A 115,343-nucleotide genomic window follows, 5' to 3' on the forward strand; every position below is an offset into this window, starting at 1 on the left:
GTTCATTAGCGGCACAACAGTTGGCGCATTAATCGAAGCCCACGAACGCATTGCCCCTAATATTGTCGAGCATTTTCTAACCATTATGCTAGGCCAACTAGCCCAATTGCATGCGCTCAATATTATTCATCGCGATATCAAGCCCGAGAATATCAAGCGTACCGCCGATGAGCGTTTGGTGTTGCTCGATTTTGGCATCGCCAAGCGCAGCCAAAGCACGGAAACTGCCGCCAAAGCCTTTTCGCTATTTTATGCCTCACCTGAGCAAACTCGTGGTCGAGCAACCGATGCCCGCTCCGATTTATATAGCCTTGGCGCAACTGCCTACCACATGCTGACTGGCCATGCACCAGTGCCAGCTGAATCGCGGATTTCAGGCCATGTACGGTTGCGCCGCCCCAATGAATTGGCCGATAATGTGCCAGCAGGCTTGGATGCGCTCATCTTACAATTGTTGGAGCCAGATCCAAATAAACGGCCCGATTCGGCTAAAGTTGCCTTGCAATTGCTCAAACAACCAAGCAAAGCCACGGCCAGCACCAACGAAAACAATACTGTGCGTGGGCCGCGGGTGGTTTCGAGTGCAGGCCAAGCCACCATTGCGCTCAATGGGGCCAAGCTGCCGGAAGTAGCTCAAGTCAAAATCAAGCCCCGTTGGTATGCGATGGGGATTGTTAGTTTGTTAATTATTGCTGGCCTGATTGGTTGGCAAGTGCTGATGACGATGCAATCGGCTGGCGCAGTCGAAGCAACGCCGACATCACCAATGATTGGCATTATTAATTTACCATCAAGCACGCCCACCGCTACGAGCGTTCCTGCCACCAGTGAGCCAACTGCTGAACCAACCCCCGAATTACCAACCGCCGTGATTCAGCCAAGCCCTGAGCCAACGCAAGTGCCACCAACCGCTGAACCAACGCCTGAGCCAACCCCGCTTGCTCCCGAAATTAGCCAACTGGCTGATTTGATCAACCAGTTTCGCAGCCAAAATGGAGTTGCCCCACTGACCTTGCAACCGCAAGTGCTGGCCGTGGCGCAAGCCCACAGCAGCGATATGTCCACCAACAACTATTTCAGCAATTCCAATCAAGCAGGCCAAACCATTGGCGATTTGCTACGCCAAGCCAACTATATCGCCAGCTTTTGGAATGTACATATTAGTGCGGGTCATAGCACACCGCTGGCTGCCTTCAACGCATTGATCAATGATCCGGCCTTACAAGCCGAGTTGCTCAACCCCAATATTAGTGAGTTTGGCATCGGCCATGCCCAAAATGCCCAAGCCACCTACGGCCACTATTGGACAATTGTCTATAGCCAACCCTAAGCTATCGCCCTTTTGCATGGCCTATGGTATGATTTTTCGCACACGCTTGACAAGCTGGCTATACTCAGGATAAGATGCTCTGGAAGCGTTTCCATGGCTCATTGGAGAGTACAAACCCATGGCATATACGATTAAAGATGTGGCGAAACGGGCGGGAGTTGGCATTGCAACCGTTTCGCGGGTACTCAACGAATCGCCCAACGTGCTACCAGAAACCCGTGCCAGAGTTTTGGCAGTAATCGACGAGCTTGGTTATCGGCCAAATCATGCTGCTCGCCAATTGGTAACCGCCAAAACCAATGCGATTGCGATTATTCTGCCCTTCCTTACGCGGCCATTTTTTATTGAAGTGCTGCGGGGCATCGAAGCGGTTGTGGCTAATTCTGAATATCAGCTGATTATTTTTAATGTTGATTCGCCGGAACAACGCACGCGCTATTTTAATACGCTGCCATTTTTGGGGCGTACCGATGGGCTATTAATCGTTTCGTTGCCTTTGGCTCAGCCTGAAATCAAACGCTTGCAAGCGGCTAATTTGCCAGCAGTTATGATCGACACTCAAGTTGCCAATTTACCCTCAGTGGTCGTCGATAATGTGGGTGGGGCATTCAAAGCCGTCGAACATCTAATCAGCCAAGGCCATCAGCGGATTGGCTTTGTTTCGGGTCAGTTGGAACCAGATTTGGGTTTTACCGTCAACCGTGATCGGCGGCGAGGTTACGAAGCTGCTCTCACTGCGCATCATCTTCCCTTGCAGCCTGAATATCTGCGACCAGGCTTTGATCGGCGCGATTGGGGCCATCAGGCGGCGCTTGAATTGCTGGCCTTGCCCGAGCCACCGAGCGCTATTTTTGCTGCCAACGACGATTTAGCCTTTGGCGTGATTGATGCTTTGCGCGAACGCGGCCTGAAGGCGGGCGAAGACATGGCCGTGGTTGGCTATGATGATCTCGAAATGGCGCAGTTGGTGGGTTTAACCACAATTCATCAGCCAATGGAGCAAATGGGCCGTAAAGGAGCCGAAGTTTTGTTGGCAGCGCTCAATGAAGGCACACGCCGCCCAACCCTCTATACCTTGCCCGTCAATCTGATCGAACGCGCCAGCAGCAGCAAACTCAGCCAAGCATAACGGGAGTTGCCATGACACAGGCTTTATGTCTCGGTGAATTATTGGTGGATTTTGTGCCAACCGAAGCTGGTTTAGGGGTTGCCAATACACCGCTCTGGCAACGCGCCGCTGGTGGTGCGCCTGCCAACGTTGCAGTTGGCTTAGCACGTTTGGGGATTGCCAGTGGCTTTTTGGGCATGGTCGGAGCCGATCCTTTTGGCGATTTTTTGGCTGACACACTGGCTCAGCACGATGTCAATATCCAAGGCCTGCGTCGCACTGAGCAGGCTCGCACAGCCTTAGCATTTGTGGCGCTGCAAGCTGATGGCGAACGCGATTTTATGTTTTATCGCCATCCCAGCGCTGATATGCTGTTTGCACCAAGCGATCTTGACCCACGTCAATTTGCTAATATTGAGCTTTTGCATTTCGGCTCAATCAGCGCCAGCAACGATTTGGGCTACCAAACCACCTTACGTGCAATTGAGCTAGCGCATGCCAATGGCGCGGTGCTCTCGTTTGATCCCAATTTGCGGGCAGCGCTTTGGCCCTCATTGGAAGCAGCACGGCGGGTGATGCTCAAGCTCTTGCCATTAGCCCAAATTGTTAAACTCAGCCGTGAAGAAGCCGAATTTCTGACTGCACTAGCCGATCCGTTGGCCGCTGCTCAAAGTTTATGGCATGAACGCAGCCAAGTGATTGTGGTAACCGATGGCGGCGCAGGCTGTTGGTATCAAACTGCCGCTGGATCGGGCCATGTGGCCGCGCCCAAAGTGCAGGCAATCGATGCAACCGGTGCTGGCGATAGCTTTGTCGCCTGCTTATTAGCCCAATTAATTCAGCAACCCAACTTACCCGCTGATCAAACTGGATTTGAGCGGGCCTTACAACGGGCCTGTATTGCCGGAGCCTTAGCGACTCTTGTGCGTGGAGCAATTCCAGGTTTGCCCACCGCCCAGCAAATTGAGCAATTTCGCCAACTATAGGCTGTGCTAAGCCAAATCGTAGCGCCAGCAACACCCAATTGGTTGCTGGTTTGGAATTAACCCCAATTTCCCCCAAAATACTCTAGTGATAGACAAGACCAAACAGCGATGGTATGGTACAATTCGGCGCGAGATAGTATGTTGTGAAATAAGTGTATGGCACCACGAATTATTGCAGTAGCAAATCAAAAAGGCGGCGTTGGCAAAACCACCTCGACCGTGAATATCGCTGCGGAGCTTGTTGCCCGCGGCCAACGGGTGTTGGTGATTGATCTTGATCCGCAGGGTAATGCCACCACCAGTTTGGGCATTAACAAAAAAGCGCTCAAAGCTACGGTGTATGATGTGCTTCTAGGCAATGCACCAACCGAAATTGTGTTAACCGCAACTGGCCGTGAGCAATTGCAACTGCTGCCAGCAACTGTTGAGCTGGCTGGAGCCGAAGTTGAGTTAGTTGATGAGCATCGGCGCGAGCATCGCCTGCGTGATGCCCTGGCTCCAATCGCCAGCACCTTCGATACAATTATGATCGATTGCCCACCATCGTTGGGCTTGCTAACCCTGAATGCCTTATGTGCCGCTCATGGGGTTATTATCCCATTGCAATGCGAATATTTGGCCTTGGAAGGCTTGGCGCAACTCAAAAATACGATCGATCTGGTGCGCACATCGCTTAACCCCGCTTTGAGTATTTTAGGGGTGGTGATGACGATGTACGATGGTCGCACCAATTTAGCGCAGCAGGTCGTCTCCGAGGTGCGCCAATATTTTCCACAACGAATTTTCAATACCTTAGTTCCCCGCTCGATTCGCCTGAGTGAAGCCCCCAGCCATGGCCAAACGATTCGCGAGTATGACCCAGCCAGCAAGGGCGCAATGGCCTATGCCATGCTGGTCGATGAACTAAGTCGCAGGCTGGAGGCGGCATGAACCCCAAAAAACGTGGTTTGGGCCAAGGCTTAGGAGCGCTGATTCGCCCTGATCCAACAACGTCAACGCCGATGGTTGGCGCGTTGCATAGCGTGCCAATCGAATCAATCGAGGCGAATCCGCATCAGCCGCGCCAAATTTTCACTGCCGAAGCGCTCGAAGAATTGAGCGCTTCGATTGCGACCCATGGAATTTTGCAGCCCTTGGTGGTGACTCGTACCGCGACTGGCTATGAGTTGATCGCTGGCGAACGCCGCTGGCGAGCAGCTCAACAAGCTGGTCTAAGCGAAGTTCCGGTAATTATCAAAGAGGTCACGCCCCAAGAGCGGCTTGAATTGGCCTTGGTTGAAAATATCCAGCGAGCCGATTTGAATCCATTGGAAGAAGCTCAAGCCTATCAATTATTGCACGATGAGTTTGGCTTGAGCCATCAAGGTATTGCCGAGCGGGTGGGCAAAAGTCGCCCTGCGATCACCAATGCGCTGCGTTTGCTCAAACTGCCATCGCCTTTGCAACAAGCAGTGATGGAGCAGCAACTCACGGCGGGGCATCTCAAGCAGTTAATTACGATCGAGGATGAGCGCACCCAAATTTTGGCGATGGAGCAGATTTTGGAGTTTCGGCTTTCGGTGCGCGAGGCCGAAAAAATGGCCCAGTTGATTAAGCACGAAAGCCAAACCCCCGCTCAAGCCAGAATCGCCATTCAGCAACGCGGCGCGGCTCCCCGTGCATCACGGCGCAACGGTGTACCAACGCCAGCCGCCCCAACCCGCAACAATATGCCAGCCGAGCCAGTCGTACCCAACGTTGACGATACGGCAGCGGTCGATCAACTGACCCGTCAACTTGGCACCAAAGTGGAAGTTAAACGCCAAGGCAATGGCGGCTATGTCCGCATCGATTTCTACTCCGATGAGCAACTGATTGCCTTGATTGAGTCATTGCTCAATGGAGAAACCTTGTGAGGAGCCTATGGCCAGCGATTCATTGCATATTGCCCTCGTATGGCCATACGATGCGGCCTACGCTGGCGGGGTAACTGAGCATGTCAATCAACTAACCCACTATTTTCGGGCCTGGGGCCATCGCGTGACCTTAATTGCGCCCTATTCCAAGGGCACGCCGCCTGATCCCGATTTTATTCCACTTGGTCATGTTACACCGGTTGCGGTCAATGGTTCGGTTGCGCGGGTAAGCCTTTCGTTAACCCTTGGGCCTAAAATTCGTCAAATTTTTCAAAAGCATCATTTTGATATTGCGCATATTCACGAGCCATTTTCGCCAACCCTGCCAACGACTTTTCTGAGCCGTTCTAGCGTGCCAAATGTTGGAACCTTCCACGCGGCAGGCACGCGCTCGATTGGCTATACCTCAATTCTAGCCTTGCTGCGGCGCTTGGAACCAAAATTGCATGGACGAATTGCGGTTTCGGCAGCAGCTCAAGAATTTGCCCATCGCTATTTTCCCGCAGACTATACAATTATCCCGAATGGGGTTGATGTAGCGACCTACAGCACCCAGCAACCAAGTTTTGGCCTGAACCAAGCCAGCCCAAGTGTCTTGTTTGTGGGCCGCTTCAACGAAGAACGTAAAGGCTTTCGCTATTTGCTTGAAGCGATGAGCTATGTGCAACGAACTCGCCCTGATACACGTTTAATTGTTGCAGGCAGTGGCGACCCAACTCCATTTCTGGCAGCCATTCGCCAATGGCAAATTCGCCATGTGGAATGGTTGGGCTATGTGAGCAAGGCCCAGTTAGCTGCACTTTACCAACAAACCACCCTCTTTTGCGCACCCTCAACTGGTGGCGAGAGCTTTGGCATCGTCTTGCTTGAGGCCATGGCCGCTGGGGCAGCAGTGGTAGCTGCTGATAACCCTGGCTATCGCGATGTGTTGGATCATCGGGTGCAAGGGTTGCTGGTGCCAGCCCGCAATGCCCAAGCTTTGGCGGTTGCGATCTTGCAACTGATCGAAGATCAAGTATTACGGGCTGCAATGGCAGAAGCGGGTACAATTAAGGCGCAACTCTATGCCTGGGATCGAGTTGCTCAACGTGTGTTTGCCTTCTACCGTGGCATTCTCTCTGGTTAGGATGTTCAAGGAGGCTCTATGTATAGCACCGGCATCAAACGCTGGGCACGTCGCTTAATGGAACACTTTGTCGCTCCAGTGCTTAGTCGGCTCGGAATTACGCCCAATATGGTCACGCTGATTGGCGTTTTGTTGACTGCTGGAGTTGCGGCTGTGCTGGCAAATGGCAGTTTACAGGTCGGCGGCATTTTGTTGATTCTGTCCAGTATTTTTGATCTGTTTGATGGGGCGCTGGCGCGTGCCACCAATCAGAGTAGCCGCTTTGGGGCGTTCTTCGATTCAATTATGGACCGCTATAGTGAGGCGGTCGTATTCTTTGGCCTGTTGATCTTTATTCATACTAAGATGGTTGGACCAACCACGCTAGCGTTGACCTTGGTCTATTGTTCGATTATTGGCTCGATTATGGTCAGCTATGCGCGGGCACGCGCTGAAGGTTTGAGTATTCCTTGTGAAACTGGCTGGCTTGGTCGGCCAGAACGGATCACAATTTTGTGCACCTGCTTGATTCTGAATTGGTTGATGGCTGGGCTATGGATTTTGGCGATTTTCACCAATATCACCGCCATTCAACGGATCTATCACGTTTGGCGGACTGAACAAATTGCCAACCCGCAACCTAAACCGGTTAAATCCAGCCGTTGGAATATCAGCCGTAAGCAGCCCTAAATTCCTAAAAAAACAAAAACCGTGATGAGCAATGCTCGTCACGGTTTTTTTGGCGACTCCGGCGCGACTCGAACGCGCGACCTTTTGCTCCGGAGGCAAACGCTCTATCCACTGAGCTACGGAGTCGAATCTACCGCTGTGTAGAATACGGCTTAGCTGGCAACTTGTCAAGTTGCTTTAGTGATCTGAATCGTATTCTGGTGCTAAAATAGCTCCTGATTAATCGATTTATGCGGAAGGGTGGCTTCCAATGACAACCACACCAACTCGCGAACAACATATCAAAAAAGCCCAACGTTTTGCCAATGCCCAGCGTTTAGTGAGCCTAATTCAGCGATTTTTCTACCGTTTCAAACGCTCAGTTGGCCGCCAAGAGCTATCGATTCCAACTGAATTTGGCAAGGTTCGGGTGCTCGGCTATGGCTTAGAAAATCCCAAACCAAGCCCAATTCTATTCGATTTGCATGGTGGTGGCTTTATTTTGGGCAGTGCCGATATGGACGAAGCCATGAATTTGCAATTTCAACAGCAAGTTGGCTGCAAAGTGATCAGCATCGACTATGCCAAAGCGCCTAAATTTCCCTATCCCACGGCGGTTAATCAGGTGTATGCGGTGGTCAAACATTTTTATGAAAACGCTGAGCGCTACGCAATTGCTCGCAATCTGATGGCGATTGGTGGGCATAGCGCTGGTGGTAATTTAAGCGCTGTAACATGCCTCAAAGCCAAGCACGAAGGCCAATTCCAATTTGTCTGCCAAGTGCTCGATTATCCACCGTTGGATCTTGCGACCAGCCCGTTTGCTAAGCCTAATCCCAAGGGCGCAATTCCGCCGCAGATGGCGGCAATGTTCGATGATTGCTATCGCGAAACCAGCCAAGCCAAGCATCCATATGTTTCGCCTGTGTATGCTGAGCCAGCCGATTTAGTGGGCTTGCCGCCAGCGTTGTTTATTCTGGCGGGCCGCGATTCGCTGCACGATGAGGCTTTGCGCTATGAGCAAATGCTCAAAAACGCTGGAGTTGCCACCGAATGCCACGATTACCCTGAGGCAGCCCATGGCTTTACTTACAAAGCCTCAGCCGATACAACTGCCGCAATCGCCAAGATGGTGGCATTTTTGCAAACATATCTCGCCGCAAAACACTAGGTAGACTGCTATTGATAACTTGCCGCTAACTGAAGGCTAGCTTGGGCTGCGCCCTCAAAATCGCCAAGTAGCTCAAAGGCTTGCCGCGCTGCATTAAAACTAGCACGAGCCGCGACCAAATCGCCTTGCAGCACCCATGCCCTTCCCAAACCAAGTTGGCGCAATGGCGTTGGCTCTAAGGTTAAGGCTCGTTGATACAGCACCACTGCTTCTGAGCCAGCTGCCATAATCAAGGCATGGTAGCCCGCCATTTCGGCATAACGAGCGGCTTCGTGGGCTTTGCCAGCCGCTTCGTAATGGCTAGCTAATTGCACAGCCACCATTGGCAACATGCCCGCATAGCTCTCGGCCAAGGCTTCAGCAGCCCGCCGATGAAATACTTGGCGACGAGCAGGACTCAGCTGCTGCTGCCAAACTTCGCCAATCAAGGGATGGGCAATTTGATATTGGCCCGCTTGCTCAGCCAAAATACCCTGCTGCAATAACAGATCAAGCATATCAAGCGCTTGATCTTCGGCGCAATGGCTGACCTGTTGCAGCAATTCGAGGGTGCTGTTGATGCCCAAAATCATGGCGGCAGAAAGCAAGGCTTGGGCGGCGTTCGGTAAGTTGATTAAACGCAAGCCAACGACATCGGCCAGCGAGCTAGGAATTTGTTCGCTTGGCGCATGCAATAGTTCTTGCAAAAAATAAGGGTTGCCGCGACTACGCCGATACAGTTGGGCACTGCGCTGCTGATCGCCGCCCTGTTGGAGCACCAATTGTTCGCTTTCGAGCGGGCTAAGTGGTTGTAATTCATGGCGCTGGGCGATATGGTTGCGCTGCCAATGCCAGATTAAGTTTGCCAATTCCCCTTGTACTTGGTTAGCTCGATAGGTCAAAATGATCAGCGCAGATTTGAATTGCAAGCGCTCGGCGGCATAGCCCAGCCATCCCAGCGAAAGTTGGTCGGCCCAGTGCGCATCATCAAGCACCAATACCAACGGCTGATCAGCAAAGAGCATTAATACTTGTAACATAGCCTCGAAGATCCGGCGGCGTTCTTCGGCAGGCGTAGCATTACTCAGCGGCGGAATAATCTCGCGCTGTTTGAAATCGGGAATCAAGCGAGCTAATTCGCTCTGCCAGTAGGGTGATAGCGGCGATTGTGCGCCAAATAGCCAATCGAACAACGCCGTTTGGTCAGTCCAAGCTAAAAAGGGCGCAAATGGCAGCAATTGAGTAATTTCTAGCCCACGTGCAACCACAACCTGATGTTCCTCGCGAATGTGGCCTAGCCAAGTTTGCCATAAACTGGTTTTGCCAATGCCCAACTCGCCTGTGAGCAACACAACTTGCACTTGGCCTTGCAAACTACGTTGCCAAGCAGCATGCAACAAGCCATAATCCGGCTCGCGGCCAATTAATTTGCTGGTATTGCGCGGGGTTGGCAAGCGCGGCGGTTGAATGATCGGAGTTGTGGGCGTACCGAGAATTTGCAGACGTAAGGCTTGGGTGGCGGCGGCTGGCTCTAAGCCAAGTTGTTGCTCAAGCTGATGTTGAAAATTGGTGTAGTGTTGCAAGGCATTAGCCCGTTGATCAAGCGCCAAATAAGCCTGAATCGCCGCTTGCACGAATGGCTCGTGCAAGGAATCAATGCTCAAACCATAATTGGCAAGTTGCAGTTTTTGCTGCTGATCGTTGGTCGTTTGCAAGGCTTGCTCAAGCAGTTGTAGATAGTGTTGATGCAGCCGATTGCGCTCCTGCAACAACCACAATTCAAACTCAGGCGCATCGCGTAAGTTTAGGCCATCGAGCAACGGGCCATGATAACAATTAAGCAAGGTTGGCAGATCAGGCTGATCCAATTGCCACAGCGCCTGTAAATCATTCCAGACCGCACTCCCCAAACTCAGCCGATCATCGTGGCTAAAGATGCAGCCCTCGCCGAGCTGTTGGCGCAACTGCCAAAGACAATTGCTCAGGTTCTTCCGCGCAGCACCACTGCTACTTTCAGCCCAGAGCAAGCCTAAAATTCGCTCACGCGGTTGCGGTTGATTGTGACATGCCAAATAGGCCAACAGCGCCATAGCCTTGGCATTGGTCACATGGATTGCCGTTTGGTTGTAAACAATTTGGGGCTGCCCCAAAAAATAGCAGCGTAGCTCCATCGCCAATTCCCAACCCAAAGTCAACTAGGCAACCATTTTAAACCAAAATCACCAAATGCCGGAATCGATTTGGGAAACCAAACGGGAAAGCCGCCAGCGATAATCAAACCAGCAAACAAGATTTAGTGCTGGAGCAAGACCCATGACAACCACAACCACTGGCAAACTTCAAGTTGGCGACCAAGCCCCAAGCTTTCGCTTGCCCAACCAAACTGGAGCACTTGTCGATTTACAAGATTTGCTGGGTAAAAAGCATATTGTGCTGTTTTTCTATCCCAAAGATGATTCGCTCATTTGTGTCGCCGAAGTGTGTGCTTTTCGCGACCAATACGAGGTGTTCAAGCAAGCGGGAGCCGAGGTGATTGGCGTAAGCAGCGATTCAGTTGAGTCGCATCAACAATTTGCCGCCAAACATCGCTTGCCCTTTACCTTGTTGAGCGATGGCGATAGTGCTGTGCGCAAGGCCTATGGCGCAACCACCTTGGGCATTTTTACAGGTCGCGTCACCTACATTATCGATCCACAAGGCACAATTCAGCATATTTTCTCATCACGCTTGAATGCCCAAAAACACATTGACGAATCGTTACGCATTTTGCAACAACATTAATCTTGAACTGGAGCATTAATCAATGACTACTGCAACTACTGGCAAATTAGCCGTTGGCGATCAAGCCCCAACCTTCAGCCTGCCCAACCAAGCGGGCCAACTCGTCGATTTACAGAACCTACTCGGCCACAAGAAAATCGTTTTATTTTTCTATCCCAAGGATCATTCGGCTGGCTGCGTGGCCGAAGTCTGTGCCTTTCGCGACCAATATGAGGTATTCAAGCAAGCCGGAGCCGAAGTGATCGGCATTAGCAGCGATTCGGTCGAGTCGCACGAGCAGTTTGCCGCCAATCATCGGCTGCCTTTTACCTTGTTGAGCGATCGCGAAGGGGCGGTACGTAAACTCTATGGTGCAACCACTTTGGGCATTTTGGCAGGCCGTGTCACCTACATCATCGATCAAAAAGGCTCAATTCAGCATATTTTTTCATCGTTGCTGAATGCCAACAAACATATCAGCGAAGCCCTACGCATCATCAAAGAAGCTTAAGTTTACATACAAGCAGTTTTTAACCACGAAGAACACCAAGCGCACAAAGGCCGATTCTGTGGTACTAATCGATTGGCTGGCACTTCAGCCAACCTAGCATTGGCGTTCTTCGCGGTTCCAAGGATACGATTTTCAACCACGAAGAACACGAAGCACACAAAGGTTGATTCTGTGGTGCTAATCGATTGGCTGGAACTTCAGCCATGCCAACTCTTTGAATCGCTGCGTTAAAACTTAATTTGTTCTATGTGATTAACTTCCTTCATCCTTCATCCCTCATCCTTCATCCTTGCTCATGTGAGGCTGATCAATTTTTGGCGCACGGCAATACTAACGGCCTCGGTGCGATTGGTCGCACCAAGCTTGCCCAAGATATTTTGCACATGCACTTTAACGGTGCGCAAAGCAATATCCAACTCAAGCGCAATTTCGCCGTTGGAGCGGCCACGCCCTAGCAGGTGCAGCACTTCTAATTCGCGTGGGGTTAACGATTCAGGTTGGGGATTGCTCACGCCAGCCACCAGTTTGGCGGCAATATCCGGCGCAAGGTGGGTGCTGCCCTTGGCAACCGCCTGAATCGCCGAAACCAATTCATCTGCCGAAGCATCCTTTAATAGATAGCCCTTGGCCCCGGCTCGCAAGGCGGCCCAAATAAACTCATCAGTTGCATAGGTGGTGAGCACCAGCACTTTAGCCTGGGGCCAGCGCTGACAGAGCTGACCAATCGCGGTGGGGCCATCCATCACGGGCATTTGTAAATCCATCAAAACGACATCGGGTAGTTCTTGGGCATACAGATCGAGGGCTGCCTGACCGTTAGCAGCCTCGCCCACAATCTCAATCGTTGTTTCATCCTCTAAAACAGCAATTAAGCCTTCGCGAACAATCCGTTGATCTTCAACAATTGCAACTCGAATCATGGCAACATCCTCGGTGATGGCGGTTTTAGCGCCTTGCTATCAGCTAGCTATCAGCTTAACACGGGTCTCGCTTGACGCGATTATGCTATAATGGCGCGTATACGAGGGCCAAAAGCCCTTCTTTTTTGGATAAAAAACCCGCTTGCGGGGCTGTGGCTCCGGCCTGCACCTTGACTTCTTACCAATCATCCACGCGAGCGCTGCAGCAGAAAGATCATCGCACCATATATGTTTAGATCATTTTTTCGCTCATTTAGCCGCGATATTGGCATGGACTTAGGCACTGCCAATACTTTAGTCTATTTACGCGGCAAAGGCATTGTTATTTCTGAGCCATCGGTGGTGGCTATTGATAAACGCACTGGAATTCCCCAAGCTTTTGGCGCTGCGGCCAAGGCCATGGTTGGGAAAACCCCTGCCAATATTGTAGCAGTCCGCCCGCTCCGCGATGGCGTGATTGCCGATTTTGATGTTGTCGAAAAGATGATGAAGTATTTTTTCGACCAAGCCCATAAACATGTTGGCGCTAGCATCGCTGGCCGCCCACGGGTGATCGTCGGTGTGCCATCGGGCGTGACCGACGTGGAAAAACGCGCCGCCCGTGATGCCGCAATGAATGCTGGCGCTCGCGAAGCCTATGTGATCGAAGAACCAATGGCGGCGGCTGTTGGTGCAGGCTTGCCTGTGACCGAACCAACTGGCTCAATGGTTGTCGATATTGGTGGTGGTACAACGGAAGTGGCCGTCATCTCGCTGGGCGGGATTGTGATTAACCACTCGTTGCGCACCGCTGGCGACGAAATCGACGAGGCTGTAATTGCTTTTTCGCGGCGTGAATATAACTTGCTGATTGGCGAGCGCATGGCCGAGAAAGCCAAAATTGCCGCTGGCTCAGCCTACCCGCTTGAAGAAGAAATCAAAGTTACCCTGCGTGGCCGCGATTTGCTAACAGGCTTGCCCAAAGCGATTGAAATTAGCAGCATTGAGTTGCGTGAAGGGATCGCTGGCCCAGTTGCCAATATTGTTTCTGAGGTGCGCACGGCCTTGGAAGAAACCCCGCCAGAATTGGTCGCTGATATTATGGAGCATGGCATTACCTTGGCTGGTGGTGGCTCAATGCTGCGTGGCCTTGATCGGCGGATCGCTGCTGAAACCAAAATGCCAGTGCATATCGCCGAAGATCCGTTGTCGTGTGTGGCACGCGGCACAGGCAAAATGATCGAGGAATTTGATAAATACCGTGACACGATTCGGCGTTCGCAGGAATCGCGTCGCATCAAACGTGGGTAGTCATGTTAAGTCGCTCAGGCAACGCCCAACGGGCAACCAAGCTAATTGTTTGGCTGGCATGTTTTGTGGTTGTGCTGTTATTGCTCGATCAACAAGGAATTCTCACGCCGGTTACCGACAATACGGCTCGCGTTTTGACTCCAGTTACCCGCACACTGACGAATATTCGTTTAGCAATTAGCGATACCTTCGGCGGTATTTTTGGCTCGTCGCAGGCCGCCCAAGATTTGGCGGCCTTGCAAGAACGCGTCACCGAACTTGAAAACGAAAATGTCCAATTGCGCAGCGCTGCCGCTGAAAACACAACCTTGCGCCGCACTGCTGGCATGCGCGAACGCTATGGCTGGCGCACAGTCATTGGCAATGTGGTCAGTCGCTCCGCCGATGCTGGCAATCGGGTAATTAGCATCGATCGTGGTACGGTTGATGGTTTGGCCGTGGGCATGCCTGTGGTTTCACACGTCAATGGCAGCCCCGATGCGCTAATTGGCTTGGTCGATACGGTCAGCCAACATAACGCCACAGTTTTGCTCATTACCGATGCGCGTTCGGTAGTGAGCGGCCAGGTGTTATCGCAGGTAACCAGCGAACAAGAAAGCGGCAGCATTAGCCAACCAATGGGCGATGTGCTTGGTCAATGGCAGCTTGGCTCACGCCTGATTATGCGCCATATCGATCGTGACGCTAAATTCAGCGTTGGCGACGATGTGTTGACCGCTGGCATTAGCAAAGCACTGGCCTTCGATGCACCTGCTGCGCGGATTCCGCCCGACGTGCCAATTGGTCGGGTCAGCGCAATTCGCCCCGACGGCCACGGCCAACAAGCCGATATTGAACCATATTTTGATCCTGATGTGGTGCGGACTGTATGGATTATCGTCGGCGAAGATTAAGCGAACGGCTGCGCGGGCAGCTTTGGTTGGCCCTGATCGTTGGATTAACCGTGATTATTCAGACCACCCTATTGCCAACGATCTTTAATGCGCACTTAAATTTGGTGTTGTTGGCGGTGGTTTGTTGGACCTTGCTAGCCGATGCTGCCAAGGGTGCTGCCATCGCCATGTATGGTGGCTTGCTGATTGATGTGGTGGGCTACTCGCCGTTTGGCAGCCATGCCTTGGCTTTATTGCTGGTTACTTGGGTTTGTAGCCTTGCTGCCGAGCGCTTCCCACCCGATACATGGCCAACATCGCTCTTACTAACCATCGGCTTGACCCCGCTGTATCACTTAGTTACCCAAGTGTTTCGCGGTGGCACCGACGATTGGCTGAGTTGGGCGATTGTGGTGCTTGTGCCAGCCATGATTATCAATGCAATTGCGGTTTTGCCAACCTTCCTCGTTTTGCAATGGTGGAACGAGCGCAAAATCCGCCACTAAACTTTATCATCAAGGAGAACCCTATGCGCGGTCGCTTGATCGGCTTACGGGTCGTGAGCTTAATTATTTTTGTGGTCTTGCTCGCACGATTGCAGCAATTGCAATTTGGCAGTAGCGCCGCAACTTCACGCGCTTCAATTGAGCAAAATATTACCCGCCGCGATTATGTTGCCCCTCAACGTGGCGAGATTTTTGCCAGCGATGGCACAACCCTGCTAGCAGCCTCGGTTCCAACCTCGATCTTGGGGATTCAAGCCGAATCGCTGCCGCGCAAACGCGCTGAGCGCAATGCGGTGTATATGCGGCTGAGCATGTTGTTGCCTTTCAGCGATACCTTCACGCTCTCGCCAACCACCAAATTACAAGAAGATCCAGCTTTAGCCGCAGCAATTTATGGCATCTCGCCAATTTTACCTGCCGATACCAACTTCGCCCCAGCGCAATCGATCACGGTGACAGTGCCGATGGGTAAGGCATTGACCGCGCTGCAATTGAGCCAAGCCTACACCGATGTGATTACCCTGCAACCTGGGGTTGAAAAGGTATTAGCCAAAGCCAATCTGCCTGGTTATTTGGTTGTGCCAGTCGCCAAAAATATTCCTGATGATGTGGCCTTGGCGATTCGCGAAAACGCGCTGGCCTTGCCCGGTGTGCGGGTGGTCGATGGCTTCCAGCGCGATTACCCACTGAGCGCCGAAGTCCAATCGCTCTCGCATTTATTAGGCTATATGATTCGGATTAACGATAAGCAACTGGCTCGTTATAATCCCACTAATGATGCTGACGGCCCGCGTCAATATCTCGAAAGCGATTTGATTGGGGTTGATGGGATCGAAAATTATTATGAATCGACCTTGCGCGGCAAACTAGGCACGAATCAAATTTCGGTTGATGTTTGGGATCGGATTGTCGGCGAACCAACAGTGTTACAGCCAATGGAAGATGGCAAAAATCTGATTTTGAATATTGATATGAATTTGCAGCGAGCCAGCGAAGCAATTTTACAAAAATGGCTCGATGTTGCAGATCAACGCCGCGTGCGTTTAGCCAACACGCCGGGCAAAGATCAAGCCAAATATGCCTCATATGATCGCATTAATAAAGGCGTGATTATGGTGATGGATGTCAACACGGGGGCGGTTTTGGCCTCGGTCAGCTTGCCAGCCTATGATAACAACGCCTTTAATCGCGGTGAGGTTGAAGAAATTACCGATTTATTTACCGATGAAGAAAATACGCCATTGCTGCATCGGGCAATTGCTGGTAAATATCCACCTGGCTCGACCTTCAAGCAATTTACTGCTGCCGCAGCCCTAGATAGCGATATCATCAATCCTGGCACGCAGATTCAAGACCCAGGCTTTTTGATTGTGCGCAACGAATATAACGAAGCCTTGACCAACCAATATCCTAACTCCAACCGTCGCGCCAATGGCCTGATCAACGTTTCCGATGCTTTGAAAGTTTCATCGAACGTCTTTTTCAACACGGTTGCTGGCGGTACCGATTATGTTACCAATCTCAAACCAACCGATCCGCAAATCAAAGGCGGTTTGGGGATTGATCGGTTGTATGAGACGGTTTCGGGCGAATTTGGTTTCGATAAATTGACTGGAATCGATTTGCCGGGCGAAGATTCGGGGATTATTCCGAATAAAGAGTGGAAGAAACAGCGCCGCGAACGTTGGGGCGTTGGCGATACCTATATCGCCGCAATTGGTCAGGGCGATGTGCAAGTTACCCCACTGCAATTGCTACGGGCTACCGTCGCCACCGCCAATCGTGGTTCAGTTTATCAACCACAAGTCGTCAAAGCGATCACCGATTTGAACCGCACCGACACGATCACGCTCACCCCAGTGATTGAACACACGATTGAACTTGCCCCAGAGCATTGGGCGATTATTCGCGAAGGCATGCGGCGCTCAGTCCGTGATTCCGATGCCTACAATCGGATCGCCAACGGCAACAACAAACCAGCAGGCGCAATTTTGGCCGATATCGATCGGCTGGATTTGGCAGGCAAAACCGGAACCGCCGAATATGCCGAAGGGCCATATTTGCGTTCGCACTCATGGTTTGTTGGCTTTGCGCCGTTCGATAATCCTAAAGTAGCAATTTTGGCAATGCTCGAAGGCACTGGCGATTTGGGCGACGGCTCGGGGACATTGGCCTTGCCAGCGGTGGTTGATGTGCTACGAGCCTATAATGGCGAGGCCTTTCCCGATATCAATGGTAATTTGCCTGCGCCTGCTGCTGGCAGCACTGGCCAATAGAGGAAAAACCAATGCAGTTAACCGTGGCACTTGCTCAAATCGATTTAGTCTTGGGTGATCGTGAAGCCAATTTAGCGACGATACGCCAAATTGCTGCGCGTGCCGAGATGGCGGGCGCAGATCTATTGGTGCTGCCAGAGTTATGGGGCACTGGCTATCTGCTTGAGCAAGCTCACAAGCTGAGCGATGCGCTGGGCAAGGGCTTGTTTGAAGAAGTCGCGGTTTTAGCAGCCCGCCATCATTTGGCGATTGTTGGCTCACTGCTTGAGCGTGATGGCGAACAAGTTTATAACACGGCCACGCTGTATGATGCACAGGGCAAACGGTTGCATAGCTATCGCAAAACCCATCTGATTGGCTTAATGCAAGAAGATCGCTATCTGGGTGCTGGCCAGCAAGCCGAAGTTTTTGAAACTGCTTGGGGCACAAGTGCATGCGCCATTTGTTACGATTTGCGCTTTCCTGAGTTGTTTCGGCGTTACGCCTTGGCTGGCGCAGGAGTCATAATTATTCCGGCTGAATGGCCAACCGCACGAATTGAGCATTGGCGAACCTTGCTGCGAGCGCGGGCTATCGAAAACCAAGCTGTGGTCATCGCCTGCAATCGGGTTGGCAGCGACCGTGCTAATCAATTTGGTGGCCATTCAGTGGTGATTGATCCTTGGGGCAATATCTTGGTTGAGGGCGATGATCAAGCTAGCCTATTGACTGCAAGCATTGATCTCGACAGCATTGCCAAAGCCCGCGACTTCCTGCCAGTCTTCCGTGATCGGCGGGTTGAATTGTACTAAAACGAGGGGGAGGGATCAGGGGCTAGAGTTCAGGGGTCAGATTTTGATCCACGAAGGACACGAAGAGCACAAAAACCGAAACCGCGAAGGGCGCAAAGCACGCGAAGGACGTTTTTGGCCACGAATTGCACGAATTGAACGAATGATTATTTTAGCCACAGATTCCACAGATTTGTTTGATTCTTGTTCCCATAGCCAAAAGCCTTCAGCCAATAGCCATGGGTTCTCTGCGCCTCTGCGTTAAGCTCTCTATGCTCTATGTTCTATGCTCTATGTTCTTTTTGGCTTTCCCTCATCCCTCATAATTCATCCTTCATCCTTCCAACGGGTGGTTGCGTAGTTCCCCTGAATGGTGGATAATCAACCAGCAGAATGGTGGCATCGACAAGTGTTGGAATCGTGTTAACATTGTGATGCAATGGAATGGCCCTCTGCCATGCGCGAGGTTTTTCGGGTAGACTAGAAGCATCGACCGAAGTGCGCCGATGCGCACCGTTGCAAGGAGGCTTGCTATGTCCTGGTTTCAATGGCTCTCACCTGCTCACGACATTGTGGCAGCGAAATCGCCCTCGATGGTTGTTCCCTACGTTGTAGAAACAAGCAGCCGTGGCGAACGAGTTTATGACATCTACTCACGTTTGCTCAAAGAGCGGATCATCATTCTCGGTACGCCGATTGATTCGCAAATTGCGAATGTGTTGGTGGCTCAATTATTGTTCTTGCAACACGATGACCCCGATCGCGATATTTCAATCTATATCAACAGCCCAGGCGGCGAAGTGAACGCTGGCCTTGCGATCTATGATACGATGCAGATGGTTTCGCCCGATATTGCGACCTGGTGTGTTGGTTTTGCTGGCAGTATGGCTACGCCAGTTCTGGCTGGTGGCACCAAAGGCAAGCGCTATTCCTTGCCTAATTCAACCATCCACATGCACCCAGCTGGTGGTGGTGCTCGCGGCTATGCGCCTGATGTCGAAATTCAAATTAAAGAATTGTTGCGCTTGCAAAATATTGTGCGTGGCTTGCTATCGAAAGATACTGGTCAGCCAATCGAACGCATCGCCCGCGACTTCGACCGCGATTTGTTTATGACACCAGAACAAGCTAAAGAATATGGTATCATTGACGAAATTACGACCCACATTGAAGCTGGGCAACAAGATTAATTGAGCAACAAGGATGATGACGCGAGCAACGAAGCTCGCGTCGTCACCAATGGGAGCAATTCCAATGGCGCAATCCGCCTTTATGCCACCGACCTATTACTGCTCGTTTTGCGGGCGGAACCAAGATGAAGTCGATCGCTTGGTTTCAGGTCCGGGGGCATTGTTTATTTGCAACGAATGCATTGAGCTGTTAAGCGCAATTATTGCTAACGAGGAGCGTAAAGATGCTCCAAATGCCCCAACCCTACCACCAACGCTGCCGATTCCGCACGCCATTCGCGATCATCTCGATGAATATGTGATTGGCCAAGATCGGGCGAAAAAGGTGATGGCGGTGGCGGTGTACAACCACTACAAGCGCTTGCGTGCCCAAGCTCAAGGCGATACCGATGTCGAAATTCAAAAGAGCAATATTTTGTTAGTTGGGCCAACTGGCTCAGGCAAAACGCTGCTAGCCCAAACCCTAGCACGCATGCTTGATGTGCCATTTGCCATCGCTGATGCCACTGCATTAACCGAGGCTGGTTATGTTGGCGAAGATGTCGAGACGATTCTGCTGCGCCTAATTCAGGCCGCCGATGGCGACGTTGAGCGTGCTCAAATGGGCATTTTGTATATCGACGAAATCGATAAAATCGCCCGCAAAGCCGATAATCCATCGATCACGCGCGATGTTTCGGGCGAAGGCGTGCAACAAGCTTTGCTGAAAATCCTTGAGGGTGGGGTGGTCAATGTGCCGCCAATGCCAGGCCGCAAGCATCCTCAGCAAGAATTTATTCCCTTTGATACCACCAATGTGCTGTTTATTTGTGGTGGGGCGTTCGAAGGCTTAGAACACCATATCGCTCAACGTTTGGGTAGTGGCGGCACCTTAGGCTTTGGCAAGGCGATTGTTAAAGAAGAGCGGATCGAACGTTCCAAGAAATTGTTATCGCTGGTTAACCCCGATGATTTGCTGCACTTTGGCTTTATTCCTGAGTTTATCGGGCGCATGCCCGTCGTTGCTGCGCTCACACCACTCGATAAAGATGCCATGATGCGGATTTTGACCGAGCCACGCAACGCAATCATCAAGCAATATCAAAAAATGTTGGCGCTTGATCATGTGCAACTCGAAGTCAGTGGCGATGCCATGGAAGCAATTGTTGAGCGAGCATTGGCTGGCAAAACAGGCGCTCGTGGTTTGCGCACTGCCGTCGAGGAAATTTTGCTCGATGTGATGTTTGATTTGCCGTCGGAAACCGATGTGGTGCGCTGCGTGATCACTGCTGAAACTGTGCGTGATGGTGCAATGCCAACCCTGATTCGGCGAACAAGCACCCGCAGCCGAGCTGGCAAACAACCAACCACCAAAGCTAGTTAAACGCTATTTTGATGTCATGATGCCTCGTTCTCGTTGAGAGCGGGGCATTTTGTTTTAGCGTTTGTTGCCATGGCTTGACACACTGCGTAAATCGCGGCATCCTGCTAGTAGCACATGTACTTTGTGGCTTTTATGGAGGCACTATGAAAGGTAAAGTTTGTTTGGTCACCGGGGCAACGGGTGGTATCGGCAAGGTAACAGCCTTAGAACTGGCGCGTCAAGGTGCGACGGTCGTGATTATTGGGCGGCATCCATTGCGCACCGAAGGCGTTACCGAGATGATCAAACGCGAGACTGGCAATCCCAATGTTAGCTATATTTTGGCCGATTTATCCAAGCAAGCTGAGGTACGACGGGCTGCCGCTGAATTTTTGAGCAAGCATAATCAATTACATATTTTGGTCAATAATGCTGGAGCATTTTATAGCTCGCGCCAAGAAAGCGCCGATGGCATCGAATTAACCATGGCGCTCAATCATTTGGCCTATTTTCTATTAACCGATTTACTGTTAGATACGATCAAAGCTAGCGCTCCAGCGCGAATTATCAATGTCTCATCCGAGGCCCATCGAATGGGCGCGATGGATTTCAACGATCTTGAAGGCAAGCGCAAATGGGGCGGCTGGCGCATGTATGGTCGTTCCAAATTGGCCAATATTCTGTTTACCAAAGAGCTAGCACGACGTTTGGCAGGCACCGATGTCACGGTCAACTGCTTGCATCCAGGTGTGGTTTCAACGGGCTTTGCTGCCAACAACGGCTTCTTTGGTATTGCCATGCGCAAGTTGATGGATCTTGGTTCGATCAGCGCCGAAAAAGGTGCCGAAACCACCTTGTACCTCGCGACATCGCACGAAGTTGAGCATCTCACGGGCTTGTATTTCGATAAAAAGAAACCGCGTGAATCCAGCCCAGCTTCGCATGATCAAGCTGCCGCTGAAAAGCTCTGGGAGTGGAGCGAAGCCAAAGTTAAGCAAATTAACGAGCAACAAGCAGCGTAAAAAGAGAACATAGAGCAAAGAACATCGAACATACCACTATTAACCGCGAAGAACCCGAAGGCCACAAAGGGGAATAATAGCATCCTTCGTGCCCTTCGCGTCCTTCGCGGTTTCGTCCTTCGTGCCCTTCGTGCTCTTCGTGGATCAAAATCTATCGTGGTTCATTACTGCCACGCATACAACGTGGTAATAATGCTTGAATAATCGTCAGTCCATAAACGATCGTTAGGAAGATTTTGTAAGGCTTGCCATTGATATTGATCGATAAATTGTTGATATAAGGCTTGATTCTTGGTAAAAACCACCCACTTGGTACTAATATTGCCCTCTTCGAGCACTGATTGGTCGGTGTTATATTCATGAACTAAAGCCAATAAACCAAGCTCTGCCGCTAAATCATGTAAAACTGGCTCTAAATTGAGATAGCGATTTGAAATATGAAAAGCGATAATTCCATCGGGTTTAACCTTGCTCAGATATAATTCAATTGCCTCAACCGTGATTAGGTGGGTTGGAATTGCATCGGAGCTATAGGCATCCATCATCAACAAATCAAATGGCTGAGTTTCATAGGCTAAAGAAATTCGGGCATCGCCCACAATCACTGGTGCTTGCGGCGTGCATTGGCTCAGAAAACTGAAAAATCGCTGGTTTTGGGCAATCTCAATCACCACAGGATCAATTTCAAAATAGCGCCAAGTATCTTGCGGTTTGGCATAACAAGCGGTTGCCCCACTACCCAAACCAACAACTCCAATCGTTTTTGTGGCTGGTTGTTGATTTACAATTTGAAAAATCTCGTTCAGCGGCCCATTCAAACTATAATAGGTCAATGGGCGTTTGCTTAACGCTGGATCAAGAAATTGCATGCCATGCAGGGTAGTTCCATGCATCAATAAATGCAAACGATTGGCTGAATTAACGACCCGATTGACTCCAAAAAAGCTGCGTTCTTGATAAATAACGGTCGACTGACTAAAACCAATGATTGAGACAACACTAAAAAATCCACCAAGGCTCAAACCAAACGCTAAAGGATTACGCGATTGGGTATAGGCAACCAGCATTGCCACCGAAAATAAGATTGCATAGCCAACCGATTGACCATGATAATCAAAGGCCTTAATCCCCAAAACTAACCCGATACTTAATAAAACCATCAATCCAGGTACACGCAATAATTTAAGCCATTCTTGACGATTCGTGGGCTTAGGTTTGCGCCATGGCGCAAGCATCAGCGCCAAACATAACATCAATGGATATTCCCAAACTGCATCGAAGATTAACGGTGCAATTAAACCATTGAAGATACCACCAATTACACCACCCAACGACATTAAGAGATAGAATTCGGTTAATTTTTGTGGTTCAGGTCGATCATCAGCTAGTTGTTGATGTAAGACCATCGTGACTACAAATAAGCTCAGCAAGTGCAAAATCAAAAGCAATAGAATTGGGCTATTGGCTTCGGAAATCATCGTTAGAATAATTAACATTACTAGAATTGGCATTAGCCAAATTAATGCTTGTTTTGGAATAATAGCCTTATTGGCAAAAACAAAAATAAATGTCAACAGATATAAAGCCAAGGGAATAACCCATAGCAAAGGCATTGCCACAATATCGGTGGTAATAAACGTTGTAACACTCACTAATAAGCTTGAGGGTACTGCTGACCATGCAATCCATTTGATCCGACGTTGCCAATCAATTGATTGCGTTGGCTGCGTATTTTGGCTTATAACTGCTTGGGGTGCGCGTTGCCAAACCCGTATGCCACAACCAATAAACAACAATACCAACAGCAAATAGCCCCAGCGCCAACTAGAGCTTTGAAGCGCAAGGCTGGTATTTGGCTCGATAATCAACGGATATGATAGAAGTGCCAACATACTGCCAACATTGCTCATCGCATATAACACATAGGGATTACGGTTTTGCTCACTTGTGCCAAACCATGCTTGCAACAATGGGCTACTAGCTGAAACGACAAAAAATGGTAAACCTAAGGCAACTGCAAACAAATTCAACAGCCAAGCAATTGGAAAATCAGTGGTCGGTGCTTGCCAACCAACAGGAATTGCAATCGGCAATACCAACAAAGGCATTAATAATAATCCACAATGAATTAATACTTGTTGGCGTGGCTTGAAATATTTGGTTAGCAAGTGCGAATAGCCATAGCCTAGCAATAGCATGGTTTGATAAAATACGAGTGCTGTATTCCAAACAGATGGCGCACCACCAAGCAATGGTAAAGCCATTCGGGCAAACATCGGCTGAATTACAAATAATAGGCTGGCACTGGTAAAAATGGTTAATGCAAATAATAATGGCATAGATTAATTCCTATTGCTGAGCATGGCGAATCAAACATTGCCGTAATCCAAACTCCAACCAGCCGATTGAGCCAGTTTCTCGACTCAATCGGCTGGTTCGCGATTTAGCTGACGATTCGTTCAACTTCGACCAAATTATCGTAGAACGTTGCACCGCCGCCCATATCCGAAAGCGCTTGGGGCGTAGTATGGTTGACGTTGCGGCCATCAACGGTTAGCTCCGACCACCAAATTGATGGCGCAACCACCACAGCTTGACGCACCCGATCAGTCACCACTGCTGTTGCCACAAAACCGCCACGATCATTGCGAATCAACACTTGATCGCCATCGTCGATATTGCGTTCAATCGCATCAAGTGGATTAATTTCTAGGGTCGGGCCACTTTCATAGCGCTGCAAAATATTGCCAAAGGTGCTATTCAAAAAGTGATGAGCCGGCGGTGAAATCAGGGTCAAGGGATAGCGCTCAGCCAAACGTGGGTTGGTAGTCGGGCTTTCGTAGGGCGCGGTGTAGGTCGGCAATGGATCAAAACCATCAGCCAGCATCCGTTCAGAATAGAGTTCACACTTGCCCGATGGCGTGAGAAAATTGCCCTCAGCAAACGGTGCCCAATCACTTGGCACGTTCAAACGCAGCCAACCCTCTTGTTGCAAACGTTCGAGCGTGATGCCCGCCAAAGCTGGGTGCTCTGAATCGAGTGCTTGACGAGCGATCGTCTGATCATCATCGCCAAAACATGGCTCAGTAAAGCCCATTTTGGCCGCCAAGCGCCGAAACAACTCGGTATTCGGAATCGCCTCGCCCAGCGGCTCGATTGCTTGGTTGCTCCAGGCCAAATACCAGTGACCATAGGCTTTATGTAAATCAACATGCTCTAGTTGGGTGGTCGCAGGCAGAATAATATCAGCGTAGCGTGTCGTGTCGGTATAAAATTGCTCGTGCACCACCGTGAACAAATCTTCACGCTCCAAACCACGCTTGACTGCTTCCAAATCGGGGGCCACACTCGCTGGATTGGAATTGTAGACAAACAAGGCTTGGACTGGCGGATCGTTTACTTCGGTCAGCGCATCACCAAGCTGATTCATATTGATCATGCGGGTTCCAGCAGGAATCAGATCGGGGCGTTCCAAGGCCGCATTATTAATTGGAAACGTGCCGCTGGTGGAAAGCAAAATACCGCCTGCTCGCTCGCGCCACGAGCCGATTACCGCAGGTAAACAAGCCAAGGTACGCACGGCCATACCGCCGCCAGCGTGGCGTTGCAACCCATAGTTAATCCGAATCGCAGCAGGGGTGGTCGTGGCATATTCGTGGGCCAATTGCTCAAGCGTCGCCACATCCAAACCTGTTAATTCGGCCACCCGCGCTGGCGGATATTCCTGCACCCGCTGGCGCAATTGCTCGCCGCCAATACAATATTGATCAAGATAGGCTTGATCGTGCAAGCCATCGCGAAAAATAATATGCATCATGCCGAGGGCCAGGGCTGCGTCGGTGCCTGGCAAGGGGGCAATATGCCAATCGCATTGGGCAGCGGTGCGCGAACGCCAAGGATCGATCGCAATCACCCGTGCGCCAGCCTTGCGTGCCGCCTTGATGAACGTCCACAGGTGCACATTCGACGTGAGCGTGTTGGTTCCCCACAAAATAATTAATTTGGCATCAACATAGGCTTCGGGGTCAGTACCAACACTCGCACCAACCGTATAGCGATAGCCAGTTGCCCCAGCGCTGGCACAAATCGTGCGGTCGAGCAATGAAGCGCCCAAGCGATGGAAAAAGCGTCGATCCATCGAGCCATAATGCAGCAATCCCATCGTACCAGCATAGGAGTAGGGCAAAATAGCTTGTGGGCCATGGCTAGCGCTGATTGCCTGCAAACGTTCGGTGATCGTGGTTAGGGCTTCTTCCCACGAGATCCGTTCGAATTGGCCTGCACCTTTGGGGCCAACTCGCTTGGCTGGATACAACAAACGGCCTTGATGGTAGGTGCGCTCAACATAGCGCGAGACTTTGGTGCACAAAAAACCATTGGTTATAGGGTGCTCAGGGTTGCCCTGAATTTTAATCGCCTTGCCGTCTTGCACAGTTACAAGCATCGAGCAGGTATCGGGGCAATCGTGAGGGCAAACCGCATGAATAATCTGCTGATCAAGCGCAATCGTTGTCATGGCATCAATCGGGCTGAAAAACCCGCCTCCTTCGCAGTTGTTGCCAAATACTATACATCGTTTCGTTTTTTTCAACGAATTATCAGTTGCATGTTATGGAAACTTCACCCCCAATGTGCTTGAATAGGGTATTGAATCGCAGATCTATCCGTGATATAGTGGTCTATCATTAGGCTTTTCTATAGCAGTAGAAAGTCGGTGCTTACTTGAAAAACGTACTTGAAGTTCTGATGGGGGCAGCCCGTCAGCATCGTTATCTAACGCACGACCAAGTGCTGCTCCACCTTCCTCCCTCCGACAAAAACACAGCGCTGTTCGACGAATTGTGTGTCCGCTGCCAAGCAGAAGATATTCCAATTTTGGAAGAACCGCCAACCGCTGCAGTACATCTCCGTTCACGCGATGTCGATGACGACGATCTCGAACGGTCTCTGATTCGGGAAGGGGTAAGCCTCGATGATCCGGTGCGCATGTATTTGCGCGAAATTGGCCAAGTGCATCTCCTAACCGCCCACGAAGAAACCATGTTGGCCAAACAATTGGAACGCGGCGAACGTGCGATGATTCGGCTCGCCCGCCACGAATATCTCCTCGAAGAAAAAGCCCGCCTACAACAGCAAGTTCTCGAAAGCGAAGCCGCCCGTCAACATCTCATCCAAGCCAATTTACGCCTGGTGGTGTCGATTGCCAAAAAATATGTTGGCCGCGGCATGTCGTTTTTAGATTTAATTCAAGAGGGCAATATTGGCCTGATGCGGGCAACCGAGAAGTTCGATTATCACAAGGGCTTTAAGTTCTCAACCTATGCCACTTGGTGGATTCGCCAAGCAATTACGCGCTCGATCTCTGATCATAGTCGCACTATTCGCCTGCCAGTTCACGTGGGCGAGACGATTAATCGCGTCAAACGCACGGCCCACAAGTTGCAACAAGCCTTGGAGCGTGAGCCAAGCGCCGAGGAGATTGGCGAAGCGCTTGGGTTGCCTGCCGATAAAGTGCGGCGGGTGCTCGAAGTGGCGCGTCAGCCAGTTTCGCTCGAAACGCCTGTTGGCAACGAGGGCGATAGCGTGCTCGGCGATTTTATCGAAGATGATCGTTCATCCGAGCCGCTTGATCACGCTACCGAGCATTTATTGCGCGAACAACTTGATGAAGTGCTGTGCAAGCTCGATGAGCGTGAACGGCGGATTATTGAGCTACGCTATGGCTTGGTCGATGGCAAATATCGCACGCTTGAAGAAGTTGGCCGCGAGTTTGGCATTACCCGCGAACGAATTCGCCAAATCGAGGCCAAAGTTCTGCGAAAATTGCGCCACCCAGCTTTTGGTGGGCGTAAATTGCGAGCCTATCTTGAATAACTAAGTTGCAGATTGAACGGCAAAGCAACACACGCGTAGCGCGGGCACCATGCCGTGATGCGCGTGTGTTAGTTTTTAATCAACACCACAATCGGAGGTTGTCAGATGGAAACGATTCAAGCTGATGCTGCATTGACCCAACTCGCCAATTTATGCCATGCCCTCGGCCATCCATTGCGCTTAGGCATTGTGCGCTACATCGCTCAGCATCCTCGCTGTATCTGCAACGATATTGTGCAGCGAACCAATCGTGCTCAATCGACAATCTCCGAACATTTGCGGGTGTTGGCTCAAGCTGGTGTGGTAGAAAGCGAGCAGGAAGGCCAAGCCACGGTCTATTGGCTGGCTCCGCAGACACTCAAACTGCTAGAGCAAGAAGTTGAGCAACTTTGTGATTCTGCCCAACAAAAAACGGTCGCTGAGCGCAGTGCTCAACGACCGTTGTGGTATCAGCTCAATCGTTAGATTAGTCGTTTAATGGCTGACCAGTGTATGGGTCAAACCGTGGTTTTTCTGGTTGGGCTGGAGCTGGATTGATTGGTTGGCCCGTTTGTGGGTCGAACTTCCAATTGCTTTGTGGTGCAGCCGAGTTAGCATTGCTGGTTTGAGCATTGTTAACCGCAGTTTTGACCTTGTTGAACACATTTTGGGCTTGATTACGCATTTCATCAATGCCGCTGTTGATGCCTGGGCTTGGCAAGCCAGGTGCGGTTACCACTGGCAACACGGCCCACAAAATGATGTAGAGCAATATGCCCGAACCACCAGCCAAGGTCACCAGCACAAAGGCCAAGCGCACCAAGGTTACGTCAAAAGCGAAATATTGAGCTAAGCCCGTACAAACACCAGCAATCATTTGATCTTGTTGAACACGCACTAAGCGATTTGAATTTTGCATTGTAAACTCCTTATTTGGCTGCAACTTGTGGTTGCTTATCTGCTAACTAGGACGCAGGCCAGCAAAAAATTGTTGCAGCAATCATGCTTAGATTGTCAAGCAAACCAGCGAAAAGCCCTGCTTCGCGTTCTTCGTGCCCTTCGTGGTTCCGTCTTTCATCGTTGGCGCACCAAAGATTCATGCTTGCATAAAATACGAACGTATGGTATTTTATCAATATGAGTCGCAAAGATAGTGCCAAAGAACTTATTTTGAATAAAGCAGTGCAGATGGCTTCGGTCGCTGGCTTGAATGGCTTGACGATTGGTAGTTTGGCTGAGGCTGTCGCCATGTCCAAGGGCGGCATCAGCGCTCACTTCAAGTCCAAGACCGAGCTGCAAGTTGCGGCGGTTGATCGAGCCTCTGAGCTGTTTCAAGCCGCCGTGATTGGCCAAGTGCTGGCCGAGCCAGCCGGAATTGCTCGCCTTAGCAAGCTTTGCGATTCGTGGTTTAGCTATTTGCAGCAGGGCATTTTTCTGGGCGGCTGTTTTTTTACCAATGCCGTGCTTGAGCTTGATGATTTGGATAACTCGGAAGTGCGGGCGGCTGTGCTGCGCTATTATCACAATTATCTAAATTTTATTGAGCAATGCATCGCCGAAACCGTGCAACTCGGCCAGTTTCGCCCAGATACACCCATTGCCGAGGTTGCGCTGCAATTCCATGGCATCGAAATCGCCGCACTGGTTTGGCGAGCAGTCCGTTCTCACGAAGCTCAATTTGCGACCGCCCGCGCCGCCATCGACAATTTAATCATAAACTATCGCAGCTAAAATTTTTTAGCATCAATAAAACACGAACGTCCGTATTTATAAGGAGTTGTTATGCAGATCAATGTAACCTACATCGGCACAGCCACGGTATTATTGGAAATTGACGGCTTGCGGATTTTGACTGATCCGGTGTTTGATCCGGCTGGTAGTTCACGGGTTTATCAGGTGCGGCCACAGGTTGAATTTGCGCTGTACAAGCAAGCGCCAGCGGCCTTGCCAGCAACTGAAATTGGCGCGATTGATCTAGTTTTACTTTCGCACGACGATCATTATGATAATTTGGATGATGCAGGCCGCGCCTTGTTACCGAACGCAGGCCATGTATTAACCACCGAATCGGGCCGCCAGCGCTTGCAACAGCAGGGCGCAACCAATGTGCAAGGTCTAGCCGAATGGCAATCGATTACCATTAACACCCCCCAAGGCTTGCCGCTAACGATCACTGCCGTGCCAGCGCAACATGGCCCGGTTGAGTTGCTACCGATTATTGGCGAGGTACTTGGCTTTGTGTTGGAATACCCAGCCTTTGAGCATGGGCCAATTTATATTTCTGGCGACACCGTTTTGTTTGATGGAATTACGACAATTGCTGAACGCTACGCGGTTGGCACGGTCTTTTTGCATGTTGGGGCAGCCCAATTTGCGCCAACCGGCCCAACTTTATTTACCTTTGATGCAACTCAAGCCTATCAAGCGACGCAACTACTCAAACCCCAAAGCTTGATTCCAATTCACTTTGATGGTTGGCAGCACTTTAGCCAAGGTCAAGCAGAAATTGATCAAGCGTTTGCTGGGAGCGACATTCAACCACGTTGGTTAGAGCCAGGCATGGCAACCAAACTCACGGTTTAATTTCCTTATATCCAGCTAATTCCCATCGCAAAGGGAGCCTACAATATCAAACGCCCTTCTCCCGTTTGGTGGGAGAAGGGTTGGGTATAAGGGAAGCCTTTGTTGATCAAATCACGCCTTTGGTGCTGGGAATCGCATCGCCCAAACGTGGATCATGTTTGGTGGCGCTATCGAGTGCCCGCGCCAAAGCTTTGAATAAGGCTTCGGCCTTGTGGTGGTCGTTGCGGCCATATTCGATTTTCGCATGCAAATTCATTCGGGCATGAATCGCAATGCTCTCAAACACATGCTCAACCAAATCGCAGGTCAAGCCACCAATGCTGGGGTTTGTCCAGCTAAAGTTGAGCACATGAAACGGTCGGCCACTCAGATCAAGCGCAACAAACGCTAGTGCCTCATCCATCGGCACATAGGCATGGGCGGTGCGGGTGATGCCAGCTTTATCGCCGAGCGCCCGATCAATCGCCATGCCCAAGCAAATTGCTACATCTTCAACCGAGTGATGGTCGTCGATATGCAAATCGCCATTGCAGGTCACTGCTAAATCAAATTGACCATGACGAGCGAAACTCTCCAACATATGGTTATACATCCCGATTCCCGTATTGATCGCTACTTGACCAGAGCCATCGAGATTGAGCGTGAGCTTAATTTGGGTTTCACGGGTGTTACGTTCGATCGTTGCAATCCGAACCATAATCATGCATCCTTTCGCTAAAGCTGCCTGATCGTACCTGCTCTGGCGATTTTTGCCAACCAGCCTTGATAACGATTTCACGCTGATAGCTCATCGCCATCTCATCAAATTTTCATCAGAATTTCAGATTAGCGCAGCATACTAGATTGGCCTGAATCATTGTTCAGGCATTAATTTGTGAAATGGATGCGCAATTATGAAGGTTAGCCTCAATCGTCGCTGGTTCCCGTTGTTGGGAGCTTTTGCTGCCTACATCGCTTGGGATCTCGTCGATCATCAAGTTCTCACGCCGCGCTCGCCAGTGTGGCTGTGTTATTTGATCGATTGGGGCGTGGCTGGGATGGCAGGTTGGTCGATTTTTATCCTGCTCGAACGTCAATATCAGCATAAAAAACCGCTGATCGATGCCAGCACGATCAACTTGCCGCCAGCGGTGTTTGCCCAATTAACCCAAGCCGCCCAAGGCTTGCAGGGTGAAATTCACGAACTGCAACAAGCAATCGGCAATTCGATCAACGAAGAGGGCATTCAACAACAGCGCAGTTTGCGGCAGGCTTTGGTTGCCAGCTATCGCGCTCAAGCAATTCTTGAGGAAGTTAGCGGGATTGTTGATAAGCCGCAAGTTGCCCCGCCGCCAGTTGAACAATTGATCACCCAGCGCTCTTAGGCTGTGGTAGCATAACGATCATATTTTGCTACGAGGCCGCTAATGATTGCGATTGATGCTCGTTTGAATGCCTACCGCCATGGTGGCATTGCCCAATACACCCAAAAATTGCTGACCTATTTGCCCAAGATCGCGCCTGAGCAACAATGGTTGGTACTAGAGCATCGCAAAAGCCCTAAACCTTTGGCGCTTGGCCCCAACATTCAGCGAGCACGCTTATTCACCCCGCCCCATCACCGCTTAGAACAAGTGCTTTTGCCCTTGGAAATTGGCCTGCGCCGCCCCAAACTGCTACACTCGCCTGATTTTATTCCACCGCTGTATCGCCCATTTCCTGCGGTGATCACCGTGCATGACTTAGCATTTAAATTGTTTCCTGAAATTTTGGATGCCAACGCCAGCCGTTATTATGGCCAAATTGAGCGAGCGCTGGCCTCAGCCAATGCAATTATTGCCGATTCGCAGAGCACCGCCAACGATCTCACCAACTTGTTAAATGTTGATCCGAGGCGAATTGATGTGATTCATCTAGCAACCGATATCCAGCCAATCGCACTCGTCAGCGATGCTCAACGCCACATTGGCGATAAAACCTGGCAGGCTGATCAATTTATGCTGTTTGTTTCAACCCTAGAGCCACGCAAAAATATCCCAATGTTGCTACGAGCCTTACGAATTGCAGTTGATCGCAAGCCGCACGCTGGCTATCGCTTGGCGTTGGCGGGGCGGCGCGGCTGGCTCGATGGCGAAATTTGGCAAACCCTCGCTGAATTACACTTAGAAGATGTTGTAACTTGGATCGATAGCCCAAGCGATGAGGAAATTCGCTGGCTGCTGAGTGCCTGTCGCTTATATCTCAACCCTTCGCGCTATGAAGGCTTCGGCTTACCAGCCTTAGAAGCTTTGGCTTGTGGCGCGGCGGTAGTGGTAGCCGATGCCTCAAGTTTGCCTGAAGTGGTCGGCGATGCTGGCCTCAAATTGCCAGTTGCCGACCCGCTGGCATGGGCTGATGCGATTGAACATTTATGGGATGATCAAACTGCTCGGCAAGTTTTGCGTGATCAAGCTCCGGCGCAGGCCGCCAAATTTTCGTGGCAACGCACCGCTGAGCAAACATTGGCAGTTTATCAGCGCGTGCTTGAGCGCGTTAGTTAGCGGGAGTTTGCAGGGTAAAGACAAAGCGTGCGCCATGCTGGGGCTGGCTTTCAACCCAAACGTTGCCACCATGAGCCTCAATAATCGCCCGCACAATCGCCAAGCCCAAACCTGCCCCGCCATAATCACGCGAACGCGATTTCTCGCCGCGATAGGTGCGCTCGAAAATATGTGGCAAATCGTCGGGCTGAATGCCTTCGCCAGTATCGCTGACTTCAACATGCACGGTTTGGTTGATTGTTTGGGCTTGAATCGCGATTGTGCCATCGCTCGGCGTGTGGCGCAGCGCGTTGCTAATCAAGTTATACAACACTCGTTGCAATTTGGGCGCATTCATCAACACCAAATCGGCTTCGGGCGCAACGCTGCCACGCAATTGCACGCCATGGGCTGCGGCATGCGGCTGCAAGTTGCTCAGTGTATCAGAGATTAAATCGCCCAGCGAGGCACGTTCTAATTCCAAGCGCAACACCCCAGCATCAAGCTGGGCCATCTCGAATAAATCATCAACTAAGGTGCTTAGGTTGGTCAATTGGGCATTGGCCGAATTGAGATAGCGCTGCTGCATGGCTGGCTCAGTTACCACGCCATCAGCCAAGGCCTCGATCATCGCCCGCACCGCCGTTAGTGGGGTACGTAAATCGTGCGAGATCGCCGCAATCAAATCGCGGCGCGATTGTTCAAGCTCGTGCTGACGCTCAGCACTTTGGGCTAAGGCATCAGCCATCTGATTAAAATCGGCGGCCAAGATACTGACTTCATCGTTGCCATGCTCAGGAATGCGCAAAGCCAAATCGCCCTTGGCCAGCGCGGCGGCTCCTGCGCGAACCTCGGCCAAACGGGCTACCAAAACATTGCCTACCGCAATACTAAACCCCAAAGCCAGCACCAACATAAAAATCAAAACCAATAAGAGCAAGGGCAAATCGTGGTCGGTGCTGATGAACATGGCTCGCGCTACACCTTGCAACAAGGCTGCGACCAAAATTCCGCCAAGGCCAATCGCGGCGATAATTTGCGCCCGCAAACTGCGCAATAGCGAGAGCATTCGGCTTTGTAAGGCGACGATTGCCACGATGCCAGCGCCAAAGCCCAACGAGCCAAACAGCTTGACGATGCCTTCTAATTCGCTCATTGGCAGCATCAAGCCAAAGTGACCGACCAAGCTTACCAAACCCAGCGCAATCGCCAAGGTCAGCAATAAGAGGCTTGATTGATGCAAAAAACGTCTCATTGTTCGCCTGCGCTGAGTTTGTAGCCCACGCCCCAAACCGTTTGCAAATAGCGCGGTGCGGTTGGATCATCTTCGATTTTTTCGCGCAAACGCCGAATGTGCACAGTTACGGTGCTGGTATCAGCAGAAAATGTATAGCCCCACACCAATTCCATCAACTGGTCGCGGGTAAACACGCGCTCACGATGGCGGGCCAAAAAATAGAGCAAATCAAACTCACGCGCAGTTAGGCTGATCGATTTACCCGCCACTTGCACATCGCGAGTGCGCGGATCGACCCGCAGTGAGCCAAGCTCAATCGGGCGTTCGTCAGGTGGCGGAGCATCGGGCTGCGGCTGAACACGGCGCAACACCGCTTCAACTCGCGCCACCAATTCGCGTGGGCTAAATGGCTTGACCACATAATCATCAGCGCCAACCCCCAAGCCAATAATGCGATCGTTCTCCTCACTCTTGGCGGTGAGCATAATCACTGGCGTGCGGCGATCGCTCTGTAAGCGCCGACAAACTTCCAAGCCAGTCACTTTGGGCAACATCAGATCAAGCACGACCAAATCGGGTGGTTGTTGCCGCGCCAAGCGCAAAGCGGCCTCGCCATCGCTGGCCTCAAGCACCGTATGGCCTTCGCGCCGCAAATACAAGCCTACCACTTCGCGAATATTCGGTTCGTCATCAACCACCAAAATATTGGCCATACCTAATCCTTTAATTGATCCACGAAGGACACGAAGGGCACGAAGGTTGCAAGCGCGAAGAACGCTAAGAGCATTTTTTAGCCACGAATTGCACGAATGGCATTTATAGGCCTTTTCTAATGATAGATCCCCGATCCCTCATCCTATGCTCTATGTTCTATATTCTTCATCCCTCATCCTTCTCATCGCTCTGCGCCTCTGGGTTAAATCCCGATCCCCAACCCCCAGCAACCAATCCCCAATTCTATGTTCTTTTTAACTTCATCCCTCATAATTCATCCTTCATCCTTACAAACATTCTACTGGATTGGCGCAACTGCCATCAAGACTTGATATTTTTCGCACCAAATCACCACATTGGCATAGAGTGCAGGATCGAAATCGGCGGGCAGGCTGTAGTTTTGGTTGCCCTCGGAGCCTTTGAGTTTGCCTAATTCAAGGTAGCCCGCTTGTAAATCGCTGGGTTGGTTAATTTCGGCTGCCTTAGCGACAAAAATATACATATCTGGCCCTGCTTCAACGAAGAAATCGCTGAGGCGCAACAAATTGCTGCCATCGGGCTGCTGATAGAGCGTCGCCATCCCGCCACTTTTGTGATCGATGCCGCGAAAACTGCCAGCACCCAAGACCACTGGCTCGGCTGGAACGGCAGTTGGCTCAACCCGCGATTCGGTGGTTGGCATTGCGGTTGGTTGGATCATCGTATCAACTGTTGGCATTGCGGTTGGTTGCATCGTATCGTCGGTCATGGGCATGTCAGTCGGCTGCATCATATCGTCGGTCATTGACATCGCATCGGTCGGTTGCATCATATCATCAGTCATCGTCATCGCATCGGTTGGTTGCATCATATCATCGGTCATTGTCATGGCATCAGTTGGTTGCATCATGCTATCCATGGTTGGTTGAGCTGTAGCCATGGCTGCCCTGCTGGTGGTTGGAAAAGGCTCATCGACCTTGGTTGGAGCCGTGCCACAGGCCGTTAACAACCCAAAAATAATAATCGTTGCTGAATATCGCAATTTCATCGCCGCTAGCCTCCATAAAATGTCATAGTCTAGTTATAACCGTCAGCACTTAACCAAGCCTTGCCAAAAACTTACAAAACCCTAAACAAACCCATCCTAGAACTAAAGACTGATATGCAATTATTGGCATAGCGATATACTAATTCAATCAACATTCCAACTTCAAGCATAACCAAAAGGAGCCGTAATGGCTGAAGCAACCCGCAAGCAACCGAGCGGCATGCTCGCATTTAGCATTATGTGGTTCGGCCAAGTCGTTTCATTGCTTGGTAGCTCCATGAGCAGCTTTGCCCTGACGATTTGGGCTTGGCAAATTACAGGTCAAGCCACGGCCTTGGCGCTCGTAGGCTTTTTCTCGTTTGCCCCAAGCATTATTGTTAGCCCCTTTGCCGGAGCCTTGGTCGATCGCTGGAATCGTAAGCTGGTGCTGATTTTGAGCGATTTAGCCACAGGCTTATCGACGATCGCTATTTTATTGCTCTACCACAACGATGCACTGCAAATTTGGCATCTGTATGTGGCCGGAGCCTTTGCCAGCATTTTTCAATCGTTTCAATGGCCAGCCTATTCGGCGGCAGTTTCGACGATGTTGCCCAAACAGCACTATGCCCGAGCCAGCGGCATGATGTCGATGGCCGAATCGGCAGCAGGGATTGTCGCGCCAGCCCTAGCCGGTTTTTTGCTGACCGTGATGGGCATCGGCGGCATCTTGATTATTGATATTGTGACCTTTGTATTTGCTGTTAGCGCCGTGCTCTTTGTTAATATTCCCCAACCAACGCAGAGCGAGGCGGGGGCGCAAGGCAAGGGCAGTTTATGGAGCGAGGCAGGCTTTGGCTTTCGCTATATTTTGGCACGCCCCAGCCTCTTGGGATTGCAACTGACCTTTTTTATGATTAACTTCGTTGGCTCGTTTGAAGCCACCATGACCGCCCCCATGATTCTGGCCCGCACCGATAGTAACTCGGCCATTATGGGCACGGTACAATCGGCAATGGGCATTGGCGGCGTGATCGGCGGCTTGATCCTGAGTGTGTGGGGTGGCCCGAAGCGCAAAGTTCATGGCGTGCTCGGTGGCATGGCACTCTCCAGTTTTTTTGGCGGCATTCTCATGGGGTTGGGGCAAAATACGCTTGTTTGGTCGATTGCAGGCTTTGGTTTGCTATTCGTGCTGCCAATGTTGAATGGCTCGAATCAAGCGATTTGGCAAGCCAAAGTACCACCCGATATTCAAGGGCGGGTGTTCGCGGTGCGACGTATGATCGCCCAAATTTCGGGGCCAATCGCAATTTTGATCGTTGGACCATTGGCCGATAAGCTATTTGAGCCACGCATGGCGGTTGGCGGCGCTTGGGTCGATATGTTCGGCAGTTGGGTTGGCAGTGGCAAAGGGGCGGGTATCGCCTTAATTATGGTCTTGAGTGGCATCGTTGGCATTGCCGTAGCCGTGATCGCTTATGGCGTGCGGGTCGTGCGCCATGCCGAGGATCTGATTCCTGACCATCAAGATAGCCCAAGCAGCAGCCCTGAACTGCAAGCCGAACCAGCCTAAAATTGACAATCAATGAGACAAAACTTGTTACAATCAAATCGATTGATATGCTTCTAGTGTGAGGATATGCAACCCTATGGCAGATGCAGGTAGCGCTGAAAAACGCAGCGATTCGGAAAGCCCCAAGCCGCCGCAAGAGATTGTGAGCGTGACTCATGGGCGCGTGAAAATCAAGGGCGACGATGTGCCCTACACCGCCACCGCCGGAACAATCGTGCTCTACGAAGAAGATTCGGAGTTTAAGCAAGCGCCCAAGGCCAAAGCGACGGTATTTTATGTAGCCTACACCCGCAGCGATGTTGATGATCAAACCACCCGCCCAATCACCTTTTCGTTCAACGGCGGGCCAGGTTCGGCCTCAGTTTGGATGCACCTTGGCTTGTTGGGGCCAAAACGGGTTTTGATGGCCGATGAAACTGGTAATTTGCCAGCACCACCATTTCGCTTGGTCGAAAACGAATATTCTTTGCTCGATCAAAGCGATTTAGTCTTTATCGATCCGATTAGCACGGGCTATAGTCGTGCGGCAACTGGCGAAAATCCCAACCAATTCCATCAATTTACCAAAGATATTGAATCGATCAGCGATTTTATTCGGCTCTATACCACCCGCGCCAAGCGTTGGCTCTCGCCCAAATATATTATTGGCGAAAGCTATGGCACAACTCGCGGCTCTGCCATCACCAACTATCTGCAAAATCGCTACGGTATGTATCTGAATGGGATTATGCTGATCTCCTCGATTCTCGATTTTCAAACCGTGGAGATGGACCCAGGCAACGATATTTCCTATGTGGTAATTTTGCCAACCTACGCCGCGACTGCCTGGTATCACAACCAGCTTGATGCCAAATTACAATTGAGTTTGAGCGATACCTTGGCCGAAGTTGAGGCCTTTGCTGCTGGCGAATATGCTACGGCATTGTTGCAAGGCGATAGTTTGGCCGAGGGCAAACGCCGCTCAGTTGTGCGTAAATTGGCTCGCTATACCGGTTTGAGCGAACGCTTTATCGATCAAAGTAATCTACGAATCGATCTTTTTCGCTTTCTCAAAGAATTGCTGCGCGATCAGCAACGTACGGTTGGTCGCTTGGATAGCCGCTTCGTTGGCATCGACCGCGATCCAACCCGTGAATCCTTTGAGTATGACCCAAGCTATGCGGTGATTCATGGGCCATACAGCGCCACCTTCAACGATTATGTGCGGCGCGAACTCAAATTTGAGAGCGACGAACCCTACGAAATTCTAACTTCAAAAGTTCGGCCTTGGAAATACGATAAACACGAAAATCAATATGTGAGCGTCACCGAAGCGTTGCGCTCGGCCATCTCGCAAAATCCCTATCTCAAGGTGTTTGTGGCCAGCGGATTTTTCGATTTTGCCACACCCTACTATGCTACCTTACATACGTTCAACCATCTTGGGCTTGACCAAACCCTGCGCAACAATATCGTAATCAAGCATTATGAGGCTGGGCATATGATGTATACCCATTTGCCGTCGCTAGCCGAGCTAAAAAGCGACCTTGAAGCCTTTATCAGCCAAACCAAAAACGTCTAAAATAGCAAGCCCACGGCAAATCTAAATGCCGTGGGCTTTTTAAATTAAGCGTTAGCTGTAGCGAACAATTGGCTGATCGCTTGAGCGGTTGCTTGGCCTTGACGGACACAATCTGGGATGCCAACCCCACGAAAGCCGCTGCCACACAACAACAAACCTTCTGGACACAAGGCCTCAAGCTGATCCATACGCTGGAAGTGACCAACATCATATTGAGGATTGGCCTCGTTCCAACGGGCAACCCCGCTCCAAACTGGCTCGGCGGTCAGGCCAAAAATCGATTTAAGCTGATCACGCACCAATTGAGTTAATGCCTGATCATCCAAGCGCAGCACTTCGGGATGCTTCGAACCGCCTACAAAGGCCCGCAACAACATATAATCGGCGGGAGCACGCCCAGCAAATTTGCGTGAGTTGATCGTTACAGCATTAATCAGGCGATATTCGCTGCGCGGAATCACTAAGCCATAACTATCAAAGGCCATGGTGGTTTCGCTGCGCCGAAATGCCAACGAAACTGTGCCAGTGCTAACATAGCGAATCGCCTTCAAACGCTCGGCCAAGGCTTCAGCCCAAGGTGCGACCAACTCGGCAGCCACAAAACTAGGAACTGCCAACACCACTGCATCAGCGTCAATCTTCGTGCCATCATCGAGGGTTAGTTGATAGGCTGAGGCATTGGTTGGGTCGTAGCGCAGCGCTTTTACCCCGCAATTTGTCCGAATTTCAACGTTGAGCTGCTCGACAAGTGTGGTGATTAATTGCTCGATCCCGCCGCGCAAGCTGATAAATGGGCTAAGTTGCTGGCCTTTAGGCTTGCCTGCCTTAAGTTTGGCCGCCAGAATTCCACGAATCACGCTGCCATGGGTGCGTTCAGCCTCGATAAAGCGCGGAAAGGTCGCTTCGAGGCTTTGGCGATCCGATTCGGCATTGTGAATGCCTGCCATCAACGGCTCGGCCAATTTATCTAGCGCTTCGGCCCCAAATCGGCGGCGCACAAAATCGGCCAGCGATTCGTCAGTGTTACTTTTTCGCGCAGGCAAGACCAAATCGAGCAACATACGCAATTTGCCTGGCAGCGAAAGAATCGGCGTGCGCAGCAATGGCCAAAGCTCGGTTGGTACCACCAAATTAATGCCATCGGGCAAGGGTTCGGGCTTGCCACGATGCAACACAAACACTTTATGACGAGCTGGCTCAGTTGAGATTAACTGATCTTCCAAGCCCAACTCACGCGCCAATTGCAAGCCCCAAGGCTTTTGGCTGATAAAGGCATCGGGGCCAGCTTCGACCAGCAATTCGCCAGCGCCATCGGGCAAGGCAACATGGCTGGTGCGCAATTTGCCACCCAACCGTTGATCACGCTCAAAAAGCTGAATATTCGTGAGACCTTGTTGTTGTAAATACCATGCTGTACTAAGGCCAGCGATACCACCGCCAATAATGGCAATGCGTGGCTGATCAGCAACATCCATTGCAAACCTCATCGTAGTGAAAACTAGGCTTAGTTTGCCGGGGTTGGCGAATTCTGTCAATCGGTTATTGAATGGATCTGGTGGAGATTAGGCAACGTTAAGCGGTAAGCTTCTTCGCCCGCGCAAGCCACTGAGCAGAATAGCTAGCCCGCCCGCCAGCAACCAAAGCATTTGGCCGCCCGACATCGGCGGTAACCCTGAACTTTGGCCAATTACTGGCAGGGTTGGTTCGAGCGTCGCTTTTGGCTCAGCTGTTGGTTGATCGGTTGGCATAGCGGTTGGCGCAACAGTGGCGGTTGGTTCAGCGGTAGCCGTAGCCGTTGCCGTGGCAGTCGAGGTAGCCGTGGCAGTTGCAGCAATCGCTGGTTGATTTAGTGCGGTATTGACCACAGTAAAACTACTATCAACACTGACGGTATTGGCGTTGCTGGCACTAAATTGGGTGCGGAATGAACATGAGCCAGCAGCATTGCCCGTCACAATGACTGATAACGAGCGATTTACGCCGCCATTCAAATCGCTTGAATCGCTTGAGCCAGGCTGAGCGCTAATACAAGCCCCACCACTGAAACTGAAATTCAAACCAGTTGCTCGCGAGCCGCTAGCATTATTGCCAAACACAACCGTCACATTTTCTTGCGCCCCAGCCGCCAACGTCATCGAGCCTGCTGGATTAACCACACCATTGATGATGTGGAATACAAACAGATCTGGCGTTGGTGTTGGCGTACTAGTTGGTGTTGGCGTTTCGCTTGGTGTTGGCGTTTCACTTGGCGTTGGTGTTTCGCTTGGTGTTGGCGTTTCACTTGGCGTTGCTGTATCAACGGGCGTATTCGTCGCTGTTGGCGTATTGGTTGGCGTTGGTGTGTTGGTCAACGTAGGCGTGTTGCTTGGCGTTGGCGTGTGAGTAATTGTTGGTGTATTGGTTGGCGTGCGCGTATTGGTCACCGTTGGCGTGTTGCTCGGCGTTGGCGTGTTGGTTGGCGTATTGCTTGGTGTTGGCGTGTTGGTGACCGTTGGCGTATTGCTTGGCGTTGGCGTATAGGTCAAGGTTGGAATCGTCGTTGGCGTATGGGTATTGGTCGCCGTTGGCGTGTTGCTTGGCGTTGGCGTGTTCGAAGGAGTCGCGGTATTGGTTGGCGTTGGTGTGCGGGTTGGCGTGTTGGTTGGTGTACGGGTTGGCGTATTGGTTGGTTGTGGAGTTACCGTAGCACAACCATCACACACAATCGTCCAATTCAAGGTTGCTTGAACTGGCGTTTGACCAATTGCCGTCAATATTGCGGTAATCGAACAATTGCCAACATTATTGGCTGAAATGGTGGGCGAAAGCGTAAAGCCTTGATGCGCCCCAAGCGTAATCGGTACGCCACTGCTACTGATACTCGAGCTAATACAGGTTCCAGTTACGCTAATATTAACTTGTGCGCCCGATGCAGGAGCATCGCCAGCATTGCCAAACACCACGAATACCTGTTTAGTATCGTTATTTTCCATCGATGGATTAACTGGATTGACAATCGCATCGACGCGCCAAGCAATATACAGCTCTGGCGCTGGCGTGGCAGTTGGCGTAGCCGTATCGGTTGGCGTTGGTGTGTTCGATGGTGTAGCCGTGTTGCTCGGTGTCACTGTATCGGTGGGCGTGTTGCTCGGCGTATTGGTCGGTGTCACCGTATTGGTTGGCGTATTGCTAGGCGTATTGGTCGCCGTATTGGTTGGCGTGTTGCTCGGCGTAGTAAAAATTGGAATTGGCGTATTGGTCGCCGTAACGATCACCGGCGTATTGGTTGGCACGTCAGTTGGCGTGTTGCTCGGCGTTGCTGGCACTGGCGTGATCGTTGCTACGTCGGTTGGCGTGTTGGTCAGCGTCGCTGGCACTGGCGTGATCGTTGGCACGCGCGTGTTGGTTGGCGTTGACGTTGGAATTGCAGTATTGGTTGAGGTTGCACTCGCTGGCACAACCGTAGTAGCCACCACAACACTGGTTCGGGTTGGCGTGCTCGTAAAGGTTGGTTCGAAGGTTGGCCGAGTTGGATTAATCGTTGGATTCAGGGTTGGCGTGCGCGTACCAGCCGTCGAGCTTGGATTAACCCGTGGCGTTGAGCTTGGTTCGGCAGTTAATTCGATAGTTGGCTCAGTTGTTGCCGCCGTTGCGCTGCCGATTGGAATACCTTCATCCTTGGTTGGCGTAGGTGTATTGGTTGTGGTTGAAGTTGCAATGGCCTGGTTGGCTGGCGTAGGTCGGCCAGTGGGCGTGGCGGTTGGCAACAAATCAACAATCCCAATTGGAATTGGCGTTTCAGCTGCAACTAAATTTGGGTTAGCAGGCTGATCGCTAATTTTGCTGCGAATCGCTTCTTGGCCAATCGGAAATGGTGCTGTGCCATTCCAAGCCTCATAATTGGCAAATGGTGGCAGCAAAACCTCAGGCCCAGAAGCATTAACCGGAGTTGTCCAGCGCACAACCATTAATGATGAGCAGCCCATCACCAACAACACCGCTAAAATCACAATCGAACCGATAGTTAACAACAATCGGTCGCGTGGCTCTTGGGTATTTGGTTGTGGTAATGCGCTATTGCTCATGCGTTGGTTGCCGTTGCATTCACTAAGTTATATTCGCTTGGCTCAAGCTGCATCAGCGGAAATTGCATAATAAAGCTTGAACCAACTCCTTGCTCGCTCTCAACCCAAATTTTACCATTATTCTGCTCGACCAATTGCTTGGTAATTGCCAAGCCAAGGCCAATCCCGCGCTCTTTGGAAGTCAGGCCGCTTTGCTCACCGCCACGTTGGAAGCGCTCAAACAAACGCTCAAAATCTTGGCTAGCAATCCCAGGCCCAGTATCGATCACGGCAATTTGAATTCGCTGCTCAACCGCTTTGGCCTGCACCGTCACCGTGCCAGTTTGGGTATAGCGACGGGCATTTTCCAGCAGTTGGGTCAACATAATTTTGAAGTGGTCGCGATCTACTACAATGTACGGCATGTTCTCAGGCAGGTCAATGATCAATTTGAGTTGCTTTTGATCAAAGCCTTTTTGCAAAGCTTGGGCAATTGGCGGCAACAACTCGTCCAACGAATGCTGCTCAATTTGTGGTTCCATATTTCCAGCTTCGATACTGGCAATCACAATCACATTTTGCAGCACTTCGACCATGCTCTGGCCTTGCTGGCGAATCGTGTTCATAAATTGGGTTTGTTCGTCGGTCAATGGCCCAACAAAACCGCGCAACAGCAAATCGGCATAACCACAAATTGAGGTCAATGGCGTGCGCAGTTCGTGCGAAATTGTGGCGATAAAATCAGTTTTGGCGCGATCCATCGCCCGTTCTTCGGTCACATCGTGCAGCACCAACACTTCGCCCGATTGCAAGCCTTCGCGCTCAACTGGCGCTGCATTCACGGTCAAAATGCGCTGCGAAGTTGTTTCATAGAAGGTTGTGGCCGTGGGCGTGGCAAATAATTCAGCGCCGCCCGACAATGGCGTAAGCTGGAATTCAGCAAAACTTTTGCCTAGCAAATCAGCTTCGCTGGCTCCAAGCATAGCCGTGGCCGTGTGGTTGACCAAAATTACTTTGCCATCAGGGTCAAGCACAATCACACCATCGGCGATACTTTGCAGAATTGCCTGTTTACGGCTAGCTTCATCTTGGACGGTGGTGTAGAGCACTGCATTTTGCATGGCCGTGGCGGTCATGCTAGAAATCGCGCTGAGTGGTTCGCGAATGCTACTTGCTGGCGGCAGCGCCCGATCATTCTTAACCAACAAGCTGCCAATCACTTGTTGTTGGGTGCGTAATGGCAACACCAACTGCAGATTTGGTGCAAGTGGCCGCAAGGCGCTATCCAAGGCTGGATTTTCGGTAATCGTCACCATTGGCGCAAGCGTTTCAAGGCTGGTTGCGGGGAAGGGCCGCTCGATTTCGCGCACGCTGTCAGTCGTGACATAATGCCAAATGCCTTGCTCAACCACCAAGGCATCAACTTGCGAATCGGGAATCAAGCGTTGAACCGCAGCGGTGGTTTGGGTCAAAACGCCATCAAGGGTGAGTTCTGTGCCCAGCTGGCGGCTGGTGCGATACAAATCGAGCAAGCGATCAGTCATATCATTTAAGACTGTCGCCAATGTACCAAGCTCGTTTTCCTCGGAAACAAAACTACGACCTTCTAAATCGCCACTTTTAATCCGCAAAGCAGTATTGACCAACTCGCCCAGCGGAACCGTAATCCCACGGGTTACCCGCACGCTAATCCAAATAATTGAAATTAACGAAAGCACGCCGAACAGGAAAATCAGCACTCGCGCTTGTTGCCAAGCCCGATCAATATTGCTACGGGGCAAACCAACCGCAAAATAGCCATTCAGCGCCCGCCGAATCCGCATTGGGCTATACATCACTTGATAGCTGGTGTCGCCGCGTTGAATCGTGGTAAACAAAGTTCCACGAGTTTCGGGATCGGGGTTAGTTTGGCTGGCCTTGATTTGCTCGATTTGGTTGGCATCAATCAGCAATTCATCAGCTTCTTGCGGTGGGTTGCTGGTGAGCACACTGCCATCGCTATTGAGGATGGCGGTGATGGTTGCGCCGTTACGTGGCGGTAATTCTTCGTTGACAATCCGCTCAAGTGGCTCGGCATAAATAATTGCCCCAACCACTTTTTCACTGCTGCCGACCGTTAATTTAACTGGAGCAACCACAAAAAACATCGTATAAGGCGGATTCGCGCCGATGCGCAAGAGACTAGCATATTTATCGCCATAATCATCAACTTGGCCGCGCAGCACCGCCTGAATCAAGGAATCTTTGGCGAGCTCGGTGCTACCAACCAAGGAAGGGCTACGGCTCAGCACGGTTGAACTAGCAGCATCGACCAGCACTTGACCATCAGCATTCAGCGCAATCAAGCGTGAGGGCTTGAAATAGTTAAAAGCATTGTTAACGATCTTCTCGACCTGATCAACATCGTTTTTGCTAAATGCCTCGGCGGTGCTTAGTAAGGCTTCTTTTTCGTTGGCAGGCGAAGTGACGATCAACCGCAAATTATCGAGAATTTGGGCTTCGATGGTTTCCAAGCCCACGCCAGTATTGGTGGCGCTGGTGCGCAGCGATTGATTAAGTTGGTTCTGCAAGCTCTGAGCATACAGCCAAAAAATAATCACAATCAATAAGCCCGACAAAAATGCTAGCAAGAGCAAATATGGCAGGGTGATTTTATACCGAATGCGACTTTTTAGCCGTCGCCGCAGGTTGACAAACATAGAAGGCTATTTCACTGCTGGCTCATACGGAATTGTAAACGAGAATGTACTACCTTCGCCCTCAACGCTTTCAACCCAAATCCGCCCGCCGTGGGCTTCTGATGCAAGCTTGGCAAAGGCCAGGCCCAAGCCTGTACCCTTTTTCTGGCCAGCAACCTGCACAAATTTATCGAAAATCTTAGCACGATAGCTTTCGGGAATGCCCGGTCCGGCATCAATCACACTCCAGCAGATCGTCTGCTTTTCATTATCAGTTAATTGGCGCACGCGGATTGTAACACTTCCGCCAACTGGCGTAAATTTAATCGCGTTATCCAGCAGGTTTTGCAAGATCCGCACAATTTTATCTTGATCAGCATCGATAATTGGCAAATTCAGGGCCATATCAAGATTGATGCTGATATCAACGCTGCGAGCCGAGTTAATCAAACGTTCCGAAGCACGATCAACAATTTCGTAGGCTGAGCATGGCGCACGATTCAGCACCAATTCGCCAGCTTCCATCTTGCTAATATCCAGCAAGGTATTGATCATACCAACCATTTCTTGGCTGCTATTGTTGGCGATATCCAGCAATTCGCGTTGTTGCTCGTTGATCGGACCAGCAAAACCGCGCCGCACCATGGTCATACCATTAATGATCGCCGTTAGTGGAGCACGCAAATCGTGCACCAACATGCCCATATAATCTTCGCGAATTTGGGCTAGCTGATATTCCTCGGTAATATCGTGGAACACAATCAGCGTGCCAATCACATTGCCAAAATTATTGCGCACTGGCAATGGCTCTTGGCGCACATAGCGAGTACGAGGCCGTAGCACTTCAATTTCGCAAGTTTCGCTATTGGGCAACTCGTTGACCACCCGCGATTGCTCTTTGATGCGAGCCAGAATATCGCTGCCAGCCTCGCCGATGATATTGCGCCATTCCCAGCCAAACAACTCACCGAGCATTGGATTCGCAGTCAACACCACATCATCAGGGTCGATCATCAAAATACCGTCGGTGGTGGAGTTGAGCAAGGCTTGGAGGCGATTGCGGTTTTGCGAAACTTCGTGAAACAGATTAGCGTTATCGATCGCCACGCCCACCGTGTTAGCCATGGCTTGTAGGCGTTGGGTATCCTCAGTGTTAAATACGCCTTCGAGCTTATTCAACAACTGAATCACGCCAATTTCACGATTTTTCACCAACATGGGCACGCACAAGACTGAACGTGTCACAAACCCAACATCCTCGCTAACCCGCCGATAAAAGCGTGGGTCGTTTTGGGCATCGAGCACAACAACTGGCTGGCGGGTAGTAATTGCCGCCCCAACCAAACCTTGGCCAGGGGGAACCCGCACGCCCGCCAATTTTTCTTCGCCCGCCTCAAGCGTCATCACAAAGACCAATTCGTTGGTTACGGGATCGAGCAGTAGCAACGAACCAGCCTCAACCTGAAAATATTCATTGATCTTTTTGACCACCAAGCGATAGACTTGGCGTGGATCAAGCGATGAAGTGATTGTAGCGGCGATATCGTTGAGCGTATTAATTTCTTGATTACGTTTGGCAGTGTATTCTTTAAGCTGAACCGCTGAAATCGCTAGAGCCAAATTATGCGCCAACAACTGAGCAGCCTCGATCGCTTCAGCCGACCAACGGCCTTTTTTGGGCAAGAGCAAGGCCAAAAAGCCAACTAATTGTTGGCTAGCCAATAACGGCAGCACCAACAATTGGGCTTGGCCACTCTCGTCATTGCTTGGCAACAGGGCAGTTTTTTGTTCGATGGTTTGGGCAATCGCTTGATCGAGCAATTTTTGGGTGGCTTTGCTGGGATTGCCATAAAGATAGGGCGTGGACGAACCGCTGTGATGTTCGTTAGCGAGCAGCCCCAACTTAACGACTTCAACCCCAAAACCAGTAGCACATAACTCGGCCACTGTAGCTAACAAAGAACCAAGATTTGCTGCGTTGTTGATTGCCTCGGCAATTGCCAACAACTGAAAACCGCTGATTGGACGTGCGTGATTTTGGGTAGTTGCAACGTCAGCCATATGTATTGTGCTCAAATCGTAGATTTCAGGCTTCTCTGAGGAAAATTATACTGTAGAGCATGCCCCAAACGCAAGGAGTTTTACCAACAAACTTAGCTCCACGCCAGTACGTCAACCAGCGTGGAGCCAAGCGATTTAGGCGCTAATTACCACAAAATCAAGGGTAAATTGTTTTCAATACTATGTTGGGCAGCAGCGCGCAATTCGTGCAACGCTTGGTGAGCAGCCTGGCCTTCGGCCCCACGCAAATCGCGTACATGGCCTTCGAGTTCAGTCAATTCGCGGGCCAAAGCAACCGATGAGCCAAATGAGACTACATCTTCGCTGCCTTCTTCCCATTCTTCTTCGTCAGCTTCTTCGCCTTCGTAGCTCAGCCAAATTGGCTCAGCGAAATCGACTGGCAAATAATAGCCACCTTCACCTTGATGGTTGATCAAGTGAGGATATTTGGTTTGGCTTTCGCCTTCCCAAATATTTGCCAACACTGGGTCAACTTCATCATCTTCGAGGTTCGCTGGCAAGTTATCCAAATCGCTGCCTTTTTCCGAGTGAGCAGCTAAGCGGCGCAAATTATAGAGATCGGCAAATGTCGCAATGCCGCCGTTGTAAACTTCTGCTCCAGGCATTGAAAGCAGATCAACCTCAACGCCTTCTTCGCGCAGCAGGTCTTGAACATCTTCAACCCAAGCTTTTTCTTCTTCAAACATTGCTCGATCATCTTCTGGGCTGACGGTGATCATCGAGCCTACTACTAAATCTAGCTCATGAGTTGGCATGCCATCGGACATGAGAGAATCTCCTTGTATGTGCAAACACGCCCCTAAGTGCAACTTAGGAGCGTGTCCATTATACCATGCTCGTTGTCAGGTTATGCCCGAACAACCAAGGTGTCAGCAATTTTATCATGCAAGGCTTGCTTCTGCCCATCCCACAATGGCCACAGATAATCCAAAAGGGTGGCAATCCCAATTACAAAACTAATAATCCCCAAAAAGCCAATCGATGCTGTTGCAGCACCAAGATTACCAGCAGCAATATCATCGATACTGTTAAAGCTGATCATCCCAATCACCAAATTTATAACTGTGGATGCAATAGTAATCGCCAAACGCTTCCCTGCCACCACAAAATCCATTGGTTGATTAGTGCGCCGAATAACCCGAATTTTCACGATTTTTTTACCGATAGTTTGGCCAGTTGTGCCATGGAAATAGGCAAAGTAGCCAATATTAATAACGAGATTCAAAAGCGAACCAATAATATACATGCCAAGGCTTGATGCTGAGCTGGTGCTTCCGGTGAGATTAAAGTTTGCAGTAACACCAATCCCTGTAACGAGATTTATTATAAAGCTCGGGATAAGCAAGATCAAAACATCCAAGAAATATGCACCAAAACGAATACCCCAACTGGCATACATTCCGGCAGCACTAGGCACTGCATAGCCACCTTGGACAAATGGTTGTTGACCGTAAGGCTGTTGACCATACGGTTGCTGACCATACGGTTGTTGTGGTTGTTGACCATACGGTTGCTGACCATATGGCTGTTGTGGTTGTTGACCATACGGTTGCTGAGGTTGTTGGCCATACGGCTGTTGTGGCTGTTGTGGTTGTTGGCCGTAAGGATTGTTAGGGTCTTGTGGTTGGTATGGATTACTCATAAGGGCGTTCCTTTCAACACAATCAACGACTACTTACTTCAACTAAATCTTCTCTAACGACGACGGCGTTCGCGTTGATCGTCACCATCGCTGACAACAGCGGTCAATACAATACTAATCAACGAAATAACAATTGATCCAAGCAATGCTGTGCCAAAATCTTCAACGTAAAATTGTAAACCTAAATCTTGCGAGATTGCCGATGTGAGCATCAGCATCGCCGCATTGATTACAAAGATAAACAAACCGAGCGTCAAAAATACGAGCGGACATGATAAAAGTTTCAGAATTGGTCGCACTAATGCATTGATCAGGCCAAAAATCAAACTTACTGCCAATAAAGTCTTAATATCAATCCCAAATAGCTGATTAGCAGAGTCACCCCCAACACTAATACCAGGCACAAAATAGACGGTCACGGCTATTGCAACTGCATTAATTAGCCAACGAACAATCAGACTCATTCAACGAACCTTCCTATGCCAAACCAAATTTACAGCTAGTTCGATTATCGCATGTCGCCTACGCCATATCAAGGGTTTGCCAACGGATTACTAATCACAATCGTATTGGCGTATGTTTGATATGGCGCTAGTTGCAACCCTACGCTGGCGGTTATTTCACGTTGTGGCTGGCGCGGATCGTTGCTATTAATCTGGACAACGCTGACTGCCGGCTGTTGCAACCAACTAATTGCCCCAAAACCATTAAGCTGTACCAGTAATGTTGCTTGTTGATTCGGTGCAATCGTCAGGCTACTTGGCGTAGCACTCAGCCATTGTTGGCTATTTGACTGATTAAGTAATTGCCAATTGTGGGCCGCCAAATATTCATGGCTTTGATGACAACCCAAGGCTTGCCCAACACTACTATTGGTATGCGTGCCAACTCCCCAGCGACCTGGCAAATAGCCCATCGGTCCATAACGATATTCAACCCGCCCACTGCGCTCAATAATTAATTGGAAGGTATAGGTCGGCGCAGCCGTTGGCAGATTTTCATCTTGCCAGAGTGGTACCTGCTCATAACTCGCCACAAAGGTATCAGCATTGACGCTACCAGCACGGATAATGCCACCCTCTGAAGGATCAAGATCGGTCCAGAAGGCTGCAAGCGTGGCATTAGGTAGGTTGTTGGCCGGAAAACAGTTAGAACTAGGGGCGGCACTCCGCGATGGATTCAATGAAACCCAGCCATTTGAGCTTAGATAAACCTTATTTGCCAAGGTGCCAAACAACGGCGCACTAAAGCCCAAATCCAAGGCATCGGTATAAATTTGGTCATCATCGAGCTTTAATTCGGCGAGGCCAGTGGCATCGTATAGGGCGGCACTTGGGGTTGGGGTAATTTGCCATTCACGCTTGGGCACATGGGGCGTAATCACCAACGGCTGGGTGCCTATATTGGTCAATGTTACCGGAAACGTGCGTTGTTCAGCGAAAGCCAAACTGGCACTGATCGGCGGAATTTCAGCTAGCATATGCGGAATATCGGGGGTTAATGTCAGTACATTGGTCTGCTGGAGTGTTAAATTAACCGTCGTTGTTTGGGGATGATAGCCCGTGGCCTGAGCTGCAAGCTGATGAGTATCGGTTGTCAGTGTCATAGTGTAATGGCCAGTTGGATCGGTATAACTAGAAGGCCCACCCCCAATGCTGACCCGTCCATAAACCCCGCGCCCATGCCATCGATCGATTAATTGGCCAGTAAATTGGCTGGTGTTAGCAGCAGCCTCGACGATCAGTTCTAATTCGATTGTGCTTGTGCCTGAGCTAGCCACTACCAGCACATTGGCTCGATAGCTCCCCGCTGCGCTGACTTGGCGCGTATCCAAGGTAATCGGAATCGTAACGAGCGTATTAGCAGGAACAACCAACTGCTCGGGCAAACTTAGCCAAGCCACATCAACCCGCGCATTACGCACCGCTGCATAGGCATCAGCACTGCCCCAACCATAGACATTATTGGGCCGAGCCGTCGGTGCATCGCCACATTGAGCCGAATAACGGGCTGCGCTGGTGTTGGTTAACAAAGCTTGAGTGGCCGCTAAATCGCCAATATACTGTGGGTTGGCCGACCAAATTAGCGCAGCAATTCCGCTCACATGGGGAGCCGCCATCGATGTACCATCAAGCAACGCCGTCAAGCCGTTTGGCCATGCCGAAGGAATTCGCACGCCAGGCGCACTCAGATCGGGATTGGTTCGGCCATCGCTGGTTGGCCCACGCGAAGAAAAATCGGCGATCAGATTGTTGCTATCAACCGCGCCAACACTAAATACATTGGCATTATTGCCTGGCGCAGTGCTGGTATAGCAACCAGAACGCCCGAAATTACCCGCCGCAAAGACACTCAAAATACCCGCAGCATCCCAGGCGGTAATGTAACCGCTATACCATGTGCTTTCGCCTGGGCCACCCCACGAATTATTAATGATATGTGGGCGCAAATCAGGTCGCGGATCACAGGGGATTTGCTGATTGCGTTCGCAGCCAACGCGGGTTGGGGCAAGCATCCATTGGGCGCTTCTGATCAAACTTAATTCATCGCAAGTCAACGCACCACAGGCGCGGGCGGCAATCCAACGGGCGGCTGGAGCAACTCCTAACGCCATCCCTTCTTGATCATTAGCTCCCACCAAACTGCCCATCGTGTGGGTGCCATGGCCAGCAGGATCGGTTGGCAAACGATATTGATAGATTGGATCAAACCAGTTGTAATCATTGTTAAAACCATTGGACGACCAACCACGATAATTGTTGAGCAAGGCCGTGTGGCTAACGGCAACTCCAGTATCAATATTAGCAACCACAATTCCCTGCCCACGCACGCCCCAATCGGCCCAAACTTGGGGCGCATCGACTGCCGCCACGCCCCAAGCTATATTCTCAGGCTCAGTCACTGGCATAGCCGTTAAACTTGGGTTACTAAAAACTTGGTTAGCACTAATGCTAGCAACCGCTGGATGTTGCGCCAAATTCAAGGCCAACCGCTGATCGCCCTCAACAATCAAACTATTCACAATCCATAACGATTGTGGGTTGTGGCCTTGCATTCGTAATTCGTTCAGCAAAGGGGTTTGGGTGCGTTGAGCATGGTCAGTCAGGGTTTTGTAGACGTAATCGCCCCGTTCAGCCCAATCATCAAAGGTGCTGGCCAAGCTCAAATCGGCTTGCTCAGCCAAAAATACCAGCATTGTTTGCGGCTGGCTCGGAGCATCATGCCAATAGTTTTGTAAATTTGGGTCAATTTTTTGGGGAAAGCTTGGCACAGCCACCCGTAACAGTGGATCAGGCTGGCGGTTGGCTTGGGTTGCAGGCCACGCTTCGTACAGCTGAAGCGTGCGTTGAGGCAAGCCACGATTATCGAAACTCAGCCCGCGATTGGTTACGCTAGCAATTGGAACGACAAATTGAATTGGTAGGGTTGTTCGAGCACTAACCGAGGGTAACAGGCAAAAAATGAGCAGGCCGATCGCGAAAACACGCCACATAGCACCACCTCACAGCTACAGCATAGCCATGATTAAACCATGAATAAGGATGCGGGGCTATATTCCAATTGGCCTATTTTGTGGGCGACAGCCACACCCAAGCCGAGTGTGGCTGTGAAATTTAGAGGTTACCAGCTAAAACGGTCGTACCAGGGGCAGTCTGCGAACCACCAGCCACCTCGATCGTCACCATCACCTGTTGAAAATCGTTAACTTGGCTATCGGCGGTGATGACTAATTGAGCATGCCCAGCAGCATTTACCGAAAACTGATCGCTTGGAATTGGCTCTTGGCCAGCGCGGGCTAGCCAAAATTGGTAAACTTGGCCTTCAGGCAATGGTGATAGGCCATCGACAACTAAAACTGCTGTCTGGTTGCCTGGCTGCATATACATTGTGCCAACTGCTTTGGGCGATTGCTCAGTGCCCGCCAATTGACGCGAAGTTGTAGTTTGAGCCACCACAAACGCCACTGCTCGCTCGGCTTGGGCAATCTGCTCGTCGGCCTGCACGCGCCGCAACCGTTCGCTGGCAACTTCGCGTTCAAGCCCAGCCACATTGGTGCGCAATTGAGTATTTTCGCTGCGCAAGCCAATATTCCAGCCGCCAAGCGCAATCAACAACGCTAAGGCTGCCGTCCATGCCAAGGAAAGCCGTCGGGTTGCCGGGCGATTTAATCCACTTACCTGCTTGCTAGCACTGGCCCGCGCCAATAACTGTTGCTTGACAATTGGCGTTGGTTGGACTCGTGGCGCAGCCAAAGCCAATTGATGCACAGTGCGTTGCAACTGCTGAATTTTCGTGCGCAGCAGTGGATTATTGGCGATTTGAATTTCGACCGATTGTTGCTCATCGAGACTCAAAATGCCAAGCGCGTAACCAATCAAGAGTTCTTCTAATTGTGTATCCATTATTCGTTCCACTGTTGTGTACCCAAAAGATCACGCAGTTTCAAGAGGCCAAGCCGCACGCGAGTTTTGATCGTGCCCAAGGGATTGCCTAATTTATCGGCAATTTCACGTTGAGTCAACCCACTAAAATAGGCTAACTCCAAAGCTTCGCGTTGTTCGGCAGAGAGCGCCTGCATCGCCGAGCGCACAACTGAACGTTGTTCACCCAGCCACACCACTTCTTCCACATTGGCTTCGTCGGCAATCGCCTCAAGCAATGGTCTTTCAGGGTCTTCGTAGGCAGCTTGAGGGCGGGCTGCACGACGGCGCAATTCGTCGATGCTCAAGTTGCGAGCAATGCCAAAAAGCCAAGGGGCAAAATTGCCACGGCTATTATCAAACGTGCTTGCCCGTTGCCAAACCCGCCAAAAAGCTTCTTGGGTAATTTCTTCGGCGATCTCACGCTGACGCACGATTTTGAGGGCAACCCCCATCACCGTAGCGGCATACCGATCGTAAAGCTGCGATAGTGCCTGCTCATCGCCCTGGGCAATTCGGCGAATTAACACATTATCGCCCAGTGGATCACCAGGCAGCGGGCGTTGATTATCGTTAAATGGTACTACGTCCGAAGCATCCGAACGGATGGTTGAAGCAGCCCACCATAATTGAACCCGTTGAACAATTTGGGCAAACCATGAAGGGCTTGAGGTCGCCTTAACCTCGCCTAAGTGCATGTTTGGTCGTGCAAACACCATTAGTACCTCAACTTTGGGTGATGAGTACGCGCAGCATTAAACACGAAAATCTGGAATTGGTACTCAGCAACATTTGGTTTCATGATGAATCATTGTATCATACTGATTAGGCATTGCATGGGGCGCTTTGGCCGCTCCCCTTGTGGCTTGAAACTCAGTGTTATAATTCTCAAACAATACGCATATCTGTGGAGTACCCAATGGCCGCGAATGAACCTGGTCAGGTGACAAGCCCCGAAGATTCATATCAGCGTTTGCGAACCGAGTATGAACGGTTGCAGTTACTCTATAGCCTCGCTCAACAGTTTGCGACGATGTTAAGTTTACCCAATGTTTTGCAGCATGTGCTTTCGGCTACAACGCGCTTTACCAACGCTGTGCGTGGTAGCATTTTCCTCTATGGCGAGTACGATGAAGTTCAAATGCATTTGCTTTCTGAGCGTTTTCAACAAGCTCGCTTGACTCCTTTTACTAATCGTATTTTACGCGAAGGGCTGGCGAGCTGGGTGCTCAAGCATCGCCAAAGTGCCTTAATCGCCGATACCAATCTCGACGAACGCTGGATCGATTATCCTAGCGATACCTTGGATGTGCGCTCAGTGCTGTGTGTGCCGCTTTTGCGCGGGCGACGAGTGCGCGGCGTGCTGACCTTGGTGCATCCTGAAATTGGTTTTTTTACCATGGATGATGAGGCACTGCTGAATGTGATTGCCCAACATGCCGCCATGGCGATTGAAAATGCCCAGCTGATTGCTGATATTAATGATGAGCGGCGCAAGTTCGAGGGAGCCTTCACCGCTATGGAAGAAGGCTTGATTTTGGTCGATGGCGATGGTCGGATTCACTTTGTCAATCCTCAAGCCTTGGCCTTTTTTGCAGTCACACCACCAGTGCCCGAACACCTGAACGAGCTTTCGCAGCAAGTTTTGGGCTTATTCAAAGAGGCCCAACAAACTGGTGATAGTGTGCGAGCCGAGATTGTGCTTGAGCAGAATCCCACCACCGATCTGGCCATCCACATTGCCTACATCCCCATTTTCAGCGAGCAAGAAGATTGGTGGACGATTGTACTCCACGATATTACGCGACTGAAGGAGTATGATCGGCTCAAAACCCAGTTTGTCGCCAATGCTTCGCATGAATTGCGCACGCCTTTGGCTAATATTAAGTTGTATGCCCGTTTGGCCCAGCAAGTCAAAGCTAAAACCAAGCTGCCCCAATATCTCGAAACTATTGCCAGCGAAGCAGGCCGCTTAGAAGCAATCGTTGAAGATTTATTGACCCTGACCCGCTTGGATAGTGGCTTGATGCATAGTAATCCTGAGTGGGTTGATATTATTGAATTGTTGCGCAACTTAGCCCAAACCTATCGCCCATTGGCCGAAGCGCGGGAACAACGCTTGATTTTTCAAGAATGTACCAGCAATTTGCCTAAGCTTTGGTTAGCCCCCGATCAATTTATGCGGGTGGTCGTGAACTTGCTAAGCAATGCCCTAAAATTCACACCTACTGGCGGCACAGTCACGCTATCGGTTGATCGGCAAATCCAAGCGGGGCAGGCGGGCACGCTTATCACCGTAGCCGACACTGGGCCAGGCATCGCACCTGAACATCAGCAACGCTTATTTGAACGTTTTTATCGCGGTAGTAACCCAACCGAGAGTGGTAGCGGTTTAGGTTTAGCCATTGTGCGTGAGTTGTTGGCCTTGATGGGAGGCACAATTTCGGTAGCCAGCACCGTTGGTCAAGGTTCACAATTCACCTGTTGGTTGCCCTTAGAACAACACACTCACACCGCATGATTACTCAATTAATCGTAATTTTGTTCGTAAACTCTCACCCCTAGAGTGGATATGCATTGTCCATTTTTTGACCGTTTTCGCATCTGTTCTGAAGAAGGAGTACCCCATGCGGATCCTGATTGTTGATGATCATCCGGTGTTTCGGGAGGGGGTACGTGCCCTACTCGAAACCCACGATGAGATGGAAGTTGTTGGCGTGCTTGGGCATGGGCGCGACGCTGCTGTAGTTGCAAAAGATCAATTTGTTGATGTGGCACTGCTCGATGTGAGCTTGCCCGATATGCCTGGCTATGAAGTTTGTCGCTCAATTGTGGAAGCGTCGCCACGCACTCGCGTGTTGATGTTGACCGCCAACGACACCAACGATGTGATTCGCCAATCGCTGGCCGCTGGGGCCGCTGGCTATGTGCTCAAAACCGAAGATCCCTCCCGCTTGATCAGCCACATTAGTGCAGTTGCTCAAGGTGAAACGGTTTTGGCTGGCCCAATTGCTCAAAAAGTTGTGCGCCAACTGTTGGAAGGCCCACAGCCAACCGTCTCGACCAAAACCAATGATGCCCTGAATGCCTTGACCGAGCGCGAACGCCAAGTCTTTTTCTTGGCAGCCGAAGGGCGGCGCAACAGCGATATTGCCCAACAATTAATTCTGAGTGAAGAAACGATCAAAACTCACTTGCGCAATATTTATAGCAAATTAGGTTTAGGCAATAAAGCTGAATTACGCTTGTTCGCGGTGCAAGCTCGACTCGCACCACCCCAAATCTAAGCTAAAATTCCCACAATCGAGGGATAAAACAGGGCTTGGACGTGGAGATCAGTTCATGCTAAGATGAAAATCATTGCAATTGACCCTTGTGGTTTGAGTACACACTTATGAATGAGCACGCTCCACAACGATTTGTCCGTGATCCGGCGATTGTTACCCGTAGCATTGGGAGTGAAACGGTGTTGGTTCCTGTGCGACCAAATACCGCTGCCCTCAATGCTATTTTTGCGCTTAACGAGACTGCCGCGCTAGTTTGGCAAGCTTTGGCAACACCCCAAAGTCTGGCCGAATTAATCGACCTCGTGTGTGCTGAATACGATGTTGAGCCTCGGGCCGCCCAAGCCGATCTGATTCCGTTGTTGGAATCGATGCTTGAGGTCGCTGTTATTCAGGAGGTTGCCTAAGCATGGAACTATGTGCTGAAACCAACGATGCGGCGTTCAATGTCCGATTAGCAGCTTTAGGTCGTGTGCCGGTTTCGATGTCGTTCGAGTTAACCGAGCGCTGCAACTTAAATTGCCAGCATTGCTATATCAACTTACCAGTTAATCACCAAGCTGCCCGCCAACGTGAGCTTTCGACCGACGAATGCAAACGGCTTTTCGACGAAATGGCGGCAGCAGGCACGCTTTGGTTGCTGCTGACTGGCGGCGAAATTATGGTGCGGCGCGATTTTGAAGAGCTGTATCTCTACGCGCGTAACCTTGGCTTTGTGATTTCGATCTACAGCAACGCCACAATGATCACCCGCCAACGCGCCGAATTTTTGAGCCAATATAAGCCGCATTTGGTCGAAGTAACTTTGTATGGAGCCACCGCCGAAACCTACGAAACTGTAACCCGCGTGCCTGGCTCGTTTGCCAAGTGTATGCAAGGTTTGGCGCTGTTGGCCGAATATGAGATTGATGTGGTGCTCAAAACCGTCTTGCTGAACATCAATTCACACGAATTTTTGGCAATGAAGGCCGTTGCCGAGCACTATGGCTGGGATTTCCGCTACGATGGCATGATTCACCCACGCTTAAATGGCGATCGTTTTCCAACCACCTTACGGCTTAGCCCCGAAGAGCTGATCGAAATTGAAAAACTCGATCCGCAGCGGGTCGAAGAATGGCAAGATTACTGCAACGGGTTTTTGGGCTACCAAATGAAGGGTGGCGAAAAAACCTTCACCTGTGGCGCAGCCAATAAATCGGGCCATGTTGATGCCTATGGGATGGTCAGCCCGTGTATGATTACCCGTACCCGCGCTGTCGATTGGCGAGCAACCAATTTTATGGAAGTCTGGGATGGCTACTTGGCCGATGTGCGCGAAACCCGCAACACCGAAGCCACTGCCTGCCACTCCTGCGAAATGTCTTTGGTCTGTACCAATTGTCCAGGTTGGTCGGCCTTAGAACGTAACACGTTGGAAAATCGCCCCATTGAGTGGGTGTGTGATAGTACGAAGGCGCGAGTTTCTGCTTTTGCCGAAAATGCCGACCGTTGGATCAATAATGCAATTTGTCTAGAGGTTCGCTAACCTCGTACCGGGAGGATGTCTCATGGCACAACAATCATCAAGCCAGCCCGAGCGCAAGCCACGCAAAGCCTACGTCAAACCAACGATCGAAACGGTTGGCTTGCGGATCAAAGAAGATGTGTTGGCAGTTTGTCGCACGACCAGCAGTGCTACATCAGGCGCAAATTGTAAAATTACACCCTGTTTTACCTAGGCGTTATTTTCACCATGGTTATGCTTACAATTGGCGGTTGTCGGCTGGCACTTGATCTGCCAACTTGGCCAGCAATGGTCGATCAACAATTTCAAACGACCAACACAACCGCCGATCTGACGATTCTTAGCTGTGCTGCCGCTGACCGCTACCCGCTTGGTCAGCGGCTTTTTCAGGCCGATCAAGTTTGGGCGCTCTGGCAATCTGCGCATGTTCGCAGCATTGTTGGCCACCCACCAACCCATGCTGAGCCATTGTGGGTGCTGCAACAAACCGCCAGCGATACATGGTTATTAAGCCATGATCCCAGCATTAGTGCCGCCGAAGTGCTGTTCGATTACCCCGCTTTGCAGCTGATTTTGATCGAATGGCTCAGCACCAATCAAGGTGGCTTATTGCATGCTTGCGGCCTGATCGATGGTGAACAAGGCTTACTCTTAGTTGGTCCACCAGGTGTGGGCAAATCGACTTCAGCCCGCTTATGGCATAGCGCTGGAGCCTGCATTTTGAGCGACGATCGCGTGATTGTGCGCTGGCAAAATGGGCAGCTTTGGGCTTATGGCACACCTTGGTATAGCAGCGCTGGCTTGATCGCGGCCCAAGCTGCCCCAGTTCGGGCGATTTGCTACCTCAGCCACGGACAAACTAATCGAGCCACCAGTTTGAGTAGCGCTCAGGCCTTGCGCCATTGGTTGCCAGAACAATTTCTACCCTTGTGGAATCCGATCGCACTTGATCAGTCCTTGCAGGTTGCCGATTATGCTACTAGCAAGCTGGACCAATGGCACTTGGCGTTTGTGCCCGATTCTGAGGTAATTAGTTATGTGCGCCAACAGCTTGGCTGAACGAGTGCTAAGCGCCGCCGAGGCTTATGATTTGGCGCAGATCGTGGTGCAGGCTGGTGGGCAATTAGAACTTCAAGTTGCGGGCCGCAGCATGCATCCCATCTTACCCGACCAAACGTTAGTAACAATTGCAGGCTTGCCCAATCGTATCCCACTAGGCAGCGTGGTTTTGGCCAAAGTTGGTCAACGGGTGGTTATTCATCGCTTGCTTTGGCGTAAACAAGCACACTATTTGATTGCTGGCGATGCTTGCCCCTATTTCGATGGCTGGATCGAACGCTCGGCAATTGTGGCTCAAGCAGTAACCTGGCAGGCTGCCGAAAAATCATTGAGCATGAGTAATGGTTGGCGTTGGTATCAATGGAGTTTGGCGTGGTTGCGCCATGCACGGCGTTGGTTAATTCATCATTTGAGGTAAGTATGCTACAACGTTGGTTAATTGGTTGTTTGGTTGTGTCGCTGATGCTGATTCGGCAGCCCGTGGTTGCCCAAATTACCACGGCAACGCTTACGCTGCAACGCCACGACCAACAACTGTATATCAACGTGCAATTACCTAAACCAACCCTGCAAACCAATAGCATCAACATTGCAGGCTGGCAAAATGATGCCACGCCTGATCAGCCCGCCTTACCGCGATCAACCCACTGGTTAGTTGTGCCAGCAGGCTACCAACTCAGACTAAAATCGATTAATCCCCAACAGCTACAACGCTATCATCAACAACTAAGCCTCAATCCCAGCAGTGGTTGGCAGGTTGATCCACTCGCACCAAGCAAGGCCATAGCGCTAAGCGCACCCAGCGCAGCCGTCAAACAAGCTCAATATCCAACAACATGGGCCAGCCTTGGTCAGAGCGTCCAAGTGCGCGAGCAACAACTTGTGCCGCTAACGATTTTTGGGGCGCAATGGCAACCAAGCAAACAGCAAGTAGTTGTACCAAGCTCAATCGATATAGCTCTAGAATTCGTGGCAAGTGCCGAGCAACGCAGCTTGCGAGCTGATCCATTTTGGAATCAACTGCTGCGCCAACAAGTGCTCAATCCTAGCGATCTACAAAATCCAGCATTACGCCCAACCTTTACCACCACCACGCCAGTAACCAATGGGGTGCGAGTGAGTTTTGCCAACCCTGGTATCAGCGAAATTCGTTGGAGCGATTTGCAAGCGGCGGGCGTACCAAGCCAATGGCTCAATCAATCGGCCAATTTACAACTATGGCAAGGGCGTAATCAACTGCCACGGTTGCTGACTGCGACTGGCATGATTTTTTATCTACCGCCCTACAATCGCGATCAAAGCCACCAAGGCAGAGTGATTGTGCGCTGGAATGCGCAGCAACCAGGCAATGTATTAGTTAGCGAATCAGTCAATTCGGCCAACCCAAACCTGAGCTACTACAGCGAAACCTTGCGCTTGGAAGAGCAAAAACTCTATCTGAGCGCCTTTCCGGCCAGCGGCACAAATCGTTGGTGGTGGCAATATTGGTATAGCCCAGGCTCCGGCCAAAGCGCTCAGCCTTTACAGATTAATTGGAATTTGGATAATGCAGCTCGCTTCGATCAGCCAGCCCGTTTGCGGTTGCGCTTGCATGGCGGCAAACTTGGCAATCGGCATCAAGCCGAAATTCGCCTGAACAATCGTTTGCTCACAACAGTCACAATGACCGGCTTTCAACTGCTTGAGCCAACGATTAACCTGCCAAGTGGCTGGCTTAGCACAACCAACCAACTCACAATTACCCCAATGAGCACCGAGCGCGAAACCAGCTTTCTCGATTGGGTTGAGCTAGAGTATCAGCGTCAAGCGCAGGCAGTCGCGGGCCAATTGCAATGGTCAAGCAGCCAAGCCAACCAAAGCATTAGCAATATCACCAGCGAAAATCCGTTGCTATTTGATGTGCAAACGCCCTTGGCTCCGCGCCGCTTGATTGGCTGGAACTTGCAGCAAGGCCAATTAAGCTGGCAAACCAGTGGCAATCGCCGCTATCTTGTGCAAAGCCAACGCCAAACACCGTTGAGCAGCGTTTGGTTTAGCCAGCCCGATTTGAGCAGCAGCCAGCAAGCCGATTATTTGCTGATTAGCTATAACCCAGCCAACTCCACGAGTTGGAGTGATGCATTGCAACCATTAATTGCTCAACGCGCCAGCCAAGGCCTCAAGCCGTTATTAATTGATGTGCAGCAGATTTACGATCAATTTGGCGACGGGCGCGTTGATCAACAGGCGATCGCCGATTTTATCAAGTATGCCTATCGCAACTGGCAAGCACCAGCGCCTAGTTTTGTGGTGTTGGTTGGCGATGGCACGGCTGATCCGCACGATTATGCTGATATTATTGGCCGACCCGTGACCAATTTTATTCCGCCCTATTTGGCTGATGTTGACCCGTGGTTGCGCGAAACTGCTGCCGACAATCGCTATGTGACAGTTGCTGGCAACGATAATTTGCCCGATTTGTTTTTGGGGCGAATTCCAGCGCGTTCGCTGAGCGATGTTGAACATGTAGTTGCGAAAATATTAAGCTACGAAGCCACGCCCGACAACGCCGATTGGCTGGACAAGCTGTTGTTTATCGCCGATGATCCAGATGTATCGGGCGATTTTCCCTGGCTTTCAAACGAGGTGGTGGAAATTTTGCCGCCAACGGTTGACGATCAACAACTCTATTACACACCCAACACCAATCTGACGAATTTTCGGGCAGAAATCGTTAATCAGATCAACGCTGGCCAATTTTTGGTGAATTATGTTGGCCATGCGGGCATCGATGTCTGGGCTGATCCGACGATTTTCAATCAGCAATCGATAGCAAGTTTAAGCAATAGCGCCTTGCCGTTGATGCTCTCACTGAGTTGCTACGCTGGTCATTATCAACAAAACGACCTTGAATCGTTGGCCGAAATGCTGGTGTTGAAGCCTGAGCATGGAGCAGTTGGCATGTGGGCGGCCAGTGGTTTAGGCATCGCCCATGGTCATGATTATCTGAATCGTGGGTTTGTAAACTCCATAATCAACGATGGTTGGCGTTTGGTTGGCCCAGCAACAATTCAAGGCAAGCTTGATTTAGCAGCGGCTAATATCTCGCCCGATTTGCTCGACACCTTTACTTTTTTTGGTGATCCGGCGCTGCGTTTGCCCTTACCGACCAGCAATACTTGGCAACCACAGGCCGATTATTACGAAGTTTTGCAATATTCGCAGGCCAATCGGCTAACCCCATTAGCGAATGATCAAGCCAATTTTAGCCAAATTATCAGCCTTGAACAACCACAGCATGGCCAGGTTTGGCTCGATGCAGATCAACGCAGCGTTCGCTACACGCCTGATCCCGTTTATAATGGGCTTGATTCATTTCGCTATCAGGTGCGCAATTTAAGCTTGAATCAAACCCTAAGTGCAACAGTGACGATTAGCGTAACCGCGATTGCGCCGCAGCTCTACCTACCATTAGCCATCGCAGATTATTAAGAATTTGCTTTACAATCAGCGGGCAAAATAACGCTTTAATGCGATATGTAGCCTTTTAGTCCTATTGCGCAATTGTAAAGAGAGCTATATAATTTGCGCCATTCTAGGGATGATTGAAGCATATAGAGTACGAGTTTGTAGTGGTACAACCGCCAACCATCGATTCGACACACGACGATTTGGGCTTGCTTCAAGAATTGCTGGCAGCACCACCACCAGTGCGTTCGTCATTGCATCGGCCAGCCCAACTCCGTTCGCTCAAAGAAGAGCGGAAGACTGCACTTCAGGGTTATCGTTTCCGTGGGGTGCTTGACGCTATTTTAGTGCGCTCGGAACGTTTGTTGATTGTTGGGGTAATCATCTTTTTTGGTTATTGGGTGGTCAACATCTACGGACGAGATTGGTGGTATGCCCGTAACAATCCGGCGGCTCCAGCTGTGGCTTGGGAAGCACTCGCCCCGGGAGCTAGTGCCGCTGAACTTGATCGAGTACTAGGCCAACAATTACCAGTAATTGCTCCCGCCATCAGTGCGGCTGCACCCGATTATCTTGTGCCTGCTCAGGCGTTTATTTTGCCACCTGCATCGCCAACCCCAACGCCTGATCCCATGAGCTTTATTCCCAAACGGATGATCGTGCCAACAATGGAGCTTGATAGTCCGGTGCGTGAAGTATTTTTGCGCGATGGTATTTGGGAAGTTGCCGATTATGCTGTGGGTTATCATCATGGCACGGCCTTACCAGGCAAAGGGAATAGCGTTTTTGCTGGGCATGCAGGTATTCGTGGTAGTGTTTTCGCCCGCCTGAATGAACTTCAGATTGGTCAAGATATCTACGTCGAAACTGCCGATACCCGTTATCATTATCAAGTCCAAACAATTCAACAAGTTTGGCCAAACCAAGTCGAAGTTATGTATCCAACCGAGCAAGCAATTATCACGATGATCACATGTACTGCGTGGGACACCCAACGGTTGGTGGTCAAAGCTCGGCTGATTGATCAGGCAGCGCTCTCCTCTTAATTGCGGAGGCAATAGATCGAGGGGTTTCGCATGAAATCTTTTTTTCGTCGGCAACGCCCGACATCCCTCCGCGAACGAGGTAAAGGCAAAGTTCGCTGGACAATCTGGGAGTTAACAGCGCTGGTTGTTAGCATCATTATGATGGCAACCCCATTGTTAGCCGCGATTAGCAGTGCTATTTTTCCGTTTAATGCTCAGGCGCAAACCACGCCTCGGCCAACATCAATTCCTACGCCAATAACACCGCTGCCAGCAACTGCAACCCAGACCTATCCGGTGCCAACCGAAACACCGATTGCCACACCGTGTCCAACGTTCGCACCAACCGACACACCAACCGAGACTGCCACAACCTATCCAACACCAGGCACACCAGGCACACCAACCGATACACCAAGTGTGACGGATACTCCCAGTGTCACGGATACACCAACGACGATTATTACGTCTACCAATACACCAAGTGTGACTGACACTCCTAGCGCACCAACTGACACGCCCAGCGTGACTGATACACCAAGCGCTCCAACAGCAACCACGGTTGTGACACCAACAGTAACCAGTGTGGTAAGCCCAACCATACCACGCGGAGGCATGGGGAGTAGCACGCGTTTGCAACGACCTTTGGCTCAAACGCCAGATCCATGTGCAACTCCACCAACAATTGTGCTTCCGCCAACCGATACCATCCCGCCCGAGGAAACTCCAACCGGCACGATTACTGGCTCAATCACCCTGACTCCAGATACTCCAACGGTTGATCCATGTGTGATTGCAAGTTGTACGCCAGTTGCAACCATCCCAACCGATATTGCAACAGCGACCGAAACCACCTTGCCTGCCGATGAACCGATTGCAGTGGCGAAGAGTAGTTCTCGTTCGTTGCTTCAGCCTGGAGAGACATTTAGTTATATCATCACGGTGAGTTTCCAAGATAACGGTGATGGGCAAACGTCACGTTCAGTGACGATTAGCGACCCATTGCCAAGCCAAGTGACATTCATTGCGGTGCAACAGCTTGGCTCAGCTACCTGTGTTGGTGGCACAACTGTCAACTGTAATGGTACAGTTAGCGCTGGCAACCCAATCGTGGTTACCATTCAGGTTCAGGTTAATGCTAGCGTGGCCTTGGGCACAAATATCGTAAATACGGTCAGCGCCTCGGCTGCTAATCGCACGTTGCAAGCAAGCGATACCGTGATTGTGCCAGATACCTTGCCAACGATTACAATTGGCACGGCAGGCCCAAGCTTTACGCCAATTATTGTGACCAATACCCCTGGCGGCAATTCAACCGTAACTCCTGGGGGTGGTTCGACTGTTACGCCTGGCGGCAACTCAACCGTAACCCCAATCATCGTAACCAATACGCCAGGCGGTGGTTCAACCGTAACCCCAATTATTATCACTAACACACCTGGTGGCTCAACCAGCGTGCCTGTTACAACTGGCCCAAGCAACACGCCACGGCCAAATCAGCCGAGCAACACGCCACGGCCAAACCAGCCAACTAACACGCCACGGCCAAATCAGCCGAGCAACACGCCACAACCAAATCAGCCGAGCAATACGCCACGACCTGATATCACGTCAGTGCCTGCGACCAATGTGCCAGTTGCTACGGTTGTGCCACCAAGCAACCCAACTGCCACGCCACGCCCAGGCGCACCAGTGCCTTCAGCAACTCAACGCCCAGGCGGTGGTTCAAATCCAAGTGCTACGCCACGTCCAGGTGCACCAGTGCCTTCAGCCACCAATGCACCTGCTGGAAACCCACCAACCAATGCACCAGTTCCAGCGACGGCAACACCAACCAATCCAGCTGGCTTCGTCACCGATCCAATCGTGACTGGCTTGCAGTTCCAAAAGAAGAGCGATTGGGGCAGCCGCTTTGCAGGCGAAAGTTTGATTTACACAATCACGATCATCAGTCCAACCAATTCATTGAATGCTGGTACGATGCGTGATGTGGTGGTCGTTGATCAATTGCCAAGCAACTTGGAAACCAATGGCCCAATCAAGGTCAGCGACCAAAATGCACGGGTTGAACAACAAGGCAACCAAATTACCGTGCGGGTCGGGGTCTTGCCAGCAGGCCAAACCTTAACGATCATGATTCCAGTCAAGATCAAAGATGGAGTGGCTGCTCAAACCCGGATCGTCAACCAAGCACAGTTGAACTTCGCTGGCCTGGCCCAGCCAATCTACTCGAATATTTCGAGCGTGTTGGTGGTCGGCGAAGCCCCAGCAGTCAGTGCCACAGCAATTCCTAAGGGTAATGTTGGTGGCGGTGCTGCAACTGCCAATCCAGCCACCGTCACGCCAAATACTGGCATTGGCGGCGGCCAAGGTAGTGGTGACGGTACTGGAGCAACCGATGTTGGAACGATCAACCCAGCTACTAACATGGGTATTCCAGCAACAGGCTTGGTACTCTTTGCCCTAACCATGGCAGTCCACGTTGTGCGGGTTCGCCGCGAAATGACGCGGATCTAAACGACAATTTCAAGCAAACAAAAAACCCCGCTCGTTTGAGCGGGGTTTTGGTTTTAGCTTATTTAATCAATACTTGGCGATCATGTTCAAATTGCCAATCGCTGAGCGCTTCTAGCTCCACTTCTAAGCGCGGATGCAACGGGTCAATTCGTTTGACCAGATGAATATCGACAACCCGATTATCGTTGATCCCAAGGCTAGTACAGATACTATCTTGAGTAATTTTCAGACCGCCATCAAGATCACGGCGTAATGGCGTTTCAAAATAAAAATCGAGGAACATTGCCAAATAGCCTTGGTGGGCGAGGGCCAGAAATTGCTCGGAGATGGTGTCGCGTTGTTGTAAGAGCGCTAGTTGGCGTTTAACTTGGCGTTTGAAAACTTGGGCTTCGCGACTCAGCACACGGCGATTGCCAACCGTCACATATTGGCTGTTGATTGATGGTGGTAATGGCAAACTAAATTGAACAACCACATGCCCCTCCAAACAACATCAAGCGCAAACACAAGCTTAGTATAGCACATGCTTGCCAAACATTTGTGTTATTCGATTAAAAATTTGATCAAATAGCCTAAAAAGCTTTGACTTATCGCCTAGAATATGCTATAGTTGGCGGGCCAACACCCTAACGCTGATGAGGTCGCGTTTAGGGCTTTGTTGTGTTTTGATGTCCTTTTTTGGAAGGAGCCTCCTATCAGAGACAAGCTACGAATCAATAATCGGATTCGCGTGCGTGAAGTGCGTCTGATCGACGAAAACGGGACCCAAGTTGGGATCATCACCACCCGTGATGCGCTCGACATGGCACATGACCGCGATCTCGACTTAGTTGAGGTTGCCCCGAATGCTAGCCCGCCGGTTTGCCGCCTTATGGATTACGGCAAATACCGCTACGAGCAAACCAAGAAAGAACGCGAAGCCCGCAAGAATCAAAAACAGGTCGAACTGAAAGAGATTCGCATGCAGCCGCGCACCGACACCCATGACTTGCAGGTTAAGGTGAACAATGCTCGCCGTTTCCTCGAAGAAGGGCACAAAGTGAAGTTCTCGGTACGTTTCCGTGGGCGCGAAATCACTCACCCTGAAATTGGCCGCGAAATGCTCGAGCAAATTGCCGAGGATTTACGCGATCATGGGGTGCTTGAGCAAAAACCTACGCTCGAAGGTCGGGCCTATTCGTTGATCATGGCCCCATCACCAAGCAAAACGCAGCCCGCGAAACGTAGCGATAAACCGGCTCCACCATTATCATCATTAGGAGATATTGATTTCGATGCCGAAGATGAAGACCAACAAGCAGGCTAAACGCCGCTTTAAAATCACTGGCACCGGTAAGATTATGCGCACCAAGGGTGGCAAAAGCCACTTCCGCCGCCGCAAATCAACCCGCGTCAAGCAGGCTCTCGATAAGATGTTCCCAGTGAGTGCATCAGACGTGAAGCGTCTGCAACGCTCATTGCCTTACGGCCTGAAGTAGTTCGCCCGTCGGAAAATTGGTGCTGGTTGGTAGCGGGATCAGGGTTATAAGCTTTGCAATGCTCCTGTACCGTCTCGCCAGCATTTTGTAGCTACTCTTTCTGGAGGTATCTCGATGGCACGTATCAAACGTGGCATTATGACGCACAAGCGTCACAAGAAGCTTTTGAAGCAAGCCAAGGGTTTCCGTGGCAGTCGTTCTCACAACTATAAGACCGCTCACGAAGCAGTGATGAAGGCGCTCTCATACGCCTTCCGCGACCGCCGCAACCGCAAACGCGATTTCCGCCGCTTGTGGATCGTGCGGATCAACGCTGCCGCTCGCTTGAACGGCGTAAGCTATAGCAATTTGATCAATGGCTTGAACAAGGCTGGGATCGTGATCGATCGCCGCCAATTGGCCGACTTGGCTGTCCGCGATGCTGCCGCTTTCACGGCAATTGTCGCTCAAGCTAAGCAAGCATTGGCCTAGTTCAAGGCACGGTGCTGTGTGATTGACCTCATTACCAGCACTGCTAATCATCACGTTAAATACCTGCGTTCGTTGTTGCGCTCCCGCAAGGATCGCCATAATGAACGCAGGTTTGTTGTTGAAGGGGTACGCTTGGTTGGTGAAGCGCTCAATTTTGCTACACCAAGTTTGCTGCTCTATGTGACTGAGCAGTTGGCTAGCACCGAACGCGGCCAGCACTTGCTCGATCAAATTCCTCAATTGCCCAATGCTTTCGCCACAACCCCAGCAATTTTGGCTGGCCTCAGCGATGTTGAGACCCCCCAAGGCATCATCGCGGTTGTACCAATGCCGCAATTCACCCGCCAATCAGCCTCATTAATCTTGATGCTCGATGGCGTGCAAGATCCTGGCAATGTTGGCACGTTATTGCGTTCAGCCGAAGCCGCTGGCGTTGGCCAAGTGTTGTGTTTGCAGGGCACTGCCGATGTGTGGAGTCCTAAAGTTGTGCGTTCGGGCATGGGCGTGCATTTTCGGCTGCCAATCGTCGATGGCTTAAATTGGGAAACAGCCTTGCCGCTGATTGAGCATTGCCAACAACGCTTCGCGGCGGTGCAGGATTCAGCATTGGCCTACGATCAAGCTGATTTGACCCAACCAACGCTGTTGATTATCGGCAACGAGGCTAATGGCGTTTCAGCCACCACCCTCAGCTATGCCAGCACGATCACCATCCCCATGCTTGGCTCGCTCGAATCGTTGAATGCCGCCGTTGCTGGCAGCGTGCTATTATTCGAGGCCGCCCGCCAACGCCGACTAAAGTAAAAAGTCAGAAATCAAAAGGCAAAATAATAAACATGCAATAGAAGGCTTTAACACAACGAACCATGATTCGTGTAATTCGTGCAATTCGTGGCTAAAAATAGCTCCGTGCTCTTCATGGTTAAATGTCACTCCTCATGCAAACTGCTGCTCAATTAATGCCCACAACTCGGCCACATGCCCAAGCATACCGTGATCCCAACGGGGCGTATGCAAGCGCACATACTCACGCGACTGAGCAAACCGCTGGCTTTGGGTGTGGCTCACGCTCGCATCTTCAGTGCCATGCACAATCAAAATCGGCATGCTACGCGAAAACGTATCGCTATTATAGCTTTCAGCATCTTCAATTAAGCCATAATGCACTCTTCGCATAGCCTGATTGTGATAGTTATAAAATTCCAGCCAGCCCGCGGTTTGCCATTGGTTGATAGTTGTCGCACCCATCATTAACCGCCGATTTTGGGCAAAATAGAGCGCCGGAGCCAATAAAATCAAGCGTTCGATTTGCGGAATAGTTGCGGCGGCATGCAATGCCACCAAGCCGCCCAAACTCGAACCAAGCACACACCAAGGCTCATCTGAAATACCAATTAATTGTTGCAAATAGGCAATTTGAGCACTGATGGTTAAGTATTCAAACGATGGCCGATTCAAATCGGGGATGATTAATTCGTGGCCCAAGGCCGCAAATTGCTGGGCAAACCAGCTGGCCTTTTGCGAGTTTGGCCCCGAAGCAAAACCATGGCAATAGAGATAGCGCATACTCCATCCTCAGAATTTCAAGCAGCAGGCCAATTGTAAACGATGCGGGGAATACTACCGAACAGTTGTATAATGATTACACGATCCGTCGCACGACGCGGCGACAACCGTAGCTTGGAATCAAGGAAGGGCTAACCATGTTCAGTGATTCGCCCCACGAGGAATGCGGCGTTTTTGGGATTTACGCTCCCAGCGAAGATGTAGCACGCATCACATTTTTCAGTTTATACGCTTTGCAGCACCGTGGTCAGGAAAGCGCAGGGATTGCGGTTTCCGATGGCAAGACCATCAATACTCACAAAGAAATGGGCTTGGTATCGCAGATTTTCGATGAGCGTTCGCTGCGCCATCTCAAAGGTCATATTGCGATTGGCCATACCCGCTATTCAACTACTGGTTCATCACAAGTAATCAATGCCCAACCATTTACAATGCACACGTTGCTTGGCCCACTGGCAGTTGGCCACAACGGCAACCTGACCAATGCTGCCTCGCTGCGCCGTCAATTGATGGAACGTGGTGTCGGGTTAATGACATCTTCTGATAGTGAAGTGGCAACGATGCTGCTTGCTGGCCTTGAAGGCAATACCTGGTCGCAACGCATCGATGCCTTTACCAATTGTGTCGAAGGTGCTTATTGTCTGACAGTCTTGACCCGCGATGCGCTTTATGCAGTACGCGACCCGTGGGGCTTGCGGCCATTATGCCTTGGGCGTTTTGGCGATGCCGGCTGGGTCGTGGCCTCGGAATCATGCGCCTTCGATACAATTGGCGCTGAATTTATCCGCGAGATCGATCCTGGCGAAGTTTTGCAGATTGATCGTGATGGCCCACGCACGATTGCCAAACATCCTGCTCAGCAGCAAGCCTTTTGTTTATTTGAATATATTTATTTCTCGCGTCCCGATAGCTATCTGCAAGGCCAATTAATCCATGAAGTGCGCATGCGCTTAGGCCATGAATTGGCGCGGGAAGCCCCAGCTGATGCCGATTTAGTAATTGGCGTGCCCGATTCGGCCTTGCCAGCAGCGCTAGGTTTTTCGCAGGCCAGCGGCATTCCCTATGGCGACGGCTTGATCAAAAATCGCTATATTGGCCGCACGTTTATTCAGCCCGATCAACGTTTGCGCCAGCAAGGCGTTGCGCTCAAGCTCAATCCATTGCCAAATGTACTCAATGGCAAGCGGGTAATTTTAATCGATGATACGATTGTACGCGGCACAACCAGCGGGCCAATTATCAAGCTTTTGCGCAAAGCTGGGGCTACCGAAGTGCATATGCGGGTGTCTGCGCCGCCAATTCGCCACCCATGTTTTATGGGCGTAGATATGGCGACTCAGCCCGAACTGATTGCCTTCAACAAAACTGAGGCCGAAATTTGCGAGACGATCGGGGCTGATTCGTTGGCGTATCTTTCGATGGAAGGGCTGCTGCGAGCTACCCGCCGCGATCCCAATGGCTTCTGTGGGGCATGTTTCAGTGGCAAGTATCCTTTCCCAATCCACGAAGCTGGCAAGGAAATTTTCGAACTGACCAGCGTCTAAGCAAAATCCTTTGAATCAAGCAATGGCCCATGGCACACACGTTGCACCATGGGCCATTGGAATTTTAGATTTCGAGTTTGGCGCGGGCAGTACCACCGCGACCGCCTTGGATGGTCAATTCAATCACCCCAGGATTGGGCACATGCACCACCCATTCGACTTTGCTACGATCAGTGGTTGAGCCATTGCTAAAGCCAAAGAACGAAACCCGTCCAGAGCGACCTTCCAAATCGCCAATCGTTGTTTTGGCTTGGCCTAGTTTGAGGCTTGCTCCTTCAGGCAAGTTCAGCAAGGCTTCGAGTGGCAAGGTGGCTTTACGTTCGCGGCCTTTTTGCGAACCATAACTTGGCAAATAACCCTCATTTTGCACCACTGCTTGCAGCCGATAGACATTATCGCCCAAGGCCTCAAGCTCAAAGCTGCTAATCGTGGTGAATGGAGCAATCGCGGCATGAGCTAAGGCAAATTGGGTTACAGGCGCAATCGTTTCAAGCAATTTGGCTGGTGGTGGATTACGGAAGGCATACATCGGATGCCAGCCGCCGATTTCAACTGGGCCAAGTTGAGGATGCTCGAAAGCTGTCCAATTGTAGAAGCACAAGCCCTCGCCATGCTGATCAACCCATTGCATAATTTTAAGATCATCTTCTTCAGGGTGCTCTTTGAACCACTCGATAAATTTGCGATCTTTGATCCCTGCCGAACCAACTAAATCCCAAAATTCGACTGTCCAGGCAAACATACCCAAGTGATCGTAGACCCAATCATCAAACACCCCGGTAATCACATCTTTGGGGTGGTAACGAAAATCGTGGTAGACCGAAACGCTAGGCCAGCCAGTTAACTCGGTTCCATGCTTGCCCAACGCCTTAAACACATCAAGATCGTGCAAATTCATCTGATCATCAGCGCGGTCGCCATACGGTCGTAGTAGCACGCCCGAATAGGTGTGGTAGGTCAAGCCACTATGAATTTCGGGGTGATCGACGATAAATTGCACCACAGCACGGATTTCTGGCTCAGAGGTTGGGTAGGGGCCAGCGCCATATTGCTCAGCTTCAGGCCGCCAATCAACTGGAAAGTTACGGTTGATATCCAAGCCTTCGACTGCACGACTCAGTTTGATATTGACCCCATCGTAATTTTGAATCAAGCCTTCGGGCAGAATTCGATAGTAGGTGCCGCCAATTTCATGGGGCTTGCGTTTGACCATCACCCGTGGATCATGCTCGGAAACCCGCCAATCGCCGTTGGGATCAACCAAGCGCATCTGCAAAATAATCCCATCGCCGTTGATGTCTTCTTGATACAAGCCATCGATGCGTTCAGCATAGGGATAAGGCCGCACGCTCGAACGCACCACATAGGGCGTGGTTAAGGCGCGTTCAGCTCCATCAGGATTGAAGCGTGGCAAAATGTAAAAGGTCGTGCGATCAAGCAACCGCGTACATTCGGCATCGTTGCCATAACCTTTGAGCAGCGTATCGATCAAATGCAAGCCAGCCATTGCGCCAGTTACTTCGCTGGCATGAATATTGGCATCAACCCAAAAGGCTGGCTTTTCGCGTGGCCCGCCAGTTGCAGCATTAGTAATGGTCGCTAACCACAAATCACGGCCTTCATAACTTTTACCAATCGATTGCAAACTAATCAAATCGGGATATTCGGCGGCAAAGCCTTCTAGCGCTTCCACCAACTCAGCAAACCGATAATAGCGTGTGTAATCAATCTCTGGCATAGCCACTCCATTGCTAACTCTATGCATGATATTGCATATTATGCATTATAGTACCAAGCTGATGCAAGCCCTAATTAAACCAAAAAACCCTTGGACGAGTAATTCATCCAAGGGTTTTACGGGAAATTTCAGCAATTTAGACAGTTGCCGGAGTTTCGCTTCGCTTACGCAAATTCGAACCAAGCCCACCACCGAGGAACAAGCCCCAGAGCAAGCCCAAGCTCATGGCATGGACAAACACAACCCCACGTACTTCGTCGTCCCAGCGTGGCAAGAACACAATCACGAAGAATTGGACAACCGGAATAACCATTAAGGCTACGCCCAAGCGCACAAAGCCTTGAGCTACTGGTTGACCGCGTAAATGATTGCTAAATCCGGTCACAATCCAAGCGATAAAGAAGAAGATTGTAGCAGTCACGATTGGCAACAGCACCAAAATATCGCCGATCGCAATACTGACTACTTTGGTTGAGGCCGGAATCGTATCGGCAAGTGCTTGGGTGCCAAAGGTCAAGCCAAAGAACACTGCAACCATGACACCGAGCGTAATCACAAAGGCAATCAAACCACCGCGAGCAGCTTTGCCCCACAAAACCGCAGTATTGGCCAATACGGCATAGCCGATTGAACAAGCCCACAGCAAGTAGTACATAATATCTTTTTTAATTTGCAAGCCGGTGGCGAGATCGCCAGCCATATACGGGCCACTGCTGGTCGTCCAGATTGCCCCAAAGATCGTATAGATCAAGGCAAATGGCACAAAAATGACCAGATCAAGCATGCTCACGCCTATGTTATTCAACCATTTTTTCACTGAATGGCCTCCTTAGAAGGCTTTTAGGCTGGCGACAGCATGCCATCGCCAGCTCATGCTTTAACGAGTCAATGTCTTCAAGTAGGCGATAACTTCGAGAATCTTATCTTCGCTGAGGATCTGGCCTTGAGCAGGCATGACCCCATACGAAGCGCCATCTTGAGGATCTGGGCCAACGCCTGGGCCACCACCACCATTCTTGATCCAATCTAGGACGTTTGCTTCATCAACTGGATTGCCGTTGGGTAGGGTTGTACCAAAGGCTTTAGTGCCACTTTCGCCGAACAAGCCAGCTAAGCCAGGGCCAGCACCGCTTGCATCGGTTTTGCTGTGGCAGCTAATACAATAGGTATTAAAGGTTTGCTTGCCAGCTTCTGCCAATGGATCATCCAACGGTGGTTCATTGGGAGTAGCGGTTGGTGGCAAACCAGCTTCAGTTGTGGCAGACCATGATTTGGCTGAGTCAAGCGCGGATGGAGCGACTGCACCACCTTGCATTGACATCACATATGAGGCAATTGCCTTGATTTGGTCATCGCGCATGCCTTGCAATTTCCAAGCAGGCATAGCCGTGCCAGTTTTGCCATAGGCAATAATGGCTTCAACATAGTTGCGCAACGAGCCATATTTTTTCTGAATACCGTTTTCGCGGGTGAAGGCTTCGGTGCCTGGGCCTAAGCGCCCTTGCAAATCCGAAAGCTTTGGCGCGGCCTTATTGCCTGGGCCTTGGCCTTCGCCAGCCAAGCCGTGGCAGGTGGCACAATATTGTTCGTAGTTGCGCTGCCCGAACTCCAATTGCAAAGCGTCTTGGCGTAAATTGGTAGCATCCAAACGAGCATTGGTTTGGCCAAACCAGATAAAGCCAAGCAAGGCAACTGTTGCGAGGGTAAACAGCAGCGAAACTGCAATGTTTTTCGTCATAGGACGTGTTTCCTTATTCGACACGGCCCAAGCAGCAACCTTAGGCCGTGGATAAAAAACTTAGTTTCTTGGTTTCGTATCGCCAACGTGAACAATTCCATTGCGATTCAGGAATTTATATTGGGTATAGCGGCTCTTTTCGGGAGTTTCAACCAAATTACCTTCGGCATCATAACCCGCCGTTGTCCATTCCATATCCAAGGTCACACGTTTTTGCAGAAGCCCATCGACTGCTGTTGAGAATCCGGCAGCATCAGTTTTTTGTTGATAGAGCCATGGCTCAATCGTCAAAGTTACCGTTGGGCGAACAAACAACACGTCATATTCAGCCCATTTTTGCACATCGTGCTTGAGTTCGAGCAACATTTCTTTGAAGACGGGCGATAGTGCTTCTGGCAACGGACCTTCGGCTACGCCAAACTCACCATCAACAAACGCATCTTTGGTTGCATCGTAATAGACTTTATAGACAAATTTTTCTTGCGGCACTTGGTCGAATGGCACTTCCATGACCCGACCTTCGCCTTCAACCGGTACATACGACACGGCCAATTCGTTCGAACCGACTTTTTGAATCCCGAAGGCGGGCAAGCCACCATACGAAACTACAATAAAGACGATCAACGAAACGATCCCGCCAGCAACCGCAAATTTGCGATCTTTGAAGCGGCGTGAAGGGTTGCGGTCGATGTACGGCAAGAGGAACAGTGCGCCGAAGATGATCCCAGCGATGCCCAAGCCCCAAACGATCTTATCACCAAGTTTCAACATCCCTTGCAACCAGAAGAAATACCATGGTGCTTGGGTGTGTTGCGGGGTTTCCAAAGCGTTGGCGTGATTTTCCAGCTTGGCATCCCAGAAGAAGTTGTTGATAAAGATAAAGGCAAAGGTCAAAACCACAATCACTGCCAATTCAAAGAACACTTGATCTGGCAAGAAAGGAATTTTGCGCTTGGTTGGTTTTTTGTTTTCAAACAATTCGTGAATTGGCGAGATTTCTTGCTTGCGCACTGCATAGTAGTGAATACTGATGAAAATAATCGTCAGCATTGGCAACATAAAGATGTGCAGCAAGTAGAAGCGCAAGAGTGCGCCCGCGCCAATTTCAGCGCCACCACGGAGCAAGCGGCCAATTGCCGGCCCAACCCCAGGTGCAGCATCGGCCATCGACGAACCAATCGTCACCGCCCAAAACGCCAATTGGTCCCATGGCAAGAGATAGCCAGAGAACGACAACAATAGCGTCATAAAGAGCAGGATCATCCCCGTAAACCAGATAAACTGGCGCGGAGCTTTATACGAGGCCGTAAAGTAGGTTCGCAGCATGTGAAGAATCACCACTGCAACCATAAAGTGCGCCCCTAAGCGGTGAACATTCCGCATCAGGCCGCCCAACGGCACATCGTTCATAATCTGGGTCATGGTGGCGTAGGCTTCGTTGGGCGATGGCGAATAATAGATCATCAAAACGAGACCAGTAATCGCCTCAAGCACAAAGAAGAAAAACGACATCCAGCCAAGCCCCATGGTGTAGTACCATGCGGTGGCTTCTTCAGATAACGAACGTGGGCGAATGTGATACCAAAAACTATTTGAGTGCACCCGCATCCGTGGGTTTGGGCGTGGTGCTGGCTCACCACGGAGCGTTTCACGCCACTCCCGTGCCCCCATCGAAGGGAAGAATGAGCGGCCAACCTCGGTTAGCCAGCCACCGAAGCCCTTGCGCTTGCTTTCAGGCGATACAGCCATACGGAAACTCCTTCGTGACTGGGTAAACTAGCCGTGAGTTAGACCCGTCTTCTTTTTCCCAGTGTCTACAACCAATGCGCCATTTTCTAATGTAACCGGAAACTGATCAAGGTTTCGGGGCGCAGGACCAAGCACATAATGGCTGTTACGTTCAAACGTCGAGCCATGACATGGGCAGATAAAGCGATTTTGTGAAGCTTGGAAGGGAATCAAACAGCCTAAGTGGGTACATACTTGATAGATCGCAATCAAATAGGCACCATCGCCGGTTTCGACCCCAACATTATTATCGTTGGTTGGGACGATCCCATTTTCGGCTTCACTTTTGGTCTTATCCACCTTAACAATGAAAAATTTACCAGTAGAGTTTAATTCTGGGGCTTCTTCGACTGAGTAGCTTTCGCCGCTACGAGCCAGGGTAAATTTGCCGCCAAACTGGCCTGCTTTAATCCGTGGGTAGGCAAACCCACCAGGAATCCACTCGCCACCGCCGGTCAATTCTCTGACTAAATCGTCATCTTTGTTGGGCGAAACCATTGTGCCCAGCCCAAGCGCAGTTAACACTGCCAATGAGCCAGCCGTCGCATAAGCCATAAATTCGCGCCGATTGAGCCCTAGCCGCTCGCCAACCGGCTTGCCAACTTTGGTACGGGTCACAGAGCTAACGCCTGCTTTAGCAGTCACTGCCTCTGCTTCGGCCTGCGAGACGATCCGCCGCCCTCCAGATTGTTTCGGGTTTTCAGCCATTATTAGGTTCTCCTAGCCGCCTTGGTTGTCGTTTGGATATCGTGGCAATGTCAAAAAAATACCGCGCACAGACGCTGAGGCGGGGTCACTCGGTATTGTAACACATTGCACAAAGGAGCGTCAAACGCCTAGCACAGCGATTTTTTGCCTTTATAAAGGGCTATTTCGCAATTAGACCATGCCAGTTTTTAGCTAATTTGGCAGTTTTTTCAGCTATGCACGTGGCTCGCTTTGCTCAAGTTCTGGGTCTAAATGCCACAATGAAAAGAATTCTTTGTCTTGATCGGCACGATGCACATAGACTTCCCCCAAATAGGAAATTGCATTTGGCCGTTGGCAATCTAAACAACGATAAATATCATACTTGAAACGTGTGCTGACTGGATTCGAAACAGTCGCATTCACTTCATAGGCATCGGTGTTATGGCTGCCACACCAAGCACATTCGACTGGATAAACTACCACCCACAGCGAGCGCCGAAACCGACGCGGCGATTCACGCACTTTGCGCCGCACAATCCGGTCGGGCCAGCGAATATCCACCATCGCCTCACGGCAGGTCGGGCAACGCCGTAGCTCATGTTGCAAGGTTACTTGCGGATTGACCACCGTAATAATGTCGCCAGCCAAGACTGGCCCACGATACTCACACCACAAACAGCCTTCAGGTTTTTCATGCATATATGCCTCATCATTTGATCAATCAGTTTGATAATGGGTAATTATACCTACGATAGGCCGAGCGACTAGTTTTTAGACATCAGACGATAGCGCAGAGAATATATGATATGGCTCAAGGCTGAAGGCTCTGGGCTATCGGAACGTTTTGTAGAATTGCAATCATTCCAAAAGCCAAAAGTCTATCGCCTATAGCCACACCTTTGTTCCCTTCGTGGTTACAAAACGAATTTCGTTTAAACAAAAAATGCCCCTGCCCTGAAATCAATCATGGGCAGGGGTGCAATAACTCAATTAATTAATCGTGGAGTGTGGTCATATGGTGATCGACTAAGCGAGCCAATTCGCCAACGGTTTCGCGATCGAAAGCAAATTTTGCCCCAGCCGCTGCAAATAATTGACTCAAGGGTTTGGTATTGCCCAAGGCCAAAGCTGAACGATATTGCGCCACCGCCTGCGCTTGATCAGCTAAAGCATTGCGCCAAACTTGTTGGGCACCCAATTGGGCCAAGCCATATTCAACATAATAGAGCGGTGCTTCAAAAATGTGCTGCTTGCGATGCCAACCGGTCATATGCACATCCTCGAAGCCATCCCAATTGATTCCGCTCATAAAGCGCTGATAGAGGTCTTTCCACACAGCATCAAGCTGCTCCGCTGTTACAGCTTCGGGCGCTTCAATATAAACCCAATGTTGGAAGGCATCGACTGTTGCCATGTAGGGCAAAAATTTGAGCATGCTCCAAAGATGTTCGGAGCGAGCACGGCGAGCATCAGTTTCGCTGTAGAAGCCGCCTTGATCCTTGGCCAAATACGGAGCTGCCAACAATTCCATCGCCATCGAAGCTACTTCACAAAACTCAGTTGGCCCATCGTAATTCCAAATCAGGCCATTGGTTGCTGATGATTCCATAAAGTGGAAGGCATGGCCACCTTCGTGCAACATCGTTTGGACATCATCATGGGTGCCAACCGCATTCATGAAAATATAGGGCACTTTGGAAACAAACATCCCACCGCAATAACCACCAGGTGCTTTGCCTGGGCGTGAATCCAAATCCAGCCAGCCATCACGCATGCGCGTGTATTGCGCTCCCAGTTCAGGATCAACGCGATCGAAGATTGTTTGACAGACGCTTTCCAGTTCATCGGCGCTTTGGAAGGGAGTTAAGCCTGGCCGCGATTGCGGATCAACCGCGATATCCCATGGACGTAGGCTATCAACACCTAATTCACGCTGGCGCACTGCCGACCATTTTTCTACCAACGGCACAACTTCATGTTCAATTGCATCGTGGAAGGTACGGCAATCGGCAGGCGTATAATCGAAGCGACCATAGAGATCCCAGACATAATCTAAATAACTGGCTTTGCCAGCATTCGTGGCAATCTGACGACGCAGCTTGAGTTGCTTGAGATAAATTTCGTTGAAAGCTGCTCGGTCTTGCAAGAAGCGGCTGTGATAAGCTCGCCATGCAGCTTCGCGTACACTGCGATCAGGCTCGTTTAACAGCTTAAACACTGCTTGCATGGTCAAGGTTTCGCCTTGCCATTCAACGCTCATTGCGCCCATCAATTTGCTAAATTCGGCACTCAGGCGCTCAACTTCGGTCAATAGTGGCACATTTTCTTCGCGGAACAAATTGGCTTCAGCATGAAACCGCCGCAGCATTTCTTGCATTTCGGCTGGCAACAGCGTTGGATCAAGCGCCAAGATTTTTTCTTTCAAGGTTTGGGCGGCAACCTTGGATTTAGGGGTTAATTCCTCAATTGTGTAGAGGTACAATTCTTCGGCGGCCTGATCTTGGGTATTTTCGGTCATCGCCCGATAGGCCTTAAAGCCAAACTCTTGCAAATGGGCTTCCAACTCACTCCAACGGCCTAACCAAGCAGTTGCATTGGCAGCCGTAAGCTCCTCGGCTGCAAGTGAATCGTAGTAGGGCTGAACTGTGGCCCAATCGCGTGGGTCAATCTTCAAACTCATGCCAGAACTCCTTGCTAGATTGTTGCTACTCTCAAAGGGCTAAACCACCGCAAAAACCTACACAAATAAAAAATCGCCCTCGTTGAGGGCGATTTACGAGTGGTGGGCGGTACTGGACTCGAACCAGTGACCTCCACGATGTCAACGTGGCGCTCTAACCAACTGAGCTAACTGCCCACGCGCCCGCGTATACTACCATAGCTCTCAGCTTTTTGCAAATTCGAGGCTTTGCTCAACTGGTTGGCGTTGGGCTAAACGTACCCGCAAGCCATGCTTCACCCCTAAGGTAATTTGTGGATCATACTCGACGCGCTGGGTTGGATCAAGGGTGAAATCATAATGCTGCATCATGGTTGCCAATAATAATTGGGCTTCCATCATAGCAAAAACGTTGCCAATACAAACTCGTGAACCAGCCCCAAAGGGAATATAGGCATATTTATGGCGTGCCCGTTCTTGCTCCGAGCTAAACCGCTCAGGGTCGAAGCGCTCTGGTTCAGGCCAATAGCGTGGATTATGGTGCATGGCATAGGGCGAAACCATGGCTGCCTGACGTGGGGTGATCGTTTGGCCAAGCACAGTGATATTTTCGGTTGGCACACGGGCACTCAAGGCATAAGCTGGCGGATACATGCGCAAGGTTTCTTTGATCACCATTTCGGTATAGGGCAATTTTTGCAAATCTTGCAACGTGACAGCGCGGCCTTGCAATACCTCATCAACCTCGGCTTGCAAGCGTTGGCGCACCTCAGGCGCTTGACTCAGCAAATAGCTGCACCAGGTTAAGGTATTAGCGGTCGTTTCGTGGCCAGCTAAAAACAGCGTTACCACTTCATCACGCACTTGTTGGTCGGTCATACCTTGGCCATTGCCATCGTCGATTGAGAGCAACAACATCGACAAGAGATCGCCAGTATCTTCGCCACTGGCACGGCGCTCGCGAATCACCCGCTGCACCACTTGATCGATTTGCTTGCTGGCATGTTCCAGCGCCCGATTAGCGCGAGTAGGAATCCAGCGCGGCAGCGGCAGGCTTTGCTCCGAGATAATTGTAAAGTTAACCTGAATATCTTCCATGGCTTGGCTAACTTGGCGCACTTCTTGTTCGCTGATGTCAGCATTGAAGAGGGTTTTGGTCACAATTGTCAGGGTCAATTCCATCATGGCCTGATCCATATCCAGAATCGCGCCATCGTGCCAACGGTCGAGCATAGCTTGGGTATGCTCAACCATGGTTTCAGCATAGGCCTGAATGCGCTTCATATGAAATGCAGGCTGAACCAATTTACGCTGCTTTTGATGATCAGCACCATCATTGCTGAGCAAACCATTGCCTAAAAAGCGCGAAAGCAACTCGCGATCACCGCCATTTTTGCGCACTTTATCGCGATTAGTCACCAAAAGCTCTTGAATCCCAGCCGGATCATTGACCAGATAGACCCGAAACGGCCCCATCCGACAGGTCGTGAAATCGCCAAAACTTGCGAGATATTCGAAAAAGCCTAACGGGCCATATTTATGTAAATCGCGCCGACTTCCACCGAGGCGGGTTCCTTTGGGGCCAGGTAACATTTTAACCGTCATGTGCCACCTCCAGGCTGTATTGCCGTTGTTGAATTATCGTTCGCTGAATAGAGTAAGTTTATTCGCCGCAAAACGTTATTTATGAATTCCGTTCATAAATCATAACGAGAGTGTAGCTCAAATGCAAGCGGCATTGGATGAACAAATGTTAAGAGAACTATGGGCCGAGGTCATGGAACAAACAGCATGCTAGAGCGTACCAATGGAGTCGATGTTAGACGATGGAGAAATTAAGATGAGCTACCGCGTTCCAGTCAACAATCAGCATTTGAAACTACTGCCCAATGAAGAAATTCTGTGGCAAGGCCAACCAGTCCAAGGCTTTAAGTTTTATCCTGTTGATCTTGCGCCCATAGTTTTTGGTGGATTGTGGCTTTATTTCGGAATCACGCAGGTTCTCTTTGTAGATGGGCAACAATCAACGTCGATGGACTGGATTATCCTCGGCTTATTTGTTTTATTTGCAAGTTATATGAGCATTGGTAGGCTGTTTTTGGGGCGCTACTTACGCCGCCATACCTACTATATGCTGACCAATCGTCGAGCATTGATTTCCATCCGCTGGCTAAAACGCGATTATCAACATAGCCACCATTTAGCGCGAATCGACTCCGTTGTGCTTGATCGTTTGCCGAATGGTCAGCAAAGTATTATCTTCAATAATAAACCAGCGCTCCACCAATATTTATTCCTTGGCGTAAACAGTGGGTTTTCAATTTTTTTTGAGGGCGTGCCTAATGCTGAAGCGCTATACCAACAGATTCTAGGCCTACAAACAACCTTACGAAGTAATCAAACTGGCGGCTAAATCCCCTATGGTAGGCCATAAAAACGGTACTTTTGCGGCACATTTGTTTCTTGACGATGAATCTTGCGATTGCTATAATTGAAAAGCCGAAGTAGCAACGGCACTTCCTCTTAAACCATCCTCTGGCAGCGCACATTCTCAAAGTTTATCAACCTGCCAGAACAATTGCCGTACTTTGGTGTTGGCTCATTTTCAGTCGGCTTTGTCCGCGTTCCTCGGTATCTATCGGCGGACCCCACCCCTCCGTCGTCGCTCTGTTCCCGCCGCGTGGCGGTGATGTAGGAGGCCAACTATGACGACTCCCTCCGGCTCGCAACTGATGTCCTTGCTGAGTACCTTACAAGATCAGCAAAACTATCAGAATCTCAATTGGGCTGGCTCTTTCCAGGATTATTTGGACATCGTGGCCAATAATCCCAAGGTCACCCGCAATGCCTTCCAACGGATCTACGACATGATTATGTCGTATGGCTTGGAAGAGTTCATCGATGCCAAGAAGAAGTTAATTCGTTATAACTTCTTTACCACCAACGAATTTGACGAGCAAGATGCCATCTTTGGCTTGGAAATCCCATTAATGCGCTTGGTTAATTTCTTCAAGGCTGCGGCTCACGGCTATGGCACAGAAAAACGGGTGCTGTTGCTGCATGGTCCGGTTGGCTCAGCCAAATCAACCATCGCCCGCCGACTGAAACGTGGTCTCGAACGCTATTCACGCAGTGAGGAAGGTGCGCTGTATACGTTCGATTGGTTTTTAGGCGATATCGAAGATCTCGACGCTGGTAGAGTCAAGGATGCCGATTGGGACCCCTGCCCAATGCACGAAGATCCCTTGCACTTGATTCCAATGGAAATGCGCGAGGCATTTTTAAACGAATTCAATGCCAACCTCGAACCAGACGAGCATATTACCATTACTGGTGATCTTGATCCTTCTTGTCGCTATAATTTCCGCGATTTGATGCGTCGTTACAATGGCGATTTTGCCAAAGTGCTGCGCCATGTCCGTGTTCGTCGCTTTGTCTTCTCTGAACAAGATCGCGTCGGTATCGGCACGTTTCAACCAAAAGACGAAAAGAATCAAGATAGCACTGAATTAACTGGCGATATTAATTATCGCAAGATTGCTATTTATGGTTCTGATAGCGATCCACGAGCATTTAGCTTCGATGGTGAATTTAATATTGCCAATCGTGGCATTATTGAATTTGTTGAAATGCTTAAGCTCGACACAGCATTTTTATACGATTTACTTGGTGCTTCTCAAGAACATCGGATTAAATCCAAGAAGTTCGCACAAACTCACATCGATGAAGTTATCGTCGGGCATAGTGTAGCTGGTAATACCCCGATTCCTTATCGCTACAACGGCGTACCTGGCTGGACAACTTTGAAACAACTTTGCGCTCGATTCAACGCCGATAGCAGTGGTCTTGAGGTGCTATCGTTTGATTTCAATCGGGCCGCCACAACTTGGACTCCGGTTAAAACTATTTTCCGCCATCGTTTCACTGGCGATCTGCTGACAACTTCGCAAAAGTGGGGGGTTGTTGAAACCACACCTAATCATTCGATCTATTCACGTTCTGGCCAAACCTTCTTTCCTGAAGAGGGGCTTGAATTAGCCGCAGTGCGCTGGCTTGATGATGTGTGGATTAAGCCCGAAGCCCAATGGCAGCCAATCGATGTGATTCAGGATATTGATGGCTTTATTCGCGATGATGTAGTACGTTTTGCTAATGGCGCTAAGTTGACCAAACCATGCCAACCTGGCTGGGCACGCCTCAATTTACCGCGCCATGCAACCCAAATTAAAGCAATTTATGACCCACAACACGACCAACAAGCACTTAAAGATCTCATCACGGTAATGGTTTGGTATGCCACTGAAGGTCATATCAACGGGCGTAATGGGGGCATTGTCATTAGCCAAAACGATCGTGATGAGTTAGAGCGAGTGCGGCAGGCTTATGCCAACATTACAACGGCCCATGGTTCAATCGATGCTGGAGCAAAAACCGATAATTGCTGGCGTTTGTACCTCAGCTCGCAAGCAATCGCGGCACTGGTTAAGCATCATTGTGGCGAACACTCTGAATTCAAGCGCTTACCCGATTTCTTATTCAATTTGCCCAAGCTATATCAACAACATGCCTTTGAAGAATTGATGCGCACCGATGGCTCACGCAAAATAGCCCGCGCTGTTGGTGAAGTATGTAGCGATGAGTATCGCGATACATTCTTTGAATATAAAACGCTTTCATCGTTGCTAGCAACTCAAGTTGGCACGTTATCAACCTTGCTTGGCCATGATTACAGCGTTTATCGACTTGAACGCGAAGATCGTACTCCTGCCTATCGTGTGCGCTTCGTTTCTGGCTCGGGCAAACGAGGTGGCCGCCACAACCGCTTTGAAAACCGCTTAACCGCCCGACCAGTTGTCGATGAATGGGTCTATGATATTGAGTGCGAAGGTATTCATAATTTTGTCTGTGGCCTAGGTAACGTAGTTTGCCATAACACTAACGAACCAGAATTCCGTAAGCTTGAAAATAATGAGTTTATGGAAGCATTAAAAGACCGTACTGTCCGAATTGATATCCCATACATTACGCGATTGCGTGATGAAATTCGAATTTACGAAAAGGATTTCAATTCAGAGAATGTACGGGTACACATTGCGCCACATACCATCGAAGTTGCTGCAATGTGGGCAATCTTAACCCGACTTGAAGAACCAAAACGCGCTAATTTGACCTTATTGCAGAAAATGAAGCTTTACAATGGCAAATCATTGCCTGGCTTCACTGAAGATAATATCAAAGAACTGCGCAAAGAATCACGGCGTGAAGGTATGGAAGGCATCTCTCCACGCTATATCCAAGACAAAATTAGCAATGCCTTGGTTAATTACCAAAGCGATGGCGGAATCAATCCATTTATGGTGATGAATGAGCTAGAAAGCGGCCTCAAAACCCACTCATTAATTACCAATGAAGAAGATCGCAAACGCTATCGCGAATTATTAGCAATTGTCAAAGAAGAGTACGCTGATATTGTTAAGAATGAAGTGCAACGCGCTATTTCGGCTGATGAAGAAGCCATCAAGCGTTTGTGCGCTAATTATATCGATAATATCAAAGCTTATACCCAACGCGAAAAAGTGCGGAATAAATTCACTGGAGCTTATGAAGAGCCAGATGAACGGCTGATGCGTTCGATCGAAGAAAAGATCGATATTCCCGATAATCGTAAAGATGATTTCCGCCGTGAAATTATGAATTACATCGGAGCATTAGCAATCGAAGGCAAGACCTTTGATTATCGCACGAATGAACGACTCCATCGGGCCTTGGAATTAAAACTCTTTGAGGATCAAAAAGACAGCATCAAACTAACCAGTTTAGTTTCAAGCGTTGTCGATAAAGATACTCAAGAAAAAATCGATGTGGTCAAAACCCGCTTAATTCGCGATTTTGGCTATAACGATCAAAGTGCTACCGATGTGCTGAATTATGTTGCGAGTATTTTCGCTCGTGGCGATGCGACTCAGCGCAAGTAGGCTCGGACACAGCGAACGGATTCAATGAGGCATCCGTTCGCTTGCGTGCGTTCCTTCCACTAACAATCAACGGTGAGCCTATGCAACGAGTTGAACGTGATCTCAATCGCTTCCGCCAAATTGTGCGGGGCAAAATTAAGAAAGATCTACGCAAATATATTTCCCACGGTGAGATGATTGGCCGCCAAGGCAAACGCTTGGTCTCGATCCCTGTACCATCAATCGATTTGCCGCGCTTTCGCTTTGGCAAAAATCAAGGTGGGGTTGGGCAGGGCGAGGGTGATAACGGCGACCCAATCGGGCGTGGCGATGGCTCGCAGCCAGGCGCAGGCGAGGCTGGCGAAGATTCAGGCCAACATTCGCTTGATGTCGAAATGACGATCGAAGAACTGGCGCAGTTGTTGGGCGAAGAACTGCAATTGCCCAATATTCAACCCAAAGGTAGCAAGAATATTATCTCGCAAAAAGATAAATATTCGGGCATTACCAAGGTTGGCCCAAACTCGCTCCGTCACTTCAAACGTTCTTTCCGCGAAGCGCTCAAACGCCAAGTCGCCTCTGGTCAGTACGATCCTGATGATCCGGTGGTGGTGCCAATTCGCGATGATATGCGCTTTCGCACCTGGAAAACCACCGAAATGCCTGAAAGCAACGCCGTGATCATCTATAGCATGGATGTTTCTGGCTCAATGGGTCAGGAGCAAAAGGAGCTAGTACGGGTAACCGCATTTTGGATCGAAACTTGGCTGCGTTCCCAATACAAACATCTAGAAATGCGCTACATCGTGCACGATGCAGCAGCCAAAGAGGTCACTCAGGATATTTTCTATCGCATTCGCGAGGGTGGCGGAACCAAAATTTCGTCGGCCTATCGCTTGGTATTGAAACTGATCGAGGAGCATTATTCGCCCGACGAGTGGAATATTTACCCCTTCCATTTTTCCGATGGCGATAATTGGGGCGGTGGCGATACCCGTGAGTGTGTTGAGCTACTGCGCAACCAAATTTTGCCCAAAGTCAACCTTTTCTGTTACGGCCAAGTGCGTTCGTTGTATGGATCAGGGCGTTTTGCCCATGATCTGAACGAAAATTTTCGAGCCAACGAAACCATGGTCGTTTCCGAAATTGCCGACCGCGACGATATTTACAATGCAATCAAAGCCTTTTTAGGCAAAGGCAAATAGAAGGATGAAGGATGAGGGATGAAGGATGAAGAATGCTAGCTGAAATTGAAAGGTATTTAGGTTTCAGCTAGCATTCAATTCAAATTGGGAGGATCGTAACTATGCAAAATGCTGTTGGCCGTGATGATTTACGTCAGCGCACAACCCGTTTTGCACTGCAAATTATCCAATGTTATGGTTCATTGCCAAGTCGAGTCGAAGCAACAATTCTAGGCAAACAACTCCTACGTTCAGGGACATCAGTCGGGGCAAATTACCGAGAGGCCCATCGCTCACGTTCAAATAGCGAGTTTGTGGCAAAGCTTGGCATTTGCCTGCAAGAACTTGAAGAAACCGACTACTGGCTTGAATTATTATTTTTAGCTAACCTTCAAACTTCTACAATCATTAATCCATTACGCGATGAAACATCGCAATTAATCGCTATTTTTACAACAATTGTTAAGAAGAAACGCTTGCAGCTTAAAGAACCAGTTACAACTTATGATTTCGATGATTACGAAGATTCATAAGGAAAGATAATATGAATGGTCATAGAATGAATCTATTTATCCTTCTATAAATATATTCATCCTTCATCCTTCATATTTCATCCTTTCAAAGAGAGGTTCTATGCCACTCAGCAACAACGATTTACCCCTCAATTTACAAAAAGCATGGGAGCAAATTGATGGCCATGCCAAACGTTATGGCCTCGATTACTACCCAATTGTTTATCAAATCCTTGATTATAATACACTGTACGAAGTTGCTGCAATGGGTGGCTTTCCAACACGCTACCCGCATTGGCGCTTCGGAATGGAGTATGATCAATTAATCAAGGGCCATGTGTATGGATTAAGCATCATTTATGAAATGGTGATTAATACAAATCCAGTGTATGCCTATTTGCTCGAAGGCAATATGATTGTTGATCAGAAAACGGTGATGGCGCACGTTGCCGGCCATGCCGATTTCTTCAAGAATAATATGTGGTTTGCGCCAACCAATCGTAAAATGCTCGATACCATGGCCAATCATGCTGGGCGAGTACAACGCTATATCGATCGCTATGGCTACGAAACGGTTGAAGCATTTATTGATACTTGTTTATCAATTGAAAACTTGATCGATTATCACTCGCCATATATTAATCGCCCTGAAGCCCAAACGAGCCAGCCAATCGTTGAAGATGACGATATTGAAGTTGCTGAAGGCTTGCCGTTTGAACGTTCGTATATGAAGGATTTTATTAATCCACCAGAATTTTTACGCCAGCAACGCGAAAAACTCTTAGAAGAACAGCAAAAAATGCGTAAATTCCCCGAAAATCCGCAAAAAGATGTGCTGTTGTTCTTGATGAATTATGCGCCGCTTGATCGTTGGCAGCATAATATTTTGGAAATTGTACGCGACGAGGCCTATTACTTCGCTCCGCAAGGCATGACCAAAATTATCAATGAAGGCTGGGCCAGCTTTTGGCATAGTCGAATTATGACTACTCATGCCGCCGAAACCTCAGAAATTATCGATTTTGCCGACCACCACGCCGGAATTGTCGCAGCTCATCCAGGCCGACTAAACCCCTATCGTTTAGGTTTACTGCTGCTGCGCGACATCGAAGATCGCTGGAATCGTGGGCGCTTTGGCAAGGATTGGGAACAATGCGACGATATGCGCGAAAAGCGCGAATGGGATCTTAAGCTTGGCAAGGGTATGGAAAAAGTCTTCGAGGTGCGGCGCTTCCACAACGATATTACCTTTCTCGACGAGTTTCTTACGCCTGAATTTTGTGTCGAGAACAAGCTATTTACCTTCAAACACAACAACGACACCGATTTGTATGAGATCGTCAATCGTGATTTTGGTGCAATTAAATCGCAGTTGCTGAGTGGATTAACCAATTTCGGCCAACCCTATATTTATGTTGAAGATGGCAATTACAATAATCGGGGCGAATTGTATTTGCGCCATCGCCATGAAGGTAGCGATTTGCGCATGGATTATGCTCGTGACACGCTCAAGCATATTCATACAATCTGGACACGTCCGGTCAATCTTGAAACTGTGCTCGATGATAAAAAACGCTTGTTGACCTTCGATGGGAAAGAATACAGCGAACGCCGCATCGATTAAGCAACCAAAACACCACACAGCATCTACAATATCGTCGATGATGTGTGGTGTTTTAATGCCCAAAGGAAATAGCAAAATGGCTATTGGCAGTGGGCTAGACCCGTCTTCAACGGCGCACCCCAACGATACTGCCAGCCCAAAACCACTGCTGCACATCGTCAATCCCAAGGCTATGCTGTTGCAGCGCACGGTTGAGGCTGGCTTGACGCTCAGCGGGCAGATTGTCCAGCCACATTTCTTCTTTATCGATGCGCAAACGGCTTAGCCCACATTCACGCAGCAAATCGGTCAAATTGCGTTCGCTGTAAAAGCGGATTGAATGCGCAATCCATTGTTGGACAACTTGCTCGACAAACGAGCGCCCAGGCTCTTCTTCAGGCAGCAAAGCACTGCGCAAGAGCAATTGGCCATCGAGCGCCAGCGCATCAGCCAAATATTCCACGAAGGCATGTTCATCGGGCATGAATTGAATTACTTGGGCTGCTATAATAATATCGACTCCGCTGCGTGGCAAATCAAACTCACGCCAATCGGCAACCCCAAACTGAATCGAGTGAATGCCAGCTTGGGTTGCGGCTTGACGCGCTTTGGCAATTTGCTCAGGCGAAATATCAATCGCAATAATTTCAGCATCAGGCCAAGCTTGAGCCAGGGCAATCGCCACTTGGCCTTGACCACAGCCAACATCGAATACCCGAGGCTTGGCTGCTATCGGCTGACTTTGAAGCAAATGTAATACATCAACGGGCCGCACAAAACTCGTGCCAACTGGAATAGTGGCATAATGGCGAATAAGATCCGATTCATGCATTGACTTTGCTCCTTCTAATGCATTCTAATGCTTAAGGGCGATGCGCAACGAACCCTCATCATGTATCGTAGTATCACCTAGAATTATCACAAGAAGATGATCAATGCAATGCTGATTTGCAATAATCGGCTAGCTAGGTGTGTGTGGAGCGATAATCTATGACCGCAATTCAGGTTGAGAACCTCGTAAAGATCTATGGCCCATTGCGAGCCGTCGATGGGATTAGCTTTGAAGTAGCTAAGGGCGAGGTCTTTGGGATGCTTGGGCCAAACGGGGCCGGCAAAAGTACAACCACCGAAATGATCGAGGGCTTACGCAAGCCCGACGCTGGCAACATTCATGTTTTGGGTCACGATGTGTTGAAGAATATCGAGCCAATCAAGCAACGGATTGGGATTCAGCTGCAAACGACATCGTTATTTCAAAAATTAACCACTCGCGAACTAGTTAAATTATTTGCCTCGTTTTTTAAACATACGCTGCCGATTGATGAAGTGATTGGCTTGGTTAACTTAGAAGAAAAAGTTAACACCGCCTCAAAAGATCTTTCGGGTGGTCAACGCCAACGCCTTGCAGTGGCAATTGCCCTAATCAACGACCCCGATATTATCTTCCTCGATGAGCCAACAACTGGGCTAGACCCACAGGCGCGGCGCTCGATGTGGGATGTTGTGTCCAATTTGCAAAAACGCGGCAAAACGGTCTTTTTGACCACCCACTATATGGAAGAAGCTGAGCGTTTATGTGATCGGGTGGCCGTGGTTGATCATGGCAAAATTATCGCTTTGGGCAAACCGCAAACCTTGATTCACGATAACTTTCATGAAACCGCGCTCGAATTCTCCGATGATGAGCGTTTGCCTGAAGCGTTGTTGGCGAGTTTGCCAGCGGTTGAGCGGGTGCAAAATGAAGATGGCATCACCACGCTCTATTCAACTGGCGTTGCTCGTACCACCAATGCACTGATGGCCTTGGTTGAGCAGCAACAAACTGAACTGCGTGGCTTTACGATTCGGGCGGCAACATTGGAAGATGTGTTTTTGAAATTGACTGGTCGGCGGATTCGCGACTAAGTGTGGGAGCAACCAAATAATGTTTGTGCAACTCTATTTATCGCAATGGCGCGAATTTTCCCGCGACCGGATGGCGTTGTTTTTTACGATTCTGTTTCCGCTGATTTTTATTAGCATCTTCGGCTTGCTCTACAGCGGCGGCAGCAAATTCGACGAAAAAGTCGGGATTGTGTTGGAAGATCAAGGTCCAATCGGCCCCCAAATCGCCAGCGCAATTGAAGGCTTAACTCAAACTCGCGAAGGCCAAGATCCTGAAGAAAATGTCTTTTCGGATATGAAATTCAGCCGTGGCACGACCAGCGAGCTTGAAACCCAATTGCAAAATGGCGATCTGCAAGCCTTGGTGATTATTCCAGCCGGCTTGAGTGATAGCATTATGAGCGGCCAGCCAGTCAGCGTCACGGTCAAGGTTGATCAAACCAGCCAAGTGTTCGCGCCGTTCTTCCAAGGCGTGGTTGATAACATCATTACATCGGTTGATCAAAACATTACTCAATCCAAGCCAATGCTGACCATGCAAGTCCAATCGGTGCTTTCAAACCAAATTCGCGGCATCGATTTCTTGATTCCTGGGATTTTGGCAATGTCGATTATGCAGCTTGGCCTATTTGCCACCGCGCAACCGATGATTTCCATGCGGACGCAAGGGGTGCTGAAACGCTTGAATGCAACTCCATTGCCACGCTGGATGCTTTTGGTGAGCTATGTGGCGATGCGTTTAACAATTGGTTTGCTGCAAACCGTAATCATCATTGCGGTTGGCAAGCTGATGTTTGATGTAGCAATTTTGGGCAATATCTTTGTGTTGATTGGCTGGCTGTTGCTGAGCATTTTGATGTTTATTGCGATTGGCTTCTTCGTGGCAGCCATCGCCAAAACCGAAGAAAGCGGCAATGCCATCACCCAGTTGATCAACTTCCCAATGCTGTTTCTCTCAGGGGTTTTCTTCCCCGTGACTGGCTTGCCCGATTGGCTGCAAGTCGTGGTTAAGGCCTTCCCCTTGACCTACACAGTTGATGCCTTGAAACAGGTGATGATCAACGCCCCGCCAATTAGCACACCATTGGTCAATCTCGTTGTGCAGGCAGCGTGGTTGATCGTGATGACAGTGCTCTCTATTCGCTTCTTCCGTTGGGAATCCCGCTAGCGATAAGGGACAAAATCGTTTAGGGTTGTTTAACGCAGAGGCGCAGAGGATAAGATAGGCTCTTGGCTACGTAGATTATCGTCTACTCTAGTCAAGAGCCTTATTTTAGGCACAAAATCGAATCTTGTGATTAAATTTTCTATCTCCTGTTTCAACATTGAACTCTAATTGACACTCTATCTGATCTTTGGTAGGATTTTGTTGAATAGATTGAGAGCAGAAAAGGTTGGTATTTCCCCCTGCTAACTCCTGTTTACCTCATCACTTACAATGATTTATTTCTATATTATGTTGGCTTGGATTACGCTATCACTAGGTAATGCAATAAAGATATTCATGCTATTTACTGATTGAAGCTTCCAGCCTTAAAATCATAGAGGCTAGTCCAATGACAATGAGTTCATCAGCAATTCAAGCACCTCATCCATGGCGGTATTGGCTGGCGCTTACGGGGAGTTTCGGTTATACGCTTGTGAATTGGCTAATCCCTAGTTTCTATGGGTTATGGCCGATCTATATCGTTGCCATAGCACTACTTTTTACAATCCAGTGGTGGCTGGTATCACCTCATCCTGATGGACTGCATTGGATTATTGGTAGTATTGCGATCTTTATCATTGGTTTGTTCGTTACTGGCTTCTGGCTTCAACCAACGCTCTATGCAGAACTCACATCGCTTCGGCAGACGCTTTTACCAACCCTCACCAGTAATACAGTACTGATCATATGTGGGGTTCTTATCCATGGAATCCTTGGCTTAATGGTGGGAGTTCTTCAATCCTTACTTATTCCCATCATGCTATCGGCGTAGGTGGTGAATTATAGGCACGACAATCGCTTATGGGTTTTCTGGCCTCAGACTTCTATTCTTCCTATCTTAGCAAGATAACTCTGGTTAAGCATAATAGTTTCAGCTCACCCTAGATATTTGCCTGCTAACAAGCAGCGGCATCCCATCGATCAGAAGTTATAGGATTTTTGGTGAGCAAGGGTTTTGATAGCAGGGTAAAGTTTCGACTTAGGTTATATAATCAATGAATGAGAACAGGTTACATGGTTAAGCTATTCACACATCCTAGGGTACAGCAATTTATTCGACCAAGCTTAATTATTATAGCTCTCGTTAGTTTCATTCAATTTACTATTACCTATGGAATTCTTGTTGCACTCGGGAAACATACCCTTGATTTTCCATCATTCTATTGGGCTAGCGATGCATTATTTAATCGTAATATTTCCCCTTATAATATTGACTATATTCAAGCAAATACAGGTCTCGCTGTCTACCCTTTTATCTATGCACCACCAAGTATTCTTTTCTTCTATCCACTTTCTCTATTCCGTTACGAACATTCTCTACTTATTCATTTAATTATCAATCATATTTCATTAATAATATTCATCATACTTTTAAATAAAATTTTTCATTATAGAAATCTATCAAATCAATCACTATTAATAATAATAATGATCTATAATTCATATCCTATTATGCAAAATATTTATTTCGGTCAAATAAATACACTAATAATCATAGCATTGTTATTATTTATTACATTAAAAGATAATAAACCAAAAATATCTTCAGTTTTTTTATCTTTTGCAATAGCCATAAAAATGTATCCAATTATTATTTTATTTTTGTTATTATTTCATAGAAAATATAAAATAATAGCTAATACAATCATTTCAATGAGTATTATTTTAACTATATCGATACTTTTTATCCCAAAATTTGTATGGAATGATTGGTTTGTCAATATTATCCCTAATGGAGGTTATGGTAAATCGCCAAAAGGATTGCCTGATCCAGCGTATAGCTATAATAAAGGCTTTAACGGCTTTTTTTCAAGAATTTTCACAAATCAACAAGATTCATATCAAATTATGAATTATCCTTTATTGGCTAAAGTAATCACGTATATCATTTGTATAACATTATGTATTATTACAATTTTCATTATATATAAATATTCAAATAAAAAAGAAGATAATGCTATTGAAGAAATCATATTCATTACAATGCCTCTAATCTTTATGATTGCACCTGTTTCATGGAATCTTCATCTTATAACATTATATCCAACAATAATTTACTTATTCAGGATATCTTATAATGGATTTACAAATAAGATAAACTTCAAATTAATACTAGTCTTTTTAATCACCCTATTTTTCTCCATGCAATCAAACTCAGATATTTCGTTATTTTTCGTATTTATATTATGGGTTATGATGTTAGAAGTGATTATTAAACAACAATCTTTACCTAAGCTGAGCTTAGAGCCAATCAGAGAACCCAAATCAATCAGTCCATATGAATTTTGAGGTTAGCCTCAGCTCGCATGTTTGCCCCAGACCGCTGCGTTAACATCCCTCATAATTCATCCTTCATCCTTGCTTAAAACAGGCTACAATACCTTCAATCAACTCTTTTTGTGTGAGGCTTTTGCTAATGACAAACTTAAACGTTGGCGATCTTGCGCCAGAATTTGAATTGCCCGCCGATAATGGTGAAACGATTCGCTTGAGCGATTTTCGGGGCAAGCGTGTGGTACTCTATTTTTATCCCAAAGATGATACGCCTGGCTGCACTACCCAAGCCTGTGGTTTTCGCGATGCCTATCCGCAAATCGAGGAACAAAATGCCGTCGTGATCGGGGTCAGCCCAGATTCGGTGGCTTCGCACCAAAAATTCAAAACCAAGTTTGATCTGCCATTTTTGCTGGTGGCCGACGAGCAGCATAGCCTTGCTGAGGCCTACGGGGTTTGGGGTGAGAAATCGATGTATGGCAAAAAATACATGGGCGTAACTCGTTCGCACTTTATCATCGACGAAAACGGCTATTTAATCGACGTTCAAGGCAAAATCAGCCCCGCCGATAGTGTCAGCGGTGCATTGAAGTTGCTGATTAAATAAGCTTTTATACCCCAACTCAGGCTTGTTTGAGTTGGGGTGTTTTAGGTTAAATAGAAAGTTGTATGGCAAAACGTAAATTTTATGCGGTGGTCAAGGGTCGCCAACCTGGCATTTACAATGAGTGGTTTGGCAACGATGGTGCTGAAGCTCAAGTCAAGGGTATCGATCAGGCGGTTTTTAAGGGGTTTGCCAGCTTTGCTGATGCCGAAGCATGGTATCGCGAACGGGCTGGCCGTGCGCCCCAACGCATTCCCCAAAACGTTGATCTCACTCCAGTCAGTTTGACGATCGATCCCCAAACTGCCTTGGCTGAGGGTAAAGTAGTGTTGTTTAGCGATGGTGGCAGTGATGGCAACCCAGGCCCAGGCGGTTATGGCGTGGTGCTACGTTCTGGCTCAGAGATGCGCGAATTAACGGGTGGCTTTGCCCGTACCACCAACAACCGCATGGAGTTGATGGGAGTGATTACAGGGCTGCAAGCCTTGAATCAGCCGAGCAAAGTGGTGGTTTATAGCGATTCGGCCTATGTGATCAATGGCATGCACAAAGGTTGGGCCGAGCGTTGGAGCAAAAATGGCTGGCGCACGACGACTGGCCCAGTCAAAAATCCTGATCTTTGGCAACAATTGTTGGAGCTAGCCCAAGGCCACACGATTGAATGGGTGCAAGTGCCTGGCCATGCTGGAGTCAAGGATAACGAGCGTTGCGATCGCTTGGCGGTGCAGGCAGCTCATCAGCCCAATTTGCCCAGCGATCAAGGCTATCGCGATTAATTAAAGTGGTTGGTAGGGAATTTCGATTTCGAGGATGAGGCCACCGCCAGCCCGATTGTGAACGCGGAAACGCCCGCCAACCAGCGCCACCCGTTCGCTCATGCCCAGCAACCCATAGTGGCCAGCATTCGCCAGTGCTGCCAGATTGATCTCAGCTTGCAAGCCGCGCCCATTGTCGGCAATCGTCAAGAGCAGGGTGCGGCGGGCGGTGGTACGCAGGCTAATGCCAACCTTGGTGGCTTGGGCATGTTTACGCACATTACTCAAGCCCTCTTGAATCATGCGAAAGGCCGAAATTTCGAGCATTTCGGGCAAACGCTCTAAATCGTCGTCGAGATCAAGTTGGACTTCGATGCCACTGCGGCTGCTCCAATCGCGCACAAACGATTGAATTGCGGCATTGACCCCAAGGCTATCGATGGTTGGCGGGCGCAAATTACCACAAATTGCCCGTACCGTACTCACCAGTTGGCGAATATTATCGCGCAAATCGTCAAGCCCAAGGCTAGCTTGATCAGGGTCGTCAATTTGGCTGCGCAAATTATCAATATCATAATTGAGGCTCACCAAATCTTGAATTACTTGATCGTGCAACTCACGGGCCAGCACTTTGCGCTCACCTTCACGCTCAGAAAGTAAACGGCGTTGGGCTTCTTGCAAGGCCGCGTTGGCACGATCAAGATTACTAACCTGTTGATCGAGTTGACCAATCAATTGGCGATTAAGCTGATTCTGGCTGGCTAAATCGTGCTCTAGGCTAGATTGGCTTTGGCGCAAGGCCTCAGCTTGTTGGCTGGCTCGATGGTAATTTTCCAAGGCCCAAATAATTGGTGTGAGATGTTGCTGATCTCGCGCCCCTATTTGCGCCCGTACCACTTCCTCGCGAGTCGTTTTTTCGGTGGCCGCCTCGAACACAAAGCGCCCGCGTCGCAACACCAAAATCCGATTACTCACCGCAAAGAGATGATCAAGATTTTGGCTGCTAAATAGCACCGCCACACCTTGCGCTTGCCATTCGCGAATCAATTCGAGCAGCGTTTGTTGATACTCATAGCGCAGCAATGGCGTTGGCTCATCGATAATCACAACTTGCGGCTTGCGGATCAGTACCTGAGCAATCGCCAGCATCTGACGTTGTTCGCTCGATAAATTACGAACCAAGGTGCGCAGCGAGGGCAACTCTAAACCAAGTTGGGCCAAAATTTGCCGCGCCATGGTGTCGTGATGGCGCTGATTGGGCAACGATAACCAGCCGAGCCAACCCCGCCCAACCTCGTGCCCCAAAAAAATCGCACTCGCCACATCCAAATGTTCAACCAACACTGGCTGCTGATGGATAACTGCCAATCCAGCTCGAAAGGCACTTTGGGTCGAGTTAATTAATTGGCCACGGGTCGAAATCACCCCAGTATCGGGTTTTTCCAAGCCCGCCAATAAACGCACCAACACCGATTTACCAGCGCCACTTTGGCCAGTCAGGCCTACCACCTCACCAGGCGCAAGATCAAAGCTGACCTCATCGATTACGGGCAGCGTACCAAATTGCTTGGAAATATGGCGGCAGGTAAACATCGCACACAGCCATTCGTTGCTTAAATACAAACGCTATGGACGACCAAGCATCCATAGCGTTCGCAGAAAAAACTATTTAACCATTAATGGAATTTCGACCTGCTTGGCTTGACGTGGCTGTTTGATGCCCATTGATGGCACGCTTTCGCTATCTTTGGGGTCTTCAAAAGCTTGAATCAAATTGTAGTGGGTATCACGTTTGGCTGGAATAAAGCCAGCATCACGAATAAAGCCGTGGATTTCGCGTTCGCCCATACATTGGTAGGTGTCGTGGGCAGCATTGGAAACCACATTTTCTTCAAGCATGGTCGAGCCAAAATCATCGATGCCAAACTTAAGCGAAACTTGACCAATCTTTGGCCCTTGGGTCACCCATGAAGCCTGAATATGATTAAAGTTATCGAGCATAATTCGGGCAAGTGCGGTATGGCGCAAATATTCGGCAGCAGTTGCCCCGTAGTCGTCCGAGAACTTCGAGCGACCCAACGAGGTCAACTCCGATTTCTGTACAGTCCACGAAATAAAGGCAATAAAGCCATTGTTATACTCGCGCAACGAAACATCCTGCAAATCACGCAATTTGATCAGGTGATTCATGCGTTGTTCAAGCGACTCGCCGAAGCCAATCACCATCGTAGCGGTGGTAGCCATGCCCAGCGATTGAGCCGTGCCCTGAACTTCGAGCCAACCAGCGGCATCTTGCTTGAGTGGGCTAACCCGTTGGCGCACTTCATCATCGAGAATTTCAGCGCCGCCGCCAGGCACGCCAGCCAAGCCAGCTGCTTTCAGCGCAACCAGTACCTCACGAATGCTCATGTTCTCAACCTTGGCCAGATTATCGATTTCTGAAGGCGAGAAACAATCAAGCTCGATGCTGGGATAATGTTCGCGCAAATAGCTCAGCAAGCCGGTATACCACGACAGCCGCAATTCAGGATGATGGCCACCCTGCATCAGCACGCGGGTTCCGCCATATTCGACAAGCTCGGCTAAGCGAGCACCAATTTCTTCGTAGGTTTGCACATAGGATTCCGGGTGGCCCAATGGGCGATAAAAACCACAGAATTGGCAATTGGTGGTGCAAACATTACTATAATTGACGTTGCGATCAACAAGATACGTCACTAAGTTTCCAGGCACAAGCCGTTGGCGAATCGCATCAGCAGCCATGCCTAAATCCAGCAGGTCAGCTTCACGATACAAAAACAGCCCTTCCTCAGCCGAAAGACGCTCACCATTGACTGCTTTTTCAAGAAGCGATTGTACATTCATAATTAAAAAAGCCCCCCGTTGGTTTTGGTGGCGGGCTGACTCAATGCAGTCCGTCGCTTCAATTGTATCATATTTCACACGGCGATTTCAGGGCGCGTTGGCAAGCGAGCCAGTCAAGGCAACCTGCCTTAAAATACCTGCCCCCCCTCTAGCCACATTCGCTATACTATCAATAAATCTCTACCACTGAGGTGCGCAATGAACGATAGCTTTATCACCATCTTGGATATCGATGATAATGCAGTACGGGAACGACTCAAGGAGCCATCGACCAATCTCGAATGTATGTTTATGCGCTGCCCCGCCTGCGATACAATTGTGCTGATCGATTGGGAAGAACATCGCATGTATGTTGATCCTAATAATATTTTTGATCGCTTTATTATGGAACCAAGGCTCGATGATATTGCCTGCCCTGGCTGTAGCACCATGTTTGAGCCTGATAACTTTATTGTCGCGGATAAACCAGAGATCAGTCCATGGCATGTTCCTCGAAGCTTAATTCTCGCAAGTGACTGGGCATGGGCGATATATCCCATTCGGCGCAGTTTGGTAACCAGCCTCGCGGCCCCAATCAAACCTGAATGAATAGCGTTGAAAAGTTATCAATCTTGTACATAAGTAAGGTAGCTTATGACCGATGAACTTGATGCGATTCCATGGCATCTGATTGGCCATGCCTATGGGTATGCTACCGATACCCCGCAGCATCTGCGCAATCTGACCAGTCCCGATCCAGAGGTGGCGGAGGCAGCGCATTGGACATTATCAACCACTATTGTGCATCAAGAATGGGTAAGTGATGCAGCGATTGCCGCGTTTCCCTATCTTCTGCACCTCCTCTTAACTAGTTCGGGTCGTACTCGCTCATATGTTCTTTTCTTGGTGCTAAAGATTCTTGAAGGGATCGTTCCGCCCATTCCCGCACTCAATCGCTATCATGCATGGGATCAGCTTGATGCTGATAATGATGATGAATGGGAGCATGACGATGAATCAGATAAAGCCATTCATGATGACGGGTGGGATGCGGATCACGCGGAAGCACAGGTCTATCCATTAGCCCTAGCGGCGTTGCCAAGCACCATGCCATGGCTCCATGATCCCGATCCGGATCTGGTGCATAGCACCCTGTTGATTGTGGCGTGTTGCTTAGCCAAGGATGGCACACACTGGCCATCCATTCAAATCTACGCGGATACCGAATCACGGCCCACCTTCCGCGCCGCCTACCCCTATTTGGCATGGTGCAGTGGCCATCCTGCTGCGCTCGCGTGGCTGGACAAGACAGCAACCCAAGCTGGAGACCCGCTTGTTCGCTTCACGGCAACCTCCGTGCTTGCCCGTTGGGCAACGTCAATGCCGGACGATCGCTATCAATGGTTCATTGAGACAATCCTGGGGCATGACGCAGCCTTTATTGCTGATTATGAGCAGGTACCGATGACCAATCATTATTGGCTTGATTGTGGCAGCGTGTTGTATGCGCGATCGTTTGCCGAGCGTGCGCCCGTTGCATCCGCATGGTTAGCCTCCCTGTGTGGCGAAACGAGACCGCTGTGGGATGATGATTACCTTGCCTTGTTACTCTTGGCCTTTGGCGTTGTCCACTATGCGCCAACGCTTGAACGCATGGATCTCCATGCTGATGTCTTGCGATGGATGGCCCACAAAGCCTTTGCAACGGAGAAAGGGGAGGATTATCTCCCCCTGCGGATCTTGCGCGGTTTTGGTCTTCCATGGCGACCTGCCGAGATCAATGGCTTTTTAGGCTTGCCGAATACAAACCACCCTGGTTTCGAGTGATAGTTAAACCTAGCTTGTTCAACCTAGATTAAAGCCGATTCCCAACCAGCCTGCTATTAACCAGCACACTCGTTGGGAATCGAACTTAGCTCAAATTACACCATCGATAATTAACCAGCGAAGTTATTCGCCGCTTTGCTGCATCATCCAGCCGCCAGCGGTCGCTGTACCCAAGGCGAGAATTGAGAGATAGAAGCCAAAGCTAAAGCCTGTATCAATTTCGCTGAGACCACCATCGCTTGGGCTAACGATAAATCCGCCAATCAGGGCTAAGCCAAGCGCCGCAGCCAACCCAAAAAATGCGGCCTTGCCCAACGAGAGATTATTCAACGAACGTTGAAAGCGCGGATAGACTTGTTGCCCAAAGAATGGGGCAATCAAGTTGACCAAGACTGAAGTTAGGGCAATAAATCCCAGCCAGGGTAAGAAGCCAGTTAACCCATTTGTGCTTTCGCTAAAACCAATAATGCTGGATCGCACGTGATACCACGGCAAGAAGTAGCAGACCCATGCCAGCACGCCACCGCTAATTGCCAAACGACGGCCTAGCGATGAACTTTTGAAGCTACTAGCTAATTGATTGGCGCTTGGGACGACAAATTGACCTTGGGATTGTGGTTGGATCGGTTGACTATAAGGTTGATAGGGTTGCGGTTGGTTGGACGGCGTTTGGCTATAGGGTTGATAGGGTTGCGGTTGTTGGTTAGGCGGTGGCGCTTGGTTGTAGGGTTGATAATTTGGGTCAACCGGCGGTTGGTTGGAATATTGATCGTTGCTCATGGTAAATCCTCCATCACTAAACGCTGGGTTCTACCACACACAGCTTGCGGCTATATGTTCAATCTAATCACTAAATTAAGCTGAGTCAATTGGTAATTTGCCCAAAGGAGTCGCTTTGTTTACTATCAGGCTCAGCAGTTGACTCAGCATCATGCGACACTTCACCAGCTTCAGCTAAATCACGTGGCTCATCAGCAGCAGTTTCTTGCCAAGTGATTGTGGTAGTGATCGTCGTAACGGTGGTTACCGTGCGTCGAACGATTCGTCGCATAGTGCAACTCCTTCGGTATAACTGCTGCTGAACCTCGTCTGCGAACTAGCATAGCAAAGCCAAGGCGGTAAAATATGACAAATCTTGTCAAAACTCAGCTCTTTGTTGAATATGCAACCTGTTTTGATCGCGACACGTACCCCCAACGATGCTACCCGCTTGCATGACGATTCACGGCCACCAATAATTTCCACTCAGTTAGGAGGCTTGCGATGCCAGCAGTTACCCTCGAATCTTTCAGCACGTTTGGAGCGCTGCTGCATTTTCTGCGGCGCAGAGCACGCCTAACCCAGCGCGATTTAGCAATCGCCACAGGCTATAGCGAGGCTCATATCTCGCGCTTGGAAAATGATCAGCGTTTGCCCGACCTAACGACCTTGGTAGCATTAATGGTTCCAGCGCTCGATCTCAGTGACGATCCCGCAAGCGTTGCCCGCTTGTTGGAGCTAGCAGCGGCGGCTCGTGGCGAATCGTTGGTTGGCACGAGCGTCACGGTCACCAAAAAAATTGAGCAGCAGCAACAGACTGAACTTGGCCTGCTGGATTTACCCCCGCCCTTGCCCCCATTTTTAATCGAACGCCACGCCACCAAGCAAGTCCAACAACGCTTAGCTAACGAACGCTGTTTGTGCGTCAATGGGCTAGCGGGAGTTGGCAAAACCGTGATCGCCAGCCAAATTGCCCAAAGTTGGGGGGAACGCTGTTTTTGGCTGAGTTTTACGCCCACGATTAGCCTTTCGAGCGAAATCTTAATTCGCCAGTTAGCACTATTTTTGCTGAGCCACGGCGATGAGCAGGTTGAGCCGTTATTGCACTTCCCGCGTGATGGCGAAGCTGGCCTAAGTTTTGAACGCCAGCTGGGCTTGTTGATCAACGGTTTGCAGCACATTCCGGCTCTGCTGTGTTTTGATAATGCCCAACTGCTGATCGATCAACCGCAACTGCGTTTGATTATTGAACAGCTAGCTCAAAAAACCACTAGCCAAATCCTGGTACTCAGCCGCGAACAATTCAATTTGCAAGGCTTTGGTTATTGGTCATTGCATGGATTTGAGCTAGCTGAAGCCCAACGTTTGCTCAAACATTACGGGGCACAACTTAGCCCAAGCCACAGCCAACAATTGATCGAACGCAGCCAAGCGAATCCGGCCTTGTTGCGTTTAACGATTGGCTTATTGGGTGATCGCGGGGCAGATGAAGCCTTGATGCAGCATTTGATCGACGAGCCACATATCGCCAGTTTTGTGCTTGACCAGATGCTTGATCAATTGCCGAGCAGTAGCGAACGCTTGCTAGCCCTGTTGGCGGTTGCCGCTCAACCACTTAATTTGCATGCTGAATGGCCGATGGAATGCAGTTTTGCGGTCGATGGCCCGTATCAATGGCAACAGGCAATGAGCGATTTGACCCGCCGCCAGTTGATTGATGCTCCCAGTCATGCCGCTGTATTGCCGCTGGCGCAAGAATATATTTATGCCCAACTACGCAGCCAGCCAAGCCGCCGCAAAGCACTGCACCAGCAACTCGCGAGAGTTTTCGAAGCTCAACGAATTGACCCAATTCGCGCAGCCCAGCATTATCTCGCGGCGGGCGACGTGCCTGCTGCACTCAACAGCCTGCAACAACAGCTTGATCCCTTGATGAATCAGGGTTTATCCAGCGCGGCGGCGGCAATTTTGCAAAGCATTCGCCCAACAATCGAGCAACAACATCCTGAGTTGCTGTTTCCGTGGTTGCAAAGTTATGGTGAATTTTTGATGGCTACCAGCCAAGCCAGCGAAGCCGAAGCCATGTATCGTGAAGCCTTAGCTTTGGCTTGGCAACCAAATCAACGGGCGCATTTGGTTTGGCGCTTAACTGGGGCCATGTTGCATCGCAATCAAGCTGCTGCCGCTCAAAGCTTGCTCGAACAAACCATCGCCACGTTGGATTCGCGTGAGGTGCGCTTGCATGGCTTGTTGCAAATGGCGCTGAGCAAAGCAATTTTAATGCAATCGCAATTTGCGTTGGCTCGCCAAGCCGCCGAACAGGCGATTGCCCTGACCAGCCATCTTGATCCTGAGGCGATTATGACGATTGCTGAAATTCGGGCGCGAGCTGGCGGAACCTTGGCAATTGTCCAGCAATATACTGGTGAAGTCGATGCCAGCATTCAAACATGGCTCGATGTGATTGCTCAAACCCGCATTGCTCGCTTGGAACGGGTGCGACCACGGGCTTTTGTGAATTTGGCTAATCTCTATTATACCAAAGGCGATTTAAACCGCGCCGAAGCCACGATTGACGAAGCGGTTACAGGCTTGCGCCGGATTGGCGATGTCTATGCCCAAGCGCGGATGCAGCACACCCAAGCAATTATTCAAATGATGCGTGGCCAGCCCCAAGTGGCGTTGCAAACCCTCGAACAAGCCTGCGCGATCAAACAACAGATCGACGATCAGCAAGGTTGGTACAATTCGCGCAACCAAATTGCCATGACCTTATTGGCGTTGGGCCAAACCGAGCAAGCCGAAGCCATCGCCCAAAATCTATTGCATATGCTCGGTGAGGGTGGCGAGCCATTTTTCCGTGGCGTAATTTTGGATACTTTGGCGATGGGGCAGTTATTGCGTGGCGATCTACGGGCGGCGCGGCAAAGCCTTGATCGGATTGCAGCCATGCCAATTGCCCAGAGCAACAATTTATTACGCATGGCTTGGGAGCGGCGTTCGGTCTTGTTGATGTTGCTAACCGAGGGAGCCGAACATGCCCGCACGGTGTTTAGCCATAGTTTGCCGCTCGCAGGCAACGGCGAAATTGCCCTCGATCATGCATGCCTTGATGCCTTGATTACTCAGGCTGCTGGTGATGAGCTAGCTGCCCAACGCCAATGGCAACAATTGGCTCAAAGGGCGGCCAGCAATGGCTACGAATATTATCGGATTGTGGCCGAAGCGCAGTTGCAAGCACCCAGCCATGCTAGTTTGCAACAACGTGTGCTACAAATGCACCAACCATTCGCGCCAGATTGTTGGTATCAGTCAGCTTTGGCGCACGCGGTGAATGATTAAAGTACAACCCCGCAACAATCAATGTTGCGGGGAGTTATCTACAAAATACCGTAGCGTTCACGCCAGAAATCCAGCACTTCTTGCACAATTTGCGCCATGCCAATTTGTGGCTCCCAGCCAGTAGCTTGGCGCAATTTGCTATTATCGCCTTGCAAAATTGGCTCATCGACTGGGCGCAAACGGCTTGGGTCGAGCCTAACTTCGATAGGCACACGCCCAAAACGCCGCACCAACTCTACAATATCGCCAATGCGGGTAGCCACGCCCGAACAAAGATTGTAAACCTCGCCAGCAGGAGCTTTTTCGAGCAGTAGCCACAAGGCGCGGGCCACATCGCTGAAATGGCTGAAATCGCGCTGTGGCTCCAAATTACCAACATGGATCACTGGCTCGCTCTGGCCTGCTTCAATTGCCGCCATCTGCTGGCAAAATGTTTGAATCGAGCAGCGATCGCCTTGGCGTGGCCCAACATGATTAAACGAGCGGGTAACTACGACATGCAAGCCATATGATTGATGATATTGCAAGCCCAACATTTCGGCAGCAGCCTTGCTCACGCCATATGGGCTACCTGGGCGCAAGGGATGGCTCTCCTTAATCGGCACATCAGCCGGATTAACGATGCCATACTGGGCGCTGGTGCAGGCGATATGCAAACGGGCTTGGGGCACGGTAACTCGTACCGCCTCTAAAATATTCAAGGTTCCTTCGGTGTTGGCGCGTAAAGTGGTAACTGGAGCATCCCATGAGGCGCTCGGGTAGCTTTGAGCTGCAAGGTGAAAAATGCGCTCTGGCTGCACACGCCGCAGCAACGTCGCCATTGCAAAAGCATCTTCAATATCGCCTTCGTGGAAGGTTACTTTACCTTGCAAATGCTCAATTGGTCGTGGGTCGGATCGCCAACGCTTGAGCGCATGAATTTCGAGATCAGGCAAGGTTAGCAGGTAATCGGCGAGAAAACTACCAACTGGCCCAGTAATGCCAGTAATCAAAACACGCATTAGAGTTCCTCAGTAGGTACATAGCAGCGCAGCAGGGTTACCGAGTTGGCAACTTCGTAGGTATACGCGCCCAAACTTGCTGGCAGAACCAAGGTCGTGCCTAGCGTCAATTCCCAAACGCCATGGAATGAGCGCAAGGTGGCCGAGCCATCGATCACCGTGATAATTTCAAAGCTGGTGGGCAAGGTTGCCGAATCGACGCGGCCATGCAATTGCCAACGCTCCATGGCGAAATAACGACACTTGACCAGCAACGTTCGACGTGAATCAAGCCGCGTTGGCGAGGTTTCAGCCGGAGCCGATGCCGCATAATCCAGCACATCCAAGGCTCGTTCGATGTGCATCTCGCGAGGCCGACCATAATCATAAATCCGATAGGTCAGATCGGAGGTTTGCTGAATTTCAAACAGCATCACGCCAGCGTTAATCGCGTGGATCGTGCCAGCAGGCACGAAAATTGTCGTTCCAGCGTGGGCGGGTACATAACGCAGCAGTTCGGGCAAGCGATCGTTGCCAATCAATTCGCTACATTCTTCGCGGCTAGTTTGACGCTTGAAGCCATGAATCAATTGGGCATTGGCTTCAGTTTGCAGCAAATACCATGCTTCGGTTTTGCCATTGAAACCAGTAGCAGCCTCGACCTTGTGGGCATACGCATCGTCGGGATGCACTTGCACCGACAGATGATCGGCGGCATCAATAAATTTAGCCAACAAGGGAAATTGGCTGCCTGAGCGCTCAAATGGCACGCTGCCAAGCAATAATGCTCCATAGCGTTCGGCGGCGGCGGCTAAAGTTTGGCCTTGTAATGGGCCAGCGGCGATGATATTTTCGGCATAGACCAGCCAAATCTCGCCCAGTGGGCTAGGGGCAGCGGGCAAGTTCAGCCATTGAGCAAGGCGATTGCCGCCCCAAACACGGCTATCGTAGCGAGCTTCGAGTTGGATGGGTGGTAAGGTTTTCGCTTCCATAATTACTATCTTCTAAAGATCGCAACGACGCTGAGGTAAGCTCACCCCAGCGTCGTTCCATCGATCAATCGTGATAACGCTAGCGATGAATAAAACTCGTCCAAGTGCGATATTCGCGGCCTTCAAAGGTCGCAACCACTTCAACCGGAATCGTGCCAATCGGCAGATCGCGCACATGGAACACAAAACTGGCAGTGCCATCAAGCCCAGTTGTATGGCCCGTGCCTGGAATCCGTTCGTTGCCAATATAGCGGTAGATATTGACAAATGCTGGATGCGCCGCCTCGCCATTGACGATCAAGCGCACACAAATCACTTCATCTTCGGGCGGGCTGACCACGGGCAAGGTGGCCCATGCTTGAATGCCCTCGATTGGCGCTGGCACATTGATATGACAAGGCCGATCGGGAAATGGCACATTAATTGGAATCGGCAGAACCGCAGTTGGAATGGCGGTTGGCTCGATTGGCGCTGGAGTTGGCACAATTGGGATCGTCGGGGTTGGGGTTGGGCGTGGCTCTTGTTCGCGTTGGCGATATTCAACCCCAACCAGACCTAGCACGACCAAATTGCTTTGATGCAATTCCATGCGGCCCCGCTCGAACCACTGAAACGAAATTGGGTTGCCAGCAGGATCACGGCCAACCAACAGTGGGCTAATCGGCAGGCCATAAATTTCGAGGCTGGTTGCACCTGGCGTTGTGCCTACAGTTTCCCATTTAGTACGAAACGGCTCACAAACATTAAAGCCAGTGCGCTCGAAATAGCGGCAACCAGCGCGGGCAGTTTCGCGTTCATGGGCGATGCGATAGAGTTCTGCCCCCAAACGCCCAAGCTGCACCTCGAACTGACGCGAGTGCTCAGGATGATATTCAAAGCGTGCTCGCTCGAAATATTGCACGGTAAAAATGCCATTACTGGTCGTTTCACGAATTTCAGCAGTAATTGGATAGCCGAATTGACTTAGACCGCCGTTGGTCTCCCAATAGCGCCGAAATGCCCCGTTGATACACAACCCAGTGCTCGAAAAACACAGTGGTTGTTCAACGGCAGGCGGCTGATCATCATCTTCGGGGTTTTGGGCGGCAACCGGTTGCCAGCGCCAACTGCCCCAACTCAAACAGATAAGTATCAACCCTAGCCCAAAGGCGAGCCGCCAACGGTGCATACGTCAATCCCCCTCACTAGGCAATATTGGTTTGAGCACTCAAAGCAGTCAGGCGGGCGCGTAAGGCCAACATCGCTGCCAAATTGCGCATCAAACGATAACCAAAAATTGGATCTTGCTCACAACGATTGAGAATTGCAGCCTGCGAAATGCAAATCACCCGCACACCTGCATCGCCTGCTTGGAGTCGTGCCGAACGCACACCGCCATCGACCAAGGCCAATTCCCCAGCAATTTCGTCGGCAAATAACGTGGCAAGTTTGCGCTCTGGCCCTTCGGCTCCGATGCTGCTTGGGTCGAGCCACACTTCCAAATGGCCGCGCACCACCACATACAGATCGTTTTCGCTGGCTTGTTGAGCTGAAAGCACCACCGCTGGCTCAAGTTGCTGAATTGTGGCGTGATCAGCCAAGAATGCTAAATCGTCGGGTCGCATTTGTTCAAATAATGGAACATCGGCCAAACGTTGGGCGATTTCGGCTGGGGTCGGTTGCTCAGATGAATCTGGCTGCAATGCCATAAGGCCTCCAAACTAGGTTCATGCCTGTATTCTAGCGGTTCTTGAAGTGATCGGCAACATTGGCCCAATTTTGGCGTACAATGCTGACAGACCAACGGTCATCCCCCCAAATCGTGATCAAACTATGTTAATATCCCCATACTGCCGATTTTGGTGGGACTCTGGAACTATATCATGCGGCGTGGTAATGGCATAGTCTGTGCTTTATAGCTAATCAGAATATCGCAATAAAAATTGACACATTACAAACAACGTTAAAAGGAGGTCACAGGGTGCACTGTCCTCATTGTAATGCACCCTGTCGCTACATTGGCGAGCAACGGGGCGCTGAAAAGTATAATCGTGGCCGGAAGATGTTGTTGTGGACGTGTGTTGCTTGTGGTTCAACGTTAAGCCAATTAGTCGATAAGGACACGCCGATTCCGTCGGTTGGCACGCTTTCATCACAGCAACAAACCAAAACAACCGTCGTCAGTGGTCGCTCTGCACGAGACTAAGTTGCTGGGCATCAAATGTTAGGTCGAGGTTTTGGCCTTGATCGAGCTGATAGTTGCTCGGTAGATCGAGTTGCAATTCGCCATGCGCATAGCGCCATTCAATCCGTTGATGGCTACCACGAAAACTTTGGCCAACCACTTGGCCGCGATAGCTGGCCGTTGCGTTTGGTGCTAGCTGGGCGGCCTCAGGCCGAATCAGCAAATAGGCTGCTTGGGTTTGCGAGCTTTGAATTTCAAATTGGCCTAAATTGGTTTCGACGCGCTGTAACTCAGGGCTAAGGCTGGTTTGCTTCACAATTGGTAATAAATTGGTCAAGCTCAAAAATCGCGCTACAAAGGCAGTTTTGGGCTGTTGATAGATCGCTTGGGGCGTATCCAGTTGCACAATTTGGCCTGCATTCATCACGGCCAAGCGATCAGCTACCACAAACGCCTCGTTTTGATCGTGCGTAACATAGATCGCTGTCACTTCAGCTGCTTTGATAATCTGGCGCAATTCCTCAGTTAAGCGTTCGCGCAACGTCCGATCCAACGATCCCAATGGTTCATCGAGCATCAATAATTGTGGGCGCGGCGCTAACGAACGCGCCAAGGCCACCCGCTGGCGCTCGCCACCCGATAATTCGAGCACTGAGCGTTGTTGATAGCCAATCAATCCAACCAATTCAAGCATTTCGGCGACCCGCTGTTGGCGCTGAAGTTTGGCCATGCCTTCCATGCGCAGGCCAAATTCAATGTTCTCGCCAACATTACGATGCGGAAACAGCGCCCAATCTTGGAACATCAAGCCAAAATTACGCCGATGAATTGGAATTGGATTAAGCGGTTGGCCATGCAACAACAACTGGCCTTGATCAGCAGATTCAAGGCCAGCAATAATGCGCAAGAGGGTCGATTTACCACAACCGCTGGGGCCAAGCAAGGCCAAAATTTCACCACGATTGATCGTTAGTTCAATATCACGTAAAACAGTTGTTTGTTCAAACTGCTTACGAATGCCTTGCATGTGCAACATAGTTTATCCACGACTGCGTTGAGTGAGGCCAATTCCAAGCAGTAGTATAGCAAGAATTGCCGCACCAACCCACCAATTGCTTTGTGGTGCTGGGGCCGCACTGGTATCGGGCAAGACGGCGGGAATAACGGTAGGCGTGGTGGTGCTGCCAGTGCCTTGTTCTGGCGTGAGCGTGGCAATGGCTTCAATCGTAGCAGTGCTGCTGATCGCCACGGTTGGCGTGGTAATCACCACTTCGGTGGCGCTGACGGCAATCGTCGCCGTTACTTGATTAATTGCCGTGGCATTGGGCGTTGGCCGTGGCGTGCGAGTTGGGGTTGGTGTGCCAGGCGCACCAATAATCCGAATTGGCACATCATCGGCAGCCGGTGCGAGATCGTTCCCAAAGCTATCGCCAGCACCAACCACTCGGGCGCTATTGGTGGTTTCTTCAATGCCCTTGAGTGCGGTAAAGACTGTCGTGATTGAGATAAATTCGTTGGGGGGCAGGCGCATTGGGCGCGGCGCGGTCAGCACATTGGCCCACGTCAGGCGACCTGGTTCAATCGTATCGGGCATTGGCTCAGATGCAATAAATTGCAGCGCGGTTGGATCAAAGGTATCTTCCAACGGCAAGCGTACTACATCAACTAAACCAGCATTTTGCACCCGAATTGTAAAAGTGATACGTTGCCCAGCTTGGGGCAGCACCCCATCATCAAGCGTTTTTTCGAGTGGTGTTTGGCCGCCAACTGCTTCATTATCGTGCTCAGCCTCACCATCGCCCACCAAATTGCCCAATGAATCGTAGGCATCGTGGGTTGCGGCGTGGTTGACCACCCGTGGCGAAGGATGTTCAGCGGTGAAGCGTACTAAAATCACCACCTGCTCACCAGGAGCCAATGGCCCAGTCGTTGCCAGAATATTATCCCAATTGATCACACCAGTGCTGGCGTTATGGGTATCTTCGGCTGGAGTAGCATTGATGTAGCCTAAAACCGAACGATCATAGGTATCGACAACTGGCAAGGTGATCACGGTGGTATGCCAGTTGTTGGTGATGGTGATGGCAAACGTCAGGGTTTCGCCAACCATCACCACATTGCTCGATTTGAGCAATGTTTTTTCAACCCGCAAGCCATTGCTTTGGGCAGCAGCGGGGCGTACCGAACCACCAAAAAATAAAACTCCGACTACCAACAGAAAAAGTGCGGTCGTGATGGCCAACAACAAACCAAGCATGCGCGAACGAAGCATCAGGTTGCTCCTTTGCGTTAATTAAAAAGTGGTTAAATACTACCATAGAACGTATCAAGTGTTGTAGCGCTCGGGGGCCGGTTGTTGGGGGCTGGGGATCAGGGTTAGAGGTCAGTCAATATTCGGTGTATTCCCAATGATTTATTGTGAATTAACATTATTCCGATAGCCCATAGCCTCATCTTCGCGCTCTTCGCGGTTTCCGAACCCTAGCCCCTGACTATGCCTTTTTGACATTCATCCGTGAGACGGGTAGAATCGCGATAGCCTACGAGTTAACTCGAACAGGAGTCAATTGTGTCCGCATATTTGGTCACTGTTTGCCCACGCGAGGCCGACAACCACGAACGGCTGTACCTTCTCGCCGGCGATCTTTCCTCAGAAGATGTCCAACGCCTGACCCTCGAATTACTGCATGATCCCGTTGCTCATACTGCTACTTGGCAAGCGCTTGACGCTGAGCTAGCCGCGCCCAAAGCTGGAGCATTGGTGGAGATTGCCTTTCGCCCAGGCGTGACCGATAACGAAGCTGAGACGATTTTAGTTGGCGCACGCCATATTGGGATTAACGGCTTGAAACAGGCCAAAACCCTGCGTCGCGTCTATGTGTCCGATGTGCAAGACGAAGCTGTTTTGCGTCAATTTGCTGGTGAACACCTTTTAAACGATTTGATTGAAACTGCTTATTCTACCCTTGAGGCTCGTAGTGCTGAACGCTTGCAGTTTTATCAACACTTATTACAACTTCCGGCTCCCCACACGCCCACGATCACCCGCGTGGCCTTGCGTGGAGTCAGCGATAGCGAACTCGAACGGATTAGCCGTGAAGGCATTTTGGCCTTGAGTTTGGCTGAGATGCAGGCAGTTCGCGATTATTTTGAAGATTTAGGCCGCGACCCAACCGATGGTGAGCTGGAAACCCTTGCTCAAACATGGTCGGAACATTGCCGCCACAAAACCTTCCGCGCCACGATCAGCTATCAACAAGCTGCCGCAGATCAGGGAATTGATGCGGCGTTGCATCCAGCCTTGGCTGAACTCAATGCCGCCAATGGCGCGACGATCAATGGCTTGCTCAATCACTATTTGCGCAGCGCTACCAACGCTGTTAGCAACGAGGCCTTGCTCTCGGCATTTGTCGATAATGCTGGAATTGTGGCCTTCGATGAGCAGTATGAAATTTCCTTCAAAGTCGAAACCCACAACCATCCTTCAGCACTAGAGCCATTTGGTGGCGCAAATACTGGGGTTGGTGGAGTTGTGCGCGACGTGTTAGGGGTTTCAGCCAAACCAATCGCCGTAACTGATGTGTTGTGTTTTGGCTACCCTGATTTGCCCGAAAGCGAGCTTTCGCAAGGTGTGCTGCACCCACGGCGCATCCGCGAAGGTGTCGTGGCTGGGGTGCGCGATTATGGCAACAAACTAGGGATTCCCAATGTCAACGGTGCGGTTTGGTATGACCATGGCTACACCGCCAATCCATTGGTATTCTGTGGTACGCTCGGCATTGCACCACGCGGCAGCCACCCACGCGGCGTTCAAGCAGGCGACGCAATTGTCGTAATTGGTGGCCGCACTGGCCGCGATGGCATTCACGGTGCAACCTTCTCGTCAGTTGAATTGACCCACGACACTGCTGAAACAGTTGGAGCAGCGGTACAAATCGGCGATCCCGTCACCGAAAAAACGGTGATCGACGTGTTGTTGCAAGCCCGCGATTTAGGTTTGTACAGTGCGATTACAGATTGTGGTGCAGGCGGGCTTTCCTCGGCGGTTGGCGAGATGGGCGAAGAAACTGGCGCAGTTGTTGAATTGCGCGATGTGCCGCTCAAATATGCTGGCTTGCAACCATGGGAAATTTGGATCTCCGAAGCCCAAGAGCGCATGGTTGTTTCCGTGCCACCGCAGAATGTCCAAACCTTGCTTGATCTTTGCCGTGGCGAAGATGTTGAGGCAACCGTGATTGGCCACTTCACTGCTGATGGTGTGCTGACAGTCAAGCACAATCAACTAACCGTGGTTGAGCTTGATATGGCCTTTTTGCATAGCGGCGGGGTGCAATTTAAGCTGAATGCTAACTGGCAGCCAAGCCCAGCGCCAGCCAGCCAACCAGCCACTATCGATCACACAACACTACTCAAGGCAACCTTGGGCCAGCCAATCGTCGCCAGCAACGAAAATATTGTGCGCACCTACGACCATGAAGTGCAGGCGGCCACCGTGCTCAAGCCCTTGGTTGGCGTGAACGAAGATGGTCCAGGTGATGCTGGGGTATTGCAACCACGGGTCGATTCAAACCGTGGCGTGGTGCTTGGCTGTGGCCTGAATCCGTTGTATGGCAAAATTGATCCGTATTGGATGGCCTTAGCAGCGGTTGATGAAGCCTTGCGCAACATCGTGGCGGCTGGCGGCGACCCCGAACAAACCTGGATTTTGGATAACTTCTGCTGGGGCGACCCCAAATTACCTGACCGCTTGGCAGGCTTGGTGCGAGCTTCCGCTGGGTGTCACGATGCAGCCTTGGCGTATCGCACGCCCTTTATTTCGGGCAAAGATTCGCTCAACAACGAATATCGCGATGCAGAAGGCAAGCGCGTGGCAATTCCACCAACCTTGCTGATTTCGGCTATGGCCTTAGTGCCCGATGTCTTGCAAACAATCTCGATGGACGCGAAAGCTGCTGGCAATGCAATTTATTTGGTCGGCTTGACTCATGACGAACGCGGCGGGGCAGTCAGCGCTTTGGTTGGCGGCATTGATAACGGCAATCTGCCCAAGGTTAATTTGGCAACCGCACCAAGCGTGCATAAAGCGCTACATGCGGCAATTCGCGCCAATAGCGTGCGAGCTTGCCACGATTTGAGCGAAGGTGGCTTGGCGGTCGCCGCTGCCGAAATGGCCTTTGCTGGCGGGTTTGGCTTGAGCTTGGAATTGAGCGCTGTGCCAACATCCAGTGCTTTGAGCGCTGATGCCTTGTTATGGAGCGAATCGACCACCCGTTTCTTGGTCGAGGTTGCCCCAGAGCAAGCCGCCAATTTCGAAGCCCAGTTGAGCAACATCGCCTACGCCAAAATCGGCCAAGTGCTGGCAGAACCACGCCTGATCATCAACGATTTGGCTGGACAGCCGATTATTGACAGCGATTTGGCAAGCCTCAAGGCTGCATGGCAAGCTTAAATGTGCAAAGGCTTAGCGCTCAACCCGCTAGGCCTTTGGCTTTTAACCTACAATAAGGACAAGGGTTATGGAAGATCGGCCACTTTTAGATGATGAAGAATTTGGCGATGTTGTCGAGGAGCGTTTAGAGCAACTTGGCGGCATCGAAGAACTTAGCCGCGATGGCATGGAGATTCGCTTTCGCTGGCATGGACGGGCGGTCGTCTCCGAACTTGAGCATTTTTACAATGCCTATCGCCGCTCGCCAGAGCAACTTGAATCAATTTTGCAATCGTTAGAGGCAGCAGTTCGCTCGTTCGCGCCCGATCGTGGCCAAGAGCTATGGGATGAACTGGAAGATCGGGTTTATCCGATGATCAAGCCAGCTTCGATGCTGCTCGAAGTCGCTGAGCGCAATTTGCCCCAATTAGTCTATCGGCCATTTCTGGCCGATTTGATCGTTTGCTATGTGATCGACGAACCAGAGAGCGTGGCCTACATCAACGAGGAGCATCTCAAAACCTGGGGCGTGCTCGAAACCACCATCTACACCAAAGCCGTCGATAACCTGCGGATCAAAACGCTCAAACCTGGCATGGCTCAAGTAATGGGCGAGGGCAATCAGATGCTCTTTATCTACTCGACCAGCGATGGCTATGATGCAGCGCGAATTTTATTAACCGATGTTTTGAGCGAATGGGCCGATTTATTGCCTGGAAACTTGGTGCTAGGGATTCCCAACCGCGATTTCTTGATTGGCTTCAGCGATGCCAACCCTGAAATTCTGCAACGGATTGCCATGCAAATTGCCCAAGATGCCTACAAACTCGATTATGGCCTGAGCGATCAACTTTGGACGATCAAACAAGGCCAAATTTTGATTTACGAGTACGATTGGTCATCAAGCGAACGTAAAAATTAGCGCGAGG

Annotated in this window: 98 protein-coding genes and 2 tRNA genes (1 of these 100 running past the window's edge); 58 read left to right on the top strand and 42 right to left on the bottom strand. The window is 50.1% G+C overall.

Annotated elements, in window-relative coordinates; translation table 11 throughout:
• The 7 genes from LCH85_20200 to LCH85_20230 form a co-directional block, all read left to right on the top strand.
• Nucleotides 1–1,330 carry the 3' portion of a protein kinase gene (locus LCH85_20200; GenBank protein ID MCA0354321.1) on the top strand. It extends 326 nt beyond the left edge of the window, so only the last 1,330 of its 1,656 coding nucleotides appear in the window; its start codon lies beyond the left edge, outside the window; it ends in the stop codon at nt 1,328–1,330.
• Nucleotides 1,331–1,448: 118 nt separating this feature from the next.
• Entirely contained in the window at nt 1,449–2,459 is a 1,011-nt protein-coding gene (locus LCH85_20205; protein ID MCA0354322.1) for a LacI family transcriptional regulator, read from the top strand.
• A gap of 11 nt (nt 2,460–2,470) precedes the next feature.
• Complete coding sequence (locus tag LCH85_20210; GenBank protein MCA0354323.1) at nt 2,471–3,424, top strand: PfkB family carbohydrate kinase; 954 nt, start codon at nt 2,471–2,473, stop codon at nt 3,422–3,424.
• A gap of 156 nt (nt 3,425–3,580) precedes the next feature.
• Nucleotides 3,581–4,354 (top strand): AAA family ATPase, encoded by a 774-nt coding sequence (locus LCH85_20215; protein ID MCA0354324.1) that lies wholly within the window; start codon nt 3,581–3,583, stop codon nt 4,352–4,354.
• Entirely contained in the window at nt 4,351–5,319 is a 969-nt protein-coding gene (locus LCH85_20220; protein MCA0354325.1) for a ParB/RepB/Spo0J family partition protein, read from the top strand. Before LCH85_20215 ends, LCH85_20220 begins: the two co-directional genes overlap by 4 nt.
• Before the next feature lie 7 nt (nt 5,320–5,326).
• On the top strand, nt 5,327–6,445 hold the full coding sequence (locus LCH85_20225) for a glycosyltransferase family 4 protein (protein ID MCA0354326.1): 1,119 nt from the start codon (nt 5,327–5,329) through the stop codon (nt 6,443–6,445).
• Between the two features lie 18 nt (nt 6,446–6,463).
• Nucleotides 6,464–7,114, top strand: coding sequence for a CDP-alcohol phosphatidyltransferase family protein (locus LCH85_20230; GenBank protein MCA0354327.1), 651 nt, complete (start codon nt 6,464–6,466; stop codon nt 7,112–7,114).
• Nucleotides 7,115–7,164: 50 nt separating this feature from the next.
• Here the strand turns inward: LCH85_20230 and LCH85_20235 are convergent.
• Nucleotides 7,165–7,240 (bottom strand) — tRNA-Arg (locus LCH85_20235).
• A 124-nt stretch (nt 7,241–7,364) separates the two neighbouring features.
• Here LCH85_20235 and LCH85_20240 point away from each other — a divergent pair.
• Nucleotides 7,365–8,264: an alpha/beta hydrolase gene (locus tag LCH85_20240; protein MCA0354328.1), complete on the top strand. Its 900-nt coding sequence runs from the start codon at nt 7,365–7,367 to the stop codon at nt 8,262–8,264.
• Nucleotides 8,265–8,272: 8 nt separating this feature from the next.
• On the opposite strand, the gene LCH85_20245 is transcribed toward LCH85_20240, so the two are convergent.
• The gene (locus LCH85_20245; protein MCA0354329.1) at nt 8,273–10,414 is read right to left on the bottom strand and encodes an AAA family ATPase; all 2,142 of its coding nucleotides are present in this window, start codon (nt 10,412–10,414) and stop codon (nt 8,273–8,275) included.
• A gap of 142 nt (nt 10,415–10,556) precedes the next feature.
• Between LCH85_20245 and LCH85_20250 the strand changes: the two genes are divergently transcribed.
• Together LCH85_20250 and LCH85_20255 are read left to right on the top strand one after the other, a co-directional pair.
• Nucleotides 10,557–11,024, top strand: a complete 468-nt coding sequence (locus LCH85_20250) for a peroxiredoxin (protein MCA0354330.1) — start codon at nt 10,557–10,559, stop codon at nt 11,022–11,024.
• A gap of 22 nt (nt 11,025–11,046) precedes the next feature.
• Complete coding sequence (locus LCH85_20255) at nt 11,047–11,514, top strand: peroxiredoxin (GenBank protein ID MCA0354331.1); 468 nt, start codon at nt 11,047–11,049, stop codon at nt 11,512–11,514.
• 293 nt (nt 11,515–11,807) lie between these two features.
• Here LCH85_20255 and LCH85_20260 read toward each other — a convergent pair whose 3' ends face one another.
• Nucleotides 11,808–12,434 carry a response regulator transcription factor gene (locus LCH85_20260; protein MCA0354332.1) on the bottom strand — a complete coding sequence of 209 codons (627 nt, stop codon included), beginning with the start codon at nt 12,432–12,434 and terminating at the stop codon, nt 11,808–11,810.
• 228 nt (nt 12,435–12,662) lie between these two features.
• On the opposite strand from LCH85_20260, the gene LCH85_20265 reads away from it, so the two are divergent.
• The 8 genes from LCH85_20265 to LCH85_20300 all read left to right on the top strand — a co-directional run bounded on the left by LCH85_20265 (nt 12,663) and on the right by LCH85_20300 (nt 21,702).
• Entirely contained in the window at nt 12,663–13,724 is a 1,062-nt protein-coding gene (locus LCH85_20265; GenBank protein MCA0354333.1) for a rod shape-determining protein, read from the top strand.
• A 2-nt stretch (nt 13,725–13,726) separates the two neighbouring features.
• Nucleotides 13,727–14,617 (top strand): rod shape-determining protein MreC, encoded by an 891-nt coding sequence (mreC, locus tag LCH85_20270; protein ID MCA0354334.1) that lies wholly within the window; start codon nt 13,727–13,729, stop codon nt 14,615–14,617.
• Complete coding sequence (gene mreD / locus LCH85_20275; GenBank protein MCA0354335.1) at nt 14,593–15,102, top strand: rod shape-determining protein MreD; 510 nt, start codon at nt 14,593–14,595, stop codon at nt 15,100–15,102. Before mreC ends, mreD begins: the two co-directional genes overlap by 25 nt.
• Before the next feature lie 23 nt (nt 15,103–15,125).
• Nucleotides 15,126–17,378, top strand: coding sequence for a peptidoglycan glycosyltransferase (locus tag LCH85_20280; GenBank protein MCA0354336.1), 2,253 nt, complete (start codon nt 15,126–15,128; stop codon nt 17,376–17,378).
• An 11-nt stretch (nt 17,379–17,389) separates the two neighbouring features.
• Nucleotides 17,390–18,169: a carbon-nitrogen family hydrolase gene (locus LCH85_20285; GenBank protein MCA0354337.1), complete on the top strand. Its 780-nt coding sequence runs from the start codon at nt 17,390–17,392 to the stop codon at nt 18,167–18,169.
• Between the two features lie 572 nt (nt 18,170–18,741).
• Entirely contained in the window at nt 18,742–19,338 is a 597-nt protein-coding gene (locus tag LCH85_20290) for an ATP-dependent Clp protease proteolytic subunit (GenBank protein MCA0354338.1), read from the top strand.
• Between the two features lie 64 nt (nt 19,339–19,402).
• On the top strand, nt 19,403–20,701 hold the full coding sequence (gene clpX, locus LCH85_20295) for an ATP-dependent Clp protease ATP-binding subunit ClpX (protein MCA0354339.1): 1,299 nt from the start codon (nt 19,403–19,405) through the stop codon (nt 20,699–20,701).
• 143 nt (nt 20,702–20,844) lie between these two features.
• Nucleotides 20,845–21,702, top strand: coding sequence for an SDR family oxidoreductase (locus tag LCH85_20300; GenBank protein ID MCA0354340.1), 858 nt, complete (start codon nt 20,845–20,847; stop codon nt 21,700–21,702).
• Nucleotides 21,703–21,866: 164 nt separating this feature from the next.
• On the opposite strand, the gene LCH85_20305 is transcribed toward LCH85_20300, so the two are convergent.
• Together LCH85_20305 and LCH85_20310 are read right to left on the bottom strand one after the other, a co-directional pair.
• Nucleotides 21,867–24,041 (bottom strand): fused MFS/spermidine synthase, encoded by a 2,175-nt coding sequence (locus LCH85_20305; protein ID MCA0354341.1) that lies wholly within the window; start codon nt 24,039–24,041, stop codon nt 21,867–21,869.
• 104 nt (nt 24,042–24,145) lie between these two features.
• Entirely contained in the window at nt 24,146–26,218 is a 2,073-nt protein-coding gene (locus LCH85_20310; protein ID MCA0354342.1) for a molybdopterin oxidoreductase family protein, read from the bottom strand.
• 206 nt (nt 26,219–26,424) lie between these two features.
• On the opposite strand from LCH85_20310, the gene rpoD reads away from it, so the two are divergent.
• Together rpoD and LCH85_20320 are read left to right on the top strand one after the other, a co-directional pair.
• A complete protein-coding gene (gene rpoD / locus LCH85_20315) occupies nt 26,425–27,576 on the top strand; it encodes an RNA polymerase sigma factor RpoD (GenBank protein ID MCA0354343.1) in 1,152 nt (383 codons plus the stop codon).
• Nucleotides 27,577–27,681: 105 nt separating this feature from the next.
• Nucleotides 27,682–28,041 (top strand): metalloregulator ArsR/SmtB family transcription factor, encoded by a 360-nt coding sequence (locus tag LCH85_20320; protein MCA0354344.1) that lies wholly within the window; start codon nt 27,682–27,684, stop codon nt 28,039–28,041.
• A 1-nt stretch (nt 28,042) separates the two neighbouring features.
• On the opposite strand, the gene LCH85_20325 is transcribed toward LCH85_20320, so the two are convergent.
• Nucleotides 28,043–28,474, bottom strand: coding sequence for a PspC domain-containing protein (locus LCH85_20325; protein ID MCA0354345.1), 432 nt, complete (start codon nt 28,472–28,474; stop codon nt 28,043–28,045).
• Nucleotides 28,475–28,692: 218 nt separating this feature from the next.
• Between LCH85_20325 and LCH85_20330 the strand changes: the two genes are divergently transcribed.
• Together LCH85_20330 and LCH85_20335 are read left to right on the top strand one after the other, a co-directional pair.
• Nucleotides 28,693–29,286, top strand: coding sequence for a TetR/AcrR family transcriptional regulator (locus tag LCH85_20330; protein ID MCA0354346.1), 594 nt, complete (start codon nt 28,693–28,695; stop codon nt 29,284–29,286).
• A 51-nt stretch (nt 29,287–29,337) separates the two neighbouring features.
• A complete protein-coding gene (locus LCH85_20335; GenBank protein ID MCA0354347.1) occupies nt 29,338–30,138 on the top strand; it encodes an MBL fold metallo-hydrolase in 801 nt (266 codons plus the stop codon).
• A 106-nt stretch (nt 30,139–30,244) separates the two neighbouring features.
• On the opposite strand, the gene hisB is transcribed toward LCH85_20335, so the two are convergent.
• Nucleotides 30,245–30,835, bottom strand: a complete 591-nt coding sequence (gene hisB / locus LCH85_20340) for an imidazoleglycerol-phosphate dehydratase HisB (GenBank protein ID MCA0354348.1) — start codon at nt 30,833–30,835, stop codon at nt 30,245–30,247.
• A gap of 196 nt (nt 30,836–31,031) precedes the next feature.
• On the opposite strand from hisB, the gene LCH85_20345 reads away from it, so the two are divergent.
• Both LCH85_20345 and LCH85_20350 read left to right on the top strand, forming a co-directional pair.
• Nucleotides 31,032–31,502 (top strand): hypothetical protein, encoded by a 471-nt coding sequence (locus LCH85_20345; GenBank protein ID MCA0354349.1) that lies wholly within the window; start codon nt 31,032–31,034, stop codon nt 31,500–31,502.
• A 42-nt stretch (nt 31,503–31,544) separates the two neighbouring features.
• Nucleotides 31,545–32,657 carry a glycosyltransferase family 4 protein gene (locus tag LCH85_20350; protein ID MCA0354350.1) on the top strand — a complete coding sequence of 371 codons (1,113 nt, stop codon included), beginning with the start codon at nt 31,545–31,547 and terminating at the stop codon, nt 32,655–32,657.
• On the opposite strand, the gene LCH85_20355 is transcribed toward LCH85_20350, so the two are convergent.
• The 3 genes from LCH85_20355 to LCH85_20365 form a co-directional block, all read right to left on the bottom strand.
• Nucleotides 32,650–33,891: a HAMP domain-containing protein gene (locus LCH85_20355; protein MCA0354351.1), complete on the bottom strand. Its 1,242-nt coding sequence runs from the start codon at nt 33,889–33,891 to the stop codon at nt 32,650–32,652. The two genes, LCH85_20350 and LCH85_20355, sit on opposite strands and share 8 nt — an antisense overlap.
• The gene (locus LCH85_20360) at nt 33,888–34,586 is read right to left on the bottom strand and encodes a response regulator transcription factor (protein ID MCA0354352.1); all 699 of its coding nucleotides are present in this window, start codon (nt 34,584–34,586) and stop codon (nt 33,888–33,890) included. Before LCH85_20360 ends, LCH85_20355 begins: the two co-directional genes overlap by 4 nt.
• 299 nt (nt 34,587–34,885) lie before the next feature.
• Nucleotides 34,886–35,614 (bottom strand): DM13 domain-containing protein, encoded by a 729-nt coding sequence (locus LCH85_20365; GenBank protein MCA0354353.1) that lies wholly within the window; start codon nt 35,612–35,614, stop codon nt 34,886–34,888.
• Between the two features lie 187 nt (nt 35,615–35,801).
• On the opposite strand from LCH85_20365, the gene LCH85_20370 reads away from it, so the two are divergent.
• Both LCH85_20370 and LCH85_20375 read left to right on the top strand, forming a co-directional pair.
• Nucleotides 35,802–37,166: an MFS transporter gene (locus LCH85_20370; GenBank protein ID MCA0354354.1), complete on the top strand. Its 1,365-nt coding sequence runs from the start codon at nt 35,802–35,804 to the stop codon at nt 37,164–37,166.
• Between the two features lie 76 nt (nt 37,167–37,242).
• A complete protein-coding gene (locus tag LCH85_20375) occupies nt 37,243–38,727 on the top strand; it encodes a peptidase S10 (protein MCA0354355.1) in 1,485 nt (494 codons plus the stop codon).
• A 44-nt stretch (nt 38,728–38,771) separates the two neighbouring features.
• Here the strand turns inward: LCH85_20375 and hemG are convergent, their stop codons facing one another.
• The 10 genes from hemG to LCH85_20425 form a co-directional block, all read right to left on the bottom strand.
• Nucleotides 38,772–40,202, bottom strand: coding sequence for a protoporphyrinogen oxidase (gene hemG / locus LCH85_20380; GenBank protein MCA0354356.1), 1,431 nt, complete (start codon nt 40,200–40,202; stop codon nt 38,772–38,774).
• 87 nt (nt 40,203–40,289) lie between these two features.
• Nucleotides 40,290–41,981 (bottom strand): hypothetical protein, encoded by a 1,692-nt coding sequence (locus tag LCH85_20385; GenBank protein ID MCA0354357.1) that lies wholly within the window; start codon nt 41,979–41,981, stop codon nt 40,290–40,292.
• Nucleotides 41,982–42,787: 806 nt separating this feature from the next.
• Nucleotides 42,788–45,469, bottom strand: coding sequence for a HAMP domain-containing protein (locus LCH85_20390; protein MCA0354358.1), 2,682 nt, complete (start codon nt 45,467–45,469; stop codon nt 42,788–42,790).
• Between the two features lie 6 nt (nt 45,470–45,475).
• Nucleotides 45,476–47,509 (bottom strand): GAF domain-containing protein, encoded by a 2,034-nt coding sequence (locus LCH85_20395; GenBank protein ID MCA0354359.1) that lies wholly within the window; start codon nt 47,507–47,509, stop codon nt 45,476–45,478.
• A gap of 146 nt (nt 47,510–47,655) precedes the next feature.
• Nucleotides 47,656–48,297 (bottom strand): hypothetical protein, encoded by a 642-nt coding sequence (locus tag LCH85_20400; GenBank protein ID MCA0354360.1) that lies wholly within the window; start codon nt 48,295–48,297, stop codon nt 47,656–47,658.
• Nucleotides 48,298–48,377: 80 nt separating this feature from the next.
• Nucleotides 48,378–49,172 (bottom strand): RDD family protein, encoded by a 795-nt coding sequence (locus tag LCH85_20405; protein ID MCA0354361.1) that lies wholly within the window; start codon nt 49,170–49,172, stop codon nt 48,378–48,380.
• Between the two features lie 53 nt (nt 49,173–49,225).
• Nucleotides 49,226–49,636: a phage holin family protein gene (locus tag LCH85_20410; GenBank protein MCA0354362.1), complete on the bottom strand. Its 411-nt coding sequence runs from the start codon at nt 49,634–49,636 to the stop codon at nt 49,226–49,228.
• A 68-nt stretch (nt 49,637–49,704) separates the two neighbouring features.
• Nucleotides 49,705–52,665 (bottom strand): S8 family serine peptidase, encoded by a 2,961-nt coding sequence (locus LCH85_20415; protein ID MCA0354363.1) that lies wholly within the window; start codon nt 52,663–52,665, stop codon nt 49,705–49,707.
• A gap of 121 nt (nt 52,666–52,786) precedes the next feature.
• On the bottom strand, nt 52,787–53,575 hold the full coding sequence (locus tag LCH85_20420; protein MCA0354364.1) for an anti-sigma factor: 789 nt from the start codon (nt 53,573–53,575) through the stop codon (nt 52,787–52,789).
• Complete coding sequence (locus LCH85_20425) at nt 53,575–54,312, bottom strand: sigma-70 family RNA polymerase sigma factor (protein MCA0354365.1); 738 nt, start codon at nt 54,310–54,312, stop codon at nt 53,575–53,577. Before LCH85_20425 ends, LCH85_20420 begins: the two co-directional genes overlap by 1 nt.
• A gap of 200 nt (nt 54,313–54,512) precedes the next feature.
• On the opposite strand from LCH85_20425, the gene LCH85_20430 reads away from it, so the two are divergent.
• The 10 genes from LCH85_20430 to LCH85_20475 all read left to right on the top strand — a co-directional run bounded on the left by LCH85_20430 (nt 54,513) and on the right by LCH85_20475 (nt 66,429).
• Entirely contained in the window at nt 54,513–56,114 is a 1,602-nt protein-coding gene (locus LCH85_20430) for a GAF domain-containing protein (GenBank protein MCA0354366.1), read from the top strand.
• A 106-nt stretch (nt 56,115–56,220) separates the two neighbouring features.
• Nucleotides 56,221–56,880, top strand: coding sequence for a response regulator transcription factor (locus tag LCH85_20435; protein ID MCA0354367.1), 660 nt, complete (start codon nt 56,221–56,223; stop codon nt 56,878–56,880).
• A 107-nt stretch (nt 56,881–56,987) separates the two neighbouring features.
• Entirely contained in the window at nt 56,988–57,284 is a 297-nt protein-coding gene (locus tag LCH85_20440; protein MCA0354368.1) for a PqqD family protein, read from the top strand.
• 2 nt (nt 57,285–57,286) lie between these two features.
• Nucleotides 57,287–58,402, top strand: a complete 1,116-nt coding sequence (locus LCH85_20445; protein MCA0354369.1) for a radical SAM protein — start codon at nt 57,287–57,289, stop codon at nt 58,400–58,402.
• 22 nt (nt 58,403–58,424) lie between these two features.
• A complete protein-coding gene (locus LCH85_20450) occupies nt 58,425–58,595 on the top strand; it encodes a hypothetical protein (protein ID MCA0354370.1) in 171 nt (56 codons plus the stop codon).
• Between the two features lie 14 nt (nt 58,596–58,609).
• Nucleotides 58,610–59,440, top strand: coding sequence for a hypothetical protein (locus LCH85_20455; GenBank protein ID MCA0354371.1), 831 nt, complete (start codon nt 58,610–58,612; stop codon nt 59,438–59,440).
• The gene (locus LCH85_20460) at nt 59,418–59,858 is read left to right on the top strand and encodes a hypothetical protein (protein MCA0354372.1); all 441 of its coding nucleotides are present in this window, start codon (nt 59,418–59,420) and stop codon (nt 59,856–59,858) included. Before LCH85_20455 ends, LCH85_20460 begins: the two co-directional genes overlap by 23 nt.
• Before the next feature lie 2 nt (nt 59,859–59,860).
• Entirely contained in the window at nt 59,861–62,911 is a 3,051-nt protein-coding gene (locus tag LCH85_20465; GenBank protein MCA0354373.1) for a C25 family cysteine peptidase, read from the top strand.
• A gap of 140 nt (nt 62,912–63,051) precedes the next feature.
• A complete protein-coding gene (locus LCH85_20470) occupies nt 63,052–63,933 on the top strand; it encodes a sortase (GenBank protein MCA0354374.1) in 882 nt (293 codons plus the stop codon).
• A 30-nt stretch (nt 63,934–63,963) separates the two neighbouring features.
• Nucleotides 63,964–66,429, top strand: coding sequence for a hypothetical protein (locus LCH85_20475; GenBank protein ID MCA0354375.1), 2,466 nt, complete (start codon nt 63,964–63,966; stop codon nt 66,427–66,429).
• 58 nt (nt 66,430–66,487) lie between these two features.
• On the opposite strand, the gene LCH85_20480 is transcribed toward LCH85_20475, so the two are convergent.
• Nucleotides 66,488–66,904, bottom strand: a complete 417-nt coding sequence (locus tag LCH85_20480; protein ID MCA0354376.1) for a RusA family crossover junction endodeoxyribonuclease — start codon at nt 66,902–66,904, stop codon at nt 66,488–66,490.
• 183 nt (nt 66,905–67,087) lie between these two features.
• On the opposite strand from LCH85_20480, the gene infC reads away from it, so the two are divergent.
• The 4 genes from infC to LCH85_20500 all read left to right on the top strand — a co-directional run bounded on the left by infC (nt 67,088) and on the right by LCH85_20500 (nt 69,182).
• Nucleotides 67,088–67,735 carry a translation initiation factor IF-3 gene (infC, locus tag LCH85_20485; GenBank protein MCA0354377.1) on the top strand — a complete coding sequence of 216 codons (648 nt, stop codon included), beginning with the start codon at nt 67,088–67,090 and terminating at the stop codon, nt 67,733–67,735.
• Nucleotides 67,704–67,907, top strand: coding sequence for a 50S ribosomal protein L35 (gene rpmI / locus LCH85_20490; protein MCA0354378.1), 204 nt, complete (start codon nt 67,704–67,706; stop codon nt 67,905–67,907). The genes infC and rpmI overlap by 32 nt, the downstream gene beginning before the upstream one ends.
• Nucleotides 67,908–68,021: 114 nt before the next feature.
• A complete protein-coding gene (rplT, locus tag LCH85_20495) occupies nt 68,022–68,378 on the top strand; it encodes a 50S ribosomal protein L20 (GenBank protein ID MCA0354379.1) in 357 nt (118 codons plus the stop codon).
• 18 nt (nt 68,379–68,396) lie between these two features.
• The gene (locus LCH85_20500; protein MCA0354380.1) at nt 68,397–69,182 is read left to right on the top strand and encodes an RNA methyltransferase; all 786 of its coding nucleotides are present in this window, start codon (nt 68,397–68,399) and stop codon (nt 69,180–69,182) included.
• A gap of 132 nt (nt 69,183–69,314) precedes the next feature.
• Here the strand turns inward: LCH85_20500 and LCH85_20505 are convergent, their stop codons facing one another.
• On the bottom strand, nt 69,315–69,944 hold the full coding sequence (locus LCH85_20505; GenBank protein MCA0354381.1) for an alpha/beta fold hydrolase: 630 nt from the start codon (nt 69,942–69,944) through the stop codon (nt 69,315–69,317).
• Between the two features lie 137 nt (nt 69,945–70,081).
• Here LCH85_20505 and purF point away from each other — a divergent pair, with 137 nt between their 5' ends.
• Nucleotides 70,082–71,488, top strand: coding sequence for an amidophosphoribosyltransferase (gene purF, locus LCH85_20510; protein ID MCA0354382.1), 1,407 nt, complete (start codon nt 70,082–70,084; stop codon nt 71,486–71,488).
• A gap of 64 nt (nt 71,489–71,552) precedes the next feature.
• Here purF and LCH85_20515 read toward each other — a convergent pair whose 3' ends face one another.
• From LCH85_20515 to LCH85_20555, 9 genes are all read right to left on the bottom strand, one after another.
• Complete coding sequence (locus LCH85_20515; protein MCA0354383.1) at nt 71,553–73,226, bottom strand: M14 family metallopeptidase; 1,674 nt, start codon at nt 73,224–73,226, stop codon at nt 71,553–71,555.
• A 136-nt stretch (nt 73,227–73,362) separates the two neighbouring features.
• Nucleotides 73,363–74,043 carry a hypothetical protein gene (locus LCH85_20520; protein ID MCA0354384.1) on the bottom strand — a complete coding sequence of 227 codons (681 nt, stop codon included), beginning with the start codon at nt 74,041–74,043 and terminating at the stop codon, nt 73,363–73,365.
• A gap of 60 nt (nt 74,044–74,103) precedes the next feature.
• The gene (locus LCH85_20525; protein ID MCA0354385.1) at nt 74,104–74,964 is read right to left on the bottom strand and encodes a c-type cytochrome; all 861 of its coding nucleotides are present in this window, start codon (nt 74,962–74,964) and stop codon (nt 74,104–74,106) included.
• A 60-nt stretch (nt 74,965–75,024) separates the two neighbouring features.
• On the bottom strand, nt 75,025–76,713 hold the full coding sequence (locus LCH85_20530) for a cytochrome bc complex cytochrome b subunit (protein ID MCA0354386.1): 1,689 nt from the start codon (nt 76,711–76,713) through the stop codon (nt 75,025–75,027).
• A 27-nt stretch (nt 76,714–76,740) separates the two neighbouring features.
• Complete coding sequence (locus tag LCH85_20535; GenBank protein ID MCA0354387.1) at nt 76,741–77,460, bottom strand: Rieske 2Fe-2S domain-containing protein; 720 nt, start codon at nt 77,458–77,460, stop codon at nt 76,741–76,743.
• Between the two features lie 213 nt (nt 77,461–77,673).
• Nucleotides 77,674–78,141 (bottom strand): hypothetical protein, encoded by a 468-nt coding sequence (locus LCH85_20540; GenBank protein ID MCA0354388.1) that lies wholly within the window; start codon nt 78,139–78,141, stop codon nt 77,674–77,676.
• A gap of 295 nt (nt 78,142–78,436) precedes the next feature.
• Nucleotides 78,437–80,122, bottom strand: coding sequence for a M3 family oligoendopeptidase (locus LCH85_20545; protein ID MCA0354389.1), 1,686 nt, complete (start codon nt 80,120–80,122; stop codon nt 78,437–78,439).
• A 100-nt stretch (nt 80,123–80,222) separates the two neighbouring features.
• Nucleotides 80,223–80,299, bottom strand: a tRNA-Val gene (locus tag LCH85_20550).
• Between the two features lie 27 nt (nt 80,300–80,326).
• Nucleotides 80,327–81,706, bottom strand: a complete 1,380-nt coding sequence (locus tag LCH85_20555) for a cytochrome P450 (GenBank protein MCA0354390.1) — start codon at nt 81,704–81,706, stop codon at nt 80,327–80,329.
• A 235-nt stretch (nt 81,707–81,941) separates the two neighbouring features.
• Between LCH85_20555 and LCH85_20560 the strand changes: the two genes are divergently transcribed.
• From LCH85_20560 to LCH85_20580, 5 genes are all read left to right on the top strand, one after another.
• Nucleotides 81,942–82,514: a hypothetical protein gene (locus LCH85_20560; protein MCA0354391.1), complete on the top strand. Its 573-nt coding sequence runs from the start codon at nt 81,942–81,944 to the stop codon at nt 82,512–82,514.
• A gap of 292 nt (nt 82,515–82,806) precedes the next feature.
• Entirely contained in the window at nt 82,807–86,076 is a 3,270-nt protein-coding gene (locus LCH85_20565; protein MCA0354392.1) for a serine/threonine protein kinase, read from the top strand.
• A gap of 80 nt (nt 86,077–86,156) precedes the next feature.
• Nucleotides 86,157–87,260 (top strand): DUF444 family protein, encoded by a 1,104-nt coding sequence (locus tag LCH85_20570; GenBank protein ID MCA0354393.1) that lies wholly within the window; start codon nt 86,157–86,159, stop codon nt 87,258–87,260.
• 101 nt (nt 87,261–87,361) lie between these two features.
• Nucleotides 87,362–87,772, top strand: a complete 411-nt coding sequence (locus LCH85_20575; GenBank protein MCA0354394.1) for a four helix bundle protein — start codon at nt 87,362–87,364, stop codon at nt 87,770–87,772.
• Nucleotides 87,773–87,872: 100 nt separating this feature from the next.
• Nucleotides 87,873–89,375 carry a SpoVR family protein gene (locus tag LCH85_20580; GenBank protein MCA0354395.1) on the top strand — a complete coding sequence of 501 codons (1,503 nt, stop codon included), beginning with the start codon at nt 87,873–87,875 and terminating at the stop codon, nt 89,373–89,375.
• A 106-nt stretch (nt 89,376–89,481) separates the two neighbouring features.
• Here the strand turns inward: LCH85_20580 and LCH85_20585 are convergent, their stop codons facing one another.
• The gene (locus tag LCH85_20585) at nt 89,482–90,186 is read right to left on the bottom strand and encodes a class I SAM-dependent methyltransferase (protein ID MCA0354396.1); all 705 of its coding nucleotides are present in this window, start codon (nt 90,184–90,186) and stop codon (nt 89,482–89,484) included.
• Nucleotides 90,187–90,344: 158 nt separating this feature from the next.
• On the opposite strand from LCH85_20585, the gene LCH85_20590 reads away from it, so the two are divergent.
• The 6 genes from LCH85_20590 to rnhA all read left to right on the top strand — a co-directional run bounded on the left by LCH85_20590 (nt 90,345) and on the right by rnhA (nt 96,099).
• Nucleotides 90,345–91,259, top strand: coding sequence for an ABC transporter ATP-binding protein (locus LCH85_20590; protein ID MCA0354397.1), 915 nt, complete (start codon nt 90,345–90,347; stop codon nt 91,257–91,259).
• A 19-nt stretch (nt 91,260–91,278) separates the two neighbouring features.
• Entirely contained in the window at nt 91,279–92,406 is a 1,128-nt protein-coding gene (locus LCH85_20595) for an ABC transporter permease (GenBank protein MCA0354398.1), read from the top strand.
• Nucleotides 92,407–92,794: 388 nt separating this feature from the next.
• Nucleotides 92,795–93,217: a hypothetical protein gene (locus LCH85_20600; protein MCA0354399.1), complete on the top strand. Its 423-nt coding sequence runs from the start codon at nt 92,795–92,797 to the stop codon at nt 93,215–93,217.
• Between the two features lie 242 nt (nt 93,218–93,459).
• On the top strand, nt 93,460–94,734 hold the full coding sequence (locus LCH85_20605) for a DUF2029 domain-containing protein (GenBank protein MCA0354400.1): 1,275 nt from the start codon (nt 93,460–93,462) through the stop codon (nt 94,732–94,734).
• A 127-nt stretch (nt 94,735–94,861) separates the two neighbouring features.
• The gene (gene bcp, locus LCH85_20610) at nt 94,862–95,326 is read left to right on the top strand and encodes a thioredoxin-dependent thiol peroxidase (GenBank protein MCA0354401.1); all 465 of its coding nucleotides are present in this window, start codon (nt 94,862–94,864) and stop codon (nt 95,324–95,326) included.
• A 62-nt stretch (nt 95,327–95,388) separates the two neighbouring features.
• Nucleotides 95,389–96,099: a ribonuclease HI gene (gene rnhA / locus LCH85_20615; protein MCA0354402.1), complete on the top strand. Its 711-nt coding sequence runs from the start codon at nt 95,389–95,391 to the stop codon at nt 96,097–96,099.
• Here the strand turns inward: rnhA and LCH85_20620 are convergent, their stop codons facing one another.
• Both LCH85_20620 and mqnC read right to left on the bottom strand, forming a co-directional pair.
• On the bottom strand, nt 96,100–97,671 hold the full coding sequence (locus LCH85_20620) for an ATP-binding cassette domain-containing protein (protein MCA0354403.1): 1,572 nt from the start codon (nt 97,669–97,671) through the stop codon (nt 96,100–96,102). It abuts the gene before it with no gap.
• A gap of 72 nt (nt 97,672–97,743) precedes the next feature.
• Complete coding sequence (mqnC, locus tag LCH85_20625; GenBank protein MCA0354404.1) at nt 97,744–98,943, bottom strand: dehypoxanthine futalosine cyclase; 1,200 nt, start codon at nt 98,941–98,943, stop codon at nt 97,744–97,746.
• Nucleotides 98,944–99,141: 198 nt separating this feature from the next.
• Between mqnC and LCH85_20630 the strand changes: the two genes are divergently transcribed.
• Together LCH85_20630 and LCH85_20635 are read left to right on the top strand one after the other, a co-directional pair.
• Nucleotides 99,142–99,531, top strand: coding sequence for an endo alpha-1,4 polygalactosaminidase (locus LCH85_20630; protein MCA0354405.1), 390 nt, complete (start codon nt 99,142–99,144; stop codon nt 99,529–99,531).
• Nucleotides 99,532–99,576: 45 nt separating this feature from the next.
• Nucleotides 99,577–100,749 carry a hypothetical protein gene (locus LCH85_20635; GenBank protein MCA0354406.1) on the top strand — a complete coding sequence of 391 codons (1,173 nt, stop codon included), beginning with the start codon at nt 99,577–99,579 and terminating at the stop codon, nt 100,747–100,749.
• 123 nt (nt 100,750–100,872) lie between these two features.
• Here LCH85_20635 and LCH85_20640 read toward each other — a convergent pair whose 3' ends face one another.
• Nucleotides 100,873–101,529 carry a hypothetical protein gene (locus LCH85_20640; protein ID MCA0354407.1) on the bottom strand — a complete coding sequence of 219 codons (657 nt, stop codon included), beginning with the start codon at nt 101,527–101,529 and terminating at the stop codon, nt 100,873–100,875.
• A gap of 85 nt (nt 101,530–101,614) precedes the next feature.
• Nucleotides 101,615–101,800, bottom strand: coding sequence for a hypothetical protein (locus LCH85_20645; protein ID MCA0354408.1), 186 nt, complete (start codon nt 101,798–101,800; stop codon nt 101,615–101,617).
• 212 nt (nt 101,801–102,012) lie between these two features.
• Here LCH85_20645 and LCH85_20650 point away from each other — a divergent pair, with 212 nt between their 5' ends.
• Complete coding sequence (locus LCH85_20650) at nt 102,013–104,850, top strand: helix-turn-helix domain-containing protein (protein MCA0354409.1); 2,838 nt, start codon at nt 102,013–102,015, stop codon at nt 104,848–104,850.
• 38 nt (nt 104,851–104,888) lie between these two features.
• Here the strand turns inward: LCH85_20650 and LCH85_20655 are convergent, their stop codons facing one another.
• The 4 genes from LCH85_20655 to LCH85_20670 form a co-directional block, all read right to left on the bottom strand.
• Nucleotides 104,889–105,851: a GDP-mannose 4,6-dehydratase gene (locus LCH85_20655; protein ID MCA0354410.1), complete on the bottom strand. Its 963-nt coding sequence runs from the start codon at nt 105,849–105,851 to the stop codon at nt 104,889–104,891.
• Nucleotides 105,851–106,822 (bottom strand): class I mannose-6-phosphate isomerase, encoded by a 972-nt coding sequence (locus tag LCH85_20660; protein ID MCA0354411.1) that lies wholly within the window; start codon nt 106,820–106,822, stop codon nt 105,851–105,853. The genes LCH85_20655 and LCH85_20660 overlap by 1 nt, the downstream gene beginning before the upstream one ends.
• A gap of 79 nt (nt 106,823–106,901) precedes the next feature.
• A complete protein-coding gene (locus LCH85_20665; GenBank protein ID MCA0354412.1) occupies nt 106,902–107,990 on the bottom strand; it encodes a hypothetical protein in 1,089 nt (362 codons plus the stop codon).
• Nucleotides 107,991–108,006: 16 nt separating this feature from the next.
• Nucleotides 108,007–108,510 (bottom strand): cyclic nucleotide-binding domain-containing protein, encoded by a 504-nt coding sequence (locus tag LCH85_20670; GenBank protein MCA0354413.1) that lies wholly within the window; start codon nt 108,508–108,510, stop codon nt 108,007–108,009.
• Between the two features lie 272 nt (nt 108,511–108,782).
• Between LCH85_20670 and LCH85_20675 the strand changes: the two genes are divergently transcribed.
• Nucleotides 108,783–109,007: a hypothetical protein gene (locus LCH85_20675; protein MCA0354414.1), complete on the top strand. Its 225-nt coding sequence runs from the start codon at nt 108,783–108,785 to the stop codon at nt 109,005–109,007.
• Here the strand turns inward: LCH85_20675 and LCH85_20680 are convergent.
• Nucleotides 108,982–110,022, bottom strand: coding sequence for an ABC transporter ATP-binding protein (locus LCH85_20680; GenBank protein MCA0354415.1), 1,041 nt, complete (start codon nt 110,020–110,022; stop codon nt 108,982–108,984). The two genes, LCH85_20675 and LCH85_20680, sit on opposite strands and share 26 nt — an antisense overlap.
• A 3-nt stretch (nt 110,023–110,025) precedes the next feature.
• A complete protein-coding gene (locus LCH85_20685) occupies nt 110,026–111,258 on the bottom strand; it encodes a DUF4139 domain-containing protein (protein MCA0354416.1) in 1,233 nt (410 codons plus the stop codon).
• 297 nt (nt 111,259–111,555) lie between these two features.
• On the opposite strand from LCH85_20685, the gene purL reads away from it, so the two are divergent.
• Both purL and LCH85_20695 read left to right on the top strand, forming a co-directional pair.
• The gene (gene purL, locus LCH85_20690; GenBank protein MCA0354417.1) at nt 111,556–114,435 is read left to right on the top strand and encodes a phosphoribosylformylglycinamidine synthase subunit PurL; all 2,880 of its coding nucleotides are present in this window, start codon (nt 111,556–111,558) and stop codon (nt 114,433–114,435) included.
• Between the two features lie 67 nt (nt 114,436–114,502).
• A complete protein-coding gene (locus LCH85_20695) occupies nt 114,503–115,336 on the top strand; it encodes a DUF1444 family protein (protein MCA0354418.1) in 834 nt (277 codons plus the stop codon).
• Nucleotides 115,337–115,343 lie beyond the last annotated feature (7 nt).

It is taken from the genome of Chloroflexota bacterium (genome assembly GCA_020161265.1).
Taxonomy (GTDB): Bacteria; Chloroflexota; Chloroflexia; order Chloroflexales; family Herpetosiphonaceae; genus Herpetosiphon.

What these genes read in the sequence shown, in the direction of transcription:
- LCH85_20355 (MCA0354351.1), bottom strand. Translation starts at nt 33,891, where the DNA reads ATGAGACGTTTTTTGCATCAATCAAGCCTCTTATTGCTGACCTTGGCG.
- LCH85_20325 (MCA0354345.1), bottom strand. Translation starts at nt 28,474, where the DNA reads ATGCAAAATTCAAATCGCTTAGTGCGTGTTCAACAAGATCAAATGATT.
- LCH85_20655 (MCA0354410.1), bottom strand. Translation starts at nt 105,851, where the DNA reads ATGCGTGTTTTGATTACTGGCATTACTGGGCCAGTTGGTAGTTTTCTC.
- LCH85_20430 (MCA0354366.1), top strand. Translation starts at nt 54,513, where the DNA reads ATGGCCGCGAATGAACCTGGTCAGGTGACAAGCCCCGAAGATTCATAT.
- LCH85_20395 (MCA0354359.1), bottom strand. Translation starts at nt 47,509, where the DNA reads ATGGCTGACGTTGCAACTACCCAAAATCACGCACGTCCAATCAGCGGT.
- LCH85_20525 (MCA0354385.1), bottom strand. Translation starts at nt 74,964, where the DNA reads ATGACGAAAAACATTGCAGTTTCGCTGCTGTTTACCCTCGCAACAGTT.
- LCH85_20215 (MCA0354324.1), top strand. Translation starts at nt 3,581, where the DNA reads ATGGCACCACGAATTATTGCAGTAGCAAATCAAAAAGGCGGCGTTGGC.
- LCH85_20685 (MCA0354416.1), bottom strand. Translation starts at nt 111,258, where the DNA reads ATGCTTCGTTCGCGCATGCTTGGTTTGTTGTTGGCCATCACGACCGCA.
- LCH85_20345 (MCA0354349.1), top strand. Translation starts at nt 31,032, where the DNA reads ATGAAGGTTAGCCTCAATCGTCGCTGGTTCCCGTTGTTGGGAGCTTTT.
- LCH85_20240 (MCA0354328.1), top strand. Translation starts at nt 7,365, where the DNA reads ATGACAACCACACCAACTCGCGAACAACATATCAAAAAAGCCCAACGT.
- LCH85_20250 (MCA0354330.1), top strand. Translation starts at nt 10,557, where the DNA reads ATGACAACCACAACCACTGGCAAACTTCAAGTTGGCGACCAAGCCCCA.
- LCH85_20645 (MCA0354408.1), bottom strand. Translation starts at nt 101,800, where the DNA reads ATGCGACGAATCGTTCGACGCACGGTAACCACCGTTACGACGATCACT.
- LCH85_20420 (MCA0354364.1), bottom strand. Translation starts at nt 53,575, where the DNA reads ATGGATACACAATTAGAAGAACTCTTGATTGGTTACGCGCTTGGCATT.
- LCH85_20450 (MCA0354370.1), top strand. Translation starts at nt 58,425, where the DNA reads ATGGCACAACAATCATCAAGCCAGCCCGAGCGCAAGCCACGCAAAGCC.
- LCH85_20330 (MCA0354346.1), top strand. Translation starts at nt 28,693, where the DNA reads ATGAGTCGCAAAGATAGTGCCAAAGAACTTATTTTGAATAAAGCAGTG.
- rnhA (MCA0354402.1), top strand. Translation starts at nt 95,389, where the DNA reads ATGGCAAAACGTAAATTTTATGCGGTGGTCAAGGGTCGCCAACCTGGC.
- LCH85_20410 (MCA0354362.1), bottom strand. Translation starts at nt 49,636, where the DNA reads ATGAGTCTGATTGTTCGTTGGCTAATTAATGCAGTTGCAATAGCCGTG.
- LCH85_20465 (MCA0354373.1), top strand. Translation starts at nt 59,861, where the DNA reads ATGCTACAACGTTGGTTAATTGGTTGTTTGGTTGTGTCGCTGATGCTG.
- LCH85_20590 (MCA0354397.1), top strand. Translation starts at nt 90,345, where the DNA reads ATGACCGCAATTCAGGTTGAGAACCTCGTAAAGATCTATGGCCCATTG.
- LCH85_20230 (MCA0354327.1), top strand. Translation starts at nt 6,464, where the DNA reads ATGTATAGCACCGGCATCAAACGCTGGGCACGTCGCTTAATGGAACAC.
- LCH85_20285 (MCA0354337.1), top strand. Translation starts at nt 17,390, where the DNA reads ATGCAGTTAACCGTGGCACTTGCTCAAATCGATTTAGTCTTGGGTGAT.
- LCH85_20360 (MCA0354352.1), bottom strand. Translation starts at nt 34,586, where the DNA reads ATGGCCAATATTTTGGTGGTTGATGACGAACCGAATATTCGCGAAGTG.
- LCH85_20575 (MCA0354394.1), top strand. Translation starts at nt 87,362, where the DNA reads ATGCAAAATGCTGTTGGCCGTGATGATTTACGTCAGCGCACAACCCGT.
- LCH85_20460 (MCA0354372.1), top strand. Translation starts at nt 59,418, where the DNA reads ATGTGCGCCAACAGCTTGGCTGAACGAGTGCTAAGCGCCGCCGAGGCT.
- LCH85_20670 (MCA0354413.1), bottom strand. Translation starts at nt 108,510, where the DNA reads ATGGCATTGCAGCCAGATTCATCTGAGCAACCGACCCCAGCCGAAATC.
- LCH85_20390 (MCA0354358.1), bottom strand. Translation starts at nt 45,469, where the DNA reads ATGTTTGTCAACCTGCGGCGACGGCTAAAAAGTCGCATTCGGTATAAA.
- LCH85_20245 (MCA0354329.1), bottom strand. Translation starts at nt 10,414, where the DNA reads ATGGAGCTACGCTGCTATTTTTTGGGGCAGCCCCAAATTGTTTACAAC.
- mreC (MCA0354334.1), top strand. Translation starts at nt 13,727, where the DNA reads ATGTTAAGTCGCTCAGGCAACGCCCAACGGGCAACCAAGCTAATTGTT.
- mreD (MCA0354335.1), top strand. Translation starts at nt 14,593, where the DNA reads ATGGATTATCGTCGGCGAAGATTAAGCGAACGGCTGCGCGGGCAGCTT.
- LCH85_20680 (MCA0354415.1), bottom strand. Translation starts at nt 110,022, where the DNA reads ATGTTGCACATGCAAGGCATTCGTAAGCAGTTTGAACAAACAACTGTT.
- LCH85_20415 (MCA0354363.1), bottom strand. Translation starts at nt 52,665, where the DNA reads ATGTGGCGTGTTTTCGCGATCGGCCTGCTCATTTTTTGCCTGTTACCC.
- clpX (MCA0354339.1), top strand. Translation starts at nt 19,403, where the DNA reads ATGGCGCAATCCGCCTTTATGCCACCGACCTATTACTGCTCGTTTTGC.
- LCH85_20220 (MCA0354325.1), top strand. Translation starts at nt 4,351, where the DNA reads ATGAACCCCAAAAAACGTGGTTTGGGCCAAGGCTTAGGAGCGCTGATT.
- LCH85_20290 (MCA0354338.1), top strand. Translation starts at nt 18,742, where the DNA reads ATGGTTGTTCCCTACGTTGTAGAAACAAGCAGCCGTGGCGAACGAGTT.
- LCH85_20630 (MCA0354405.1), top strand. Translation starts at nt 99,142, where the DNA reads ATGAACGATAGCTTTATCACCATCTTGGATATCGATGATAATGCAGTA.
- LCH85_20545 (MCA0354389.1), bottom strand. Translation starts at nt 80,122, where the DNA reads ATGAGTTTGAAGATTGACCCACGCGATTGGGCCACAGTTCAGCCCTAC.
- LCH85_20580 (MCA0354395.1), top strand. Translation starts at nt 87,873, where the DNA reads ATGCCACTCAGCAACAACGATTTACCCCTCAATTTACAAAAAGCATGG.
- LCH85_20365 (MCA0354353.1), bottom strand. Translation starts at nt 35,614, where the DNA reads ATGAAATTGCGATATTCAGCAACGATTATTATTTTTGGGTTGTTAACG.
- LCH85_20535 (MCA0354387.1), bottom strand. Translation starts at nt 77,460, where the DNA reads ATGGCTGAAAACCCGAAACAATCTGGAGGGCGGCGGATCGTCTCGCAG.
- LCH85_20640 (MCA0354407.1), bottom strand. Translation starts at nt 101,529, where the DNA reads ATGAGCAACGATCAATATTCCAACCAACCGCCGGTTGACCCAAATTAT.
- LCH85_20210 (MCA0354323.1), top strand. Translation starts at nt 2,471, where the DNA reads ATGACACAGGCTTTATGTCTCGGTGAATTATTGGTGGATTTTGTGCCA.
- rpmI (MCA0354378.1), top strand. Translation starts at nt 67,704, where the DNA reads ATGCCGAAGATGAAGACCAACAAGCAGGCTAAACGCCGCTTTAAAATC.
- LCH85_20455 (MCA0354371.1), top strand. Translation starts at nt 58,610, where the DNA reads ATGGTTATGCTTACAATTGGCGGTTGTCGGCTGGCACTTGATCTGCCA.
- LCH85_20635 (MCA0354406.1), top strand. Translation starts at nt 99,577, where the DNA reads ATGACCGATGAACTTGATGCGATTCCATGGCATCTGATTGGCCATGCC.
- LCH85_20260 (MCA0354332.1), bottom strand. Translation starts at nt 12,434, where the DNA reads ATGATTCGAGTTGCAATTGTTGAAGATCAACGGATTGTTCGCGAAGGC.
- LCH85_20565 (MCA0354392.1), top strand. Translation starts at nt 82,807, where the DNA reads ATGACGACTCCCTCCGGCTCGCAACTGATGTCCTTGCTGAGTACCTTA.
- LCH85_20515 (MCA0354383.1), bottom strand. Translation starts at nt 73,226, where the DNA reads ATGCCAGAGATTGATTACACACGCTATTATCGGTTTGCTGAGTTGGTG.
- LCH85_20425 (MCA0354365.1), bottom strand. Translation starts at nt 54,312, where the DNA reads ATGGTGTTTGCACGACCAAACATGCACTTAGGCGAGGTTAAGGCGACC.
- LCH85_20335 (MCA0354347.1), top strand. Translation starts at nt 29,338, where the DNA reads ATGCAGATCAATGTAACCTACATCGGCACAGCCACGGTATTATTGGAA.
- LCH85_20505 (MCA0354381.1), bottom strand. Translation starts at nt 69,944, where the DNA reads ATGCGCTATCTCTATTGCCATGGTTTTGCTTCGGGGCCAAACTCGCAA.
- LCH85_20445 (MCA0354369.1), top strand. Translation starts at nt 57,287, where the DNA reads ATGGAACTATGTGCTGAAACCAACGATGCGGCGTTCAATGTCCGATTA.
- LCH85_20540 (MCA0354388.1), bottom strand. Translation starts at nt 78,141, where the DNA reads ATGCATGAAAAACCTGAAGGCTGTTTGTGGTGTGAGTATCGTGGGCCA.
- LCH85_20255 (MCA0354331.1), top strand. Translation starts at nt 11,047, where the DNA reads ATGACTACTGCAACTACTGGCAAATTAGCCGTTGGCGATCAAGCCCCA.
- LCH85_20620 (MCA0354403.1), bottom strand. Translation starts at nt 97,671, where the DNA reads ATGTTTACCTGCCGCCATATTTCCAAGCAATTTGGTACGCTGCCCGTA.
- LCH85_20300 (MCA0354340.1), top strand. Translation starts at nt 20,845, where the DNA reads ATGAAAGGTAAAGTTTGTTTGGTCACCGGGGCAACGGGTGGTATCGGC.
- LCH85_20310 (MCA0354342.1), bottom strand. Translation starts at nt 26,218, where the DNA reads ATGACAACGATTGCGCTTGATCAGCAGATTATTCATGCGGTTTGCCCT.
- LCH85_20205 (MCA0354322.1), top strand. Translation starts at nt 1,449, where the DNA reads ATGGCATATACGATTAAAGATGTGGCGAAACGGGCGGGAGTTGGCATT.
- LCH85_20440 (MCA0354368.1), top strand. Translation starts at nt 56,988, where the DNA reads ATGAATGAGCACGCTCCACAACGATTTGTCCGTGATCCGGCGATTGTT.
- LCH85_20320 (MCA0354344.1), top strand. Translation starts at nt 27,682, where the DNA reads ATGGAAACGATTCAAGCTGATGCTGCATTGACCCAACTCGCCAATTTA.
- purF (MCA0354382.1), top strand. Translation starts at nt 70,082, where the DNA reads ATGTTCAGTGATTCGCCCCACGAGGAATGCGGCGTTTTTGGGATTTAC.
- LCH85_20560 (MCA0354391.1), top strand. Translation starts at nt 81,942, where the DNA reads ATGAGCTACCGCGTTCCAGTCAACAATCAGCATTTGAAACTACTGCCC.
- LCH85_20305 (MCA0354341.1), bottom strand. Translation starts at nt 24,041, where the DNA reads ATGCCATTATTATTTGCATTAACCATTTTTACCAGTGCCAGCCTATTA.
- LCH85_20530 (MCA0354386.1), bottom strand. Translation starts at nt 76,713, where the DNA reads ATGGCTGTATCGCCTGAAAGCAAGCGCAAGGGCTTCGGTGGCTGGCTA.
- LCH85_20665 (MCA0354412.1), bottom strand. Translation starts at nt 107,990, where the DNA reads ATGCACCGTTGGCGGCTCGCCTTTGGGCTAGGGTTGATACTTATCTGT.
- LCH85_20225 (MCA0354326.1), top strand. Translation starts at nt 5,327, where the DNA reads ATGGCCAGCGATTCATTGCATATTGCCCTCGTATGGCCATACGATGCG.
- rplT (MCA0354379.1), top strand. Translation starts at nt 68,022, where the DNA reads ATGGCACGTATCAAACGTGGCATTATGACGCACAAGCGTCACAAGAAG.
- LCH85_20370 (MCA0354354.1), top strand. Translation starts at nt 35,802, where the DNA reads ATGGCTGAAGCAACCCGCAAGCAACCGAGCGGCATGCTCGCATTTAGC.
- LCH85_20375 (MCA0354355.1), top strand. Translation starts at nt 37,243, where the DNA reads ATGGCAGATGCAGGTAGCGCTGAAAAACGCAGCGATTCGGAAAGCCCC.
- LCH85_20405 (MCA0354361.1), bottom strand. Translation starts at nt 49,172, where the DNA reads ATGAGTAATCCATACCAACCACAAGACCCTAACAATCCTTACGGCCAA.
- LCH85_20280 (MCA0354336.1), top strand. Translation starts at nt 15,126, where the DNA reads ATGCGCGGTCGCTTGATCGGCTTACGGGTCGTGAGCTTAATTATTTTT.
- LCH85_20350 (MCA0354350.1), top strand. Translation starts at nt 31,545, where the DNA reads ATGATTGCGATTGATGCTCGTTTGAATGCCTACCGCCATGGTGGCATT.
- LCH85_20475 (MCA0354375.1), top strand. Translation starts at nt 63,964, where the DNA reads ATGAAATCTTTTTTTCGTCGGCAACGCCCGACATCCCTCCGCGAACGA.
- hemG (MCA0354356.1), bottom strand. Translation starts at nt 40,202, where the DNA reads ATGGATGTTGCTGATCAGCCACGCATTGCCATTATTGGCGGTGGTATC.
- LCH85_20650 (MCA0354409.1), top strand. Translation starts at nt 102,013, where the DNA reads ATGCCAGCAGTTACCCTCGAATCTTTCAGCACGTTTGGAGCGCTGCTG.
- LCH85_20400 (MCA0354360.1), bottom strand. Translation starts at nt 48,297, where the DNA reads ATGTCCGATGGCATGCCAACTCATGAGCTAGATTTAGTAGTAGGCTCG.
- LCH85_20695 (MCA0354418.1), top strand. Translation starts at nt 114,503, where the DNA reads ATGGAAGATCGGCCACTTTTAGATGATGAAGAATTTGGCGATGTTGTC.
- LCH85_20595 (MCA0354398.1), top strand. Translation starts at nt 91,279, where the DNA reads ATGTTTGTGCAACTCTATTTATCGCAATGGCGCGAATTTTCCCGCGAC.
- LCH85_20555 (MCA0354390.1), bottom strand. Translation starts at nt 81,706, where the DNA reads ATGACGGTTAAAATGTTACCTGGCCCCAAAGGAACCCGCCTCGGTGGA.
- mqnC (MCA0354404.1), bottom strand. Translation starts at nt 98,943, where the DNA reads ATGAATGTACAATCGCTTCTTGAAAAAGCAGTCAATGGTGAGCGTCTT.
- LCH85_20600 (MCA0354399.1), top strand. Translation starts at nt 92,795, where the DNA reads ATGACAATGAGTTCATCAGCAATTCAAGCACCTCATCCATGGCGGTAT.
- bcp (MCA0354401.1), top strand. Translation starts at nt 94,862, where the DNA reads ATGACAAACTTAAACGTTGGCGATCTTGCGCCAGAATTTGAATTGCCC.
- LCH85_20265 (MCA0354333.1), top strand. Translation starts at nt 12,663, where the DNA reads ATGTTTAGATCATTTTTTCGCTCATTTAGCCGCGATATTGGCATGGAC.
- hisB (MCA0354348.1), bottom strand. Translation starts at nt 30,835, where the DNA reads ATGGTTCGGATTGCAACGATCGAACGTAACACCCGTGAAACCCAAATT.
- LCH85_20570 (MCA0354393.1), top strand. Translation starts at nt 86,157, where the DNA reads ATGCAACGAGTTGAACGTGATCTCAATCGCTTCCGCCAAATTGTGCGG.
- LCH85_20605 (MCA0354400.1), top strand. Translation starts at nt 93,460, where the DNA reads ATGGTTAAGCTATTCACACATCCTAGGGTACAGCAATTTATTCGACCA.
- LCH85_20435 (MCA0354367.1), top strand. Translation starts at nt 56,221, where the DNA reads ATGCGGATCCTGATTGTTGATGATCATCCGGTGTTTCGGGAGGGGGTA.
- LCH85_20660 (MCA0354411.1), bottom strand. Translation starts at nt 106,822, where the DNA reads ATGGAAGCGAAAACCTTACCACCCATCCAACTCGAAGCTCGCTACGAT.
- LCH85_20585 (MCA0354396.1), bottom strand. Translation starts at nt 90,186, where the DNA reads ATGCATGAATCGGATCTTATTCGCCATTATGCCACTATTCCAGTTGGC.